This window comes from Corynebacterium sp. HMSC034E11, from assembly GCF_001835905.1.
Classification (GTDB): Bacteria; Actinomycetota; Actinomycetes; order Mycobacteriales; family Mycobacteriaceae; genus Corynebacterium; species Corynebacterium coyleae.
The window spans coordinates 1-115,343 of record NZ_KV826382.1 but is presented as its reverse complement, the minus strand read 5'-3'; the positions used below and the strand labels follow the sequence as shown (position 1 = coordinate 115,343).

At 63.9% G+C, this 115,343-nt stretch carries 98 protein-coding genes, 1 tRNA gene and 1 riboswitch (1 of these 100 running past the window's edge); of the genes, 50 read left to right on the top strand and 49 right to left on the bottom strand.

All coding sequences use genetic code 11. The features are described 5' to 3' along the window. Together HMPREF2690_RS11620 and HMPREF2690_RS01355 are read right to left on the bottom strand one after the other, a co-directional pair. On the bottom strand, positions 1-822 hold the 5' portion of the coding sequence (locus tag HMPREF2690_RS11620; protein WP_083320270.1) for a TIGR00730 family Rossman fold protein. 126 nt of this gene lie to the left of the window's left edge; the window shows 822 of its 948 coding nt (coding positions 1-822); its start codon is at positions 820-822; the stop codon falls past the left edge of the window. Then, a complete protein-coding gene (locus HMPREF2690_RS01355) occupies positions 822-1,373 on the bottom strand; it encodes a DUF2020 domain-containing protein (protein ID WP_070819950.1) in 552 nt (183 codons plus the stop codon). The genes HMPREF2690_RS11620 and HMPREF2690_RS01355 overlap by 1 nt, the downstream gene beginning before the upstream one ends. On the opposite strand from HMPREF2690_RS01355, the gene HMPREF2690_RS01350 reads away from it, so the two are divergent. Both HMPREF2690_RS01350 and HMPREF2690_RS01345 read left to right on the top strand, forming a co-directional pair. Next, entirely contained in the window at positions 1,372-2,592 is a 1,221-nt protein-coding gene (locus tag HMPREF2690_RS01350) for a sensor histidine kinase (protein WP_070819967.1), read from the top strand. The genes HMPREF2690_RS01355 and HMPREF2690_RS01350 overlap by 2 nt on opposite strands. A 15-nt stretch (positions 2,593-2,607) precedes the next feature. After that, positions 2,608-3,246: a LuxR C-terminal-related transcriptional regulator gene (locus HMPREF2690_RS01345; RefSeq protein ID WP_070819949.1), complete on the top strand. Its 639-nt coding sequence runs from the start codon at positions 2,608-2,610 to the stop codon at positions 3,244-3,246. Here the strand turns inward: HMPREF2690_RS01345 and HMPREF2690_RS01340 are convergent, their stop codons facing one another. After that, positions 3,247-3,882, bottom strand: a complete 636-nt coding sequence (locus HMPREF2690_RS01340; RefSeq protein ID WP_070819948.1) for a DUF6474 family protein — start codon at positions 3,880-3,882, stop codon at positions 3,247-3,249. Positions 3,883-3,973: 91 nt separating this feature from the next. Here HMPREF2690_RS01340 and HMPREF2690_RS01335 point away from each other — a divergent pair, with 91 nt between their 5' ends. Then, positions 3,974-5,488, top strand: a complete 1,515-nt coding sequence (locus HMPREF2690_RS01335; RefSeq protein ID WP_246819488.1) for a TM0106 family RecB-like putative nuclease — start codon at positions 3,974-3,976, stop codon at positions 5,486-5,488. 6 nt (positions 5,489-5,494) lie between these two features. Here the strand turns inward: HMPREF2690_RS01335 and HMPREF2690_RS01330 are convergent, their stop codons facing one another. Together HMPREF2690_RS01330 and HMPREF2690_RS01325 are read right to left on the bottom strand one after the other, a co-directional pair. Continuing rightward, positions 5,495-6,628 carry an MFS transporter gene (locus HMPREF2690_RS01330; RefSeq protein WP_083320268.1) on the bottom strand — a complete coding sequence of 378 codons (1,134 nt, stop codon included), beginning with the start codon at positions 6,626-6,628 and terminating at the stop codon, positions 5,495-5,497. Between the two features lie 238 nt (positions 6,629-6,866). Continuing rightward, positions 6,867-7,469 (bottom strand): superoxide dismutase, encoded by a 603-nt coding sequence (locus HMPREF2690_RS01325; protein ID WP_070422653.1) that lies wholly within the window; start codon positions 7,467-7,469, stop codon positions 6,867-6,869. Between the two features lie 89 nt (positions 7,470-7,558). On the opposite strand from HMPREF2690_RS01325, the gene msrA reads away from it, so the two are divergent. Further along, positions 7,559-8,200, top strand: a complete 642-nt coding sequence (gene msrA / locus HMPREF2690_RS01320) for a peptide-methionine (S)-S-oxide reductase MsrA (protein ID WP_070453367.1) — start codon at positions 7,559-7,561, stop codon at positions 8,198-8,200. On the opposite strand, the gene HMPREF2690_RS01315 is transcribed toward msrA, so the two are convergent. Then, positions 8,197-10,122: an alpha/beta-hydrolase family protein gene (locus HMPREF2690_RS01315; protein WP_246819487.1), complete on the bottom strand. Its 1,926-nt coding sequence runs from the start codon at positions 10,120-10,122 to the stop codon at positions 8,197-8,199. The two genes, msrA and HMPREF2690_RS01315, sit on opposite strands and share 4 nt — an antisense overlap. Positions 10,123-10,186: 64 nt before the next feature. Here HMPREF2690_RS01315 and HMPREF2690_RS01310 point away from each other — a divergent pair, with 64 nt between their 5' ends. The 6 genes from HMPREF2690_RS01310 to HMPREF2690_RS01285 all read left to right on the top strand — a co-directional run bounded on the left by HMPREF2690_RS01310 (position 10,187) and on the right by HMPREF2690_RS01285 (position 17,474). Beyond that, on the top strand, positions 10,187-10,942 hold the full coding sequence (locus HMPREF2690_RS01310; protein ID WP_070819946.1) for a glycerophosphodiester phosphodiesterase family protein: 756 nt from the start codon (positions 10,187-10,189) through the stop codon (positions 10,940-10,942). Between the two features lie 43 nt (positions 10,943-10,985). Beyond that, entirely contained in the window at positions 10,986-11,909 is a 924-nt protein-coding gene (locus HMPREF2690_RS01305) for a DUF5926 family protein (RefSeq protein ID WP_070819945.1), read from the top strand. Positions 11,910-12,124: 215 nt separating this feature from the next. After that, a complete protein-coding gene (locus HMPREF2690_RS01300; protein ID WP_070819944.1) occupies positions 12,125-13,768 on the top strand; it encodes an ABC transporter substrate-binding protein in 1,644 nt (547 codons plus the stop codon). An 18-nt stretch (positions 13,769-13,786) separates the two neighbouring features. Further along, complete coding sequence (locus HMPREF2690_RS01295; RefSeq protein ID WP_070819943.1) at positions 13,787-14,860, top strand: ABC transporter permease; 1,074 nt, start codon at positions 13,787-13,789, stop codon at positions 14,858-14,860. Next, complete coding sequence (locus HMPREF2690_RS01290) at positions 14,860-15,807, top strand: ABC transporter permease (RefSeq protein WP_070819942.1); 948 nt, start codon at positions 14,860-14,862, stop codon at positions 15,805-15,807. The genes HMPREF2690_RS01295 and HMPREF2690_RS01290 overlap by 1 nt, the downstream gene beginning before the upstream one ends. Next, positions 15,804-17,474 (top strand): dipeptide ABC transporter ATP-binding protein, encoded by a 1,671-nt coding sequence (locus HMPREF2690_RS01285; RefSeq protein WP_070819941.1) that lies wholly within the window; start codon positions 15,804-15,806, stop codon positions 17,472-17,474. Before HMPREF2690_RS01290 ends, HMPREF2690_RS01285 begins: the two co-directional genes overlap by 4 nt. Here HMPREF2690_RS01285 and hutI read toward each other — a convergent pair. The 7 genes from hutI to HMPREF2690_RS01250 form a co-directional block, all read right to left on the bottom strand. Continuing rightward, positions 17,471-18,664: an imidazolonepropionase gene (gene hutI, locus HMPREF2690_RS01280; RefSeq protein ID WP_070819940.1), complete on the bottom strand. Its 1,194-nt coding sequence runs from the start codon at positions 18,662-18,664 to the stop codon at positions 17,471-17,473. The two genes, HMPREF2690_RS01285 and hutI, sit on opposite strands and share 4 nt — an antisense overlap. A gap of 92 nt (positions 18,665-18,756) precedes the next feature. Continuing rightward, positions 18,757-20,448: a urocanate hydratase gene (gene hutU / locus HMPREF2690_RS01275; protein ID WP_083308984.1), complete on the bottom strand. Its 1,692-nt coding sequence runs from the start codon at positions 20,446-20,448 to the stop codon at positions 18,757-18,759. Positions 20,449-20,606: 158 nt separating this feature from the next. Further along, on the bottom strand, positions 20,607-22,004 hold the full coding sequence (locus HMPREF2690_RS01270; protein WP_141761160.1) for a YjiH family protein: 1,398 nt from the start codon (positions 22,002-22,004) through the stop codon (positions 20,607-20,609). Between the two features lie 21 nt (positions 22,005-22,025). Next, positions 22,026-23,162: a CaiB/BaiF CoA transferase family protein gene (locus tag HMPREF2690_RS01265; RefSeq protein WP_070819939.1), complete on the bottom strand. Its 1,137-nt coding sequence runs from the start codon at positions 23,160-23,162 to the stop codon at positions 22,026-22,028. A gap of 20 nt (positions 23,163-23,182) precedes the next feature. Beyond that, on the bottom strand, positions 23,183-24,349 hold the full coding sequence (locus tag HMPREF2690_RS01260; RefSeq protein ID WP_070422648.1) for an acyl-CoA dehydrogenase family protein: 1,167 nt from the start codon (positions 24,347-24,349) through the stop codon (positions 23,183-23,185). A 176-nt stretch (positions 24,350-24,525) separates the two neighbouring features. After that, positions 24,526-26,073 carry a histidine ammonia-lyase gene (hutH, locus tag HMPREF2690_RS01255; protein ID WP_070819938.1) on the bottom strand — a complete coding sequence of 516 codons (1,548 nt, stop codon included), beginning with the start codon at positions 26,071-26,073 and terminating at the stop codon, positions 24,526-24,528. 32 nt (positions 26,074-26,105) lie between these two features. Next, complete coding sequence (locus HMPREF2690_RS01250) at positions 26,106-26,840, bottom strand: IclR family transcriptional regulator (RefSeq protein ID WP_070819937.1); 735 nt, start codon at positions 26,838-26,840, stop codon at positions 26,106-26,108. 37 nt (positions 26,841-26,877) lie between these two features. Between HMPREF2690_RS01250 and hutG the strand changes: the two genes are divergently transcribed. After that, positions 26,878-27,831, top strand: coding sequence for a formimidoylglutamase (gene hutG, locus HMPREF2690_RS01245; protein ID WP_070819936.1), 954 nt, complete (start codon positions 26,878-26,880; stop codon positions 27,829-27,831). Between the two features lie 11 nt (positions 27,832-27,842). On the opposite strand, the gene HMPREF2690_RS01240 is transcribed toward hutG, so the two are convergent. After that, positions 27,843-29,285: a YjiH family protein gene (locus tag HMPREF2690_RS01240; protein ID WP_083320267.1), complete on the bottom strand. Its 1,443-nt coding sequence runs from the start codon at positions 29,283-29,285 to the stop codon at positions 27,843-27,845. Between the two features lie 187 nt (positions 29,286-29,472). Here HMPREF2690_RS01240 and HMPREF2690_RS01235 point away from each other — a divergent pair, with 187 nt between their 5' ends. Further along, positions 29,473-31,056, top strand: coding sequence for an alanine/glycine:cation symporter family protein (locus tag HMPREF2690_RS01235; RefSeq protein WP_083279457.1), 1,584 nt, complete (start codon positions 29,473-29,475; stop codon positions 31,054-31,056). A gap of 331 nt (positions 31,057-31,387) precedes the next feature. Here the strand turns inward: HMPREF2690_RS01235 and HMPREF2690_RS01230 are convergent, their stop codons facing one another. Together HMPREF2690_RS01230 and HMPREF2690_RS01225 are read right to left on the bottom strand one after the other, a co-directional pair. After that, on the bottom strand, positions 31,388-32,716 hold the full coding sequence (locus HMPREF2690_RS01230) for an LCP family protein (protein ID WP_083320266.1): 1,329 nt from the start codon (positions 32,714-32,716) through the stop codon (positions 31,388-31,390). Between the two features lie 31 nt (positions 32,717-32,747). Beyond that, positions 32,748-33,455 carry a CPBP family intramembrane glutamic endopeptidase gene (locus HMPREF2690_RS01225; protein WP_070819935.1) on the bottom strand — a complete coding sequence of 236 codons (708 nt, stop codon included), beginning with the start codon at positions 33,453-33,455 and terminating at the stop codon, positions 32,748-32,750. A 17-nt stretch (positions 33,456-33,472) separates the two neighbouring features. Between HMPREF2690_RS01225 and HMPREF2690_RS01220 the strand changes: the two genes are divergently transcribed. Next, positions 33,473-34,399 (top strand): DUF2891 family protein, encoded by a 927-nt coding sequence (locus HMPREF2690_RS01220; protein ID WP_070819934.1) that lies wholly within the window; start codon positions 33,473-33,475, stop codon positions 34,397-34,399. After that, positions 34,396-35,220 carry a prephenate dehydratase gene (gene pheA / locus HMPREF2690_RS01215; RefSeq protein ID WP_070819933.1) on the top strand — a complete coding sequence of 275 codons (825 nt, stop codon included), beginning with the start codon at positions 34,396-34,398 and terminating at the stop codon, positions 35,218-35,220. The genes HMPREF2690_RS01220 and pheA overlap by 4 nt, the downstream gene beginning before the upstream one ends. On the opposite strand, the gene HMPREF2690_RS01210 is transcribed toward pheA, so the two are convergent. From HMPREF2690_RS01210 to HMPREF2690_RS01200, 3 genes are read right to left on the bottom strand one after another with little or no spacing between them, the layout of a single operon-like run. After that, complete coding sequence (locus tag HMPREF2690_RS01210) at positions 35,217-35,564, bottom strand: metallopeptidase family protein (RefSeq protein WP_070568884.1); 348 nt, start codon at positions 35,562-35,564, stop codon at positions 35,217-35,219. The genes pheA and HMPREF2690_RS01210 overlap by 4 nt on opposite strands. A 2-nt stretch (positions 35,565-35,566) precedes the next feature. Continuing rightward, complete coding sequence (locus HMPREF2690_RS01205; RefSeq protein WP_070819932.1) at positions 35,567-36,670, bottom strand: septum formation family protein; 1,104 nt, start codon at positions 36,668-36,670, stop codon at positions 35,567-35,569. A 9-nt stretch (positions 36,671-36,679) separates the two neighbouring features. Continuing rightward, a complete protein-coding gene (locus HMPREF2690_RS01200; RefSeq protein ID WP_070819931.1) occupies positions 36,680-37,408 on the bottom strand; it encodes a GntR family transcriptional regulator in 729 nt (242 codons plus the stop codon). Positions 37,409-37,488: 80 nt separating this feature from the next. On the opposite strand from HMPREF2690_RS01200, the gene serS reads away from it, so the two are divergent. Genes serS through HMPREF2690_RS01185 form a run of 3 tightly spaced genes read left to right on the top strand, consistent with a single transcriptional unit; the run spans position 37,489 to position 40,408 of the window. Next, positions 37,489-38,742, top strand: coding sequence for a serine--tRNA ligase (gene serS / locus HMPREF2690_RS01195; protein WP_070819930.1), 1,254 nt, complete (start codon positions 37,489-37,491; stop codon positions 38,740-38,742). Then, positions 38,742-39,572, top strand: a complete 831-nt coding sequence (locus HMPREF2690_RS01190; protein ID WP_070819929.1) for a lysophospholipid acyltransferase family protein — start codon at positions 38,742-38,744, stop codon at positions 39,570-39,572. The genes serS and HMPREF2690_RS01190 overlap by 1 nt, the downstream gene beginning before the upstream one ends. After that, entirely contained in the window at positions 39,569-40,408 is an 840-nt protein-coding gene (locus tag HMPREF2690_RS01185; protein WP_070819928.1) for a Cof-type HAD-IIB family hydrolase, read from the top strand. Before HMPREF2690_RS01190 ends, HMPREF2690_RS01185 begins: the two co-directional genes overlap by 4 nt. 10 nt (positions 40,409-40,418) lie before the next feature. On the opposite strand, the gene HMPREF2690_RS01180 is transcribed toward HMPREF2690_RS01185, so the two are convergent. Beyond that, entirely contained in the window at positions 40,419-41,300 is an 882-nt protein-coding gene (locus HMPREF2690_RS01180) for a hypothetical protein (RefSeq protein WP_141761159.1), read from the bottom strand. A gap of 354 nt (positions 41,301-41,654) precedes the next feature. Here HMPREF2690_RS01180 and glpK point away from each other — a divergent pair, with 354 nt between their 5' ends. Further along, positions 41,655-43,115: a glycerol kinase GlpK gene (gene glpK, locus HMPREF2690_RS01175; RefSeq protein ID WP_070819926.1), complete on the top strand. Its 1,461-nt coding sequence runs from the start codon at positions 41,655-41,657 to the stop codon at positions 43,113-43,115. Between the two features lie 18 nt (positions 43,116-43,133). Here glpK and HMPREF2690_RS01170 read toward each other — a convergent pair whose 3' ends face one another. After that, positions 43,134-45,017 carry an N-acetylmuramoyl-L-alanine amidase gene (locus HMPREF2690_RS01170; protein ID WP_246819486.1) on the bottom strand — a complete coding sequence of 628 codons (1,884 nt, stop codon included), beginning with the start codon at positions 45,015-45,017 and terminating at the stop codon, positions 43,134-43,136. Between the two features lie 150 nt (positions 45,018-45,167). Between HMPREF2690_RS01170 and glf the strand changes: the two genes are divergently transcribed. The 7 genes from glf to HMPREF2690_RS01135 all read left to right on the top strand — a co-directional run bounded on the left by glf (position 45,168) and on the right by HMPREF2690_RS01135 (position 52,460). Next, a complete protein-coding gene (gene glf, locus HMPREF2690_RS01165) occupies positions 45,168-46,358 on the top strand; it encodes a UDP-galactopyranose mutase (protein WP_070819925.1) in 1,191 nt (396 codons plus the stop codon). A 9-nt stretch (positions 46,359-46,367) separates the two neighbouring features. Continuing rightward, positions 46,368-46,604 carry a hypothetical protein gene (locus tag HMPREF2690_RS01160; protein WP_070423337.1) on the top strand — a complete coding sequence of 79 codons (237 nt, stop codon included), beginning with the start codon at positions 46,368-46,370 and terminating at the stop codon, positions 46,602-46,604. A 128-nt stretch (positions 46,605-46,732) separates the two neighbouring features. After that, on the top strand, positions 46,733-48,445 hold the full coding sequence (locus HMPREF2690_RS01155; RefSeq protein ID WP_070453310.1) for an RNA-binding domain-containing protein: 1,713 nt from the start codon (positions 46,733-46,735) through the stop codon (positions 48,443-48,445). A gap of 303 nt (positions 48,446-48,748) precedes the next feature. Beyond that, a complete protein-coding gene (locus tag HMPREF2690_RS01150; protein WP_070819924.1) occupies positions 48,749-49,663 on the top strand; it encodes a siderophore-interacting protein in 915 nt (304 codons plus the stop codon). 12 nt (positions 49,664-49,675) lie between these two features. Beyond that, on the top strand, positions 49,676-50,698 hold the full coding sequence (locus HMPREF2690_RS01145) for a FecCD family ABC transporter permease (RefSeq protein ID WP_070819923.1): 1,023 nt from the start codon (positions 49,676-49,678) through the stop codon (positions 50,696-50,698). Continuing rightward, positions 50,698-51,693, top strand: a complete 996-nt coding sequence (locus tag HMPREF2690_RS01140) for a FecCD family ABC transporter permease (protein WP_070453303.1) — start codon at positions 50,698-50,700, stop codon at positions 51,691-51,693. The genes HMPREF2690_RS01145 and HMPREF2690_RS01140 overlap by 1 nt, the downstream gene beginning before the upstream one ends. After that, entirely contained in the window at positions 51,690-52,460 is a 771-nt protein-coding gene (locus HMPREF2690_RS01135) for an ABC transporter ATP-binding protein (protein WP_070819922.1), read from the top strand. The genes HMPREF2690_RS01140 and HMPREF2690_RS01135 overlap by 4 nt, the downstream gene beginning before the upstream one ends. Before the next feature lie 21 nt (positions 52,461-52,481). Here HMPREF2690_RS01135 and HMPREF2690_RS01130 read toward each other — a convergent pair whose 3' ends face one another. Continuing rightward, on the bottom strand, positions 52,482-53,435 hold the full coding sequence (locus tag HMPREF2690_RS01130; protein WP_224213401.1) for an iron-siderophore ABC transporter substrate-binding protein: 954 nt from the start codon (positions 53,433-53,435) through the stop codon (positions 52,482-52,484). Between the two features lie 81 nt (positions 53,436-53,516). Then, complete coding sequence (locus tag HMPREF2690_RS01125) at positions 53,517-53,711, bottom strand: hypothetical protein (RefSeq protein WP_070453297.1); 195 nt, start codon at positions 53,709-53,711, stop codon at positions 53,517-53,519. Between the two features lie 84 nt (positions 53,712-53,795). On the opposite strand from HMPREF2690_RS01125, the gene HMPREF2690_RS01120 reads away from it, so the two are divergent. After that, positions 53,796-55,388 (top strand): cation:proton antiporter, encoded by a 1,593-nt coding sequence (locus HMPREF2690_RS01120; RefSeq protein WP_070819921.1) that lies wholly within the window; start codon positions 53,796-53,798, stop codon positions 55,386-55,388. Between the two features lie 3 nt (positions 55,389-55,391). Here the strand turns inward: HMPREF2690_RS01120 and HMPREF2690_RS01115 are convergent, their stop codons facing one another. Continuing rightward, positions 55,392-55,955 (bottom strand): TetR/AcrR family transcriptional regulator, encoded by a 564-nt coding sequence (locus HMPREF2690_RS01115; RefSeq protein WP_070423330.1) that lies wholly within the window; start codon positions 55,953-55,955, stop codon positions 55,392-55,394. Positions 55,956-56,029: 74 nt separating this feature from the next. Here HMPREF2690_RS01115 and HMPREF2690_RS01110 point away from each other — a divergent pair, with 74 nt between their 5' ends. Beyond that, a complete protein-coding gene (locus HMPREF2690_RS01110) occupies positions 56,030-57,331 on the top strand; it encodes an ATP-binding protein (protein ID WP_246819485.1) in 1,302 nt (433 codons plus the stop codon). A gap of 9 nt (positions 57,332-57,340) precedes the next feature. Here HMPREF2690_RS01110 and HMPREF2690_RS01105 read toward each other — a convergent pair whose 3' ends face one another. Together HMPREF2690_RS01105 and HMPREF2690_RS01100 are read right to left on the bottom strand one after the other, a co-directional pair. Continuing rightward, on the bottom strand, positions 57,341-57,751 hold the full coding sequence (locus HMPREF2690_RS01105; protein ID WP_070819919.1) for a hypothetical protein: 411 nt from the start codon (positions 57,749-57,751) through the stop codon (positions 57,341-57,343). A gap of 10 nt (positions 57,752-57,761) precedes the next feature. Beyond that, positions 57,762-59,276, bottom strand: a complete 1,515-nt coding sequence (locus tag HMPREF2690_RS01100) for a SulP family inorganic anion transporter (protein ID WP_070819918.1) — start codon at positions 59,274-59,276, stop codon at positions 57,762-57,764. 162 nt (positions 59,277-59,438) lie between these two features. Between HMPREF2690_RS01100 and HMPREF2690_RS01095 the strand changes: the two genes are divergently transcribed. From HMPREF2690_RS01095 to HMPREF2690_RS01045, 11 genes are all read left to right on the top strand, one after another. Beyond that, positions 59,439-61,388 (top strand): glycosyltransferase, encoded by a 1,950-nt coding sequence (locus HMPREF2690_RS01095; RefSeq protein ID WP_141761158.1) that lies wholly within the window; start codon positions 59,439-59,441, stop codon positions 61,386-61,388. Then, on the top strand, positions 61,378-61,896 hold the full coding sequence (locus HMPREF2690_RS01090) for a phosphatase PAP2 family protein (RefSeq protein ID WP_070423326.1): 519 nt from the start codon (positions 61,378-61,380) through the stop codon (positions 61,894-61,896). The genes HMPREF2690_RS01095 and HMPREF2690_RS01090 overlap by 11 nt, the downstream gene beginning before the upstream one ends. Further along, complete coding sequence (locus HMPREF2690_RS01085; protein WP_070482259.1) at positions 61,897-62,892, top strand: decaprenyl-phosphate phosphoribosyltransferase; 996 nt, start codon at positions 61,897-61,899, stop codon at positions 62,890-62,892. It abuts the gene before it with no gap. Positions 62,893-62,917: 25 nt separating this feature from the next. After that, complete coding sequence (locus tag HMPREF2690_RS01080; protein ID WP_070819917.1) at positions 62,918-64,681, top strand: arabinofuranosyltransferase AftB family protein; 1,764 nt, start codon at positions 62,918-62,920, stop codon at positions 64,679-64,681. Positions 64,682-64,752: 71 nt separating this feature from the next. Further along, positions 64,753-65,751, top strand: a complete 999-nt coding sequence (locus HMPREF2690_RS01075) for an alpha/beta hydrolase (RefSeq protein WP_070453278.1) — start codon at positions 64,753-64,755, stop codon at positions 65,749-65,751. A 170-nt stretch (positions 65,752-65,921) separates the two neighbouring features. After that, positions 65,922-67,865, top strand: a complete 1,944-nt coding sequence (locus HMPREF2690_RS01070; protein WP_070819916.1) for an alpha/beta hydrolase-fold protein — start codon at positions 65,922-65,924, stop codon at positions 67,863-67,865. Then, on the top strand, positions 67,865-68,362 hold the full coding sequence (locus tag HMPREF2690_RS01065; RefSeq protein WP_070453272.1) for a hypothetical protein: 498 nt from the start codon (positions 67,865-67,867) through the stop codon (positions 68,360-68,362). The genes HMPREF2690_RS01070 and HMPREF2690_RS01065 overlap by 1 nt, the downstream gene beginning before the upstream one ends. Positions 68,363-68,385: 23 nt before the next feature. Continuing rightward, positions 68,386-69,327: a cutinase family protein gene (locus HMPREF2690_RS01060; protein WP_070423320.1), complete on the top strand. Its 942-nt coding sequence runs from the start codon at positions 68,386-68,388 to the stop codon at positions 69,325-69,327. A gap of 33 nt (positions 69,328-69,360) precedes the next feature. Further along, positions 69,361-71,178 (top strand): FadD32-like long-chain-fatty-acid--AMP ligase, encoded by a 1,818-nt coding sequence (locus HMPREF2690_RS01055; RefSeq protein ID WP_070819915.1) that lies wholly within the window; start codon positions 69,361-69,363, stop codon positions 71,176-71,178. 35 nt (positions 71,179-71,213) lie between these two features. Then, positions 71,214-75,935, top strand: coding sequence for a polyketide synthase Pks13 (gene pks13, locus HMPREF2690_RS01050; protein WP_070819914.1), 4,722 nt, complete (start codon positions 71,214-71,216; stop codon positions 75,933-75,935). Beyond that, complete coding sequence (locus HMPREF2690_RS01045; RefSeq protein ID WP_070819913.1) at positions 75,932-77,473, top strand: acyl-CoA carboxylase subunit beta; 1,542 nt, start codon at positions 75,932-75,934, stop codon at positions 77,471-77,473. Before pks13 ends, HMPREF2690_RS01045 begins: the two co-directional genes overlap by 4 nt. Before the next feature lie 123 nt (positions 77,474-77,596). Here HMPREF2690_RS01045 and HMPREF2690_RS01040 read toward each other — a convergent pair whose 3' ends face one another. Genes HMPREF2690_RS01040 through trmB form a run of 6 tightly spaced genes read right to left on the bottom strand, consistent with a single transcriptional unit; the run spans position 77,597 to position 83,779 of the window. Beyond that, positions 77,597-77,950: a DUF3054 domain-containing protein gene (locus tag HMPREF2690_RS01040; protein ID WP_224213411.1), complete on the bottom strand. Its 354-nt coding sequence runs from the start codon at positions 77,948-77,950 to the stop codon at positions 77,597-77,599. After that, positions 77,947-79,020: an HNH endonuclease signature motif containing protein gene (locus tag HMPREF2690_RS01035; RefSeq protein ID WP_070819912.1), complete on the bottom strand. Its 1,074-nt coding sequence runs from the start codon at positions 79,018-79,020 to the stop codon at positions 77,947-77,949. Before HMPREF2690_RS01035 ends, HMPREF2690_RS01040 begins: the two co-directional genes overlap by 4 nt. A gap of 58 nt (positions 79,021-79,078) precedes the next feature. Then, complete coding sequence (locus HMPREF2690_RS01030; RefSeq protein ID WP_070819911.1) at positions 79,079-80,044, bottom strand: lysylphosphatidylglycerol synthase transmembrane domain-containing protein; 966 nt, start codon at positions 80,042-80,044, stop codon at positions 79,079-79,081. After that, positions 80,034-82,325, bottom strand: a complete 2,292-nt coding sequence (locus HMPREF2690_RS01025) for an MMPL family transporter (protein ID WP_070815711.1) — start codon at positions 82,323-82,325, stop codon at positions 80,034-80,036. The genes HMPREF2690_RS01030 and HMPREF2690_RS01025 overlap by 11 nt, the downstream gene beginning before the upstream one ends. A gap of 9 nt (positions 82,326-82,334) precedes the next feature. Then, on the bottom strand, positions 82,335-83,009 hold the full coding sequence (locus HMPREF2690_RS01020) for an NYN domain-containing protein (protein WP_070819910.1): 675 nt from the start codon (positions 83,007-83,009) through the stop codon (positions 82,335-82,337). Beyond that, a complete protein-coding gene (gene trmB / locus HMPREF2690_RS01015) occupies positions 83,009-83,779 on the bottom strand; it encodes a tRNA (guanosine(46)-N7)-methyltransferase TrmB (RefSeq protein WP_070423312.1) in 771 nt (256 codons plus the stop codon). Before trmB ends, HMPREF2690_RS01020 begins: the two co-directional genes overlap by 1 nt. Positions 83,780-84,073: 294 nt before the next feature. On the opposite strand from trmB, the gene HMPREF2690_RS01010 reads away from it, so the two are divergent. Next, positions 84,074-85,897 carry a phosphoenolpyruvate carboxykinase (GTP) gene (locus HMPREF2690_RS01010; protein WP_070819909.1) on the top strand — a complete coding sequence of 608 codons (1,824 nt, stop codon included), beginning with the start codon at positions 84,074-84,076 and terminating at the stop codon, positions 85,895-85,897. Between the two features lie 118 nt (positions 85,898-86,015). Beyond that, positions 86,016-86,810, top strand: coding sequence for an Abi family protein (locus HMPREF2690_RS12255; RefSeq protein WP_167594473.1), 795 nt, complete (start codon positions 86,016-86,018; stop codon positions 86,808-86,810). On the opposite strand, the gene HMPREF2690_RS01000 is transcribed toward HMPREF2690_RS12255, so the two are convergent. After that, a complete protein-coding gene (locus tag HMPREF2690_RS01000; protein ID WP_070819908.1) occupies positions 86,807-87,547 on the bottom strand; it encodes a class I SAM-dependent methyltransferase in 741 nt (246 codons plus the stop codon). The genes HMPREF2690_RS12255 and HMPREF2690_RS01000 overlap by 4 nt on opposite strands. Positions 87,548-87,591: 44 nt before the next feature. On the opposite strand from HMPREF2690_RS01000, the gene HMPREF2690_RS00995 reads away from it, so the two are divergent. The 3 genes from HMPREF2690_RS00995 to HMPREF2690_RS00985 are packed head-to-tail and all read left to right on the top strand — an operon-like array spanning position 87,592 to position 89,328. Continuing rightward, positions 87,592-87,882 carry a type II toxin-antitoxin system Phd/YefM family antitoxin gene (locus HMPREF2690_RS00995; RefSeq protein WP_070819907.1) on the top strand — a complete coding sequence of 97 codons (291 nt, stop codon included), beginning with the start codon at positions 87,592-87,594 and terminating at the stop codon, positions 87,880-87,882. Position 87,883: 1 nt separating this feature from the next. Next, complete coding sequence (locus tag HMPREF2690_RS00990) at positions 87,884-88,267, top strand: type II toxin-antitoxin system VapC family toxin (RefSeq protein ID WP_070819906.1); 384 nt, start codon at positions 87,884-87,886, stop codon at positions 88,265-88,267. After that, complete coding sequence (locus HMPREF2690_RS00985; RefSeq protein ID WP_070819905.1) at positions 88,264-89,328, top strand: glycosyltransferase family 4 protein; 1,065 nt, start codon at positions 88,264-88,266, stop codon at positions 89,326-89,328. Before HMPREF2690_RS00990 ends, HMPREF2690_RS00985 begins: the two co-directional genes overlap by 4 nt. Here the strand turns inward: HMPREF2690_RS00985 and HMPREF2690_RS00980 are convergent. The 4 genes from HMPREF2690_RS00980 to HMPREF2690_RS00965 all read right to left on the bottom strand — a co-directional run bounded on the left by HMPREF2690_RS00980 (position 89,315) and on the right by HMPREF2690_RS00965 (position 92,463). Next, a complete protein-coding gene (locus tag HMPREF2690_RS00980; protein ID WP_070615544.1) occupies positions 89,315-89,773 on the bottom strand; it encodes a DIP1984 family protein in 459 nt (152 codons plus the stop codon). The two genes, HMPREF2690_RS00985 and HMPREF2690_RS00980, sit on opposite strands and share 14 nt — an antisense overlap. Positions 89,774-90,113: 340 nt before the next feature. Next, positions 90,114-90,356, bottom strand: a complete 243-nt coding sequence (locus HMPREF2690_RS00975; protein WP_246818849.1) for a three-helix bundle dimerization domain-containing protein — start codon at positions 90,354-90,356, stop codon at positions 90,114-90,116. A gap of 105 nt (positions 90,357-90,461) precedes the next feature. Further along, a complete protein-coding gene (locus HMPREF2690_RS00970) occupies positions 90,462-91,832 on the bottom strand; it encodes an MmpA family trehalose lipid delivery protein (RefSeq protein WP_070819904.1) in 1,371 nt (456 codons plus the stop codon). Beyond that, a complete protein-coding gene (locus HMPREF2690_RS00965) occupies positions 91,816-92,463 on the bottom strand; it encodes a porin PorA family protein (protein WP_070819903.1) in 648 nt (215 codons plus the stop codon). Before HMPREF2690_RS00965 ends, HMPREF2690_RS00970 begins: the two co-directional genes overlap by 17 nt. 37 nt (positions 92,464-92,500) lie before the next feature. On the opposite strand from HMPREF2690_RS00965, the gene HMPREF2690_RS11615 reads away from it, so the two are divergent. Next, on the top strand, positions 92,501-93,556 hold the full coding sequence (locus HMPREF2690_RS11615; protein ID WP_246819484.1) for an acyltransferase family protein: 1,056 nt from the start codon (positions 92,501-92,503) through the stop codon (positions 93,554-93,556). Here the strand turns inward: HMPREF2690_RS11615 and HMPREF2690_RS00955 are convergent. Together HMPREF2690_RS00955 and HMPREF2690_RS00950 are read right to left on the bottom strand one after the other, a co-directional pair. Continuing rightward, on the bottom strand, positions 93,463-96,372 hold the full coding sequence (locus HMPREF2690_RS00955) for an alpha-(1->3)-arabinofuranosyltransferase domain-containing protein (RefSeq protein ID WP_070819901.1): 2,910 nt from the start codon (positions 96,370-96,372) through the stop codon (positions 93,463-93,465). The two genes, HMPREF2690_RS11615 and HMPREF2690_RS00955, sit on opposite strands and share 94 nt — an antisense overlap. A gap of 6 nt (positions 96,373-96,378) precedes the next feature. Continuing rightward, entirely contained in the window at positions 96,379-96,585 is a 207-nt protein-coding gene (locus tag HMPREF2690_RS00950) for a DUF2613 domain-containing protein (RefSeq protein WP_070482275.1), read from the bottom strand. Between the two features lie 67 nt (positions 96,586-96,652). On the opposite strand from HMPREF2690_RS00950, the gene HMPREF2690_RS00945 reads away from it, so the two are divergent. The 3 genes from HMPREF2690_RS00945 to HMPREF2690_RS00935 all read left to right on the top strand — a co-directional run bounded on the left by HMPREF2690_RS00945 (position 96,653) and on the right by HMPREF2690_RS00935 (position 100,337). Further along, entirely contained in the window at positions 96,653-97,852 is a 1,200-nt protein-coding gene (locus HMPREF2690_RS00945; protein ID WP_070819900.1) for a glycoside hydrolase family 3 N-terminal domain-containing protein, read from the top strand. A 159-nt stretch (positions 97,853-98,011) separates the two neighbouring features. After that, positions 98,012-99,583, top strand: coding sequence for a VanW family protein (locus HMPREF2690_RS00940; RefSeq protein ID WP_083320272.1), 1,572 nt, complete (start codon positions 98,012-98,014; stop codon positions 99,581-99,583). A gap of 58 nt (positions 99,584-99,641) precedes the next feature. Beyond that, positions 99,642-99,763: riboswitch (SAM riboswitch) on the top strand. A 13-nt stretch (positions 99,764-99,776) separates the two neighbouring features. Continuing rightward, a complete protein-coding gene (locus tag HMPREF2690_RS00935) occupies positions 99,777-100,337 on the top strand; it encodes a hypothetical protein (RefSeq protein WP_070819899.1) in 561 nt (186 codons plus the stop codon). Positions 100,338-100,342: 5 nt separating this feature from the next. Here HMPREF2690_RS00935 and rhuM read toward each other — a convergent pair whose 3' ends face one another. Together rhuM and HMPREF2690_RS00925 are read right to left on the bottom strand one after the other, a co-directional pair. Next, a complete protein-coding gene (gene rhuM / locus HMPREF2690_RS00930) occupies positions 100,343-101,425 on the bottom strand; it encodes a RhuM family protein (protein ID WP_070423299.1) in 1,083 nt (360 codons plus the stop codon). A gap of 26 nt (positions 101,426-101,451) precedes the next feature. Then, positions 101,452-101,525: transfer RNA gene (locus HMPREF2690_RS00925), tRNA-Gly, on the bottom strand. A gap of 74 nt (positions 101,526-101,599) precedes the next feature. Here HMPREF2690_RS00925 and dcd point away from each other — a divergent pair. The 3 genes from dcd to HMPREF2690_RS00910 all read left to right on the top strand — a co-directional run bounded on the left by dcd (position 101,600) and on the right by HMPREF2690_RS00910 (position 105,282). Next, the gene (dcd, locus tag HMPREF2690_RS00920; RefSeq protein ID WP_070423298.1) at positions 101,600-102,163 is read left to right on the top strand and encodes a dCTP deaminase; all 564 of its coding nucleotides are present in this window, start codon (positions 101,600-101,602) and stop codon (positions 102,161-102,163) included. A gap of 198 nt (positions 102,164-102,361) precedes the next feature. Beyond that, the gene (locus HMPREF2690_RS00915) at positions 102,362-103,690 is read left to right on the top strand and encodes a UDP-glucose dehydrogenase family protein (protein WP_070819956.1); all 1,329 of its coding nucleotides are present in this window, start codon (positions 102,362-102,364) and stop codon (positions 103,688-103,690) included. A 56-nt stretch (positions 103,691-103,746) separates the two neighbouring features. Further along, on the top strand, positions 103,747-105,282 hold the full coding sequence (locus HMPREF2690_RS00910; protein ID WP_246819483.1) for an FMN-binding glutamate synthase family protein: 1,536 nt from the start codon (positions 103,747-103,749) through the stop codon (positions 105,280-105,282). Between the two features lie 308 nt (positions 105,283-105,590). Here HMPREF2690_RS00910 and HMPREF2690_RS00905 read toward each other — a convergent pair whose 3' ends face one another. From HMPREF2690_RS00905 to HMPREF2690_RS00870, 8 genes are all read right to left on the bottom strand, one after another. Then, positions 105,591-107,114 (bottom strand): ABC-F family ATP-binding cassette domain-containing protein, encoded by a 1,524-nt coding sequence (locus HMPREF2690_RS00905; protein WP_070819955.1) that lies wholly within the window; start codon positions 107,112-107,114, stop codon positions 105,591-105,593. A 460-nt stretch (positions 107,115-107,574) separates the two neighbouring features. Beyond that, positions 107,575-108,816, bottom strand: coding sequence for a pyridoxal phosphate-dependent aminotransferase (locus HMPREF2690_RS00900; RefSeq protein ID WP_070819897.1), 1,242 nt, complete (start codon positions 108,814-108,816; stop codon positions 107,575-107,577). A gap of 22 nt (positions 108,817-108,838) precedes the next feature. After that, complete coding sequence (locus tag HMPREF2690_RS00895; RefSeq protein ID WP_070819896.1) at positions 108,839-109,468, bottom strand: DUF1707 SHOCT-like domain-containing protein; 630 nt, start codon at positions 109,466-109,468, stop codon at positions 108,839-108,841. 10 nt (positions 109,469-109,478) lie between these two features. Beyond that, on the bottom strand, positions 109,479-110,429 hold the full coding sequence (locus HMPREF2690_RS00890; protein WP_070819895.1) for a substrate-binding domain-containing protein: 951 nt from the start codon (positions 110,427-110,429) through the stop codon (positions 109,479-109,481). Further along, positions 110,422-110,790, bottom strand: a complete 369-nt coding sequence (locus tag HMPREF2690_RS00885; RefSeq protein ID WP_070819894.1) for a hypothetical protein — start codon at positions 110,788-110,790, stop codon at positions 110,422-110,424. The genes HMPREF2690_RS00890 and HMPREF2690_RS00885 overlap by 8 nt, the downstream gene beginning before the upstream one ends. Before the next feature lie 11 nt (positions 110,791-110,801). Beyond that, positions 110,802-112,061, bottom strand: coding sequence for a Na/Pi symporter (locus HMPREF2690_RS00880; RefSeq protein WP_070819954.1), 1,260 nt, complete (start codon positions 112,059-112,061; stop codon positions 110,802-110,804). 86 nt (positions 112,062-112,147) lie between these two features. Continuing rightward, the gene (locus tag HMPREF2690_RS00875) at positions 112,148-114,103 is read right to left on the bottom strand and encodes an ABC transporter ATP-binding protein (protein ID WP_305764500.1); all 1,956 of its coding nucleotides are present in this window, start codon (positions 114,101-114,103) and stop codon (positions 112,148-112,150) included. After that, the coding region (locus HMPREF2690_RS00870) for an ABC transporter ATP-binding protein (RefSeq protein WP_070819893.1) at positions 114,100-115,343 on the bottom strand (1,244 nt) is incomplete at its 5' end. The genes HMPREF2690_RS00870 and HMPREF2690_RS00875, both read right to left, overlap by 4 nt.

The window sequence follows — 115,343 nt, the reverse complement described above, 5'->3', positions numbered from 1 at the left end:
CACCATGGCGATAAAGGGGGCCCAGAAGTCGCGGCCGAGCAGCCCGATGGGTTTGCGGTGGAGGCCGAGTTGTTGGTTGGTCCATTCGTCGAAAAGTTCGTCGAGGGTGCCGGCGCCGCCGGGCAGGGCCACGATGGCGTCGGAAAGTTCGCTCATGCGTGCTTTGCGCTCGGCGAGGGTGTCCACCATTTCGAGGCGCTCGAGCCCGTCGTACTGGATCTCGTATTGCGCCAGGTGGTGTGTGAGGACGCCAATGCTTTTCGACGACCCCCTCGCCACCTCACCCATCAACCCGAGCTTGGATCCGCCGTAGACCAGAGTGATGTCGTGGCGGGCCAGTGCCTCGCCGAAACTGCGGGCGAGCGTGGCGTTGTTCGGGTCGGTGCCCTCGCGGGCGCCGGCGAACACGGCGATGGCGTTGATGTTCGCGGGGGTTAGCGCGGGAAAGATTTGGGTGCGCAGCAGGGGTGCGATTTCAAAGTCGGCGTGGTCGGTGGGGTCGATCCAGGTGGCTTCGGCGATCTCGGCAGCAGGGACCGGGTCGGAAGGTAGGCCGGGGTGGAGGAACACAGTGGAGGTCACGCTGTGGCCGGGCTCGTTGGAGGCCTCGGCGCTAAAGGTGCCCAGGTAGCTTAAGCGTTCGGGGTCGACGTCGATGCCGACTTCTTCGCGGGTTTCGCGCATGGCGGTTTGCAGGCGGGTCTCGCCGCCTTCCGGCTTGCCCCCGGGGAGTTGGTAGCGCGGGCTGGAGTGTTTGCGTACGCACAGGACGCGCCCGGCGTTGTCGGTGAATACGATGGCAGCGACGTTGATGGTGTTCATTACAGCCCCAGGTTAGTGATTGCTTCGGTGGCTACCGCTTCGGCTTTGACCGACTCGTCCTGGTTGGTAAACACCGTCACGGCCACGTTGCCTTTGGCCACGGAGTATGCGGCACCGATGCGGTTGGGGACGTCCCCGCCGCCGTGGCGGCCGCCGTCCCAGCCTTCGGGTTGGTCGGCGGGTTGGGTGAAATCGATCGGGGTAGCCCAGTCCACCACAGCCATGGCCTGCTCGGGGGAGTCCATGTGGCGCACGATCACGGTCAGTTGGGGTTCTTCGGGGTAGGACCAGAACTGGCAGGCTGGGGTGTCGAAGCGGGTGTCGGTGCCCACCCCGGTGACACGTTGGCCGTTGGTGCGCGCGACCCACTCGGTGTCCAGGTAGGGGCACTCCTGCCACCCGTCGCGTGCGGTTTCCGGCAGTGCTTCGACGGGCAGGCCGGAATCGGGGGCGGGTGCGGGCTCGGGGGTGGGGTTGTCGTCGTTAAGCGATTGCTCCCCGCAACCGGCGAGGGCGAGCACGAGCAGCACGATGGGTAATCTCGAACGCATGAGCTCCAGATTAGTGCTGCTGGAGCAGCACCCCGGAAAACGTACCGAGAACAGCGCGCTTGATTCCGGCATCACCATTTTGGCCGTGTGCCTGATGGTGGTGTCGCTGGGCGCGCTGGCGCGGATGCCGCTGAACGAGGCGCTGCTGCACATTCTGCTGACTGCCGGGTTCGCGTTTCTGCTGTTCTACGGCATGGTGGAGATGTACCGATGGGGCAAATGGGGTCGCATCGTGTGGGCGTTTAGCGCGACTGCGCTGTGGGTGGCGGATACGACGGTGTCGCCGGTGGCAGTGTACTGGGTATTTGTGCTGTTCTTCGTGTACCTGCGGGCGATGCGCGGCTGGCTCGGCTACGCCTGGGTGGTGGTGGGGCTGGCGATCAGTATCGCGGTGCAGATCCCGGCGGGGCTCACGCTTGGTGGGGTGATGGGGCCTGCGCTGTCGGCGGTGGTGGTGATGGCGATTGATTGGGCGTTTTTCACGATCAATAAGGTCAGCCAAGAGCGCCAGCAGCTTATCGACGAACTCCTGGCCACCCGCGACCTTCTCGCCGAAACTGAGCGCGCCGCCGGTGTGGCGCAAGAACGCGAACGCTTGGCTCACGAGATTCACGACACGGTGGCGCAGAACCTGTCTTCGATTCAGATGCTGCTGCACTCCGCTGAGCGCGACATTCAGGGGCTTGGTGTGGACGCGACGCAGCCGTTGCGCAAGATGGAAACTGCGCGGCGGGCGGCGTCGAACAACCTGGCAGAAACGCGGGCGATGATTGCGGCGTTGGCGCCGGCGCCGTTGACGGAGTCGTCGTTACGTGAAGCGCTCGAGCGGGTGGCGGGTGATTTTGCCACGGCAGGCGAGTTGGACATTGAGGTGGAGACAGACGGCGAGGCTATCCAGCTGCCCATGCGCGTGGAGGCCGGCCTGCTGCGTATCGCGCAGGGGGCGGTGTCCAACGTGGTCAACCACGCCGAGGCCACCCGTACCCGCATCACGCTGACGTATGCGCCAGACGAGGTACGTCTGGACGTGGTGGATAATGGCCGCGGCTTCGACGTGGATGCTCAGGAACTCAAACCCAGTGGGTTGGGGCATCTGGGGCTGGACGCGATGCGTTCGCGCGCGGCAGAACTGGGCGGAAAGTTGGACATTGAGTCCGCGCCGGGCGGGCCTACGGCCCTTTCTGTCGCCGTGCCAGTTAATATCAACCAAAAGACGTAAACGAGGAGGTCCCCGGTGATTAGAGTCCTGCTGGCAGACGACCACGAGATCGTTCGCCTCGGTCTGCGTGCCGTGCTCGAAGAAGCGGACGACATCGAGGTCGTGGCAGAAGTTGCCACCGCGGAAGGCGCGATCGCCGCAGCGCAAGCCGGCGGCATTGACGTGGTGTTGATGGACCTGCGCTTTGGCGCCGGTGCGGAAGGCCAGCGTGTGACCACGGGTGCGCAGGCGACGGCGGAGATCCGTTCCCGAATGACCAACCCGCCGAAGGTGCTGGTGGTGACCAACTACGACACGGATGCGGACATCCTCGGTGCGATTGAGGCCGGTGCGGTGGGCTACCTGCTGAAGGACGCCCCGCCGGAGGAGTTGGTCGCGGCGGTGCGCTCGACTGCCCGCGGTGATGCCACGATGTCGCCGGTGGTGCGCGACCGTTTGGAAACGCGCGAGCGTACGCCGCGTTCGTCGCTGACGCCGCGCGAGCTGGAGGTGCTGCAACTGGTGGCTGCTGGTTCGTCGAACCGGGAGATCGGCCACGAACTCATGCTGTCTGAGGCCACCGTGAAGTCCCACCTTGTCCACATTTACGACAAGTTGGGTGTGCGCTCGCGCACCTCTGCCGTGGCATCGGCGCGCGAGCAGGGAGTGCTCTAACTAGCGGGAGAGTCGCTCCTGGACATCGCCGGCGAGGACGTTGAGGTCCTCGTCGATGGAGTTGTGGGCGAGACGGCGCTGCTCCGGGTTGGCGTGTTCGGCGTTGCGGACGGCCTGCTCGAGCTCGTCGAGACGCACGCTCGCGTCACGCTTGAAGCTCTCGGTCAACTCGCCGGAGCCGGACACGCTTGCGCGGATCGCCTCGATGCGGGCCTTGAGCTCGGCGCCGCGGCCGGAGTGGCGCGCCAGATCACCTGCGGACAGGCCGAGGCCTGCTGCGTTGGCGTTGACCTGGTTCTGCTGCAGGGAGGTCAGCGCCTTGTAGATCAGCGGCAGCGCGATGGGGACAATGACGCGGGCGGCGCCGGTCCACTGCTGGGCCTTCTTCTTGGTAATGCCGGCTTCTTCGATGCGCTTCAGGTGCGCCTTGGCCAGGTCCTTTTCGTGCTTACGCTTACGCTTGAGGCCCTTCTTCTCTTCCTTCAGCAGACGCTTTTCTGCCTTGTCCAGCAGTTCGGCGGTGCGCTTGTCGGCCTTCGCCTGATCCTTGGCCAGTTGGCGTGCGTGCACCTCAGCGGCCTTAATTTCGGCCTTGACGTTGCGGCGTGCTTTGCGGATGATGCCCAGGACACCCATGGTTGGTACTCCTTGCGTTTTCGTTTGCGTTAACTCCAAACCACTGTACCTGCCGGTCCGACAACGCTGCCCGGGTATCGTGGCAGGCATTGTGAAACCTCCCACCGTGGGCGGGACTGCCCAACCAGCGCAGCCGGTGCGCGCATCCGATCTTGTCGGGTGCCGCTACCGGCTGCGTCAGCGACGCGCGCACCCGGAGACGCCTGAGCTGCCGGATGCGCTGCTGCGCCAACCGCAGATTGATGCGGGTCGTGCTGCTGTGTTCGATGCGTTGCCGGTGAAGCGGGCGGTTGGGGATGGCCGCGGCAAGGCCTTTACGCGCGTTGATATTGATCCGGGTGGTGGGGTGGATGCGCGGGTCGTCGATACGCGAATGGCGCTGAAGCGACGCGCGCATCTGATCACCAACGCTGCGCTCGAAGGGGAGATCGACGGTGTGCCCACGCTGGCGGAGGTCGACGTGTTGGTGCGCACGGATCGCGGGTATGCGCCGGTGATTATTTCGAACCACCGGGTGGCGCGCGAGCATCCGACGAACGAGATGTTGATGGTGCCCACCGGCCGGCTTGGGCTGGGCCGGGCGATGACGGTGAAGGCGAAGGGCCGCCACCACACGGTTGATGGTTACCGGCTGGCCATGGCACACGTGCTGTTGGGCACGCTCGCGGATGGTCGTGGCGGTGCGGTCGGGCAGGATCGTTCGCGCGTGTACGTTGTCGACCCCGCCCGCTACGTCCCGCAGTTGCGTGAGGCGCTCGCGGTGGAGATCCCGGACGAGCCGAAACGGATGAAACAGTGCGCATCCTGCCGGTTTTGGCCACTGTGCAAGCCGCGCCTGGAGGAACTTGACGACATCTCGCTGCTGCTTCCGGGCGGCCGCGGGGACGTGTGGCGCGAGGAGGGGATCACCACGGTGCAGTCGCTTATCGACGACGGCCCCGCCGAACCCGCAGCCATCGCCCGCGCCTGGCGCGCCGGCATCCCGGTGTTGCGGCGCGAGAAGTTAGCGCCGGTGCCGCGCGCCGACGTGGAGATCGACATCGACATGGAGGCCTACCTCGACCAGGGCGCCTACCTGTGGGGCGCGTACGACGGTGAGCAGTACCGCGCGTTTGTCACCTGGGAAGACGTTGGTGGTGCGGCCGAGGAGGCGAACTTCAACGCGTTCTGGTCGTGGCTGATGCAGCGGCGCCGCGACGCGCGCGCGGCCGGCCAGACCTTCCGCGCTTACTGTTATGCGGCGGGTGGGGAGAACCATTGGCTGCGGTCGTCGGCACGCAGGTTTGCCTCGGTGGACGAGGCGGAAGTTGCGGAGTTCATTGCGTCTGAGGATTGGGTCGACGTGTTCGCCCTGGTGCGGCGTTCGCTCGTCGGCACGGATGGGCTCGGCCTGAAAGTACTCGGTCCTGTGGTCGGCTTCGCCTGGGAGGACGACGACGTGGATGGGGAACGCTCCGTGGCACTGCGCCGCGCGGGCAGGCTTGGCGATATCGACGCGCGCGACATGCTCATCCGCTACAACGAAGACGACTGCCTGGCCACCCGTGCCGTGCGCGACTTCCTCGACGCCGGCGCGCCGGGCGTGCCACGATTGGGCGAGGTTTAGCGGGGTTTAGCGGGGCTCCGCCTTCCACAGCGCCGCACCCGTGGCCACGAGGGCAGCAAGTAGTCCGGCGAGCACACCGACGAAACCTGCCCACGGCAACGCCTCGTACGCACGCCCGGTGGCGGCGCCCAGGATCGACGAGCCCATGTAGTAGCAGAACACGTACATGCTGGAGGCCTCCGCACGGTCGCGCTCAGCGATGAGCCCAACCCAACCGGACGCCGTGGAGTGCAGCGCGAAGAAGCTGGCGGTGAACACCAACAGGCCAAGCAGCGTGACCCACAGCGATCCGCTGGCTGCGGCAAGCGCACCGAGGAGCATGAGTATCGACGATGCCAGCACCACCACCCCGTGCCCGTGGCGCTTCAGCAGCACTCCGGCACGCGCGCTCGACCAGGTGCCGGACAGGTACACCACGTACACCAGGCCGGACAGTGCGGCGGGTAGGCCGAAGTCGAGCACCGCGCGGAAGCCGAAGAAGTTGTACATGGACACGAACACGCCCATGGCCACGAACGCGGTGGCGTAGAGCACCAGCAGCCGGGGGTTGCGCAGGTGGCGGGCCATCGCGCGAATTTCCGCGCTCGGCCGGATGGAGAGTTTTGGTACGAAATTGCGCTGCTCCGGAAGCAGCCACACGGCAACCACTGCCAGGAGGAAGGCGACGAGCCCGCTGCCTAACAGCGCCCACCGCCAGGAGGTGACCTCCAAAAGCCCTGCCGGGATGAGACGTCCGGTGAGCCCGCCGATGCTGTTGCCAGCGATGTAGAGCCCCATCGCGCCGGGTAAGTCCCGGTGGTCGAGTTCTTCGGACAACCACGCCATGGCCACCGCCGGGGTGCCGGCGATCATCGCGCCCTGGAGGGCACGCATGGCGATGAGTTGCTCGGCGTTTTGGGCGATGGGCAGGAGCAACCCGATACCGGTGGCGGCCAGTGCGGAGATGACCAGGACGCGTCCGCGCCCGTACTTTTCCGAGAGGATCGACGCCGGCACCACGCACAGCGCAAGGGCGCCGGTGGCGGCGGAGACCGTCAGTGCGGCGGTGGAGGGGGTGATGTCCAACTCGGTGGTGAGCGTGGGCAGCAGGGCCTGGGTTGCGTAGAGGGTGTTGAAGATGGCGAGGCCGAACGCCAGCATTGCCAGCGTGGCTTTGCGGTATTCAGGACTGCCTTTTCTCACCCTGCCTATGTTACGAAACTTCTCGCGGGGGAATTACGCAACAAAAACTTTGCGAAAATACTTGCAGTTAAGGCGACCCTAACTTAGACTGCTTCTTGAGTTCATGCGGACTCGACGTATCACAGGGAAAACAACAAGCGCCCGCCACCTCCGAAAGGGAGTGGCGGGCGCTTGTATTAGCTAAGTCGCTGCAGGTTTATGCAGAAGCCTTTGCGTAGCGCTCGTTGACGTCGTCCCAGTTGACAACGTTCCACCAAGCCTCGACGTAGTCAGCCTTGACGTTCTTGTACTGCAGGTAGAAAGCGTGCTCCCACATATCGAGCATCAGGACCGGGGTGAAGTCCACGGAGATGTTGCCCTGCTGGTCGGTCATCTGCTGGATGATCAGACGGCCAGCGATGTGGTCGTAACCAAGCACTGCCCAGCCGGAGCCCTGCAGGCCGTTAGCCACGGCAGCGAACTGCTTCTTAAAGCCCTCGAAGGAGCCGAAGTCGCGGTCGATAGCCTCGGCGATTGCGCCGGTCGGGTTGCCACCAGCGTTCGGTGCCATGTTCTTCCAGAAGATGGAGTGGTTCGTGTGGCCACCGAGGTTGAACGCAAGGTTCTTGGTCAGTGCGCGAATCTTGTCGGCGTTTGCGTCGCCGTTGCGCTCTGCCTCAAGAGCCTCGAGTGCAGTGTTTGCGCCGTTGACGTAGTTAGCGTGGTGCTTGTCATGGTGCAGCTGCATAATCTCTGCGGAGATGTGCGGCTCAAGTGCGTCGTATGCGTACGGGAGATCAGGAAGCACGTAAACAGCCATGATGGTTTCCTTTCGTTTGATTTCGTGTACGGCAACCATCGTAGAGAAAATTTGGGAACAGTGTTGTGCCCAAACTCGTTACAGCAGATATGGGATTTCTTTTCGCACCTGAGCCAAAGCTTGTCGACGACACCACGGCCCTCCCCGGCCGCCCCGAACCCGTCCTTGCCAACCCCCGCCCGCACGCCGTGCTGACCACCCCGATTACCGGCCCGTGGCGTGAGGGGCAGAAGCGCATCCTCATCGGGATTGGCTGCTTCTGGGGTGCGGAGAAGATGTTCTGGCAGCTCGACGGTGTTGAATCGACCTCGGTCGGCTACGGCGGCGGCATTACCCCGAACCCCACCTACCGCGAGGTCTGCTCCGGCCAGACCAACCACGTGGAGTTGGTGGAGGTGGTCTACGACCCGGAGGTGATCTCGCTGAAGGAGATCGTTAAGACTGCACTCGAGGCGCACGACCCCACCCAGGGTTACCGCCAAGGCAACGACGTGGGCACCCAGTACCGCTCCGCCTTCTACACCGACACCGAGGAAGAGGCCGAGCAGATCCGTGAGTGGATCCGCCAGTACGAGGCGGACCTGAACAGCGCTGGCTACGGCGACATCACCACCGAAGTGCGCGCCGGCGCGCCGTACTACCTCGCTGAGGAGGAGCACCAGCAGTACCTGCACAAGGTGCCCAACGGCTACTGCCCGCACCACTCCACCGGCGTGGCCTGCGGCATTTAGTAGCCGTGCTTGGAGGGGAACCCTCCGACGGGGCGGCGCAGTTTGGTGGCGTCGTTGTGGATCCAGGCGGCCACGCGCTTGATCTCGTCCTTGGTCAGCGCGGCGTTTGAATCCTCGTCTGAACGCTCGCCGTGGATGACGCCGTTCCAATACGCCACGGTTTCCTCGTGGTAGTTGTGCCCATGGGGTGACGGGTAGTCCTTGGAGGACAACTGGTCGATGGCGACCTGCCAGTAGGTGACCAACGGCATCCACCGCATCGTGTGCAGCGCATCCAAGTGCTGCGCCTTCGGTGCCGGAACCCCGCGCGAGCCCGGCTCCTTCAGCCAGTCCGGCCGGCGCCACGCCAGGCTGTGGTCCCACCACACCACCGGATCCGAGGCGTGTTGGGCGAACACGACGCGCGGGGCCTCCCACTTCTGCGCGTAGGCGTCGCCTTGGAAGTCGTGGTTGAGGTGGTCGGGGTGGGCGGTGAAGCGGACGTGGAGGCCGTCGTCGATAAGCGGAAGGCGCTCCGGAGAACCTTTTTGGCGCTGCTTAGTTAGCTCGCTGTGGTTGCGGGCGAAGCCGGGCGTGCCGGTGAACACGGCGCCAGAGGTGAGCTCGAAGAGTTCGTCGATGGACTCGAACGCGTCGGACACCCCGTAGGCGCCGAGCGATTCGCCGCCGACGAAGAGTTTCGGGCGGGAGGATTCTGGGATGTTTTCCAGTTCGCGCAGGATGTACTCGATCAACATGCGCGAGGAGCGCACCGGGTTCGTGCGGTCCGCAAGGTACGAGTACGCCGAGGGCAGATACGAGTACTGCATAGCGACGATCGCACTATCGCCGCCGGTGACAAACTCGAACCCTGACGTGTGGAAGTCGTTGATCCAGCCCGTGCCGGCTGCCGACATCACCGCAATGTGGGAGCGCTCAAACGCGCCGGTGCGGTGCATCTCCTTAATAGCCAGGCGCGCCATCTGCTCAAAGTCCGGCTCGTCCTGCTCACGCTCCAGATCCAGGCCGACGAAGACACGGATCGGCTCCTGTGCCTCCCGGTCGAGGACACGCTCAATGTCCTCTTTGCGCGGGCCGCCGGAAACCACCGCGCGGCCTTGGCGGCCCATGAGGTTCCAATCCACCGAAGACTCCGGCGAACCCGAACGCTGCGGGCGATGCGGTTGCACCGCGCCACGCATGTACTCACGGTCCAGCTCAAAGGCGCGCCGGATCGCATTGGAGAGGAACCGACGCAGCACCACCCGGTCGCTTACCAACACCAGCAGCACACCACCGCCCACGATGGCGATTGGCCACGACGCCACCGGCGGCAACTTCTTGCCCAGCAGCACGTTGAGCGCGTCGATGAAGGACTGGATCGCATCGCCGACCAGCAACACCGTGCCGTAGCCGAGCGTGCCCAGCATCACGCCACCCGCCAGGTCAGAAGCCCGGAACGTGTCGTCGCTTTGTACCAGGCGCTTCAGCCGAATGCGCCGGCGGATCGAGGTGGCGAACACCGCCACCGTGGTCGCAGTCATCGCAACACGCGCCGGGCGGGGCAAACGTCCGGTCCCGGTTGGTGGGGTCGTCGGCCCGAACACCCGCGCAAGGCCCGTCGCAACCCCGTGGCCGATGCCCTGGAGCACCGCCACGTTCGCCGCGGTCGCCCACCAGTTGTGCGGCAGCAACGACGGCGACACCGCACCCCACGTGGCCACTTCCGCGCCGACCAGGCCCGAGCGAAACGCCGGCGGCAGCCGGTGCGGGCCAAGCAGGCGGATCGCGGGGGAGAGATCCCCCAACACCTGCACCGCACCAATCGGTACCGCCAGCCAGCCGTCGCGGCTGAACGAGAACCGCTGGCGCGCACGCCACACCGCGTCGGGCAGGCGTGTGGTGATGTTGCGGATGGCGTTGCGGGTGTCGTCGATAAGCACGCTCGCTATTGTCCCAAACTTCTTACGCTCGCGGGCGGGCGCAAGGGCGAGTAGCCTGTGGGCCGTGAGCCACAACACCACACCAAAAATCGTCGCCCACCGGGGATTTTCCGGATCCTACCCAGAACTCACACAGCGCGCGTTTGAAAAGGCGCTCGAACTTCCCATCCACGGCATCGAATGCGATGTACGGCTCACCCGTGACGGGCGAGTTGTCGTCTTCCACGACCCCACCCTGATCCGCACCGCGGGCGTGCGTGGGCGCATCGACTTCAACGACTACAACGACCTGCGCGAACTGAACGTCGGCACCAAAGAGGACCCGCAGCGGATCATGCTGCTGGAAGAACTGCTCGAACTCATGCAGGACTACCCCGACAAACACATCTACATCGAGACCAAACACCCCACCCCGCATGGACCTGAGGTGGACGAACAGACCTTCCGCATGCTCAGGTACGCGCGTCTCGACGACTCACCGAACATCCACCTCGCGTCCTTCTCCCACCGCGCGGTGCGCTACTTCACCGACATGGCGCCCGAACTGGAAACCTTCTACCTGTTCCGCCTGCGCGAGATGAAGTGGAACAAAAAGAACCGCATGTTCTCCCGCCCCTACGGCGTCGGCCCCGCGTTGCAGCACCTGCAACTGCGCACTGAGCTGCTGGGATACCGCGGTTTGAAGACGTACACCTGGACCGTAAACACACCACGTGGCATGCAGTGGTGCGCCGACAACGGGGTGGATGTGATCGCAACAGACCTGCCCGATCTCGCCCTGGAAATCTTTGGCAACCACACCGCTGTTGCGACTGACTAACTCGTTGCCCGCCAGTGTCGTGCACGCCGGTACGATTGCGCCCATGGTGCAACGCAAACCGAAGAAAAAGAAGAACCGCGCAGACCTGCCCGAGGGCATGTCGCGCCGCGAGGCAAAACTCGCAGCCCGCGCCGCTGAGCGCGAGAAGTTCCAAAAAGACCCCCGCCCGTACGGCGGCCTGGCAGCAGAAGCCGACCTGGTAGCGCTGCAGGAGTTCGTCCCCTCTGCCGTGACCACGGTGGATGTGAAGGGCACCCCGGTCAACATCGTGACCGTCCTGCCGGGCGCGGGTGCTGCGCTCGTGCGCGAGGAGGACCAGGGCGGCGAGCGTTTCGTCGCGCTTCAGGTCACCTCCCACTCCCAGAACCCGGGCCGCGACCTCGCGTACGCCCTGAACTGGGTTGTGAATGCGAAGCCGGGCGAGACGCTGCAGTCCACCGTCGCCGACGGTTCGCAGCCGGAGCTGTCGGAGCTTCTTAGCGACGACGCCACCCTGGACATCACCACCTACCAGGACTTCTCCTGGTGGTTCCCGGAGGGGGCTTCGGTCCCGCCGCAGATCCAGCAGGCGCTGCGCCAGGCCAACGACGCCGTCCTGCCGTCTGAGAAGATCGGCGAGAACCTGCCGGGCGCAATCTGGTGGGTTAACCCGGGCGGCGGCAAGGCACACATCCGCTGGGTGCGCACCGAAGATAACGAGGCGCAGATGCTGTCCGCACTGGCACGCATCGCGGCACGTGGCGAGCTGAACCTGGGCGAGGACACCAAGTTCGCCGGCGCATTCCGCACCCACGGCCTGGTTGTTCCGGTGTTCGACCTCGACCCGACCGTGGCGGCCGACTCCTACGACGCAGCGCTGGCGGAACTGGATAAGAAGATCACCGCCGAGTACGCCAACGATGCTGCATTATCTGCAGACGAGCGCAAACAACTGGACAATATTAAGTCCCGTCAGGTGACCATCTAAGCGGCAAATAGTTCGCTGATTGGTCCTTTGCCGGCCATTGGGATTCCCTTTCACCTGCCCTGTTTCTGGGTTGGGCTCGAAAGGGGGTTCCGGTGGCCGGTTTTATAACGTTTTGGTAACACTCCGAGTTTTATGCGTTTCTATGCGTTTATAGTTTCCGGCAACGTTGTCGGGAGTCGTCGACAACTAGCAAAAGCAAAAAACAAGGAGAAACCATGTCCTCTTCGAAAGGACGGGCAAAGCTGCTCAAGTCGGCACTTGCCCTTATCGCGTGCGGCGCGCTGACGACCGCATGTGCATCCACCGAATCTGACTCCAACGAGGCAGCGGATGCACCGGCAGGGGACGGCGTGATCACCGTCGGCACCACCGACAAGATCACGAAACTCGACCCGGCCGGGTCGTACGACAACGGCAGCTACAACGTCATGCGCCAGGTGTACGGCTTCCTGCTGGAAACCCCGCAGGGCGCACGCGACGCCGAGCCGGTGCCGTCGCTGGCTGAGTCTGCTGAGTTCACCAGCCCCACCGAGTACACGGTGAAGCTGAAGGAAGGCCTGAAGTTCGAAAACGGCAACGACCTGACCTCGTCCGATGTGAAGTTCACGTTCGACCGCCAGATTGCTATCGACGATCCGAACGGCCCGGCCTCCATGCTGGCCAACCTTGATTCGGTCGAGGCTCCGGACGACACCACCGTTGTGTTCAAGCTCAAGGAAGGCAACGACCAGACCTTCCCGTTCGTGCTGAACTCCCCGGTGAGCCCGATCGTCGATGAGGATGTATTCCCGGCTGACAAGGTCCTGGAGAACGCCGACGTTGTTGCTGGCAAGCCGTTTGCCGGCCAGTACTCGATTAGCGACTTCAACGAGAACCAGCTCATCGCCTACTCCCCGCGCGCTGACTACAAGGGCCTCATGGGCACCGCAGCGAACGACGGTGTGAACGTCAAGTACTACGCCGACGCGTCGAACATGAAGCTCGACGTGCAGAAGAACAACATCGACGTCGCATACCGTTCCCTGTCCGCAACGGACATCGACGATCTGCGTAACGACGACAACGTGAAGGTCGTCGAAGGTCCGGGCGGCGAGATCCGCTACATGGTCTTCAACTTCGACACCATGCCGTACGGCGCGAAGGCCGACAACGCTGACCCGGCGAAGGCGAAGGCTGTACGTCAGGCAATCGCAGCGTCGATCGACCGTCCGGCGCTGGCCACCAACGTGTACAAGGACACCTTCGCACCGCTGTACTCCGTTGTTCCGGAGTCCATGCGCGGCGCGAACGAGGCTGTGAAGGACAAGTACCTGCAGGCAGACGGTAAGCCGGACGCTGAGAAGGCGAAGAAGATCCTCGAGGATGCCGGCGTTGAAACCCCGGTGAACATCGCACTGCAGTACAACCCGGACCACTACGGTCCGTCCTCCGGTGACGAGTACGCGGCAATCAAGTCGCAGCTGGAAGCAGACGGCCTGTTCACGGTCGACCTGCAGTCCACCGAGTGGGTCCAGTACGCCAAGGACCGCACCAACGACGTCTACCCGCTCTACCAGCTGGGTTGGTTCCCGGACTTCCCGGATTCCGACAACTACCTGACCCCGTTCTTCACACGGAACAACTTCCTGGGCAACCACTTCGAAGACGAGAAGGTTGACACCATGATCCGTGAATCCGCAACGGAGCCGGACCACGATGCTCGCGACAAGAAGATCGGCGAGATCCAGGACTACATGGCAGACGAACTGTCCACCGTGCCGCTGCTGCAGGGCAAGCAGTTCGCCATCGTTGGCAAGGACGTCGAGGGCGTTGTTCTGGACTCCTCGTTCATGCTCTTCCTCGGCCCGATTACCAAGTAAGTTAGGCACCTCGAAACCATGACTACCGCCGTCAAGGCGGAAAACGACCAGAAAACGAGTAAGGATCGCGGCGGAAGTTTCCTGCGCTACATCCTTATTCGTTTTCTGCTTATTTTCCCCACCATCTTCATTCTGATCACCACCGTCTTCTTCCTCATGCGTTCCACCGGTGACCCGATCACCGCGGCGCTGGGTGGGCGACTGTCTCCCGATGAGCTCGCACGCCGTGTGGAGGAAGCGGGATACGACCGGCCGTTGATCATCCAGTACTTCGACTACTTGGGCGATGTTGTTCGCGGCGACTTCGGCACCACGTTTACCGACGGCCGGGAGGTGACCGAGCTACTGACTACCTACGGTGCCGCGACAGCTGAGCTGGTGTTCTACGGCCTGATCGTGGCCATCCTGATCGGTGTACCCGGCGGCATGGTTGCTGCAGCGTTCCGCGACCGCCTGCCGGACGCGGTGCTGCGCATCTTCGGCATCCTCGCCTACGCCACCCCGGTGTTCTTCGTCGGTTTGCTGCTCAAGCTGATCTTTTCTGTCAAGCTTGGATGGCTGCCGGTCGCAGGACGTGTCTCCACCCCTGGGGAGTCGACGCTGCGTTCCATCACGAACCCGACGCCGTTCTACGGCCTTGATGCGCTGCGGCTTGGGGACCCAGCGCTGATCAAGGACATTGCTACGCACGCGGTGCTGCCGTCGCTTGCGCTGGGTCTGCTGCTTGGTGGTGTGTTCCTGCGTCTTGTGCGCACGAACATCATCGGCACGTTTGAGCGCCAGTACATCGAGTCCGCCCGTTCGCGCGGTGTGAAGGAACGTCGCCTGGTCACCCACCACGCGCTGCGTCCTGCGCTGATCCCGGTGATCACCGTGATGGGCATGCAGATTGCACTCTCACTTGGTGGCGCGGTGCTGACGGAAACCACCTTCGAGTGGAAGGGGCTGGGCTACATCCTGGTGCAGTACATGCAAGCGCGTGACTACGTGGCTGTGCAGGGCATTGTGATGCTCATGGCAGTGATTGTGGCCGTGACCAACTTCATCGTTGACATCATCGCCGCATTCGTCGACCCGAGGGTGAGGTTCTAATGAACTGGAAGAAACTCCCATTGGTGAAGGACGTCATCCGTTCCGCCGGTTTGCAGCGGTTCATGCTCATCCTCGGCCTGGTGCTCACCGCCGGGCTGCTGCTCACGGCAATCTTCGCGCCACTGATCGCCCCGTACACCTGGTCGCAGACTGGTAACGAGGCGGGCGCCTTCGGCACCCAGCAGGCACCGTCGCCTGAACACATTTGGGGCACGACCGTCGCAGGGTTCGACGTGTTCTCGCGCGTGGTGTGGGGTACCCGCACCGCGGTGCTGGTCATCGTCGCGTCCGTGCTGATGTCGATCATTCTCGGTGTGCTGCTGGGTCTGATCTCCGGTTACGTCGGTGGCTGGCTAGACAGGATTCTGGTGATGATCGCCGACGCTGTGTACGCCTTCCCGTCGCTGCTGTTGGCGATTGTCATGTCGATCGCGCTGACCGGCGGTAAGTCCAGCGCGCTCGGCGGTATCGCCGCGGCGGCAATCTCGATCACGGTGGTGTTCATCCCGCAGTACTTCCGCGTCATCCGTGCGGAGACGATGCGGTTGAAGTCGGAACCGTTCGTGGAATCCGCGATGGTCGTCGGTGCATCCCACTGGCGCATCATGGCAGTGCACATCTTCCGCAACGCCACCCGCACCCTGCCGCTGATCTTCACGCTTAACGCGTCGGAGGCCATCCTCACCCTTGCGGGCCTGGGCTTTATCGGTTTCGGTATCGAGCCGACCTCCGCCGCCGAGTGGGGATACGACCTCAACCGTGCGGTTTCCGACGTCACCTCCGGCATCTGGTGGACTGCGCTGTTCCCGGGCCTGGCCATCGTGTTGGCGGTGCTGGGTATCACACTCGTCGGTGAGTCGTTGAATGATTTGAATGATCCGCGGTTGCGTGTTCGTCGTAAAGCAAAAGCGAAAGACGGCGACCAGTTTGAGGAGGTGGCGGCATGAACCGCGTAGACATTCAGGACCTCCACGTCGGGTTTAATACCGACGCTGGGTTCGTGCACGCCGTCAAGGGCGTGAACCTCGAGGTCGAGCCGGGTGAGATTCTTGCACTGGTCGGCGAGTCCGGCTCCGGCAAGACGGTTACCGCGCGATCCGTGCTTGGCCTGCTCGGCGACACCGCCGTGTCCAAAGGCGCGGTACTCGTCGAGGGCAACGACGTCACGGTCATGAATCACGACGAACTGCGCAAGATGCGCGGGCGTGACGTGTCCATGATCTTCCAGGAACCGTCGAGCGCAATGAACCCGGTGTTCCCCATCTGGTGGCAGATGGCGGAAGGGCTCAAGGCGCACAACCCGAAAATCTCGAAGAAGGAAGCCAAGGCACGTTGCGTCGAAGCACTTCGCGCGGTTGGCATCCCTGAGCCGGAGAAGCGCATCAACCGCTACCCGCACGAGTTCTCGGGTGGTCAGAAGCAGCGCATCATGATCGCCATGGCGGTGGAACTCGGCGCGAACACCATCGTTGCCGACGAGCCAACCACCGCCCTGGACGTAACCGTGCAGGCGGAGATTCTGCAGCTCTTGCGCAAGCTTCGCGACGAGCGCGGCACCTCGATCATTATCATCACCCACAACATGGGTGTGGTCGCGGACCTGGCTGACTCGGTGGCCGTGATGTACCACGGCAAGATCATTGAGCGCGCCCCGGTGCGCGAACTGTTTGCCAACCCGCGCGAGGACTACACCAAGAAACTCCTGGGGGCGGTGCCGCGGTTGGGCACGAAGTCACTCAGCGTGATCACCCCGGCGGCGGAACTTGAGGCGATGCGCGAGACCACACCCGTGGTGGAAGCCGATGGCCTGGAGGTGACCTACCCGGGACGCCTCGGCGCGCCGTCGTTTACTGCGGTGAAGGGTGTGTCCTTCCAGATTCACAAGGGCGAGGTGTTCGGCCTGGTGGGTGAGTCTGGTTCCGGCAAGACCACCATTGGTAGGTCCATGGTGGGCCTGGAGAAGGTCACCGGTGGATCACTGAAGGTGCTAGGCAAGGAACTCAACGGCATCCGCGCGGCCGAACTACGGGAACTGCGCAAGCGCGTCGGCTTCGTGTTCCAGGACCCAGCGACCTCCTTCAACCCGTATTTCACGGTGGAGGAGTGCATCACCGAGCCACTCGTGGTCAACTCCGATGTATCCGCGAAGGAACGCAAGCAGCGCGCGGCGGAACTGCTCGAGGCGGTTGAACTGCCGAGTTCGTTCGCGTCGCGCTACCCACACGAGTTGTCGGGTGGTCAGCGCCAGCGCGTCTCGCTCGCCCGCGGCCTTGTGCTCGACCCGGAGCTGCTCATTGCCGACGAGCCCACCTCCGCCCTGGACGTCTCCGTCCAAGCGGTGGTGCTGGACCTGTTCCAATCGCTGCAGCGCGACCTCGGGTTCGCGGCCCTGTTCATCAGCCACGACCTGGCCGTGGTGGACATGGTCTCCCACACCGTTGGCGTGCTCTACCACGGTGACCTGGTCGAAGTTGGCTACGGCAAGGACGTTATGGCGAACCCGCAGCAGGCCTACACGCAGCGCCTCGTCGGTTCGCTGCCCGTGCCTGATCCGGTCGAGCAGGCAGCGCGGCGCGAGGCGTTGTTCGCCTCGCGCGCAGAAGGCAGCGTTTAGCCGTAGACCTTCTTGCCTGCCACCCAGGTCTGCCACGTAATCGGCATGCCTGGGCGGTAGGCCAGGTTGATGGCGTTTTCTGCATCCAGGATGTGCAGGTCGGCGGCCGCGCCGGGCACCAGCGTGCCCTTGGCCGGGCGGCCCTGCGGGTCCTTGCCGTCGCCGACGTTGTGACGGCGCAGCGCCTTCGCACCGCCGGTGGTGGCAGCCTCGATCGCCTCGTCGAGCGTGAGGTACTGCTGCAGCACCGCGGTGGTCACGCAGAAGTTCATCGAGGACGTAAACGACGTACCGGGGTTGAGGTTGGATGCGATGGCGACGGTGGCGCCGGCGTCGATAAGTTTGCGGCCCGGTGCGAGATCCTCGCGTGTGGACAGGTCGCAGGCAGGCAGCAGCGTGGCCACGATATCCGAACCGGCCAGCAGATCGAAGTCCTCATCGGAGAGGTAGTTGACGTGGTCCACACTGGCCGCGCCCATCTCCACCGCAAGCTTCACACCCGGGCCCTGCCCAAGCTGGTTGCCGTGCACGCGCACACCCAGGCCCACCTTCTTACCGGCCTCGAGGACGCGCCGGGACTGCTCCTCGTTAAACGCGCCGCGCTCGCAGAACACGTCGATCCACTGCACGTGATCCTTCACCGCATCCAGCATCGGGCCGACGACCTCGTCGATGTATTCGTCAGCGTCCGCTCCCGGCGGGACCAGGTGGGCGCCGAGGAACGTCACCTCGTCCACGTGGCGGGCGGCCACGCGTGCGGCCTCTGCCTCGGACTCCACGTTCAGGCCGTAGCCGGTCTTGGTCTCAAAGGTGGTGGTGCCGCCCGCATGGCCTGCGGCGACGCGCTCCGCCACCAACTTATCCAGGCGCTCCTCACCTGCGGAGCGGGTGGCTTCCATGGTCACGGCGATGCCGCCGGCGGCGTAGGACTCGCCGGCCATGCGGGCCTCGAACTCTTCGGCGCGGTTGCCGTCGAAAACCATGTGGGAGTGGGAATCTACCCAGCCGGGCAGGACTGCGCGCCCGCCAACATCGACGGTTTCGGCGGCGTTTGCTGCTTCCGCGGGGGCTTCGTCGGCGGGGCCGACCCAGGCGATCACGCCGTCGTCGATAAGCAATGCTGCGTTCTTAATGGTGCCCAGCTCGGAGACCGTGCGGAGCTCGGAAATGCCAGTAATAAAGGTGCTCATGGGTGCCTTTCTTCGGAGGGCTTCGTGGGGCCCAGGGTAACGAAAAGCGCTGACGCGCCCGTGAGGGAAACGTCAGCGCTCGGGACGCGTGATTAGTCGCGTGCCTGGAACTTCATCGGGATGCGCACGCCGCGCTCCTGCGCGACCTCGTTGGCGCGGGAGTAACCGGCATCCACGTGGCGGATGACGCCCATGCCCGGGTCGTTGGTGAGCACAGCCTTGAGCTTCGCCTCGGCGAGCTCGGTGCCGTCAGCCACCGTGACCTGGCCGGTGTGGATGGAACGACCCATGCCCACGCCACCACCGTGGTGGATGGATACCCAGGTCGCGCCGCCGGACACAGCGGTCATGGCGTTGAGCAGCGGCCAGTCAGCCACAGCGTCGGTGCCGTCGAGCATGGACTCAGTCTCGCGGTACGGAGAGGCAACGGAGCCGGAGTCGAGGTGGTCGCGGCCGATGACGATCGGTGCCTTGACCTTGCCTTCCTTGACCAGGTTGTTGAAGATCACGCCGGCCTTGGCGCGCTCACCGTAGCCCAACCAGCAAATACGTGCCGGCAGGCCTTCGAACTCCACGTACTCCTCAGCTGCGTCCAGCCAGCGGTGCAGGTGCTCGTTGTCCGGGAAAGCCTCCTTGATGGCCTGGTCGGTGACCTTGATGTCCTCCGGGTCGCCGGAAAGTGCAACCCAGCGGAACGGGCCAAGGCCCTCGCAGAACAGCGGGCGGATGTAGGCCGGGACGAAGCCCGGGAACTCAAACGCGCGGGAGTAGCCGGCCTTGCGGGCCTCGTCGCGGATGGAGTTGCCGTAGTCGAACACCTCGGCGCCCTCGTCCTGGAACTCGACCATTGCCTGGACCTGTGCGGCCATGGCCTCGCGGGCCTTCTTGGTAAAGGTGGTCGGGTCGGCGTCTGCCTCGGTGTGCCAGTCGGCGAACGGGATCTCGCTTGGCAGGTAGGACAGCGGGTCGTGTGCGGAGGTCTGGTCGGTGACGATGTCCACGGTGAACTCGCCAGCGCGGTGGCGGCGCAGCATCTCCGGGAAGACCTCGGACGCGTTGCCGACGAGGCCCACGGACAGGGCGCGCTTCTCGTTCTTCGCGTCGGTGACCAGCTTGATGGCTTCCTCGAGGTCGGTGGTGACCTCGTCGAGGTAGCGCTTGCCCTGGCGGCGCTTCAGGCGGCCCTCGTCAACATCGACGATGAGGCAGGCGCCACCGTTGAGGGTGACGGACAGTGGCTGTGCGCCACCCATGCCGCCGCAGCCGCCGGTCAGGGTCAGGGTGCCGGCGAGCGTGCCGTTGAAACGCTTCTTCGCCACAGCCGCGAAGGTTTCGTAGGTGCCCTGTAGGATGCCCTGGGTTGCGATGTAGATCCAGGAACCGGCCGTCATCTGGCCGTACATCATCAGGCCCTCGTCCTCGAGCTCGCGGAAATGCTCCCAGTCCGCCCAGTCGCCAACCAGGTTGGAGTTGGCGATGAGCACGCGCGGCGCCCACTCGTTGGTCTTCCATACGCCGACCGGCTTGCCCGACTGGACCAGCAGCGTCTCGTCGGACTCGAGGTCCTTCAGCGTATCGACGATCGCGTCAAAGGCCTCCCAACTACGTGCCGCACGACCGGTGCCGCCGTAGACGACGAGATCATCGGGGCGCTCCGCAACCTCCGGATCAAGGTTGTTCTGCAGCATGCGCAGCGGGGCCTCGGTCTGCCAGGACTTTGCAGTGATCTCAGTGCCTCGCGGGGAGCGGACCTCGCGTGCACCTTCGGACCAGTTCTTCGCCATGGGAATCCTTTCTACGGCTCATTGAGTTTCGTGATGCAGGACCACAATCCGACAGGAATGTAACCCGCGTTACATTGAGGATAAGGGAGCAATGTGGTTGCTGGAATACAGTTTTTGCCCGGTTTGTCTCGGATACGAGACAGACCGGGCAGTGGGGGTTAGAAGATCAGGTACGCAATCGGCACCGTCAGGATGATGGACAGCACCCCGCGCTGGAACCAGATGATCACCATGTGGCTGATCTTCAACGGGATGTCCGTGGCCAGCACCGCCGGGATCATCGAGGAGAAGAAGAACACCTGGCTGATGGAGACCACACCAACGGTGAAGCGCAGTACGTCAGACTCGTTGCCAGCCGCCAGCGTTGCCGGCAGGAACAGCTCAGAGAGGCCGATGGCAAACGCCTCGGACGCGAGCCACGGATCCGGCAACTGGAACACCCACGCGAGCGGATAGAACAGCGCGCCCAGAATCTTGAACGCCGGGGTGTAGAACGCCAGCGCCAAGCCGATGATGCCAACAGCCATGATGCCCGGGATGACCTGGATGGTCATGATCACGCCGTCTTTGAAGTTGCGCCAAATGGTCTTCGGCAGCGACTCCGCCTGCGCCAAAAACGCCTTTGCTTCCTTCCACGCGGCAGCAATCAGGTTGCCCTCCACGCGCTCTTCCGGCTGCGGGGTGGCACCGGGGTAGTAGTCGTCCGGGATCGTGCTCAGCGGAGGGATGCGGACGATGACCACGGTGACCAGGAAACACACGATGAGGGTGACCGCGAAGTACACGCCCCAGATCTCCATCAGGTCCAGCGTTCGCGCCACAACCACCATGAACGTTGCGGACGCGGTGGAGAACCCAGCCGCGATGATCGACGCTTCGCGGGCGGTGTATCCGCCGGTGCGGTAGACGCGGTTGGTGATCAACAAGCCCAGCGAATACGAGCCCAGGAAGGACGCCACCGCGTCAACGGCAGACTTGCCCGGCGTGCGATACACCGGCCGCATGAACCGCTGCACCATCACACCGATGAATTCCATCAGGCCGAAGCCAACCAGCAAACCCAAAAACACCGCGCCGACTGGGATAAGCAGGCCGACGGGGATGACGAGTTTGTTCAGGATGAAGGGGCCGAGGCGTTCGTCGAAAAGAAATGCGGGGCCGAAGTTGAACACGAGCATCGCGCACAACACCACCGCCAGCGCGGACAGGAACGCGAACACGGCACGCGCTTTATCCTCGCGCCACTTGCCGGTGGCGAATTGGTAGACGGCGCCGGCGGTGATCATCACCAAGGTGATGTACGGCAACGCCGGACCAAGCGCCGCTTGCAGCCAGCTCACAATGTGATCCAGCAGAATCGTGTTCTTCTCTCCGACAGTAAACGGGACGAAGAACGCAAAGGAACCGATCGCGCTGTAGAGGAAAAACCTCCACTTGTTCTTCGGCTCCAGGCTGTCCACCTCGTGCTCGGGTGGAAGGGACGGGACGGCGGCAATATTGTCGCCCGGAATCCAACGGGTGCTGCCACCACGACGTGGGGTCTGCGTTTTATCCATGGTGCTGCTCCTTTACGGAACTCAGGTGGTGCGCGGATCTTCGCTCAACCAGGACTGGATACGTTCGTTGTCTTGCCCCAACTCCGGCGCCGGCGTCGGCTTTTCCATGCCGGCGAGTTTGAGTGGGGAGGCGAGGGTGCGGAACCCATCCGTTTCTTCAACCACCACGCCACGCTCCTGGGCGAACGGGCTACGCAGCGCCTCGTCCAGGTCGTACACGCGGGCGGTGGGCACGCCATGTTCTTCAAACAGGGCGATGGTCTCCGAGCGTGTCTTCGTGCTCAGCGCTTCTTCGATCAGTTCGCGCAGCGCAACCCGGTTGTCGGAGCGGGCCACCGGCTCTGCAAAGCGATGGTCGGTGGCCATCTCCGGGATGCCCAGCGCGTTGGCCAGGCGCTCGAACAGCCGGTTCGTGGTGATCGCGATGACTACGTCGCCGTCCTTGGTCGCATACGTGGAAAACGGCGCTGACAGGCCGTGGTCGTTGCCGATGCGGGTGGGCGGGGTGTCGTCGTAAAGCGCACGCATGCCTACGGACTCCATGACGGAGATGAGCGAGTCGTACATAGCAAGGTCCAAATGCTGGCCGGTGCCGGTGGATTCACGCTGGTAGAGCGCCGAGACCGTGCCGATGGCCGCATAGAGGCCCGGGATGAGATCGCCCAGCGAGATGCCCACGCGCGTTGGCTTGCTGTTCGGCCAACCCGTAATCGACATCAGGCCACTCATCGCCTGCGCAACTAAGTCGTACGCGGGCTCCTTGGCAAGCGAACCCGTCTGGCCGAAGCCGGAGATGCTCGTCACCACGAGGCGCGGGTTGATCGCCAGCAGATCCTTCGGCCCAAGGCCGAGCTTCTCAAGCACACCAGGGCGGAAATTTTCGACGACGACATCAGCGCGGCGGACCAGATCACGCAACACCTCCTTGTCGTCGTCATTTTTGAAGTCCAGCGTGATGCCCATCTTCGAGCGGTTGAACAGGCGGTAGTAGGCGGACGTACCGTCGACGAACGGGCCGAACTGACGCGAATCATCGCCCCACGGCGACTCCACCTTGATCACCTCGGCGCCGAGATCCGCCAGGATCATCGAGCAAAACGGGCCTGCAAGCACGCGGGAAAGGTCGAGGACACGGATTCCAGAGAGTGGTGCATTCATAGTGTTGCCTCCTGCGTGGACTAGACGAAGGCCGATTCGCCCGTGATGGAACGACCGACGATGAGCTGGTTGATGTCGTAGGTGCCCTCGTAGGAGTAGATGGCCTCGGCGTCGTTGAAGATCTTCGCCATGCGGTAATCCGAGATCAGGCCGTTGCCGCCGAGGATCTCGCGGCCGAGCGCGACCGTCTCACGCATGAGCTTCGAGGTGAACGCCTTGGCCAGCGCGGACTGCTCGTTGTTCGCGGAACCGCGATCCTCCATGCGGGCCAACTGGGCCATCATCGACTCGGAGGCAACGAGGTTGCCCTGCATGGTGGCCAGCTTGTTCTGGTTGAGCTGGAACGAGGAGATCTTCTTGCCAAACTGGATGCGCTCATCCGCGTAGCCGAGTGCCACGTCGAGCGCGCCCATTTGCGTACCGACGGCCTGCCAACCCACCGTGGAGCGTGCACTCTTGAACACCTTGTTGATGTCCTTGAACGAGTTCGCGCCCTCGAGCTTGTCGCTGTCCGGAACAAACACGTTGTCGAGCGTGATGTCGGCGTTTTGCACCGCGCGGATGGCAATGCGGTTTTCCATCAGCGTGGCCGTGTAGCCCTCGGACGTGGTGTCCACGATGAAGCCCTTGACCTGCTCGTCCTCCGGGTCGCGGGCGTAGACGGCGACGTAGTCGGAGAAGGTTGCGTTGCCGATCCAGCGCTTCGCGCCGTTGAGGATCCAGCCGCCATCCACCTTGGTGGCTGTGGTGCGCATGCCCTGGGCAACGTCGGAGCCAGCCTCCGGCTCCGTGATCGCAAGCACGCCGGTCTTGCGCACGGCGTAGAGGTCCGGCAGCCAGCGCTCCTTCTGCTCCTCCGAGCCGAGCAGCTCGATGCTGCCGGTGAACAGGCCGTCCTGGCCGGAGAAAAACGTGCCCACGGAACCGTCGGCGCGGTGAATCTCCGCCGCGACGAGGCCGGCCAGCAGGCGGGAGCGACCCTGGCCGCGCACGAGGCTGATGATGTTGAGCTCGCCTATCGACGGCAGCAGCTCGTGCGGGAACTCCGAACGGTTCCAATAGTCCACCGCGATCGGGAGCACCTTCTCCTTTGCCCAATCGCGGACGTTGTAGAGGATGTCCTTTTCCTCCGTGGACAGTTCGCTTTCAAAGTCGTAGAAATCGCCATTCGGGTACCGGCCAGCCATGGTGAGACTCCAATCACAATCTGCGGGGGTTAATGATGTAGGCGACAGTGTATGGAGTTTTCCGTGGTAACAAAGGGGGCAGTGTCGCCAGTTGTCTGGGTTCCCAGACTATTGGTGATGCGTAATAGAAAACGGGCGGCGCCGATGCTGCGGCGCCGCCCGTTGAGTAGTGCGGTTTAGCGAAGTGTGCCCACAACCGCTTCAACGGCCTTGACGTAATCGCCGCCCTTGACCAAATGCACGGAATGCTCAATCTCCGGGGCCAGGAAACGATCGGTGCCCGGGCCCTCCACATGCTTGCGCAGCGTGGACAGAGCAGCACCGGTGCCGACGGACGGCTCACCCTCGCGCATGTCCAGCGCACGCGCGGCGGTGAGGATCTCCACCGCAAGCACGCGCTGCAGACCATCGATGCTGCGGCGCAGCTTGCGGCCCGCCGACCAGCCCATGGAAACGTGGTCCTCCTGCATCGCGGACGACGGGATCGAATCCGCAGACGCCGGCACCGCGTTGCGCTTGAGCTCGCTGACAATGCCTGCCTGCGTGTATTGGGCGATCATGTGGCCGGAGTCCACACCCGGGTCGCCCGCGAGGAACGCGTTGAGGCCGCGGTTGCGCGCCGGGTCGAGGAAGCGGTCCGTGCGGCGCTCGCTAATCGACGCCAAATCCGCCACCACAATCGCCAAAAAGTCCAACACGTACGCCACCGGTGCGCCGTGGAAGTTGCCGTTCGAGGCGACACGGCCGTCCTTGGCCACCACCGGGTTGTCGTTCGCGGCGGCGAGCTCGCGGTCCGCCACCGTGGTCACGTACGTCAGTGTGTCGCGGAAACCGCCGGCGACCTGCGGGGTGCAACGGATCGAGTACGCATCCTGCACGTCGTTAGCCTTGAAGCCCTCGAGCGCAGCTGTCAGAATCGGCGAATCTGCCGCAATGGTGCGGATGTTGTACGCGGCATCCGCCTGGCCCGGGTGCGGGCGCAGCTGCTGCAGGTCGTCGTCGAAAACGGACAGCGTGCCGTTGAGGCCCTCCACGCTCATCGCGGTTGCGATGTCCGAAACCTTGGCGGCCTCGCGCAGATCTGCGATGGCCAGGCACAGCATGCCAAGCATGCCGTCGGTGCCGTTGATCAGCGCCAAGCCTTCTTTTTCGCGCAGGACCAGCGGCTCGATGCCCGCCTGGGACAGGGCGTCAGCGGCCGGGATGATCTCACCACCCTTGACGCGGACCTCACCCTCGCCCAGCAGGGCCAAGGCGCAGTGGGCCAGCGGCGCCAAGTCGCCGGAGCAACCCAGTGAACCGTACTCGCGCACCACCGGCGTGATCCCAGCGTTCAGCGCGGCGGCGTAGGTCTCCGCCACCACCGGGCGCACACCCGTGCGGCCCGTGCACAGCGTGGACAGGCGCAGCAGCATCAGCGCGCGAATGACCTCTTCTTCCACCTCCGGGCCGGAGCCCGCGGCGTGGGAGCGCACCAGCGATACCTGCAGCTGCGCGCGCATATCTTCCGGGATGTGCTTCGTGGCCAGGGCGCCAAAGCCAGTGGAGACGCCGTAGACCGGGGTCGGGTCCGCAGCGAGCTCCTCGATGTGCTCACGGGTAGCGGCGATTTCCTCGAGCGCCGCCGGATCGATCTCAACGTTTGCGCCGTAGCGCGCGACGGCGACGACGTCCTCAACGGACAGCGCGCCGATGCCTACTGTGACGGGGTTAATAGTTGCCATGCGTGCGATGCTAGATCACACCGTTGTAGTCCTCAACGATTACCAAAAAACTGCGTACGCAAGCGGGCCGAAGCATCCGTCAGCGCTCCGAGAAGCTCCTGCTTGTCGGCACTTCCCACCGGGAACGTCGCCGCAAGCGCCGCCGCCGGTCGCTCCAGATGGTCCAACACCGCAACCGCCACGGACTCCTGCCCGCGCGAGACTTCCTCGCATTCGCTTTCCCAGCCGTGCTCGCGGACGTCGATAAGCTGCGCTTTGACCTCGCTGTACCTACGGCGCTCGCCAGACGACGTGAACACCGCGCGCAACTCCGCGTCCGGCAAATACGCGAGCATGATGCGACCCGACGCCGTAGCCAACGCCGGCAAACGCACACCAACCTCCGTCACCAACGACACCGCCCCTGGAGCACGCACCTCGTGCAGGTACACAATCTCCGACCCGGCCAGGCGCGTCAGGTGAGCCGAACCCCCAGCAAGCGCAGCAATACGCGCCAGAGGCTTCGCCGCGAGCCGCACCAACGGCTGCTGCGTCGTGTAGGCCTGCGACATGCGATACGCCGCCAACCCCAACCCGTACGTGCCCGGGTTTTTCAGGTGCACCACAAAGCCGGAATCCTCCAACTCGCGCAGCAAGTGGTACGTCGTCGAACGGGGCAGCTCCAACTCGCGTTGGATACGGGTCGCAGAAATCGGCGCATCTGTGGTGGACAGCAGCGACAGGATGCGCAGCACATTGTGCGCAGCGGGAACCTGGGGCTTATTCATCGCCTCTCAGTATGCCCCGACGCTAGGCTCGTGTGGCATGAACACAGTCACAGCACCACTTTTCGCCCCCGCCCCCGACTGGACCGGCCGCGACGACGGCCCCGGCGCTGAGCACGCCCGCTGGCACAGCGAGGTCTCCACCAACGCCGAACCACAGGAAGGTGCCGTGCACCTCATCGGCTTTGCCTCCGACGAAGGCGTTGAGCGCAACGGCGGCCGCCAAGGCGCCGCCCAAGGCCCCGAGGCGTTGCGCGCCGCACTCGGCTCCCTCGCTATTCACCACGAGCACACGCTTATCGACGCCGGCACCGTCACCACCCAAAACGACGACCTCGAAACCGCGCAACGGACCCTTTCCGACAAGGTGTATGACCTCGTCACCGCGCAAGGCGCAGACGGCATGACCGTCGTGCTTGGCGGCGGACACGAAACCTCCTTTGCCACCCACCGCGGCGCCTACGAGGCCATCGGCCCGATGCACATCATCAACTTCGACGCCCACTTCGACCTGCGCACCGCCAGCCGACCCACCTCCGGCACACCCTTCCGCCAGATCGCCGACCTAGCGGGCAGCGACTTCGACTACTCCGTCTTCGGCATCTCCCAGCCCAACAACACCAAGGTGCTCTTCGACACCGCCGACGACCTCGGTGTGACCACCGTGCTGGACACCGAACTTGCTGAAATGTCGATGCGCGAAGCCGTCTACCGCGCCCTCGCCTCCGTCGACGGCGACCTGCCGATCCACCTCTCCATCGACCTCGACGTCCTTCCCGCCGCCGTCGCGCCGGGTGTGTCCGCACCCGCGGGCTTCGGCGTGGACTACGCGAAACTGCGCGCCATGGTCTCCGCCGTCGCCGCCACCGGCCGCGTCGCGCTGCTGGATGTTGTCGAACTCAACCCAGATTTCGACGTAGATAACCGCACCGCCAAAGCCGCAGCACGGCTTATCGACGATGCGGTAACTGCGACGGCAGGGCGTCGTCGTTAAGCAAACGCCCCTTAGAACAGCAGGTGGGCGACGGGCACCGTAATGATCACGGTGAGCACCACGCGGATGAACCAAATAATGACCATCTTCACGATGTTCAGCGGAATGTCCGTTGCCAACACCGCCGGCACCATCGCCGAGAAGAAGAAAATCTGGCTCACGCACACCACAGCCATGGTGAACTTCAACACCATGTCATCCGAACCCGCCGTCAACGTGGCCGGCAGGAACATCTCCGCCAAGCCCGTCGCCAGCGCACCCGACGTTGCCCACGGTTCCGGCAGACGCAGCAACCACACCACCGGGTAGAACACCACGCCAACGGCCTTGAACACCGGGGTGTACGTCGCCAGCACCAGGCCAATCACGCCAACCGACATGATGCCCGGCGTGACCTGCACCGCCATGACCAAACCGTCGCGGAAGTTCGTCCACAACACCTTGCCCAACGAATCCGCACGGTTGAGCTCAATCTTCGCCTCACGCCATGCCGCCTTGAAACGGTTGCCCGTAATCTCCTCCTCCGGGTGCGGCGTCGCCCCCGGATAGTAATCCTCCGGAATGCGCGAAATGGGAGGGATGCGCACCGTAATCGCCGTCACGATAAACGTGATGATGAAAGTGATGAAGAAGTACGCAGTCCAGTACTCCATCATGTCGAGCGTCTTAGCCACGATCACCATAAACGTCGCCGACACCGTAGAAAACCCAGCCGCCACAATCGAGGCCTCACGGCCGTTGTAGCTGCCGTTCTTATACATACGGTTCGTAATCAGCAGACCCAGCGAATAAGAACCAAGGAACGACGCCACCGCATCCACCGCAGACTTACCCGGAGTGTGGAACACCGGGCGCATGATCGGCTGAACCATCACACCAATGAACTCCATCAGGCCAAAGCCCACCAGCAAGCCCAAGAAAATCGCACCCACCGGGATCAGCAGCCCGACCGAGATCACCAGCTTGTCCAAGATAAACGGGCCGATATCCGGGTTGAACAGCCACGCCGGGCCGAACCCGAACGTCAGCATCGCGCACAACACAATCGCCAAAACGGACAGCGCCGCAAAGGCCATGCGCGCGTAGTCCTCCTTCCAGCGACCAGTAACGAACTGGTAGATCGTGCCAGCGACGATCGCCGCCAACGCCAGGAAACGGGTGCCCTCGCCGAGGGTCGTGGTGATCCACGTGACGATGTGATCCAGCAGGATCGTCGACTTCGAGCCGTTGATAGAAAACGGCACGAAAAACGCGAAGATACCGATGGCGCTGTACACAAAGAAACGCCACACCGCCTTCGCTTTCACATCCGCATCGGGGGTGGCGTCGGGATTGGTATCAGCCGGGGACGTGGAGTCGTCGACAAGCACATGCGAACTTGCGGGCAAATCCTTGACCGGCCAAGCAGGCGAGTACTTACGCAAGCGATTCGTGCGCTTACCAGCGGGTTCCATAAACATCCTTTCAATACTGCAGCGGCGTCCGCAACGTCTGCCCAACAATTGGGGCCGAATATTTTTGGTGCCGAAGAATAATTTTTACACAAAAAGTGACACACGGCACAAAGTGATGGTCTAGATTCTCTAGTTACTTGAAACGACGTTCAAGAAAACCCCAGCACACAAACAAAAGGAGGGCGCCATGGAAGGGTTCATCGACACCCTCAATGGCCTCATTTGGTCCAACTGGTTGGTATTCCTGTGCCTCGGCGCAGGCGCATACTTCACACTCGTCACCCTGTTCCTGCAGATCCGCTGCCTGCCCGACATGATCCGCCAACTCAAATCCGGCGAAAAGTCCGAAGAAGGCATCTCCTCGTTCCAATCCCTGATGATCTCCCTTGCCGGCCGCGTCGGCGTCGGCAACATCGCCGGCGTCGCCACCGCCATCGCCTTCGGTGGCCCGGGTGCCGTCTTCTGGATGTGGCTCGTCGCCCTACTCGGCTCCGCAACCTCGTTCATCGAGTGCTGCCTCGCCCAGATCTACAAGGAAACCGACCGCGACACCGGCGAATACCGTGGTGGCCCGGCCTACTACATCGAAAAGGCCTACAAGCACACCACCGCCGCACCATTCATGCTGGTCTACGCCATCATCTTCGCAATCTGCATGCTGCTGGCAACCTCCTACTTCCTCCCCGGCATCCAGGCCAACGGCGTAGCCGCAGCCGTGGACAACGCATGGGGCATCGACGTCAAGATCTCCGCAGCCGTCATGGCGATCCTCCTCGCCTTCATCATCATCGGCGGCGTGAAGCGCATCGCGAACTTCGCATCCATGGTCGTCCCGTTCATGGCCGCCATCTACATCATCATCGCCATCGTCGTCCTCTTCGCCAACGCCTCCGACATCCCCGAAGTCTTCGGCATCATCTTCCGCTCCGCCTTTGACAAGGAAGCAGCATTCTCCGGCATGCTCGGCGCAGCCATCATGTGGGGCGTCAAACGCGGCATCTACTCCAACGAAGCAGGCCAAGGCACCGGCCCGCAGTCCGCAGCAGCCGCCGAAGTCTCCCACCCCGCCAAGCAGGGCTTCGTCCAGGCATTCGCCGTCTACATCGACACCCTCTTCGTCTGCTCCGCAACCGCCTTCATCATCATCTCCACCGACATGTACAAGGTGTTCGAAGGCCAGTCCGAAGACGGCGCCGTAGTCTACGACGGCTCGCTTCCCGACGGCGTGCCCGTCGGCCCCGGCTTCGTCCAAGAAGGCCTGAACTCCTTCTCCGCCGGCCTCGGCCCATCCTTCATCGCGCTGGCCATCATGTTCTTCGCCTTCACCACCGTGCTGGCGTACTACTACATGGCAGAAACCAACTCCGTCTACCTCAACCGCTGGGTAAAGAACGAAGGCGCCCGCAAGGCCATCATCTGGGGCCTACGCGTCCTGATCATCGCTGCGGTGTTCATCGGCGCAACCACTACCCCGGGCAACGCGTGGGCACTCGGCGACATCGGCGTGGGCGCAACCGCATGGCTCAACATCGTCGCCATCCTCTTCCTGCAGGTCCCGGCCCTCAAGTGCTTGTGGGACTACCGCCGCCAGAAGAAGGCCGGTATCGACCCGCACTTCGACCCCGAAGCACTCGGCATCAAGAACGCCGACTTCTGGGTTGAGCGCAAGAACGAGCTCATCGCCGCTGGCAAGTGGCCCGGCGTTGAGGGCACCGCAGGTGCTGCTGGTGCTGGCTCTGGCTCGACGGTCGTGCGACCAGACGAGCAGTAAGCGCTTACTGCTCTAAGCCGGTCCCCGGGTTTGCGCCCGGCGGCCGGCTTTTTCGTGCGTGGCGGGGTGGTTCGGTTGGGTGCCGGTCCCAAACGGTACATCCAACACAGCTCATTTCGCTGATTTTCGACGAAATGCACCGTGTAGGAGGCGCCGTTTAGCTTTGCGACGCCCCCCACCGACCCCACCGCCACAGATGGTGAGAACGCAACGGAGAGCTTGCGAGTTTTTACGCGTCTTCACCGTTGTGTTCTCACCATGTGTGGGAGGGGCGGGGGCGGGGGAAAGGAGGCGCAGCCGGCCCACCCGCCAACCGGCCGCCAACCAGCCGCTACCGCAGCCGGGCGAACAGGGCTTCGGCTGCCTCGTCGTCCCAGAGCACCACGTTGCCCACTTCGGTGTCGTCGAAGCCGCCGATGGGCACGGTCTCGGTGTCAAGGCCGCCGCGCATAGCGAAGGCGATGCGGGCGAGGTTCCAAACGTGGTCGCCGGAACCGACGGTGAGCAGGGTTGGCGCGACCCACAGCAGGCGCCCGACGCGGAACGGGTTGAGGAACACCGCAGGTGAGAACACTCGTGAGGTCAGTGCGCTGAGGAATTCGCGTTGGCGGACGACGCGGTCGAGGTCGCCTTGGGCGGTGGCGCGGGTGCGTACGTAGCCGAGTGCGGTGGGGCCGTCCATCTTTTGGCAGCCGGGCTCGACGAACAGGTTGGCGAGGGGGTCGTCGATAGGTTCGGCGACGCAGATTTCCACGCCTCCGACGGCGTCGACAACTCCGGCGATGCCGCCCATACCGATTTCAGCGTAGCGGTCGATGTGTAGCCCGGTGTTTTGCTCCACGGTCTGCACCAGAAGTTCGGGCCCGCCGAGGGCGAACGCGGCGTTGATCTTGTCGTAGCCGTATCCGGGAACTGGCAGGTAGGAGTCGCGCGGGATAGACATCAGGGTTGCTTTGCCGTGCAGCGGCAGGTGGAGCAGCATGATGGTGTCGGTGCGTGTGGAGCCGATGTCGCCGCCGGTGCCGAGCCGTTCGACGTCCTGTTCGCTCAAGCCGGTGCGCGAGTCGGAGCCGACGAGGAGCCAGTTGGTGCCGGCGGTACCCGCGATTTGTTCATCGGGGAGTGCGGCGACGCGGTTGAGGCGGGCGTCGGTAAGGAGGACGGACGCGAGCGCGATCACGACGATGAGGGCGATGATGCTGCCGCATCCAGGGCGTTTTGCTTGACGACGACGCCCCGCCGACCCCTGCCGCCTCTTCGACACCTGCAGCGGCATCGGCCGTTCATCACGGGGTGCCTGACGCTGCGCGGGCCTGTACTGGCCCTGCGCTGGGCGCTGTCCGGGCCGGTACTGCGCCGGACGGGCAGGCTCGCGCGGAGGGTACTGGGGCGCGCGGCGTGGCTCGTAGGCGGGGCGTGGCTCGAACACGGTGTGGCCGGGTTCGACGCGGCGTTCTTCCCGGCGCCACTCGTCGCGGCGCGGGGGTCGCTCGGCGGAACGTGCGGGCCGCTCCGTATGGGAATCCGCAGGCCGTGCGGTCTGTGAGGGCCGGCGGCGGACGGGCCGGCCGTAGCGGTCGACGATGGGTTTTCCGTCTTTGCCCAGGACGAACTCGCCCGCGTTGTCGCGGGGGTCGTTGGAGTGGGGCGTCGTTGACATAAAAACAGTGTAACCAGTGTGACGCGTGTGGTTAGATTCCGAGCCACGACAGGTCGAGGAGTGGGTAGGCGATAAACGCCACGGCGTCGATGAGGAAGTGGGCGATGATCAGCGGCCAGATGCGACCGGTTTTGTGGAAGTACCAGGCGAACACCACACCCATGACGATGTTGCCCAGGCCCGCCGAGATGCCCTGATACAGGTGGTAGGACCCGCGCAGCACGGCGGAAGCGGCGATGAACTGCCAGGGCTTCCAGCCGAGTTGGCGCAGGCGGGTGACCAGGTACATCACCACGACGACCTCTTCGCCGAAGCCGTTGGCCAACGACCACAGCAGGGAGGTCGGGATCTGCACGGCCTCGGTGGTCGGTACGACAACTTTGGACAGGCCGAGGTGCACGGCGGTGACGTAGAACGCGAGCCCGGGCAGGCCGATCAGGGCGGCGAATCCGACACCGCGGGCGAGGTCGGGGAGGCGGGGTAGGCGGGGTGGTTGCGCTCGGTCGTCGAGAAGAAACCATGCGAGCCCACCCCACGCGAACAGGGTCAACGCCGAGCATGCCTGGAGGGCGAGGTCGAGCCACGGGATGGTGGAGGTGGCGTCGTAAATCGTGGTGGTTTGTTCGCTGAGCGGGGCTTTGAGTAGCGAGTCGATGAGGCGCAGGGCTGCGCGCAGGCCCGCGGTGCCGAATGTGACGGCGAGGACCAGCAGGATCTCTATCTTCAGACGCCGTTGCATGCGGTAACTTTAGCGCCATGCACGAAATGTGGGCGCGCACCGTCGTCGAGGTCGTCGGCCGGGAGTATCCGGCGGCGATGCACCACGCGAGCCTCGGGCCGGCCGACACGGATGTCACCCCGCGCCGCCTGCACCCGGCGTTTTGGGGGTCTTTCGACTGGCATTCGTGCGTGCACATGCTGGCCAGCGGGGTGAAGTTGCACAAGCTAGTCGACGACCCCTCGCTCACCGACCTGCTCAACCAGCGCCTGACCGCCGACAACATCGCCGCCGAGGCGGTCTACCTGCGCGAGCACCCGCTGTACGAGCGGCCGTATGGCTGGGCGTGGGCGCTGCAGTTGTGCAAGGTCACCCAAGGCACCCCATGGGAGGCCGCGATGGCGCCGCTGGCCCGCCAACTGGAGGGGAACATCACCGCGTGGCTGGGCACGCAGCAGTTGCCGGTGCGCCACGGCGTGCACAGCAACTCCGCGCTCGCGCTGCTGCTGATCATCGACGCCGCCGACACACTCGGCCTCCACAAGCTCCGCTTGCTTTGCGACGACACCGCCCGCACCTGGTTCGAAAACGACCACGCCTACCCACACACCTGGGAACTGTCCGGCCACGACTTCGTCCCCAACGGGCTGGCGCAGGCGGCTCTGATGCAGCGCGTGCTCGGCGAGGATTTCCCCGCCTGGCTGGACGGCTTCTTCACCCCGGGCGCGCTGGAGTTCTACGCCACCCCGATCCATGTCAACGACCCCGACGACGGCCAGCAGGCCCACCTGCTCGGGTTGATGTTGACGCGGGCGTGGTTGCTGCGGGCCATCGGTAAGCCAGAGGGCACGCAGATGCTTATCGACACCACCGTGCCCCACCTCACCGGCACCAACTTCATGGCCACACACTGGCTGATCACCTACGCGCTACTCGCTGAAGAAACAGCACAGGAGAAGAAATGACACGAATTGCGTATCTCGGACCCGAGGGCACCTTCACCGAGGAGGCGGCGCGCCGCTTCGACTCCACAGGCCAAGCCGAGTTCGTCCCAGTCGACTCCCCGGCGGCGGCGCTTAAAGCAGTCGCGGAAAGCAAGACCGATTGGGCGGTGTGCGCGATTGAGAACTCCGTCGACGGTGCGGTGACCACCACCGCCGACGCGCTCGTCGACACCCCCGGCGTGCAGATCTACGCCGAGACGGAACTGTCCATCGCGTTCGCCATCATGACACGCGCGGGCGAAACACTGGGCAGCGCCCGCCGCTTGGCCACCCATCCGGTGGCGTACAGCCAGGTCAAACGCTGGGTTGGTGAGCACGCGCCGGGCGTGGAGTTCGTCCCGGCGTCCTCGAACGCGGCCGCGGCGAAGATGGTCGCGGACGGCGAGGCGGACGTGGCGGCCGCGCCCGAGCGCGCTGCGGACCTGTTGGGCCTGGACGTCCACGCTCGTGGGGTGGCGGATATGGAGACGGCGCGGACTCGGTTTGTGCTCGTCGGTAAGCAAGGCAAGGTACCTGCCGCAACAGGCAACGACCGCACCGCCATCGTCTTCCGCACCCCCAACAAGCCCGGCACGCTGGTCGGCGCGCTGCAGGAATTCGCGGTGCGCGGGGTGGACATGTCGCGCATCGAGTCGCGCCCGACCCGCAAAGAGCCCAACACCTACAACTTCTTCGTCGATCTGGTGGGCCACATTGACGACGACCCCATCGCCCAGGCAATTGCCGCCGTGGGGGAGCAGGCGACGCAGATACGCATGCTCGGGAGCTGGCCGAAGGCCTAGCCCCAGCCGAGCGCGTGCAGCTCGTGCTCCTCTAACCCGAAGTAGTGGCCGACCTCGTGCAGGACAGTCACCTTCACCTCGTGGCGCAACTGCTCCTCGTCGGCGCAGATGGCCTCGAGCGCGTTTTTGTAAATAAACACCGCATCGGGAAGGAACCCGGAATGGTTGGAGTGCTGCTCGGTCAGCGGCACGCCCTCGAACAGGCCCAACAGTGTGGGGTCGTCGGGGTTGAAGTCGCGGGCCAAAATCACCATGTTCTGCATGTGCTCGGCGAAGCGGTCCGGGATGGTGTCCAACGCGTCGTTGATCATCTCCTCGAACAGTTCGTCGCTGACCGGGGCCATCATCAGAACTGCACCGGAGCCTCAGGTGCAGGCGCAGGCGCTTCGGGGGCAGGCGCTTCGGGGGCAGGCGCTTCCGGCGCAGGCGAAGGCGCAGGTGCCGGGGCCTGCGACTGGTTTGCCTGCTGCTCAGAGCGCAACGGGCGGCGTTCGGGGCGTGCGGGTGGCGGGGCGTCGTCGATAAGCAAATGCTCGCGGCCCTGCGTCGCAGACCCGGTGAGGTTGGCAAACTGGCCCTCCGGGCGCGAGAACATCAACGCGCAGTTGGCGCTGCGGGAACCGCCCTCCCAAGCGGCGGCGGTTTGCGAGGTCCAGAACGGGCGCAGCGCAATCTGGTAGAGCGCCTCCTCGCTGCCCAGGTAATCCTGCGCGGCCTGAGTGCACACGTCGCCGAGGAATTTGTCCTGCTCCTCGACCGACGGGGTGTGATCCGCGAAGTGCTTGGCCAGGTTGACGCGGCTGGTGATCTCCAACTGGTGCGGCTCGCCGCACGGCACCACGGACAGGGAGTTTGCGGCGTCGATGGCCACGCACTCGCCGGCCTCGAACACGCGGGCCTGGTCCGCATCCGCAACCCGGCCGGAGGTCAGCACCGGCTCGCCGTTGCTGTCGGTTTCCTGCAGGCCACACAGCATGGTGCGGTCCCCGTTTTGCCACGCGTCGGCCGGCGGCAGGATCGGAGCGATGGAGAAACGTCCGTTCGGGTCGTACTTGCCGTCCAGGTAGCGCAGGGTTGCAGCGCCACAGAGTTCCTCGCGCAGTTGCGCCTGGCGGGTCTGGTTTGGCAGCGGCGCCTCGGGCCCGAACTCGGAGGTGGGGTAGGTGGCCAGGTCCTCGCGCGCGGCAACCTCGAAGCGGTGCTCGCCGGCGCAATCCGCCTGCTCAAAGTTGGTATGGGTGCCATCTTCGGCAACCTGCCACGTCAAACACGAGCCGGCGTCGGCGGTGGTGAACGACGCCGCCTCCGCAACAGAACTCGAGGTAGACGAGCCGCCCGCCGGGTTCGCGGAGCCGGAACTATCGGCGGTCAGTCCGTAGGTGCCAGCGCCCACCGTGCCCGCCAGGGTGGCGATGAGGAAGGCGCGCAGCGCGGTCTGTTTCGAAGCCATGGCGCACCATTATTCCACTTCGCGGGCGACCCGTGTAGTCAGCCGGTAGCGGTCCGTGCGGTACACCGAGGAGCAATACTCCACGTTGCTGCCGCCACTTCGGGCGTAGCGCAGGATGTGGAGCAGGGCGGTGTCCGGGGTGACGTCGAGAAGCGGTGCGTTGTCGGGGCCGGCCGTGACCGCGGTGACGGTCTGCTCCGCTTCCGTGATGCCCAGCCCGTATTCGTTCTCCAGCAGGGTGTACACGGAGTGGTAGACGTCGTTTTCCAGCAGGTCAGGTACGAGGATGGAGTTGTACCAGGCGTCGTCGACGGCGTACGGTTCGCCGTCGCCAAGCCTGAGGCGCCGCAGGCGGATGTGCTCAGTGGTCGGCGGGGTGCCGAAGAACGTCGCCACCGCGTCCGGCGGGGTCGTGCGCTCAGAGAGCAAAATTCTCGACGAAGCCTCCACCCGCTGCGCCCGCATCTCGTCCGAAAAACTCGCCAGGTGCAGACGGCTCACCAGCGGGGCAGGCGCCACAAACGTGCCTTTGCCCCGCACCCTGCGCAAACGGCCCGCAGCAACGAGGTCCCCGATCGCGCGGCGCACCGTGATGCGGGACACGCCGTAGGCCTCTTCTAATGCCCGCTCGCCAGGCAGGGGGTCGCCGGGGGAGAGCTCGGTGGAGATCAGCTCGTCGATAATCGCGCGCAGCTGCTCATGCTTGGGCACGGGGCCGTCAGTGATGCGGGTGGGCATAAGGCCACCATAGCGCACTGGTTATGACCGGATAGCGGATCGGCGTACGCGCGTCGGGGAACAAGGTAAGGTATGCAACTGTGATTGATCTGAAGCGTGTGCGCGAAAACCCCGAGGCAGTCCGCGAGTCCCAGCGAGCTCGCGGAGAGGACCCAGCGCTTGTCGACGAGCTATTGGCCGCCGACGAAGCCCGACGCTCTGCGATCCAAGCAGCAGATGAGCTGCGCGCCGAGCAGAAAGCGTTCGGTAAAAAGATTGGCCAGGCAGCCCCGGAGGACCGCCCGGCACTGCTGGAAGGCTCTAACGAGTTGAAGGCCCGCGTGAAGGAAGCCGAAGCTGCGGAAGCCGAGGCGCAGGAGAAGCTGGAGAAACTGCAGTACTCCATCGCCAACGTCATCGAGGGCGCCCCGGCTGGCGGCGAAGAGGACTTCGTGGTCCTCGAGCACGTCGGTGAGGTCCCCGAGTTCGACTTTGAGGTCAAGGACCCCCTGGACCTCGCCGAGCCGCTCGGCCTGATCGACATGAAGCGCGGCACCAAGGTCGGCGGCGCGCGTTTCTACTACCTCACCGGTGACGGCGCCTGGATGCAGCTGGGCATGCTCATGCTCGCCGCGCAGAAGGCCCGCGAGGCTGGCTTCAAGCTCATGATTCCGCCGGTGCTGGTACGTCCCGACATCATGCAGGGCACGGGCTTCCTCGACGCGCACGACGAGGAGATTTACTACCTGGAGCGCGACGATATGTACCTCGTCGGCACCTCCGAGGTCGCGCTTGCCGGCCTGCACCAGGACGAGATCATCGACCTGTCCGACGGCCCGCTGCTCTACGCCGGCTGGTCCTCCTGCTTCCGCCGCGAGGCCGGCTCCTACGGCAAGGACACGAAGGGCATTCTGCGCGTCCACCAGTTCGACAAACTCGAAATGTTTGCGTACTGCAAGCCGGAAGACGCAGAGGAGATGCACCAGAAGCTTCTCGGCCTGGAGCGCGACATGCTCGCCGCCGTTGAGGTGCCGTACCGCATCATCGACGTCGCCGCCGGCGACCTGGGCTCCTCTGCAGCCCGCAAGTTTGATACGGAAGCGTGGGTGCCGTCGCAAAACACCTACCGCGAACTGACGTCTACCTCGAACTGCACCACCTTCCAGGCTCGTCGTCTGCAGACGCGCTACCGCGACGCCGACGGCAAGACCCAGATCGCCGCAACCCTCAACGGCACCCTGGCCACCACCCGCTGGCTCGTCGCCATCCTGGAGAACAACCAGCAGGCCGACGGTTCCGTGCGCGTGCCTGAGGCGCTGCGTCCGTGGGTTGGCAAGGAAGTGCTCACGCCCTAATGAAACTGCGCGCCTACCGTGGATTCAACGTCCCGCAACGCTTTACTGAAAGCCCAGCCCACCGTGAGGAGGCGGTGGAGCGCTTCTACCAGGGGCTCGTGGGTACGCTACGGCGCGTGATGCGGGCGTTGAACATCGACGTCACCGTCATCGGCGCCGAACACGTCCCCACCGAGGGCGGCGCGCTTATCGCCGGTAACCACACCGGTTACGCCGACTTCATCCTCATGGGCACCGGCCCCTACCTGCGCGGCGAGCGCCTCGTGCGCTTCATGGCCAAACAGGAAGTCTTCGACGTACCCGTCCTCGGACGCCTGCTGCGTAAGATGCATCACGTGCCGGTCAACCGCGCCCACGGCAGCACCGCCATCGCGCCCGCCGTGGAGCGACTTCGCAGCGGCAACTTGGTCGGCATCTTCCCGGAAGCGACCATCTCCCGCTCGTTCGAACTTGCCAGTTTCAAGACCGGGGCCGCGCGCATCGCACACCAAGCCGGGGTGCCGCTCATCCCGTGCGTGATCTGGGGCTCCCAACGTATTTGGACCAAGGACCTGCCGAAACACTTCCGCAACGTGCCGGTCATCGTCCGCTACGGCGCACCCGTCGAACTCACCGGGGACGCCGAGACCGACATTGCGGAACTCAAGCGCCAGATGCAGTTGCTTCTCGACGAATCCCGCACCGAATACACCGCACTCGCCGGCCCCGGCACAGGTGAGCCCTGGCTGCCCGCCGCCCTCGGCGGCACCGCACCCACTATTGAGGAGGCCGACCGGATCCACGCCGAGGAACGCGCCGAGAAAGCCGCGAAGAAGGGCCGGAAACCATGACCACCTCGCTGCCGGACACCGCACCCCGCCTGATCATCTCTGACATTGACGGCACCTTCATCACCTCCGCCGGTCGCGTCACCCCGCGCCTGCGCAACGTGGTGTCCCGTGCGATTTCCAGCGGCGCTCACTTCGGCCTGGCCACCGGCCGACCCCACCGCTGGCTCATCCCGGTGCTCGAGCAGCTCCCGGTGGCACCCGTGTGCGTGTGCGCCAACGGCGCAGTGGTCTACGACCCCACCGAGGACCGCGTCCTCCACACCCACGAACTCACCCCCGACACCATGGGCGAAATCCTCCACGACGTCGAACGCGCACTTGCTGGCGTTTACCACGGCTACGGCGTCGAACGCGTCGGCTCCTCAGCCCTCGACCCGGAGGACGAATGCTTCCTGATCACGCCGGAGTACAACCCGGATGCGTGGGATAGTCGGTTTGGTGTCGTCGATAAGCAAACGCTCATCGAAGTGCCCGCCGCGAAACTGCTGGTCCGCTGCCCCGACATGACCTCCGCGGAGATGTACGACATCATCGCACCGCTTATCGACGACACCACCGCCCACGTCACCTACTCCATGGACGAAGGCCTCATCGAAATCTCCCGACCCGGCGCCAACAAAGCCACCGGCGCCCAATACCTCGCCGACCGCTACGGGCTTACCGCCGCCGAGACAATCGCGTTCGGCGACATGCCCAACGACCTGGAGATGCTCCAGTGGGCGGGCACCGGCGTGGCCATGGCTAACGCCAAACCCGAACTCAAAGACGCCGCCGACCACGTCACCAACACCAACGACGAACACGGCGTCGCCGCAGTCCTCGAGCGCTGGTACTAGGGCTGTTCTGTTATGCCGCGCGTTGTTCTAACTCCTCCAACCAGTCGCGATAGTTCACGTCCACCCGATTCGGCAACTCTCTCACGCCGGGGCTGCTGTCGATCACAGTCTGCAGCGACGCGATGAACTCGGTGGACGTTGCACGGTCCCACCTCACCCGCCTGACAACTGCGCCCTGGTTTTGAAGCTGGGTTTCGCGCTCGCGTTCGTCGCGAAGCATGCTCGCTGCATCTCCCATTACCCCGCTCGTCTTCTCGAGACCGTCTGCCTCCACAACGAGAAACCCGTTGATCAGTATGTCCGCCCAGGCCATCATCGGGCGGCCGTCACGTTCCCGAATCCGCAGGCCAACCTGGAACTCGAGCGTGACCACCCCGGAAAGCGTTCCGTCTGCGATCGCACGCAGGATTGCGTCGCGCACAATCGTCTCCAACACACTCGCTGACGTATCCGTCGCGTGTTCGATGAGTTTCCGGAACCCAGCGATTCCGCGTGCTTTCGGCAGCGTTTCCGTTTTATCCAGCAGGTATTCCGTGGTCAGGTGGCGGTGCTTCCACCTCGCCGACTCGATCTGCACCAGCGCTTCAGTGCGCCCGTGGTACCTGAACGAGTCGAACATCGCCCTGATCGCCGTCGCCGTGCGAACCCCCTTGTGTACGAGGTACTCCTGCTCAGCGAGGATTCCACTTCTGTAAATGCGATGGGCATCGCCGCGCTTCCACGGCCTCGTTTCTCCTGGTAGTGCGAGGTCGACTGTGGTGACCCAGTTGTATGTCGAGAGTCCTAGCCACCTGGCCGCGGCTGGACCTGTGATCACTGCAGATTTGGACTTTGCTGCGACGTCTTGAATGAGTTCGAGTTCTGCTTCGCGTTTCTTCTGTAAATCCCCCATGTAGGCAATATTGCACCCGACTGCTGCGCTGTAAAGGGGGTCTTTGCGCAATATATTGTGCATTTTGAGGGAACCGGGGCGCGCTGATCGTCTAGTTCGGCTCATCGTCTAGCTCCGCCTTGAATCCAGCTAGACGGCCTCGGGGAGGACCGGGTATTTCCCCAGGTGATGATGAACACGGTTTTCAGTAATTAGCTGATCGTCTGGTTCGACAAAAATGCAGCTAGACGATCAGCGGAAACTAGACGATAAGCAGTGGAAACGAGTCAGAAAGCGCCAGGAAAGCACCGGAAACGAGCCAGAAAGCGCCACAACAACCCAACGGGCACCACCGCCCACCGTAGAATCACGCGCATGGCTTTGATTGCGGCGATTGACCAGGGTACGACGTCGACACGTGTGTGCATCACGCGCACGGACGGGAAGGTCATCACCCAGGCGCAGTTTGAGCACGAGCAGATCATGCCGCGCAAGGGGTGGGTGGAGCACGACCCGATGGAGATCTGGCGTAACACACGCCGGGCGCTCAGCGAAGCACTTGCTGACAAGGACATCGCTGAGCAGGACATTTACGCTCTCGGGCTGACCAACCAGCGCGAGACTGCCGTGATTTGGGACAAAGCAACCGGCAAGCCGATCTACAACGCGATCGTGTGGCAGGACACCCGCACGAACCACGACGGGGACGCCACGAAGTACCTGAGTAAGACCGGGCTTTTGCACAATTCGTATCCTGCGGCGCCGAAGTGGGCGTGGATTCTGGACAATGTCGAAGGCGCTCGCGAGCGCGCCGAAAAGGGCGAACTCCTGGCGGGCACGATGGATACGTGGCTGATCTGGAACCTCACGGGCGGGGCGAAGGACAAGGACAAGGCGTTGCATCTGACGGATGTGACCAATGCGTCGCGCACGTTGCTCATGGATTTGGAGACCCTCGATTGGGACGAGCAGCTTTGCGACGACCTCCGCATCCCACCCCGAATCCTTCCCGAGATCCGGCCGTCTGTGGGCAACTTTGGCAAGATCCGTCCGCGGGGTCCGCTGGCGGGCGTGCCGATCACGGGCGTGCTCGGCGACCAGCAGGCCGCACTGTTCGGCCAAGGCGGCCTGCATGAGAACGACGCGAAGATGACGTACGGCACCGGCCTGTTCATGCTGCTCAACACGGGTGCCGAGCCGAAGTTTAGCGACCGTGGCCTGCTCACCACCGTCGCCTACCAGGTGCAGGGCCAGCCGCCGGTGTACGCCCAGGAGGGTTCGGTGGCCGTGGGTGGGTCGTTGATTCAGTGGCTGCGCGACCAGCTTGGCATCCTGAGCACCGCCGCTGAATCGGAAACCCTCGCGGAGCAGGTCGAGGACAGTGGGGGAGTGGTGATCGTGCCTGCGTTTTCCGGCCTGTTCGCGCCGCGGTGGCGTCCGGATGCGCGGGGTGTGATTGTGGGGTTGACGCGGTTCGTCGATAAGCGGCACATTGCTCGCGCTGCGCTGGAGGCGACATGCTTGCAGGCGCGTGAGGTGGTGTGTGCGATGGGCGGCGACCCGACGACGCTGAAGGTCGATGGCGGCATGACGGAGAACAACCTGTTGATGCAGATGCAGGCCGACATCCTCGGCGTGACGGTGGAGCGGCCCGCGAACACGGAGACGACCGTGATGGGGGCGGCGTCGGCGGCTGCGATGGGCATTTCGCTTATCGACGAACCCTTGTCGCTCGGCACCTCCACCACCTGGGAAAGCGAAATGGCCGGCCCCGAACGGGACCGGCTGGTCACCGCGTGGGAAGACGCAGTGGAGCGCTGTCTAGATCTTGCCTAGGCCCGAGCCTGCGAGGGCCTAGCGCGTGGTGATGTCCAGCGCGTTGGTGGTCGGGTTGTAGGTGATGCTGCCGCCTTCGAAGTCGATGCGGACGACGTCGCTGGTCGGGTAGTACTCGCGGGTGATCGGCATGCCGAGTGGGCCTGCGTCGAGGCCTTGCTGCAGCCAGGCCTCCGCAATCTTGCCGACGAGCGCGATGATCTCGCCCTGGTCATTACGCGCGGCGATGCCGTTGGAGTAGAAGGTGATTGCCGGGCCGGTCGGTCCGCCAACGCCTGCGATGAGTTTGCCCAGGGTGGGCTCGAGCGCGGTCCAGATGGCGGCGGCCTCGGTGGCACCGAAGGCGTTCAGTGCGGGGCCGACGGCCGGGCCAATCTTTTGGGCCAACTCCGAGACCTGTGCGAGGTTGAGGCCCTGGAAGACCTCCACCCCCTGGCGTTCGCTGACGCCGGGGAGCATGTCGCGTGCAGCCAGGAACAGCAGGATTGCGCCGATGACGGTGCCGGCCGCGGTGGCGATGGCGATCGGGTCGCCGGAGGTCAGGCCGGTGAGAACGCCTGTGGCGTTGTTGCCGGTGTTGCCCTGATTGCCGGTGTCGCCTGGCAATGCCGGGGACTGCGCCGTGGTGGTGACAGCGGTCGACTCGGTGCCGCGGTTGCCCAGGCCTGCGCGGTTGCCGGCCTTGAGCGTGCGGTACTTCGCTGCGGCGGTGGCGCGGATCATGGGCAGTTTGGAGTACAGGTTGTCGCCTGGGCAGGTGCTGTAGTGGAAGTCACGGTGAGCGTTGATGTTGCTAAACGATGCACCCTGGCCAGCCGAGTACTTGGAGCCCTTGAAGCTGAATTCTGCCTGGTGGTAGCTGTAGCCCATTGGGTTGAAGTCGGCGACGGCTGCCTTCCAGCCGATGATTTCGCCCATGGCGCGCAGTGCTGCGGTGGTGGGCTGGGCGCTTTGGTAATCGCCAAGCATGGAGACGCCCCAGGTGTTTTGGTTGAATCCGCCGACGTGTGCGCCTTGCGGTCCGCGGTCCATGCCGCCTGCGCGGCCTTCGTAGATGTTGCCGTACTTATCCACCAGCGCGTGGTAGCCAATGTCGCCCCAGCCCAGGGTGCGGGCGTGGTAGTTCCAGATGCCGCGGACGATGCCGGGTGCCTGGGCCTCGGTGTAGTTGTTGGAGCCGGCGGTGTGGTGCACGGTCGCTGCGGTGGTTGGTTCGGAGTAGTACGGGGCCTGGCTGGACCCTGCACCCCACTGTGCGCGGGTGATCACCTTGGGCATGCCCCAGGTGTAGGAGTCCGCGACCGGGTTGATGCCGCCTTGGGTTTGGCCTTCGCCGCCGTCGAGGAAGACGGCCTGGAGGTCCTTGGCGGTGGTGGGTGCGCCGGAGTCGGTGCGGCCGCCGTCGAGAAGGTCAACGCCGCCGGTGGAGACCTGGACGCGCTTGGTTTTGCCCACGAAGATCGGTTCGGTGCCGAACGTGTCGCTGCCCTTCGGCGGGTCGATTGGGTCCATTTCGAACCATTCGGACCAGGTGCCGTCGGCCTGCTGGGAGCGGACGAATGCGGCGATGTCGCGGTCGCCGGTCCAGGTCAAGCCGACGATGGAGAAGTCGCGGTCGTTGGTGAACTCCTTGACCACGCGGCGTACTTCGCCTTCTTCGCCGCCTTGGGTGCGGATGGCGGCGTCGTCGACAGTGATGTTCGCGCCGGACGCGAAGGACTCGGACGCGGTGTACACCTCGGGTGCGCCGGCGCCGAGGGATTGGACGTGGAGGATGCGGTTGCCGCTGAACACTTGCGTAGCGACGAGAGCCACCACGAGGAGAACGGACACCACGGCAGGCAGGACTACGGCCCGGCGTGGTCGGACCGCACCGCCCTGAAGACTACGGCGTTGTTGCACGGTAAAACTCCTGACACTTCTTGTGAAAATAGTGGCAATTGTGACTGGAACGCAGTGTAGTGCAATTTAAAGTCTCAAGAAAGACTTGAGGCTTTTGTGGCGTGTCGCGGCGTGGTGTCGTCGATAAGCAACTGTGCGAAAATAGACCGCATGGCATACGACCTCATTGTTGTTGGATCAGGGTTCTTCGGCCTTACCGTGGCCGAGCAAGCGGCGAGCGAGCTGGGCAAACGCGTGCTGGTGGTGGAAAAGCGCAACCACATCGGCGGCAACGCCTACTCGGAGCAGGAGCCGGAAACCGGCATCGAGGTGCACAAATACGGCGCGCACCTCTTCCACACGTCGAACGAGCGCGTGTGGGAATACGTCAACCGCTTTACCTCGTTCACCGACTACCAGCACCGCGTGTTTGCGATGCACGACGGCACCGCCTACCAATTCCCCATGGGCCTCGGCCTGATCAATCAGTTCTTCGGCAAGTACTACTCGCCGGACGAAGCGAAGAAGCTCATCGAACAGCAGCGTGAAGGCCTCGACCCGGCCGCCGCGACCAACCTGGAAGAGCGTGGCATCGCCCTGATCGGCAAGCCGCTCTACGAGGCGTTTGTGAAGCACTACACCGCCAAGCAGTGGCAGACCGACCCGACTGACCTGCCGCCGGAGATCATCTCCCGCTTGCCAGTGCGCTACACCTTTAACAACCGTTACTTCAACGACAAGTACGAAGGCCTCCCCGTCGACGGATACGCCGCCTGGCTGGAGAAGATGGCGGAGCATGAGCTTATCGACGTCCGCACCGACACCGACTGGTTCACCGTCCGCGACGACATCCGCGCCGAAAACCCCGACGCACCGGTGGTCTACACCGGTCCGCTCGACCAGTACTTCGATTACGCCGAAGGCCACCTCGGCTGGCGCACCCTCGACTTTGAGCAGGAAGTGCTGAACACCGGCGACTTCCAGGGCACCTCGGTGATGAACTACAACGACGCCGACGTCCCCTACACCCGCATCCACGAGTTCCGCCACTTCCACCCGGAGCGCACCGAGTACCCCTCTGATCGAACGGTCATTGTCAAGGAGTACTCCCGCTTCGCCGAAGGCGACGACGAGGTCTACTACCCAATCAACACCCCGGAGGACCGCGCGAAGCTCGAGGCGTATCGACGACTCGCCGCGGAAGAATCCGAACAACACAACGTGCTGTTCGGTGGCCGTCTGGGTACCTACCAGTACCTGGATATGCACATGGCCATCGCGTCTGCACTGACCCTGTTCGACAACCAGCTCCGTCCGTTCTTCGAGTCCGGCGAGCCACTGTCCCAGCCGCGCGGCCACTAGGAGGTACTTGTGAGCGCTGAGATTTTCGTTCACCCCGACTGCCCCGACTGCACCGACGTGATCGCGCAGTTTAAGGCAGACCCGCAGGCCTTCGGCGACGCCGAACTTCTCGACGTCACCAACCTGCGCAACCTCAAACGCTTCCTCACCCTGCGCGACTCGCTTGACGGGTTCGCTGACGTGCGCGCCGCCGGCAAGATCGGTGTGCCGTCCAAGGTGATCGACGGCACGACGGTCGAGTTATAAACAACCCAAAACAACTCCAAACAACTATGCTGACCTGCTCGGATGGGCTGATTTCGGGCGAGTTTTGCGGTAAGTTGTTTCGGAGTTGTTTCAAACAACTTTGAAACAACTTTTGTTATTCTGAGCCCATGCTCGATTCGGGTTTTGAGGGTGTGGAGGAAGCGCTGTCGGCAATTGAGGCCGGAGATAGCGCTGGGAGCTGGGAATCCCAGGTACTGGATTTCAAGGAAGATCCTGCTGTCCACCCGATGAACAAGAACCCCGATGCGGGGCTTGTGGAGTTTCTTGTCGACGAGGTCATTTGTTTCTCCAACGCCGACGGCGGTGTCGCCTACATCGTCCTTGGCGTCAATGACAAGAAGGCAGGCCCTGCTGCGTTCACTGGCACCGATCGCTCATGCGACTGGTTGGTGGAAAAGATTTACAGCAAGACGCAGCCTCATATTCAGGTCGAAGCTTCTGAAATCGAGCGCTGCGGCAAGCGTTTGATTGCATTGCGCATCCCACGGGGGATGGCGCTGTATCAGCGTTCCAAAGGCCAAGCCAGTAAACGTGTCGGGAAAAACTGCGTCCCTCTGGGCGAGGATGAGCGTCGCAGTATTCACCTGTCCCGTTCGAACCCTGACCTGAGCGCTACTGCGTCTCGACGAAGCCCTGAAGATCTCGATCCTAAGGCAATCGAGCAGGCTAAAGCACTCCTTGCCAACCGGAAGCATGCCTTGGGTGATGACTCTCCTGTACCCCAGACGAGTCTTGAACTCTGCAGTGAGTTGGGATTGTTTACGCCCGATGGCGCGCTGACCTTTGCGGCAGAAATTCTCTTCATGCAGCCGCTGCGCAACCGGACGGTCGTGCGACACTTGCTTCGCGACGTGCCCAGTGGCGATCCGAAAGTCACCGAGATCTCCGCACCGTTGATTACTGCATCAGAACAGCTTCGTGCGTTGATTAAGGCTCACACGTCGCAGGAAATTGCGCGAGTGCAACTCCCGAACGGGCAAGAGTTTCCCATTCCGGCGTTTCCTGCGGCTGCTGTAGACGAAATTGTTTCCAACGCATTCGCGCACCGCGACTGGGGAGCGACCACTGCAATCGTTGTTGATCAGTCTCCGACCAGTCTGACCGTTTGGTCTCCTGGTGGTCTCCCTGTCGGCGTGCCTGAGGAAAGGATTCTGACCACCCAATCGATCCCGCGTAACCCGATTCTGATGGGTGCATTGCGGCGGTTGGGCCTCGCTGAAGAGTCTTCGCGAGGCTTCGATCGCATGTGGGTCTCCATGCTCGCCAGTGGTAGACAAGCGCCTAGTCTGAATGCCGATGGACCGTTTGTGGAGGTCACGTTGCCCGCCGGAAACGTCGATTCGGCTTTTATTAAGTCGCTGTACCTGCTGCGTGCTGAGTTCGGAGAGGCGATATTCAATAGCGTAAATGGGCTCTTAGTGGCGCGTCATCTGGCGAACAACCAGATTTTGATGACGTCCACGGCGGCCCGACTCATGCAAGTCCCGGAAGCGCAGGCCCAAGAATACTTGGGGTGGTACGCAAGTCAGGGCTTCCTAGAACCTTTGCGGGATGCCCCCGAGTGGATATTGTCTGCTCGAGCACGGACGGCGTTTGAGGAAAACGGTTCCACTGTGATTGCATCCGTGACTACCGAGGACTGGATCGTTGCTCAGTTGCGCGAGGGGAAGTCCCTGAACGCTCGTGAGGTTGCGAATGAACTCGGCGTCGAGCGTGAATCAGTGAGCCGAATCCTTCGCCACCTTCGGGACCTAGGGAAAGCGAAAATCGCCGACGGGAGCCCAACGCGAGGCCCGAGTGTCCGTTGGGTTTCGGTATAAACAACTCAAAACAACTCGAAACAACTATTGTGACCTGCGTCGATGGTTTAATTTCGGGTGAGTTTTGCGAAGAGTTGTTTCATAGTTGTTTCAAACAACTCCGCAGCCGGGTGGCTAGGCGCTCGGGACCGGGGCGACGAAGGCGGACACGAGGTACCGGTTGATGTCAGGGCGGTTGATGATGCCCGCGCCCGTGCCGTCACCGGTCTTAAAGGCGACTAGCCGTTTGGCCGGCTACACGGGCGCCGGGACTGCTCACCTCAATGCTTTCCTTAGGATAGGCAAGCCTATATAGTTTGCGGGGTGAGTTTTAGACCTTTCCTTGCAACCGTCGTCCGCAGTGAACGCATTGCGCCGAGTTTCCAGCGGGTGACGTTCACCGGGGTCGACGACATGGGACCCGCCGTTCCTATCAGGGATTTGCGTATCAAGCTACTGATCCCGCCTGTCAGTGGTCTGTTCGAGCTTCCGGAAGAGGGGTGGTGGGAGACGTGGCGTGCGATGCCGGAGCATATGCGCGGACACCTGCGTACCTATTCCATTCGGGAGTTCCGGCGAAGTGCTGAAGGTCCTGACGAATTGGATGTGGATTTTGTTTTGCACAGCGATAGTCCCGGTCCCGCCTCGGCGTGGGCGCAGGACGCACACCCTGGGCAGCAGCTGCTGATTATTGGACCAACCCGCGACGATGATTCCGGTGTTGGTATTGAGTTTGACCCCGGATCTGCTGCGATTGTGCGTCTTTACGGCGATGAAACCGCGTTGCCTGCAATGGCTCGTATCTTGGGGGATTGGCCCGAGGGGCTCGCCGGTTCGGTTGATATTGAGGTGCCCGCCGGTAATCATCTGCCCATCGACTCCCCTTCACAGGTTGATATCCGTTGGCACTTTCGTGAAGAGGGTGACTTCGACTACGGAGGCTTGCTTCTCGCGCAGCTGAAACAGGAAGTTGGATCCCGTTGTGTCTCCGCTTCGTTGGAAACTGGAAAGCCTGGTTTTGTGGATGAAGCCCAGCTCGATGAAGTCTGGGAGACACCCACGTATTCCAGCAGTGGTGAGTCCATAGCTTCCACGCCGGATACCGTGGGACATACCTATGGACATACCTATTACTGGATCGCTGGGAAGAATACGGCTGTGACGGCCATGCGGCGGCTTCTGGTGGGGGAGGCGGGAGTGCCTCGTCATCACGTGTCGTTCATGGGGTACTGGCGGTAACGGAGTTACAGCGTGACTAAACGTGTTGGGCTTGTCGCCCTCCTTGTGATTTCCACTGTGTGTGCAGCGCTGGTGTCGCTGTTGATCGGGGCGCGCGAAATGGGTTTCGAGGCGACGGTGAGCGCGGTTCGTGATGGACTCATGCTGGCGTTCTCGGATGCAGACGAACAGCCTGAGGCGTCCAGCGATGAGGCGAAGATCATCGCGCAGCTCCGTGTTCCGCGCACTCTGCTTGGTCTGCTGGTGGGAGCAGCGCTGGGCACTGCGGGCGCACTGCTGCAGGGACACACCCGAAACCCGTTAGCAGACACAAACCTGCTCGGCGTCGGGCCTGGCGCGGCGCTTGCTGTGGCAGCAGCCATTTCCTTTCATGGGTCAATGACGGTATTGGGCACTGTCGGGGTGGGATTTCTCGGGGCGATACTTGCGGTAGCGCTTGTGTTCGTGCTCAGCATGAGAAGCCTGGGATCTACGCCGATCACGGTGGTGCTTGGTGGTTCCGCGTTGGGTGCGGTTTGTTCTGCGCTGACGAGCGGCATCGTACTGACGCATACGCGAAGCCTTAATGAGATGCGGTTTTGGACAGCGGGTGCTATCGCCGGACGCGATATGCAGGTGGTCACGGTCCTTGCTCCCGTGATTGTTCTTGGGCTCGTGGGCGCCTTTGCTTCAGCGAATCAGCTAAACCTCCTGAACTTGGGGGATGACGTTGCAAATGCACTTGGCGTCCGAGTTTCTATCGCGCGGACCTTGGGTATCGTCCTGGTTGCATTGCTTACTGGCGCAGCGGTGGCTGGAGCCGGACCGATCGGGTTCGTTGGCCTGGTTGTTCCGCACCTCGTGCGTAGCCTCACCGGCCCGGACTACCGCTGGGTGCTGCCGTGTTCCGCGCTGGCTGGGGCGACGTTGCTCTTGTTTGCTGACGTTATTGGTCGCGTCATCGCGCGCCCTGGAGAATTACAGGTGGGCATCACACTCGCCTTCGTTGGGGCCCCATTTGCACTGCATATCTTGCGGAAGGGGACGAAACTCTGATGCGGGTTTTCGCGATAAACACTGCTCTTGCGGTGCTGGCCCTAGCCGCTGCCCTCGGGGGCGTGATGGTTGGAGATTTCGAGCTATCGGTTCGAGACGTAGTTTCCGCTCTCATGGGCCAAACGGCAGAGCTGACCCGGACTGTAGTTCTCGAGTGGCGCCTGCCACGAGTGGTCACGGCGCTGGGGGTAGGTGCTGCGCTGGGCTTTGCCGGGGCAATTTTCCAGACCATTACAAGGAACCCACTGGCGAGTCCGGACATCTTGGGGGTCACCTCGGGTGCCTCCGCTTTCGCGTTGACCGCGCTACTCGCTGGTGGAAGTGCCGGGATGATGCTGCGTGTATTGGGCGTGCCGCTCAGTGCATTCCTCGGGGGACTGACCGTATCTGCGGCAATCTGGTGGCTGAGTCGTGGTGCTGGACTAGGGTCTTTCCAGCTTGTCTTCGCCGGCATCATCATCAATGCGCTGGCGATGGCCTACAACTCGTTCCTGCTTGTTCGTGCTGACTATCGAGATGTAGGCAAGGCGCAGGCGTGGGTGACCGGTTCGGTGGGTTCTTCTAGTTGGCACGACGCCATCGCTGTACTCATTGCACTGGCGGTCGTCATTCCACTATTGCGGTGGGTAGCCTTCAAGCTTGAGGCACTCTCTTTGGGGGAGGACACTGCTGCTGGTCTCGGGGTAGAGCCCCGGCGTACCCAGCTGATCCTCATGCTAATGGCTGTAATGCTGGCATCGATGGGCATTGCGGCATCTGGGCCGATAGCCTTCGTGGCGTTTGTCGCACCACAGATTGGACGCAAGATCACACATGCAGCAACGCCGCCATTAGGAACCGCGATGCTTACTGGCGCGGCGATCGTATCCGTCGCTGACTTGGCGGTGCGAACCCTGGTGCCGGGGAATCTGCCGGTGGGAATAGCCACAACTGCAATTGGTGGCGCAGTGCTGCTTTACACGCTGTTGCGTGCAACACGAAAGGTGTCCATATGATGCTTCAGGTCCGAAATCTTAAGGTAAGTTATGGCGCTTCCGTCATCCTCAAGGGCATTGATTTCGACGTGTCCAAAGGCGGAATCACCACAATCATCGGCCCAAACGGTTGTGGCAAGTCAACGCTGTTGCGTGCTGTGGCAGGGCTTCTTACGCGTGACTGCGGCACGGTAACGCTGAACGGCGTGGACATGGCGAATCTGAAGCGCCGCGAGATTGCGCGTCAGCTTGCAGTGTTGCCACAGACTCCGGTGGCTCCCGAGGGGCTGACAGTGCATGATTTGGTTGGCCGTGGACGCCACCCACATCGATCTTGGTTGCGACAGAGCTCGGCTGAGGATTCACGTGTGGTCGATGAGGTGATGGAACTGACCAATATCACGGAGTTTGCAAACCGTCCGCTCGAGCGACTTTCTGGTGGTCAGCGTCAGCGCGCTTGGATTGCGATGGTCTTAGCTCAGGAGACTCCGCTCGTGTTGTTGGACGAGCCTACGACCTATCTCGACTTGTCTCACTCTGTCGAGGTCTTGTCACTCGTACGTCGTCTCGCTGATCAGGAGGGGAGAACCGTGCTTATGGTGCTGCATGACTTGAACCTCGCTGCACGCTACTCAGATCAACTCATCGTGATGCAGCGTGGCGAGGTGGAAGCGGTCGGTGCGCCCGCCGAGGTGCTCACCGAGTCCTTACTGGACCGTGTTTTTCATCTGCCTGCTGTCGTGACAACAGACCCAGTAAATGGGGGCCCACTGGTTGTCCCCCGGTAAGCACCACTTCCGCCTGGTGTTCTAGAGCGACTTTTTGATTTGATCGATTGCGTACGGGATCGTGAGGGGGTTCGGCATGCTCATTGCGTTGGCGGTATCTGTGTCTAACCAGTAGACCCCGCCACGCTTATTCACATCGAGGTCCATGAAGGTGGCGTCGTTCTTCAGAGCATCGATTGCGCCGTAGTAGTCCAGCACGAAGAGGTAATCCACGTCGTTGAAGTCGGCGTAGTTCTCGGGGGACCAGTCAAGGAAGAAGCTGGAGCCATCGCCGTTGAACTTCTCCGGGATCTTGAACCCTAGTTTTTCGATGAAGGAGCCGCGGCCGTCGCCCGAGGTGTAGACGCCAAACTTTCCGTCGTAAGGCATGCCGATTACCGCTGTTTTGCCTTGCAACTCGGGGTGCGCTTCACGGAAATCCTGGAAGGCCTTCTCGGAGTCGGCGATGAGCTTTTCGCCTTCGGCCTCCTTATTCAACGCCTTGGAGATTTCCTTAATCTGTTCGTCCCATGGCACCTGCCAATCTTGGTACTCATCCGAGTGGAAGGTGGTTGGTGCAATCTGCTCGAGTAATGCCCTCTTATCGGCTTCGAGGCCGCTATTCACTGCAATGATCTTTGTCGGGTTGAGCGAGGCAACTTGTTCGGCAGTGTCAGTACTGAACTCGGTGGTCGTGTCCCGGAGCGGGTTTGGTTCGACTGTGAGCTTGTCCTTGGCCCACGGTCCAAGTCCGGAAGGGTCCCCCGTACCTTCCTGTTGCCAGGTGGCGTAACCAACCGGTTGTTCGCCCAGGGCAAGGACCGTATCGACGTCGCCGAGGCCCATTGTCACAATGCGCTCCTCTGACCCGTTGGCATCGGAAGTTTCGGGAGCGGTTGTTGAATCGCTTGATCCGCTGGAGCAGCTGGCAAGCATGAGCGCCGCAGTGAACGTGGCTGCGATCCCCTTCAGGGCGCGAGAGGTAAAGAGTGCCAAGGTTGCACCTTTCGTAGGTGGTCAAAAAGTTTCACGTTAGGTCTCCCTGACCTAACGTGATTACTCTAAGGCATGCCTTACCTAAGTGACAATCCTTGTCTGGGCGCTCGGGACCGGGGCGACGAACGTCGAGACGAGGTACCGGTTGATGTCGGAGCGGTTGATGATGCCAACCACCGTGTCGTCATCGGTGCCGAACTCGGCCGAGTCGTTGTGGGCAAGCAGCGCATATGGGGTGGTGAAGGCCGGGACGGAGTCGCCGATGACGTCCAACACGTCGCCGGCGGAAGCCGATATCGGATTTCTGTGAATTCAGCAGATGGGCGAGGAACCAGCGTCAGCGTCGTAAGCTGAGCCAGCGTGGGAACGTTTATTGCGCTAATCGGATTGTTGCTGGCCACCGTCATTGTCGCTGCGGTTGGTGAGCGCACGGGCATTCCGTGGCCGGCGCTGCTGACCATCGTGGTGGCGCCGGTGATTTTCATTCCAGGCATTGACACGGTGTCCATTGACACACACCTGATCTTGCCGATCTTCCTGCCGCCACTGCTGTGGTCGCTGGCCAGGCGCACGAGTTGGGGTCAGATCGGCTCGCAGCTCAACGTGGTGCTGACCATGTCGGTCATCCTGGTGTTCCTTACTATCGCGGCGCTGACGGCGACGGCGATGTGGATCCTGCCGGGTGTGAGTCTGGCTACCGCGATGGTGTTGGCGGCGGCGATCGCCCCGCCGGACCCAGTCGCGGTCGACGCGGTGGCGGGACCGGCTGGCATTCCGAAGCGCATCACCGGAACGTTGCAGACGGAGGGGCTGTTTAACGACGCCGCCTCGATTGTCACCTTCAACATTGCCATGGCTGCGGTGATTGCAGAGGGTGAAGTGGACTTCACCAAGGGATTCGTTGAGTTCCTTTATGCCGCGGCGGTTGCTGTGGTGGTGGGGTTGATCGTCGGCAGGCTAGCTGCGCTGTTTGCAAACTCGGTGCCAGATTCCGTGATCCGTACCGCGTTTACGTGGGTGCTGCCGTTCGCCATCTATGCGGGTTGTGAGGCGATCCACGCTTCGGGCGTGATCGCGATCGTGATCGCCGCGGTGGAGTTGTCGTCGCGCTCCACGATGACAGCGGAGGACCGCCTGACCGGTCACTCGTTCTGGGAAACAGTGGAGCTGCTGTTCACGGGCGTGGCGTTCGGGTTGATCGGCATGAGCGTGCGTGATGCTATCGACACCGCCGGCACCTACATTTGGCCCGCCGTACAAGTCGGCGTGGTGCTCTCCGTCGTCGCATTTGTGGTGCGTCTGGCCTGGATGTGGGTGCTGTACAAGTTGAACGTGCGCAAGGGTCGCACGCACGTGTCGCCACTGCGCCTGCAGGAGGTGCTCCTGATGGCGTGGTCTGGCATGCGCGGTTTGGTCACGTTGGCGCTGGTGTTGGCTATCCCGCCGTCGGCAACCGAGTACCACCACGAACTGTCCGTCATTGCGTTGACGGTGCTGACCTGCACGATGGTGATCCCCGGCCTCATGCTGCCATGGCTGGTGCGGAAGATGGACCTGCAAAAAGGCCCAGAAGCAGACCGGGCAATTGAAGAATTGAACCAGCGGGCGTACGCGGCGGCGCACAAGGCGGTGCGCGAACACGGCGAGGAGCATGCGCCGGAGGCGTACACGATGGTGCAGGAGTGGTTGAACTCGATTACGGAGCAGCGCCTGCAGGATCCGGAAAGCACTGACGAGCGCATGGCAGCTTTCGAGCGCGCTCGCGAAAGCGCGATTGAAATGCAGAAGGTTGCGCTTAAGGCGGCGAGCTCCGAGTTGCACCGGGCGCGCCGGGAGCGCCAGTACAACCCGGCGGATGTGGACGCGGTGCAGGCGGACCTCGACCGGCTCATTTTGGCCAGCAAGCGAAACGTGCTCGCACGCCCAAGCCAGATGGTGAAGTGGGAGCCCTAGTTGCTAATCGACGACCACATCCGCCATCGCATATAACGTCTCCCGCGCCGCCTTGAACGCCTCCGGTGTGGCGGCGAACTCGGCTGCACGCGCAATGGCGGAGTTGAGCAGCGCGATATCCACGGCTGATACGCCAGGGCAAAAGTCCGCCACGATGGTGCGGAATCCGGCGTGGGAGCGTTGCACGTTGTCGTCGGCAAACGCCTCCGGGAAGTTCTTCGCCGCCGCCATGAGTGGGCCGTGGCCACCATGCGCGAAGAGGTCCAGGGTGGCGTCCACGTAGGCACGCATGCGCTGGTGGGGTTCCGGAGGGGCGTTTTTAATCTTGGCCTCGAGTTCGGCGTTCCACTCGTCGGTGGCCGCGATGAGGAGCTGGACCAGCAGGTCGTGTTGGGATTTTGCATACCGGTACACGCTGGGTCGCGCGAGACCGACCGCGGCAGCCACCTCCGCCAGGGTGGGCACCTTGCCGTGGTTTTCGACGATGAGGCGCTCGGCGGCGTCAAGCACCGCGCGGTGTTGTACGGCGCGGTGCTCGGCGACGGTGTCCTCAGTAATCTTCGGCATGCCCCTGAGTCTACGGAGTGGTTATTTCGTTTCGGTGAGACATGTTTCCGCCGACTATCTCGCAGAATTTCAAAGTGCGGAACGAAATCGTTTCAAAATGTCGAACAAAACCGTTTCAAAGTGTCGAATATGCTGGTGGGAGGTATAGTTTTGGCATGTCAAACTCATACATTCCAAGGCTTGCGGATGGCCAACTCGAAAGCGCTCTTCGTCGCCAAGGTGGAGTGCTCATTCAAGGGCCGAAGGGCTGCGGGAAAACGGAAACCGCGAGCCGGCAGGCCGGGAGTGTCTTGAATGTTGAAACTGATCCGAGCGTCCCGCTGGCGATGGCGACCGATCCACGTGTACTGCTCGAAGGTGGCACCCCTCGCCTCGTCGACGAGTGGCAATTGCAACCGCGTCTTTGGGGTTTTGCGCGGCAGGAGATTGATTCTCGTAAGGCGAAGGGACAGTTCATCTTCACGGGTTCCACCGCTCCGGGAGTGGACGCAACCCGCCATTCTGGTGCTGGAAGATTTGCGCGCCTAACGATGTCGACGATGACCCTGTTCGAGTCGGGAGAGTCGGACGGTTCCGCTTCCCTCAGTGAGATTGCTGCGGGCAATGCGCCTCAGTTTGCAACTCCTGCCTTGACGCTGACTGAGCTTGCTGAGCGAATGTGTCGCGGAGGCCTTCCTTACAACGCGGACCTTTCCTTGGATGACGCGATAGAGAACGTCCGTGATTACGTGCAGACGGTCGCCGATGTGGATATCCACACTGTGGGTGAAGTCTCGCGAGACTCGGAGCGTGTGCGCAGGATAATGCAGTCCATCTCTCGCGCGGTTGCTACAGAGGTTGATCTGCAAACAATTGCGACTGATATCGACATGCATCGTGAAACCGCACGTGATTATCTCGACGCGTTATCGCGGATCTTTATTTCGGTGGATCAGCCAGCGTGGTCTACGCACCTTCGGTCGAAAGCAACCTTGCGCAAGTCACCCAAGCGTCACCTCGCGGACCCGTCCTTTGCGATGGCTGCACTTGAGCGCGGTCCTCAGCAACTGTTGCAGGATCCGCGCTACTTTGGGCAGCTTTTCGAGTCGCTCGTTTTCCACGAGCTTCGCGCACTGACTGGCAAGACGGTGTACCACGCTCGGCTAAACACGAAGCTTGAGGTTGATGCGGTGGTGAACTACGAAGGCGTCGACATCCTGGTTGAGGTCAAGCTTGGGTACACGCCGGAAATTCTCGATCACGCGGCAGACACCCTTAAGAGGTTTGACGAACAGCTTGAACAGGACACCGTGTTGCTCGTTGTCACCTCTGGTGGGCCTGCACACCGTCGAGCGGACGGTGTGGTGGTTGTGCCGATCGGGGCGCTAGGCCCGTAGCCGAACCACTTACCGCCCGTCGCCGAACTCGCGCTTGAAGTTGTCGTCCCAGTCCACGTCGGGTTGGGAGTCGAAGTAGTGCTGCTCCAGGTTGGGTGCGTCGTTGCTGCCTTGAACTCCCATGATCAGGAACACGGCACCGGCGATGGCGCCGAAGATGCCAACGAACACGGCGGTTGCGCCGGAAAGGAACGAAAAGGACAGCACACAGATGGCGATGAGGATTGCGCCGATGGTGTAGTTGCGGGCGGGCGTGCCGGGGGTGCGGTGTTCATTGGGGGCGCCGAGTGGCGAGCGATCAACCGAGTTTCCCCCGAGACATCCGCCACCCTGTCCGCCGCCAGTTCCACTCCGGTCTCCAGATCCCCCGATGGGGAGGCCGTCGGCGTCGTAATCGCCGTTGTAGTTGTAAGGCTTCATGGCGAAGAGCCTACGGGAGTTGGCCGGTGAGGCGGTCGAGTCGGGCTTTGCTGGGGCCGTCGAGGCCAGTGATGGTGACGGTTTTGCCGCGGTTGTGGAACTTCTGGGTAATGGAGTCGAGGGTGGCCACGGTGGAGGCGTCCCAGATTTCGGCGTGGCTGAGATCGATGATGATGTGGTCGGCGTCGTCGGCGTAGTCGAAGGCGTAGACCAGGTCGTTGCTGGATGCCCAGAAGAGTTGGCCGTGGATGCGGTAGGTGCGGGTGTCGATGCGGCCGTCGCCATCAGTGTCGAGCTCCGCCACCTTCTCTACCGACGCGAGGTGGGCGACGCGGCGGGCAAACATGATCATGGCGGTGACCACGCCGAGCACCACGCCGACGGCGAGGTTGCTGGTGATCAAGGTGGCGGCAACGGTGACCACCATGACGATGGTTTCGGACACCGGCATGAGTTTGAGGGTGCGCGGGTGGATGGAGTGCCAGTCGATCGTGCCAAGGGAGACGACGATCATGATGGCGACGAGCGCGGCCATCGGGATGATGCCCACAACATCGCCGAACGCCAGCAAGAGAACCAGCAGGAACACGCCTGCGAGCAGGGTGGACAGGCGGGTGCGGGCGCCGGCTTCGCGGGAGTTGATCAGGGTTTGGCCGATCATGGCGCAGCCACCCATGCCGCCGAAGAGGCCGGTGACGATGTTGGCCACGCCCTGGCCCCAGGATTCGCGGGTTTTGTCGGAGTGGGTGTCGGTGATGTCGTCGACAAGTTTTGCGGTCATGAGCGATTCCAACAGGCCCACGATTGCCATAGCCAGCGCGTACGGCGCGATGATCTGGAACGTCTCCCACGTCAGCGGCACATGCGGGATCATCATGGCGGGGAAGGAGCGGGGTAGTTCGCCCATGTCGGAGACGGTGGGCACGGTGATGCCGGCAAGCACAACCACGACGGTCAGCACCGCGATGGTAACCAGCGGGGCGGGGACCGCGTTGGTGATTTTCGGCCAGAACACCATGATGAGCAGGCCGGCGGCGGTGAGCGCGTAGACGGGCCAGGCGACGTCGATAAGGTGCTGCATCTGCGCAGCGAAGATGAGGATGCCGAGGGCGTTGACAAAACCAACCATGACTGAGCGCGGGATGAAGCGCTGCAGTTTCGCCACGCCGAGTGCCGCCAGGATGATTTGGAACACGCCGGCGAGCAGCACGGTGGCGATGAAGTAGTCCATGCCGTACTCGCGCGAGATGGGTGCGATGACGAGGGCGACTGCGCCGGTTGCGGCGGAGATCATCGCCGGCCGCCCGCCGGTAAACGCGATGGTCACAGCCATGGTGGCGGAGGCGAACAGGCCGACGGCGGGGTCGACGCCGGCCAGGATCGAAAACGCGATGGCCTCGGGGATCAGGGCGAGTGCGACGGTGAGCCCGGCAAGTACTTCACGACGAAGCCGCGTCCCCGAAGAAAACGCATAACGAAACGACGCAACCACCCCGGTCGGGGCGTGCTCGAGAGATGCAGACATGCCTGTGCTTTCCGTTCGCTTTCCGTTCAAAAACGTTGTGACAACCGTGGCAACCGTAGCCCACGGCGCCGACATCGGCCGACACCCCGCGAGCCACAGCGGGAGATTCGGCGCCCAGCGATTACGCTTAACTCCGACTGCCCACAATAGAAAGTGAGAGCTGTGGAAACGAGCAACAACCTCGCGGTAGACACGCTTGCGCGTGTGCTGATGCCGAAGAAGGGCGAGCCGCACGACGTGCGCATGCTGTACCTGATCGAGCAGGAGCAGAACAAGCAGCGCCTGCGCTGGTCGGACCGGACGAGTTTTGAGGTTCCGGCGGGCAACGAGGTTTCCTTCGAGACCTACTTCAATGCGTTCCCGGCGAGCTACTGGCGCCGCTGGTCGCAGCTGGACACCGTCGTCCTGGCGATGACGGTTCAGGGCCGCGCGACGATTTCGGTGTACCGCTCGAAGCACGACGGCACCCGCATCAGCGTGACCAATGTGGACGCGACCGGCTACACGGAGATCCCGCTGAAGCTCAGCAACTTCGAGGACGGCGGCTGGCTGTGGTTCGACATCACCGCCGAGGAGGACACGCGCATCAGCGATGCGGCGTGGTGCTCCCCGCAGGAGCCTAAGGAGCAAGTGCTTGACGACGGCACCGTGGTCCCACCCCAACCCAAACAGGTCGCCGTTGGCATCCCCACGTTTAACCGTCCCCGGGATGCGGTCAACGCGTTGCATGCGTTGGCTGAGGACCCGTACGTGGAGGCGTCGATTAGCAATGTGCTCATGCCCGACCAGGGCAACCAGCACCCGGCGGACGAGCCGGACTTCGCCGAGGCAGAGAAGAATCTCGGTGGCAAACTGCAAATTTTCCACCAGGGCAACCTGGGCGGCTCCGGCGGCTACTCGCGCATCATGTACGAGGCGCTCAACAGCACCGACGCGCCGTTCATCCTGTACATGGACGACGACATTGCCATCGAGCCGGACTCCATCGTGCGCTCCGTGCAGGCCGCGCGCTACGCCAAGCAGCCGATCCTGGTCGGCGGCCAGATGCTGAACCTGCAGGACCGGAGCCAGCTGCGCACCACCGGCGAGACCGTCGACCCGAACATCTTCATGTTCTCTGCAGCCAAGCACGCCGTGTACGACCACGACTTTGCCAAGTACCCACTCGGCTACGTGGGCACCGAGGAAGAGGATCTGGATCCGCGCAAGACCACCTCGCGCCCGCTGCACCGCCGCATCGACGTGGACTACAACGGCTGGTGGATGAACCTGTTCCCGCGCGTCGTCGCAGAGAAGATGGGCCTGCCGCTGCCCCTGTTTATTAAGTGGGACGACAACGAGTACGCCCTGCGCGCCAAGGAAGCGGGCTTCCCAACCGTCACCTGGCCGGGCGTTGCCATCTGGCACATGGCCTGGGCCGACAAGGACGACGCCATCGACTGGCAGGCCTACTTCCACATGCGCAACCGCCTCATCGTCGCCTCCATCTACGGACCGGACAACCCCGAGGCGATGCTGAAGAACATGCAGAAGTCCACGGCGAAGCACTACTTCTGCATGGAGTACTCCACCATCGCCATCCAGAACGAAGCAATGCGTGACTTCCTGAAGGGCCCGGACCAACTCTTCGACATCCTCGAATCCTCGTTGCCGCGCATCCAGAAGATCCGCAGCGAGTACTCCGACGCGCAGGTCCTGCCGTCCGCGACCGAACTGCCCACACCCACCGGCGCGCCGGGCGTGCCGACGAACAAGATCGGCGGCCGCCTAGCCAAGGTGAAGAAGATCCCGTGGGCCGTCAAGGCACTGCTGCACCTGCGTAAGGACGAAGACCGCACCCACTGGGATGCCCCGCAGTTAAACCTCACCGCGGAGGAAGCCCGCTGGTACACCCTGGCACGCGTGGACTCGGCAACCGTGTCTACCGCCGGCGGCACCGGCGTGGCCTTCCGCAAGCGCGACAAGGCCCTCGCCGACAAACTCGTCGAGGAACAAAAGCAGCTGCGCGCCGACATCAAGCAGCGCTGGCCGGAACTCAAGCGCATCTACCGCGACGCGCGCGAAGACCTGACCAGCCACGACAACTGGGGGAAGGTGTTCGATGCCCAGTAAGGAAACAGACCTGCTCGTCGCCATCCAGGACGCGCTGTATTCTCCCGCCACCGCCAAAGGCGCCCGTGTGCTCTCATACTTCGGTGAGCACGACCTGGGCTGGCTAGGCGTTGCGATGGCTGGCGCCATCGCAACGAGCATCGGGGACGTCGATAAGCAACGGCGCTCAAAGTGGCTCGCACTCGGCGTCGGCACCTTCGCCGCGCACGCCGCAACCGTGGTGCTCAAGCGCATCGTGCGACGCCCACGCCCCAACGACCCACGAGTGAAAATCGGGGTGGGAACGCCGTCGCAACTGTCCTTCCCATCCTCGCACGCCGCGAACACGGGTGCCGCCGCCGCGCACCTGGCTAACATCACCGGCAAGAAGTGGCCGTGGCTGCTGGTGCCCGTAATGATGCTGTCGCGTAACGTGCTCGGCGTCCATTACCCGACCGACACCCTCGCCGGCGCACTGCTCGGCGCGGGGACGGCGAAGGCCGTGATTGAAGCGGAGAAGAGGATTTAAGTGGCACACACGCAAGAACCTATCGACGAGCCGCTGCTGAAGTCTGAACCCCACACCTCAGGTGTGGACCAGGTGATGAAGAAAACCCCACCGAAGAACCTCGTCGACGCGATGATCAAGGGGTTGCGCCCCAAGCAGTGGGTGAAAAACGTCCTCGTGCTGGCGGCACCGTTGGCTGCCGGCGCGGAAGCATTCACCCGCCACACCGTGGTGGACATCCTGCTGGCGTTCATCGTGTTCTGCTTCGGTGCGTCCTCGATCTACCTGATCAACGACGCCCGCGACGTCGAGTCGGATCGTCGCCACCCGACGAAGCGTTTCCGCCCGATCGCCTCCGGCATGCTGCCGATCAACCTGGCCTATGCCATGGCCGCGCTGCTTATCGTGGCGGCGCTCGGCCTGTCGCTGCTGGCCACCGACGGCGCTGCACTGGCCTGGGTCATCGGTATTTATATTGCGCTGCAACTCGGCTACTGCTTCGGCTGGAAGCACATCCCGGTCATCGACATCGCCCTGGTGTCCTCCGGCTTCATGCTGCGCACCATGGCCGGCGGTGTCGCTGCCGACATCGAGCTGTCGCAGTGGTTCCTGCTGGTCGCCGCGTTCGGTTCCTTGTTCATGGCTTCCGGCAAGCGCTATGCAGAACTGCTGCTGGTCAAGGAAACCGGCGCGGAGATCCGCCGCTCGCTGCAGGGCTACACCGAAACCTACCTGCGCTTCGTCTGGACCCTGTCCGCCACCGCCGTGGTCATGTCCTACGCACTGTGGGGCTTCCAGCTTTCCAACTCCGTCGAGGGCACCGCCGCCATCTGGTACCAGGTATCCATGGTGCCGTTCGTGATCGCGATCCTGCGCTACGCCTCCGTGGTCGACGGCGGCCAGGGCGGTGCACCCGACGAGATCGCCCTCGAGGACCGAGTGCTGCAGCTTCTCGCCGCAGCTTGGATCTTCTGCATCGTCATGGCGGTCTACGTTGTGCCGAACTTAGGTTGGTAGGACAAAACGCAGTAACATCTGCGCAATGACTAAAAACGCCCGCATCTCCGCGCTCGCCGCAGCCGTGGTGGCGGGCGTTGCCGCATTCTGGGGCGGTTGGACCCGCCGCTGGATGTCCGACGACGGCCTGATCGTCCTGCGCACCGTGCGCAACCTGCTGGCCGGCAACGGTCCGGTGTTCAACGCCGGCGAGCGCGTCGAGGCCAACACCTCCACCCTGTGGCAGTACCTGATCACGCTGTTCGGGTGGCTCACGGATGCGCGCCTGGAAAGCATCGCCATGTGGCTGGCGCTGCTGTGCACCGCCGCAGCCGCCGCTACCGCCGCGTACGCCTCCGGCAAGTTCTGGGGCAGGGTCGGCCCCGTCATCCCGTTCGGCATCATCATTTATGTTGCGCTGCCGCCCGCGCGCGACTTTGCCACCTCCGGGCTCGAGTGGGGCATGTCGCTGCTGTGGATCGCCATCTGGTGGGCGGCACTCGTCGCCTGGGCCGAGGACCCGGTCAAGCGTCGCGCGCCCTACGCCGGCTACTTCCTCGCGTTCTGGTCCGGCCTGTCCTGGCTGGTCCGCCCCGAACTCGCGCTCTACGGCGGGGTGGCAGGCATCATGCTCATCGCGTTTAGCCCCCGCAAAACGCTAGGCATCCTCGCCGTAGCGCTGCCGGTGCCCGCCGGCTACCAACTGTTCCGCATGGGCTACTACGGCCTGATCACCCCGCACACCGCGGTGGCCAAGTCCGCCAGCGGCTCTGAATGGGCCCGCGGCTGGGAGTACTTTGCGGACTTCTTCGGCTACTACTGGCTGGCCCTGCCTCTCCTCGGCGCTGCTGCGGTGGCGGTGTGGTTGTTGTGGGGTGCGAGGGGGCGTCGATTAGCAATTGTGTGTTTGACCACCGGCGTTGCACTCGCGCACATGCTGTACGTACTGCGCGTCGGCGGCGACTTCATGCACGGCCGCATGTGGCTGCTGCCCCTGTTCGCGCTGCTGCTGCCAGTGATGGCGGTGCCGTACACCAAGGTCACCGCCGCCGTCGGTACCGCGCTTGTCGTGTGGGCCAGCGTGATCGTCCTGCGCGCGCATCCCATCGACTGGGAGCCATACAACAACGGCGAAAAGGAACTCGGCATTGTCGACGAGCGCGACTTCTGGACCATGGCCGTCGGCCGCGACGCCGGCGACCCACCCCTGTACGCCGAAGACTTCCTCGGCTCGAAACTCATGTGGGACTGGAACGAGGCCATCGAGCAAGGCCTCGACGAGGACGCCGCCCAGATCAGCCTCGCTATCGTCACCGCCGAGCCGGAGCGCTACAAGTGGTTTGTGCGCGAGCGCCAGCCCGACGCAACCGACCAGCGCGATCTGGAGCTGACCGCCTACATGGTCAACCTTGGCATGACCAGCATGAACTCGCCGCTGAACACGCGCATCCTGGACACGGTCGGCCTGGCCACCCCGATTGCCGCGCGCATGCCGCGGGTGCCGGACGGGCGCATCGGCCACGACAAGGAACTGGGCCTGGAGTGGCAGGTGGCGGACACGGATGCGGATTTGGACAAGTTGCCGGAGTTCGTCGATAAGCAAAAAGCGCAGGACGCGCGCGAAGCATTGCGTAGCGACGATATCGCCGACCTGCTGGCCACCTCCCGCGAACCCATGAGCTGGGACCGCTTCTGGGCCAACGTCCGCTACTCGTTGGGCCCGGGCCGCACGCTCACGCTTGGCGACGACCCCACGCACTACCTCAGTCACACCAGCCCCACCCGGCAAATCGCCTGGCCGACCGAGTGAATAGCGGACTATGTTTCGGGTTGGTAACGTGAACGTGTCTTTTGCCTGAAAACACGTCTCGAGGGGAATGCATGAACACTCGAACCTCCGTGCGCCGCAAACTCACCGCGGTGCTGGTCGCGATCCTCAGCGCGATCTCCATCGTGAGCGCGCCACAGGCCGCCGCCGCCAACCGCGACTGGCTGCGCCCCGGCTGCACCTGGGACCGGGTCGGCTACTGGGTCCAGCGCTGCAACGTGTGGTCGGCCGCAATGAACCGCCACATCCCGGTACAGATCCAGCCCGCCCAGCGCGGCGGCAACGCGGGCCTCTACATGCTCGACGGCCTGCGTGCGACGGAGCGCACCAACGCGTGGCTCAACGACGTCAACGCGGCACGCACCTTTGTTAACCACAACATCACCCTCGTGCTGCCGGTGGGTGGACAGTCGTCGTTCTACACCGACTGGAACGCCCCGGCGACCTACGACTTCAACAACCCGGTGACCTACAAGTGGGACACGTTCCTGACCAAGGAGCTGCCGCCGTACCTGCAGCAGCACTTCGGCGTGTCGCCGACGAACAACTCCATCCTCGGCCTGTCCATGGGTGGCACCGCCGCGGTCAACCTGGCTGCGCTGCACCCGAACCAGTTCCGTCAGGTGCTGTCCTACTCGGGCTACCTGGCCACCACCATCCCGGGTGGTCAGACCGCGCTGCGCGCCGCGCTTCTCGACGGCGGCATGTACAACGTCAACGCCATGTGGGGCTCCTCGCTGAACCCGCGCCGCTTTGAAAACGACCCGTTCCTGAACATGGGCAACCTGCGCGGCAAGGACGTGTACGTCTCCGCTGGCTCCGCCGTGCCGGGCCCGGCCGACGAGAAGTACCTGCCGCAGCACCGCGCCTCCGGCATCGCGCTCGAGGGCGTTGCCAACGCGACGACGCGCGCCTGGTCCGCCAAGGCCACCGTGACCGGCGTGAAGCACACTGCCGTGTTCACCCCGACCGGCCTGCACAACTGGGATCAGTTTGGCAGCCAGCTCGAGGCCACCAAGCCGCGCATCCTGAATGTGATGAACGCCTGGTAATTCACCAGAGGGAAGGCGCGTACGGATGAGTTCCGTACGCGCCTTTTTGTTGTGCGCTGAGTTGTCTTGAGTAACACACCGCGTGTCGCGCTCGATTAAACCCTCAAGTGAAACTTAAGATTTAGGGCGATACTCTTGTGACACAAGTAGCCCGACGAGGTAGGAGACTCATGCGAGACAACCGGATCACCCCCACCAGGCTCACCGCAGCCCTGCTGCCTGCCGCGCTGGCTCTCACGCTGGCGCCGTCGGCCGCAGTCACCGCCCAAGCACAGTCCTCGGACCTTTCGTCGCTGTCGTCGAACCGCGGCATCTCCGACGGTCTGCGCCCGTCCGACCCGCCAAAGCGCACTCCGATCGAGGTGGAGAAGAACCCCGAGATCCCCGGCCTGCCGGAGGGCGTGAAGGTGGACCGCATCGAGTGGATCACCAGCCGTCGCGTAGCCGTGTTTATCAAGTCGGCCGCCATGCCGAAGGAACTCATCCAGGTGCAGATCCTGCTGGCACGTGACTGGCACTCCAACCCGACCGCGAAGTTCCCGGAAGTGTGGGCGCTCGACGGCCTGCGCGCGCGTGACGACGAAAACGGCTGGACCATCGAAACCAACATCGAGCAGTTCTACGCCGACAAGAACGTCAACGTCATCCTCCCGGTCGGCGGCGAGTCCTCCTTCTACTCCGACTGGCAGCGGGAGAACAACGGCAAGCACTACAAGTGGGAGACCTTCCTGACCAAGGAGCTCGTCCCGATCCTGAACAACGAGTTCCGCTCCAACGGCAAGCGCGCCGTCGTCGGCCTGTCCATGGGCGGTACCGCCGCAGTCAACCTGGCTGAGCGCAACCCGCACCTGTTTAACTTCGTCGGCTCGTTCTCCGGCTACCTGGACACCACGACCACCGGCATGCCGTCCGCGATCAAGGCCGCGCAGCTGGATGCCGGTGGCTACAGTGCCGAGGCCATGTGGGGCCCGCTGGGCTCCCAGGACTGGATCGACCACGACCCGAAGCTGGGCATTGAGAACCTGAAGGACATGACGGTCTACGTCTCCTCCGGTTCGGGCCGCGACGACTACGGCAACGCCGAATCCGTGGCCAAGGGCCGCGCGAACGCTGCCGGCATGGGCTTGGAGGTCATCTCGCGCCTGTCCACCCAGACGTTCGTGGACTACGCCTCGCGCACCTCCGTCAAGCCGATCGTGCGCTTCCGCCCCTCTGGCGTGCACTCGTGGGAGTACTGGCAGTTCGAGATGGCACAGGCATGGCCGTACATCGCTAACGCCCTCGACGTGCCGGAGGCTGACCGTGGCTCCAAGTGCAACCCGATCGGTGCGATCGCAGAAGAGACCAAGTCCGGCGTCATCGGCACCTGTGTCAACGACGAGTACAACGCGGGCAAGGACGGCAAGGGCAAGGCCCAGGACTTCCGCGGCGGTACTGCGTTCTGGTCCCCGAACACCGGCGCGCACGCCCTGTACGGCGCAATCCTGGCCAAGTACAACGCGCTCGGCGGCGCCGCTGGCTGGCTCGGCTTCCCCACCACCGGCGAGCTCCAGGCACCGGACGGACAGGGCCGCTTCGTCCACTTCGAAAACGGCTCCGTCTACTGGACCGCGAACACCGGCGCCTACGCCATCCCGGGCGACATGTTCAAGGCATGGGGCGCCAACGGCTACGAGACTGGCGACCTGAAGTACCCGGTCGCCGAGGCCAACAAGGTCGGCGACGGCTACGTGCAGAAGTTCCAGGGCGGCTACCTCACCCGCAACCCGGACGGCAAGCACTACATCGTCCACGGTGCGATCGGCGAGAAGTACGGCGAGATCGGCACCGCCACCTCCGAGCTCGGCTACCCGAAGTCCAACGAGATCGCAATCAAGGGCGGCTTCTTCCAGGAGTTTGAGCACGGCAACATCTACTGGTCCGCTGCCACCGGCGCCCACACGATTCTCAAGGGCGACATCTTCAACGAGTGGGGCAAGCGCGGCTACGAGCAGGGTGAGCTCGGCTGGCCTGTGAAGGACATGGCGAAGATTCCGGCTGGCGGTCTGACCATCGACTTCCAGCACGGCACGGTTGAGCAGGTCAACGGCGTGGTCAACGTAAGGAAGAAGTAATGCGCAAATTCGCCCTTTGCTTGACGACGATCACCTGCACCGCCGCCCTCACCGCCTGCGGTGGAGCCACCGTGGACTCCGAGGACGTCACCGAAACTGCGGCCACCTCAGCCACGGAAACGGCCACCTCGGCCACTGAGTCGGGTACTGCGTCCGCGACGGAATCCGCGACGGCGTCGTCGGCTGCGGCGCCGGGGTCGTCGTCACGCAATGGCGCCGGCGACCAACCCGCACGGGAAGTGGAAACCGTGCCCACCCAGGTGCCTTCATACGCGCCGGAGGAGCAGGCGTTTCTGGATCACCTCAGGCAAAACGGGGTGAACGTCGACGGTCTTGAAGACCAACTCACAGCAACCGGGTTTACCGTGTGCGACGACGATACGATCACCCGCGACGCCGTCGCCGGGCAACTGGTCGAACAACGCCGCACCGACATGGACGCAGGCACCGTAGCGACCCTGCTCAGCGACACCGCTCGCGCCAACCTGTGCGGCTAACCCCGCACGTGTAAGGAGTTTTCATGCGCCGATCGCGCAACGTTGTCGTCGTCGCTGCCGTGATTGTGGTGCTTGCGCTTATCGGCCTAGGTATCTACCAGTGGCGCACCACCACCGACAGCGACCTGCCGTCGGCGAGCAAGCCGCCAGAGTCGAGCGCGCCCGAGCGTGTCGACGAGCCCGACTGGTGCCCCGCCGTCGAAGTCATCTCCGTACCGGGCACCTGGGAATCCGCGGCAGACGACGACCCGTTCAACCCCCAGGCCAACCCGGCCAGCTTCATGCTGTCCATCACGCGCCCGCTGCAGGAGATGTACGACATCAACCACGTGCGCGTGTTCACCGTCCCGTACACCGCGCAGTTCCGCAACATCCAAACCGCGCACGGCCGCGCCGAGATGACCTACGACGACTCCCGCGCCGAGGGCACCGCGAAACTGCGAGGCGAACTGGACTTCGTGGCGCGCACCTGCTCGTCGACAAAGTTCATCATTGCGGGCTTTTCGCAGGGTGCGGTGATTGTGGGGGACGTGGCGTCGTCGATAGGCAATAGCGAGGGTCCGATCAACCCGGACCGTCTGCTCGGCGCGATGATGATCGCCGACGGACGCCGAGAAAACGGCGTGGGCATCAACCCCGGCGCCGAAGTGCACGGCACCGGCGCGGAGATCGTCCTGCAGCCGCTGCAGCGCGTCGCCGACGCCGTCACCCCCGGCGCCACCATGACCGGACCACGCCCCGGCGGCTTCGGTCTCGTGGAGGACCGTGCCTACGAAATCTGCGCGCCGAACGACACCGTTTGCGACGCCCCACTGGGTGTAGGCAACGCGATCGAACGCGCAAACGCACTCATTTCGGCAAACGGCAATCATGCACTATATGCCACAAATCCGGACGTGATTCCGGGCTCGACAGTGCCCGAGTGGGCTGTCAATTGGGTCCGTGACGTGGTAGAGAGTTTGTAACTCGAATACAGGTGTAAAACAAGGAGTTTTTCGATGGATCTTCAGCAACTGACCGCCCAATTCATCGGCCCCGACGGCGACATCGCCCTGCCAGAACACTTCACCCTGCCCCGACTCGCCGAAATGATCCACCAGGCCCAACTGCAGGCCGGCGGCGGCGACGCGATCAACGTCCGCGCGTGGGACTTTTCCACCGACCCAGCTGGTGTGGAAACAACGTTCACCCGCTCCGAGGTCAACACCCGCATCAAGGCCGTCGCAGCACGCCTCGCCCAGGTCGGCGAGCCGGGCGCACGCGTCGCGCTGATGGCGCCGAACTCCGCCGAGTACGTCTTCGGCTTCATGGGTGCGCTCTACGCGGGCCAGGTGCCGGTGCCGCTGTACGACCCGACCGAGCCGGGCCACGAGGGCCACCTGCGCGCAGTGCTTGGCGACGCCGGCGTCCAGATCGTGCTCACCAACTCCGCCGCCGCCCCCGCCGTGCGCCGCTACTTCGCCGACCTGCCCGGCACCGAGCGTCCCCGCGTCATCGCCGTGGACTCCCTGCCGGACACGCTCGCCGAGTCCTACCAGCCAATCCCGCCGGTGCCGGGCGAGGACACCGCGAACCAGATCTGCTTCCTGCAGTACACCTCCGGCTCCACCCGCAACCCGGCAGGCGTGATGATCACCAACGAGGCGCTGGTCACCGACGTTCTGCAGATCAACGACGCGGTGAAGTTCGAAACACCGATGCGCATCCCGACCTGGCTGCCGCTGCACCACGACATGGGCATGATCGTGGCCATGATCGGCGTCGTGCTGGGCCAGGAGATTGAGATCTTCGCCCCGCGCGACTTCATCCAGCAGCCGAAGCGTTGGGTGGAGCGCCTGTCGCGTCGCGACGACGACCTCACCGACATCCACGTCTACACCGTGATCCCCAACTTCGCGCTGGACCTCGCCGCCCGCTACGCCGCGCCGGAATCTGCGAACCAGTACGACTTCTCCGCCGTGGAGTGCATCATCATTGGCTCCGAGCCGGTTACCCGCGCGGGCGTGACCGCGTTTATCGACGCGTTCAGCGCCTCCGGGCTCGACCGCTCCGTGCTGCGCCCGTCCTACGGCCTGGCCGAGACCACCCTGCTGGTGTCCACCGACCGCACCGATGAGCGCCCGAAGTTCATCGAGTTCGACCGCGACGCACTCGCAGAGGGCAAGGCCGTCCCGGCCGAAGGCGGCGTTGCTACCGCGTCGAACGGCCAGCCGGTGAACTGGATGCACTTCGCCATCGTCGACCCGGAGACCCGCAACGAGGTCGAAGACGGCACCATCGGCGAAATCTGGGTCCACGGCAAAAACGTCGCCGCCGGCTACCTCGACCGCCCGGAAGAGACCGCCGCGACGTTCCACAACACCATCGGCGAAACCATCCAGGACGGCATGCCGAAGGACAACTGGTGCGCCACCGGCGACCTGGGCACCATGCTCGACGGCCACCTGTACATCACCGGCCGCGTCAAGGACCTCGTGGTCGTGGCGGGACGCAACCATTACCCGCAGGACATCGAAGCCACCGTCATGGAGTCCACCGACCACGTGCGCAAGGACTCCGTCGCCGCATTCGCAGTGCCTGGCGACGACGTCGAGCGCCTCATCATCATGGTCGAACGCGCCGACAACGCCTCCGCCGACGGCGACGCAGCCGCCATCGACGCCATCCGCTCCGCCGTCACCGCCAAGCACGGCATCGCCCCGGAGGTCGTCGAGTTCTACGGTCCGGGCGAGATCGCACGCTCCTCGGCAGGCAAGATCGCCCGCCGCGTCAACGCGAAACGATTCACCGATCGCGAACACGCTGCAACGCAGTAACAAAACCCCGCCGGTGGGCGATAGTCTGAGCTGTTATGAACGAGCATGATCTGATTCAGTGGCTCACCAGCTGGGTTGAGCGCGCCACCGGCGTAGATAACGTCGACCCGACCACGCCGCTGGAGACCTACGGCCTCGCATCCCGCGACGCCGTGATCCTCTCCGGCGAACTGGAAACGCTCCTCGGCCGCCGCGTCGACCCGACCATCGCCTACCAGTACCCGACCGTCGCCGCGATCGCCGCGGCGCTGACGGCGGTGAAGGCGGAGGGGCCGGTAAGGCGTCGTCGTCAAGCAACTGCGACCCCTGGCACCCACGACATTGCCATCATCGGCTCCGCCGGCCGCTTCCCAGGCGCCAAAAACAACGCCGAATTCTGGCAAATGCTCATCGAAGGCCGCTCCGCCACCGGCCCACTTCCCGCACCACGCTGGAACGAATACCTCGGCGACCCCGTCGTCCGCACTAAAATGTCGGAAGAAAACACCGACGGCGGCTACATGGACGGCATCGCCTCCTTCGACCACGAATTCTTCGGCGTCTCCCCACTCGAGGCCCAAAACATGGACCCGCAGCAACGCATCATGCTCGAAGTTGCGTGGGAAGCCCTCGAAGACGCAGGCCTCGCACCCAGCAAACTGCGCGGCGAACCCGTCGGCGTGTTCGTTGGCTCGTCCAACAACGACTACGGCATGCTCATCGTCGCCGACCCAGCCGAGGCGCACCCGTACGCGCTGACCGGCGCATCCTCCGCGGTCATCCCGAACCGCATCTCTTATGCCTACGACTTCCGCGGCCCGTCCATGAACGTGGACACCGCCTGCTCCTCGTCGCTGGTGTCGGTGCACCACGCGGTGCGCGCGCTTCGCGACGGCGAAGCCGACGTCGCCCTAGCCGGCGGCGTGAACATCCTGGCCAATCCGTTCGCCTCGCTCGCGTTTTCGGAGTTGGGCGTGATCTCGCCGACCGGGCGCATCCACGCGTTTTCCGACGACGCCGACGGCATCGTCCGCGCCGACGCCGCAGGCTTCATCGTGCTCAAGCGTGTCGACGACGCCATCGCCGACGGCGACAACATCATCGCCGTGATCAAGGGCTCGGCCACCAACTCCGACGGCCACTCCAACGGCCTGACCGCCCCCAACCCGGACGCCCAGGTAGACGTGCTGCGCCGCGCCTACGACGACGCCGGCGTGGATCCGCTGCAGGTCGACGTGGTCGAAGCCCACGGCACCGGCACCATCCTCGGCGACCCGATCGAGGCCACCGCACTCGGCGAAGTCCTCGGCCGCGGACGCGACGCTGGCTCGCCGCTGCTGCTGGGGTCGGCGAAGTCCAACATCGGCCACTCCGAATCCGCCGCCGGCGTCGTCGCGCTGATCAAGGTGATCGAGGCGCTCAAGCACGACACGATTCCGGAGTCCATTAACTTCACCGCCCCAAACCGCTACGTCGACTTCGACACCGAGCGCATCGAGGTCGTCCAGGACCCGCGCGAGTGGCCGCGCTACTCCGGCCGCCGCATCGCCGGCGTGTCCGGCTTCGGCTTCGGCGGCACGAACGCGCACGTGGTCGTCGCCGACTTCGACCCGGCCGACTACGACACCCAGACACCCGAAACCGAGCCGTCCTTCGAGGGCGTGTCTGCGGCGGCGTTGCCGGTGTCGGGCCTGCTGCCCTCTCGTCGCAAGGAAGCTGCCGGCGCGCTCGCCGACTTCCTCGAAGGCCGCCCCGACACCGACCTGATCCCGGTGGCGCGCTCCCTGGCCAAGCGCAACCACGGCCGCTCCGCCGCCGTCGTCCAGGCCACCACCACCGAAGACGCCGTCAAGCGCCTGCGCCAGGTCGCTGCCGGCAAGATCGGCCCCGGCATCGCATCCGCCGACGCACCGACCCCCATGGGCCCCGTCTTCGTCTACTCCGGCTTCGGCTCCCAGCACCGCAAGATGGCCAAGGAACTCATCAACCGCTCGCCGCTGTTCGCCCGCCGCATGCGCGAACTCGACGAGATGGTCAAGTTCCAGGCCGGCTGGTCGATGCTCGAGATCATTGATAACGACGAACTGACCTACGACACCGAAACCGGCCAGGTCACCATCACCGCCATCCAAATCGCGCAGACCGACCTGCTGGCCTCCGTCGGCATCACCCCAGCCGCCACCATGGGCATGTCCATGGGCGAGATCGCCGCAGCCTACGGTGCCGGCGGGCTGAGCGACGAGGACTGCATCCTCATCGCCACCGCCCGCGCCCGCCTCATGGGCGAAGGCGAAGAAATGATCGCCGGCACCGACCAAGAAGGCGCGATGGCAGTTGTGGAGTTGTCGCGCGAGGAGCTGGCAGAGTTCGTCGATAAGCATGAGCAGGCTGCAGGCGTTGAGCCAGCCGTCTACGCGGGCCCCGGCATGACCACCGTCGGCGGGCCGTCGAAGGCCGTCGACTACATCGTCGAGGCACTCACCGCTGAGGAGAAGTTCGCCCGCAAACTCAACGTGCGCGGCGCCGGCCACACCAGCGCGCTCGACCCGATCATGGGCGAGCTCGCCGGCGAAATCGCAGGCATCACCCCGCGCCCGCTCACGGTGCCGCTGTTTACCTCCGTCGACCGCGGCGAGGTTTACCAGCCCGGCCAGACCATCCACGACGACGCCTACTTCCTGCGCATGACCCGCCAGCCGGTCTACTTCCAGGACGCCACCGAAGCCGCGTTTGCCGCCGGCCACACCACGCTTGTGGAGATCACCCCGAACCCGGTTGCACTGATGGGCATGATGAACACCGCCTTCGCCGCCGGCCAGCCGGACGCGCAGCTGCTGTTCACCACCAAGCGCAAGGTCGACGAGCTCGAGTCGCTTTTGGACCTCGCCGCCAAGCTCTACGCCGGCGGCGTGCCGGTGGACTTCGGCGCCTTCTACGGCGCAGGCAAGGTCATCGACGCGCCGGGTATGGCGTTTAAGCAGGTGGATCACTGGACGCCGGCGAGGCCGTCGTCGGCAAGCACGTCGCTTTTGGGCTCCCGTGTGACGCTGCCGAGCGGCGAGGTCGCGTTCGCGACCGCCGCCGACCAGGTCTTCAGCCCGCACCAGCTCATCGAGGCCGCCGCGGCTGAGGTAGCCGAGGGTGCGCGTGTCGTCGCTACGGAAGAGCACGGCTACCTGCCCGCCGACGGCGAGGTGACCACTGTGGTGGCGTCCTCGCTCGGCGGCGTGTCCGTCAAGGTGTACGACGGTTCCGCGCTGGTTGCGGAGGGTTTCGCCTCCACCATCGACCGCGCCCCGGTTCAGGGCGTCATGGAGCCCACGCGTATCGACGACACCCCGGCCGCCGCCTCTGACGAGGACCAGGACGACGACATCGACGCCGTGCGCTGGGACCCCACCTCCGGCGAGACCGTCGCCGAGCGCCTGCGTGGCATCGTGTCCGAATCCATGGGCTACGACCCCGAGGACCTGCCCGACGAACTGCCGCTCATCGACTTGGGCCTCGACTCCCTGATGGGCATGCGCATTAAGAACCGCGTGGAAAACGACTTCCAGATCCCGCCGCTGCAGGTACAAACGCTTCGCGACGCCTCCGTCGCCGATGTCATCCGCATCGTCGAAGACGCCGTCGCAGGCCGCACCGACGCCCCGCAGCCGATGGCTGTCAACGACGAGGCGCGCGACCCGGCCGCCGCCACCGAAAAGACCCAGGGCGTGGGCGTCGCCCCGCGCGACGCGTCCGAGCGCATGGTGTTCGGTGCCTGGGCAAAGTACGCCGGTGCGGCGGCTGCGGGCGTGACGTCGGAATTGCCGGAAATTAGTAAGGAGCAGGCGGGCGAGATCGCCGCGCACCTGACCGAGCGCTCCGGCATCGAGGTCACCGCCGAGGATGTGCTGGGCGCCGAGACGCTCGAACCGCTTGCGAACAAGGTCCGCGAGGGCCTGGAGACCCCGGTCGACGGCAACATCCGCGTCTTCCGAGATGGCGACGCCGCCAAGAACCCTGTCTTTATTTTCCACCCGGCGGGCGGGTCGTCGTCGGTGTACGCGCCGCTGGCCCGCCGCCTGAATAAGGACGTCCCGGTCTACGGCGTCGAACGCCTGGAGGGCTCCCTCCAGGAGCGTGCTGCCGAGTACGTCAAGGACATCGAGCGCATCGCAGGCGAGCGCAAGGTCATCCTCGCCGGCTGGTCCTTCGGCGGCGCCCTGGCCTACGAGGTCGCATCCCAGTTGGGCAACGACAAGATCGACTACATCGCGCTTTTGGACACCACCCAGCCGTCTGAGCCGATCCCCGACACGCTCGAGGAGACCAAGGCGCGCTGGGGCCGCTACGCCGCCTTTGCCAAGGAAACCTACGGCCTGGACTTCGAGGTGCCTTACGAGCTGCTCGAAACCGCCGGCGAAGAAGCGCTGCTGACCATGCTCACCGAGTTCCTGGCCAGCACCGACGCCTCCGAACACGGCCTGGCCGCCGGTGTCCTGGAGCACCAGCGGGCATCGTTCGTGGACAACCAGATCCTCAACCACCTCGACTTCACCCGCTGGGCCGACGTCGACGTGCCGGTGCTGCTGTTCCGCGCCGAGCGCATGCACGACGGCGCCATCCAGCTCGAGCCGAACTACGCCCACATTGACGAGGACGGCGGCTGGGGCGCTATCGTGAGCGACTTGACCATCGTCCACCTGCCCGGTGACCACTTGGCGGTTGTGGACGAGCCGGCGGTGGGCATCGTCGGTAAGCACATGAACGCATGGATCGAAGGGAAGCGATGAGTACCGCCGACAAACTCGCCGACCTGCGCGAACGGCTAGACAAAGCGCAGGACCCGGGCTCGGAACGCTCGCGCAAGCGTCGCGACGACGCCGGCCGCACCACCCCGCGCCAACGCATCGACGCCCTGCTCGACGAGGGATCCTTCGTCGAAATCGGCGCGCTCGCCCGCACCCCCGGCGACCCGGACGCCGTCTACTCCGACGGTGTGGTCACCGGCTACGGGCGCATCGACGGCCGCCCCGTCGCCGTCTACGCCCACGACAAAACCGTCTACGGCGGCTCCGTCGGCGTGACGTTCGGCCGCAAGGTCACCGAGGTCATGGAGTTCGCCATCAAGATCTCGTGTCCCGTGATCGGCATTCAGGACTCCGGCGGCGCCCGCATCCAGGACGCGGTGACGTCGCTGGCCATGTACTCCGAGATTGCCAAGCGCCAACTGCCGCTGTCGGGCCGCGTCCCGCAGATCTCGATCATGCTGGGCAAGTCCGCCGGCGGCGCCGTCTACGCCCCGGTGACCACGGACTTTGTCATCGCCGTTGACGGCGAGTCCGAGATGTACGTCACCGGCCCGAACGTGATCCGCGAGGTCACCGGCGAAGACATCACCTCTGCCGAACTCGGCGGTGCGCGCGTACAGGAGCAGGCCGGCAACATCCAGGCCGTGGTGGCTACGGAGGAGGACGCCTTCGACTACGTCAAGGACCTGCTGGCCCACCTGCCCACCTCCACCTTCGACGCGGCCCCCGTCGTGACGGCCCCCGCGGACGAGGAGTTGGACGACTCCGCACTCGATTCCTTCATGCCCGACGACACCAACGCCGGCTACGACATGATGGATCTGCTCGTGCAACTTGGCGACGACGAAGACCTCGTCGAAATCCAAGCCGGCTACGCCGAAAACCTCATCTGTGCCTTCGGCCGCATCGACGGCAAGGCGGTCGGCTTCGTCGCCAATAACCCGATGTACGCCGCTGGCTGCATCGACGCGGACGCCGCCGACAAGGGCGCGCGCTTCATCCGCACCTGCGACGCCTACAACATCCCCATCGTCTATGTCGTGGACACCCCCGGCTACCTGCCCGGCGTGGAGCAGGAGCGCGAAGGCCTGATCCACCGTGGCGCGAAGTTCGCCTTCGCCGGCGTGGAGGCCACCGTGCCTAAGGTGACGCTGGTCGTGCGCAAAGCCTACGGCGGCGCGTATGCGGTGATGGGGTCGAAGAACCTCAACGGCGACATCAACCTCGCCTGGCCCACCGCCCAGATCGCCGTGATGGGTTCGGCGGCGGCGGTGGTGATGCTGCAGGGCAAGCAGCTCGCCGCCATCGAGGACCCTGATCAGCGCGAGGCCATGAAGAAGATGTTCATGGACTTCTATGACCAGGAGATGACTTCCCCGTACGTGGCTGCGGAGCGTGGGTACATCGACCAGATGATCGAGCCCAATCAAACACGCATTGCTTTACGACGAGCCCTTCGCCAATTGGCCACCAAACAAGAATTCGACCTTCCTAAGAAGCACACCATCAGCCCCCTGTAAGAAAGGCCCTTCTTCTATGCTTTCCTCCACCCTCGACCTGTTCGGCGACCTTGTCAGCATGATCATCTGGTTCATCAACGGCATCCAGACGGGTGATCCGCTCTGGAACTTCGGCTCTAGCTTCTAGGCTTTCTTCGCCCAGAGTTTTGCGATTCCGCGCCAGCCGAGCATGAGCAGCGCGGACATGGTCGTCGCCACGATGATGAACGACCAGTGGGGGATCGAGCCGTTGCGGATGCCCCAGATGACCAGGCCGGTGATCACGGTGACCGGCCAGATGATGCCGCCCTTGTTGTCACGGGCGATCAGCCATCCCAGCGTCACGCCCAGGGCGAACGGCCACAGGGTGGATAGCCAGCCGGTGAAGTTGAACGGCATGGTTTCGGATTGGTGGGCGGCGCGTGCGAGCAGCGCGAATACCGCGATGGCGACGTAGTCGGCCGCGATCGCGGTGGGGCGTGTGATTCGTTTCGTCATACTCGCAGATGGTAGCGCCCGAACAGCGCGTCCATGATTCCGCCGGGCCTAAACACCGGGTACCCGCGCGGTGAAACCCACACCGGCCGGCCCCGGATCCGTTCGATCCTTCCGCGCCGGTTGGTGTGGCGGGGGTCGTCGTGGTTGACCCGGTTGTGGTACCTGCACAGGGGCACCAGGTTGGCCAGGTTGGTCTCGCCGCCCTGGGACCACGCCGTGATGTGGTGGAATTCGCACAGATCCGCCGCCATCCGGCAGCCGGGTACGGGGCACATCGGGGTGGCCATGCGGGCTAAGTCGCGCTGCTTCGCGTTGGCCACGCGCTGGGTGCGGTACAGGTTCACCGGCCCGGCCTCCGGGTGCACGAGTGCGACCTCGGTCGGGAACATCTCACCCAACAACGCGGCGACGTATTCGGCGCCGGTGATGGTGGTGCCGTCGGAAAGTGCGAGCAGGACGTCGTCGCCGTGGTCGGCGAGGATTGTCACGTGCTGGTCCGCCGGCACCGCCACGATCGGGCGCGGTGCCTGCACCTGCACCCCGCCGCCCGCGGTGAGCATGTCGGCGAACCGGGCGAACATTTGCGGGCCCGCCGGCTTCGACGCGTCCAGCCCGGAGCGCAACTGCTTTTCCAGTGCTGCCAGCACGTGTTCGTCGCCGCAGCCGGAGAACTTCCGCTTCCCGCCGCGTGAGGCAGAGAAGCGGAAGGCGTCTTCGGGGGTGCGGTCGTCGTCGGGAAGCAATTCGCGTGCGGCTTTCTGCACCGCCCGGTAGTCGCCGCGCACCTCGAGCAGCGCAAGCCGCGGCGCCCAACGCTCGTTGACTGGCAGGCGCTTCAGGCGGCGCTCGATGGCCACCAACTGGTGCAGCGAGAACCCCCGCGCCCGCTCCAGCGCCACGGCCTGTTTGCGGGTGTAGGCGGTGCGGCCGAAGTACACCTCGCGCAGCCCCGCCCACGCGGACACCTGCGCCGGGTCGAGGCCTGCCTGGAGAGCGTACTGCTCGTCGAAACCGGCGAGCGCATCAACGGCGCTGGCCAGCGTGTCCACGAGAGCAGTAAATGAAGTCATGCATTTCAACCTAAAGCGCCGGCCAAACTTGCGCAACGGCCCTGTGGATAACTCGCGATTATGCCGTTGGTTTATCCACACGTCCCAGGTAGAAGGCGGAATAGACGATCCAGCCGATGGCGGTCACGAGCGCAAACGAGATGGCGCGGTAGATGACGGTGGCGGCGGTGGCGTCGGCAAGCGAGAGGCCCCCGGCGACCAGCATGCCCACCGCCACCGGCTCCACGGTCCCCAGGCCGCCGGGCGTGACTTGGGCGGATCCCGCGAGTTTGGTCATGATGAACGCCAAGCAAATCCCCGACAGCGAAATGCTTGACGACGACACCGCCCACACCGAACACACCATCGTCGCAAGGTCCAGCAGCCGGTTACACAGCGACAGCCCGGCCGCACCTGCGAAGGCTGGGGCGGAGATGCGGATGGCGGAGACCTGGTCGATCACGGACACAGCGCGCTCGTGCACGCGCGAGGGCAGAAACCGCACCCAGCGCTTGAGCACCGCGGGGTTGAGCGTCGCCCAGAACACTGCGGCGATGGTCAGCGCGGCCGCCACGAGCGACAACACGAGAGACGTCACCGACAGGTCGGCACCCAGCAGCACCACGGCGACGATGCCGATGAGCACCAGCCATACCGTGGACAGCGCACCGGAGACGACGAAGAACCACCCACACAGCCCCGTCGACGCCCCCCACGAGCGGTGCACCCGGTACGTCAGCCACGCCGATAGTGCCGGTCCGCCCGGCACGGTGGTGGACCACGCGTTGGAGGCGAACACGATCGCGTTGGTGCGCGCCACCCCCGTGATGCGGCCTTCGACGTTGAGCAGGATCTGCATCACCCCGGCCATCGCCACCAGCGCCAGCAAGGCGGTGACCACCGTGCCCAACAGTGGCAGCGGCGAAGCGGACCGAACGGCGCGCCAGGCGTCGCCGAAGAACGGCATCTGGTCGCGAAGCACTACCAGCACCACCACGGCCAGGACGACCGGGGCGATCCAGCGCAGCCAGGTCCTAGCGTTCAAGTTCTTTCTTCTTCAGCTGCTCGAGGGCGCGGCGCTGCTCGATGTCGCGCATGAGTTCGCTAAACGGCACCAGCGTCGCGTCCTCTTCGACGGAGACGCCGGCGCGGCCGGGCAGGGTGTCAACGACCATGTGCTCGATGGGGGTTTCGGTGGGTGGTGTCGTCGATACGCCAGAGCCCTCGCCGAGTGCACCCGCGGCACGTTTGACCCAGCGTGGCGCCCACCAGTTGTCCTCGCGCAGCAGGTGCATCACGCCGGGCACGAGCAGCAGGCGGATGATTGTCGCGTCGAGGGCGAGCGAGAAGATCATGCCGTAGGCGATGTACTTCATCATCACAATGTCCGACAGGGCGAACGCGGCGGCGACCACGATCATGATGGCGGCCGCGGCGGTGATAATCCCACCGGTATGGGCGGTGCCGTCCTTGATGGCGTCGTCGGTACGTGCACCGTCCTGGCGGGCCTCCACCATGCGGGAGACCAGGAACACTTCGTAGTCGGTGGATAGGCCGTAGAGGATGGCGACGATGAGCACGAGGATCGGGCTCATGAGCGGCCCCGGCGTGAAGTTGAGCACCCCGGCGCCGAGCCCGTCGACGAACACGGCGGTGAGGAAGCCGAGGGTGGCGCCGATGCCGAGGATGTTCATGATCACGGCCTTTGCTGGCAGGATCAGCGACCCGAACACGAGCGCCATGAGCAGGAACGTCGCGAGCACCATGTAGACGCCCATCCACGGCAGGCGCTCCAGCAGCGCTTCGATGGATTCGACTTCCATGGCGGGGGTGCCGCCGACGTAGGTGGTTACGCCCTCCGGCACGTCAATCTGACGCAATTGCTTGACGACGTCCGCCCCACCGTCCCTGTTCTCCAACGGCGCCGACAGCACCGTGATGTCGCCTTCGGTGGGGTAGTCGGGCTTGAGCGGGCGGGTGAAGCCGTCGATCTCGCGGGTCTGCATGACGATCTGGCCGAGCTGCGCGTTGTCGGCGCCCTGGACCACGAGTTTCACCGGGTCGGTGCGGAAGGCGGGGAACTCTTCGTTGAACTCGTCCTGCGCTTGGCGGGTGACCTGGTTGGGCGGCAGGTAGGTTTCGTTGATGCCGCCGAACGCGATGCCGACAATCGGCACGGTTAGGGCGATGAGTAGCGCCGCCACCCCGACGACAACGGGGCGGGCGTGGCGCATCGCCCAGGCGGGGATCTTGTACCAGACCGTATCTTCCATGCTGCGCTCTTTGCGACGACGCACGGACAGGAAATCGATCTTGGTGCCCAGCATGCTAAATAGCGCCGGCAGCACCGCCACCGAAATCACCGCGGCGAGCACCACCGCGCTGATCGCACCGTAGGCAACCGACTTGAGGAACGCCTGCGGGAACATGAGCAGGCCGGACAGCGCGACGCCGACCATGAGGGCGGAGAAGAACACCGTCTTGCCGGCCGTGTTGGTGGTCACGGCGACGGCCTCTTCGGTGTCCAGGCCGCGGTCGAGTTCCTCGCGGAAGCGCGACACCATGAACAGCCCGTAGTCGATGGCCAGGCCCAGGCCGAGCAGCGTAATGATCGACTGGGAGAAAATGTTGACCTGCTGGAACTGCGCCAGCACCGCCAACAGTGACAGGGAGCCGATGATGGACAGGATGCCCACGATCAGTGGCATCGCAGCGGCCACCACGCCGCCGAAGACGAACAGCAGGATGATGGCGACGAACACCAGGCCGATCTTTTCGGCGCGCGCGATGTCGTCGGCCATGCCGGTGTCCAACGCGTCGGCCACGGCGGTGGCGCCGGCGATCTGGGCGGTGCCGCCAGGGACCTCCAGCGCCTCGAGCGCGGGCTGGATGGTGCGGAAGTCCTTCAGCGTCTGCTCGCCGTCGCCCTTCAGCCCGATCGCGGCGAACGCCTTGGTGTGATCGGCGTTGACCAGTTGCGGGTTGGGACGCTCGAAGTAACTGGTGATGTGCGCGATCTGGTTAGGGTGCTGCGCCTTGAGCTCCCCCAACTGTGCATTCACCTTATCGACGACCTCCGGCCTGTCCACCCCATCCGGCGCCGTCACCAGCAGGATCACATCGCCGGAGTTGTCGCGGCCGAACGTGTCGTATTCGATCTGCGCCGCCGTCGTCGAATCCGCGCCCGGGTCTTCCCAGCCTTCTTGGGAGAGGCGGTCGGCGAGTTTGGATCCGAACAGCACTTGCATCAGCAGGATCAGCGCGATGACGATGACCGGGATGATGCGGCGGTGGCGGTAGGCGAAGTGGCCCCACTTGTAAAACACGGCGGGCTCCTAGTCTTTCGGGTTGTGCAAAAGCGCCTTGAGCGGGCGGAACGGCTGCAGCCAGGCGCCTTCCTCCGGCAGTTTGTCCAGGTGGACGCGCGGTAGCGGGTTTTGGAACACGCCCGGGATGTCTTCGAGGTCTACGAAGGTGACGTCGGGGGAGTTCACGGCCCAAGAGGCGTGTTCGTGGAAGCCGAGGACGGTGACGGGGATGTTGTCGTCGATAAGTTCTTGCAGGAGTTCTTGGAAGTTCTGCCCGTCTGCGGATGCGACGACAACGCCTTGGAGCACGCCTTCTTTACGACGACGCTCTATGTGGTCGATCATGTCACCGTCCACATCCGAGTCTTCTTCGCTCTTCGGCTTAGCAAAGACGGCGAAACCGACGTTGCGCAGCGCCTCCACCCACGGGCGGATCGAGTCTGCGCCGGCGGGGGAGACGTTGGTGAACACGGTGGCTTCCGGCTCGACGTCGTAGCCGAGTTCGTCGGAGCGGTCGGCGGCGAGGTCGATGAGCCAGCGGCCGATGGCGTCGAAACGCGGGCGGTGCGCCGCGGTCGGGCGGCCACCCAGGATCGCGCCGAGGCCCATGTCCAGGTTCGGGGCGTCCCACACCAGCAGGTAGCTCTCCGGACCGGCCGGCGCGCCCGGGGTGTAGGGGTGGGTCATTGCCTGCAGGTCCATTACTTCTTCTCCCACAGGTACTCGCGGATTACGTGATCCTTGTCCAGACCCTTGCCTTCGAACTTGGTGATCACCTGGCGGTCCGTCAGCATCGGCGCCTCGTCCCACGGCCAGCCCTTGTACTCCAGCATCGGCTCCACATTGACCAGTTCGTCGATCCACTCGGCGTAGTCGGCGTGGTCGGTGGCCACGTGCAGCACGCCGCCCGGCTTCAGGCGCGTGGCAATGAGGTTGAGCGTGCCGGACTGGATGATGCGGCGCTTGTGGTGGCGCGCTTTCGGCCACGGGTCCGGGAAGAAGATGCGCACGCCGTCGAGGGATTCCTCGCCGAACATGCGGGCCAGCACCTCCACGCCGTCGCCGCGCACCATACGAATGTTGTCGATGCCACCGCGCACCACCGCGCCCAGCAACTTCGCCAACCCCGGCTTGTACAGCTCCACGGCAACCACGTTGGTGTCCGCCTCCAGCGGAGCCATCGCCGCGGTGGACGTGCCGGTGCCGGAGCCGATCTCCACGATGGTGGGGTGGCCGGCGCGGCCAAACCAGCCGTCGATATCAATGCGCTCGTCCGAGCCCTCCGCCAGCACCTTGCCCAGGCGCGGCCAATGCTCGTTGAACAGAGCCTCCTGGTTATCGGTCAGCGTGCCGCGACGAAACGTCACGGACCCCAAACGCGGGTAATCCAGGCCGGTTTCAAAATCAGTTTGCAATGGGCGGCCAGCGGGCAACTCGCCCGTGCCCGACCGCGTGTTTTCAGAATTATTCATCGTGTTTATTGTCCATATGAACAGGTCAAACGCAAGTGTCCCGGCGAGGGGTGAGGGGCCGGGTTGTCACCCCCGTGTCGTCGATACGCATGCACCCCTGTCGGGGGTAGCGCGTTACCCCCGCCCAAAGTGTTATGAGTGCTCGGGCGTACTGGTTATATCCACTATGCTGTGGAAGTGCCCAAGGTTTGGCTTGAAGAACACACATTTCGATACTCTTGGGGCAAAACGCAACGATTATTGGGGTTGCCGTGCGCCACGCACTGGCAATAACCAGTTACACAAGGAGTGCACATGACCGCCGAAGTTAAGCGCCTGGAGGGCCAAGCGCCCACCGACAACGAACACCTCATCGACTGGATTAACGAAGCCGTCGACCTGTTCGAGCCGGAGAAGGTGGTCTTCGCAGACGGCTCCGACGAGGAATGGAACCGCCTGGCCGACGAACTCGTCACCGCCGGCACGCTCATCAAACTCAACGAGGAAAAGCGCCCCAACTCCTACTTGGCGCGCTCCAACCCCTCCGACGTCGCCCGCGTCGAGTCCCGCACCTTCATCGCCACCGAAAACGAAGAAGATGCCGGCCCGACCAACAACTGGATGAAGCCCGAAGCGCTCAAGGAAGAAATGCTCGAGCACTTCGCCGGATCCATGCGTGGCCGCACCATGTACGTTGTCCCGTTCTGCATGGGCCCGATCTCCGACCCGGACCCGAAGCTTGGCGTGCAGCTCACCGACTCCGCTTACGTGGTTATGTCCATGCGCATCATGACCCGCATGGGCACCCAGGCGCTGGACAAGATCCAGGGCGACAAGTTCGTCCACTGCCTCCACTCCGTCGGTGCCCCGCTCGAGCCGGGCCAGGAAGACGTGGCGTGGCCGTGCAACGACACGAAGTACATTTCCCAGTTCCCAGAGACCAAGGAAATCTGGTCCTACGGCTCCGGCTACGGCGGCAACGCCATCCTGGCCAAGAAGTGCTACGCCCTGCGCATCGCATCTGTAATGGCGAAGGAAGAGGGCTGGATGGCTGAGCACATGCTCATCCTGAAGCTCACCAACCCGGAGGGCAAGAAGTACCACGTTGCCGCTGCATTCCCGTCCGCTTGCGGCAAGACCAACCTGGCCATGCTCACCCCGACCCTGCCGGGCTGGAAGGCCGAGGTTGTTGGCGACGACATTGCGTGGATGAAGCTGCGCGAAGACGGCCTCTACGCCGTCAACCCGGAGAACGGTTTCTTCGGCGTCGCCCCTGGCACGAACTTCGCCTCCAACCCGATCGCCATGAAGAGCATGGAGCCGGGCAATGTGCTGTTCACCAACGTCGCTCTTACCGACGACGGCGACGTCTGGTGGGAAGGCATGGACGGCGAAAAGCCGGCGCACCTGATCGACTGGCGCGGCGAAGACTGGAACCCGGACTCCACCAGCAAGGCCGCCCACCCGAACTCCCGCTACTGCGTGGCCATCGAGCAGTGCCCGACCGCAGCGCCGGAGTTCGAGGACTGGCAGGGTGTGAAGATCGATGCCATCCTCTTCGGTGGCCGCCGCCCCGACACCGTCCCGCTGGTCACCCAGGCGCACGACTGGGAGCATGGCACCATGATCGGCGCGATGCTCTCCTCCGGCCAGACCGCAGCCTCTGTCGAGGCGAACGTCGGCTCCCTGCGCCACGACCCGATGGCGATGCTGCCGTTCATGGGCTACAACGTGGGCGACTACTTCCAGCACTGGCTCGACATGGGCAAGAAGGGCGGCGACCGCATGCCGTCGATCTTCCTGGTCAACTGGTTCCGCCGCGGCGAGGACGGCCGCTTCCTGTGGCCGGGCTTCGGCGAGAACTCCCGCGTGCTCAAGTGGGTCATCGACCGCATTGAGGGCAACGTCGAGGCTGAGCAGTCCGTCGTTGGCTACACCGCCCGCGCCGAGGACCTGGACCTCGACGGCCTGGACACCCCGATCGAGGACGTCCGCGAGGCGCTTACCGCCGATCCGGAACTGTGGAAGGAAGACGTCGCGGATTCCCGCCGCTACCTCGAGGGCCTCGGCTCCCGCATTCCGGAGGAGATCTTCGACCAGTTGAAGAAGCTCGACGAGCGCATCCACGCCGCGAAGTAACCCCTTGCCCGCCCACGGGGTGATGCTGTAACATCGCCCCTGGAAAACTTCAGACAAGATCTGTTGTTAATTTTGCAGGATGCCCGCCGCGAGGCGGGCATTTTGTTATGCTCACGGCATGGTGGGTGAAATGCTTGGGGGATTGAGTGACGCTCGTGTTCGGTCATATCGCATGGTTATCGTGGGGGAGACTGGGAGAAGCGCAGACAGCATCTCTGATCGCTCAGTTCAATCCTTGTATCTGTGGCAAAGTGCAATTGCTTCGGCTTGGTATGAGGCGCTTTCGGTCTTCGAGCCTGTGCTGAGAAATCGTATTGACGCATCTTTAAGGTCGTGGAACCAAGCGCAAAGCAGTACTGAAGATTGGCTTGAGAACCCGGCTCGTCCACTTAGAAAAGTAGTGGAGCGCATGGCAACGGACGCACGGAATGCAGCGGAACGTAGCGCTCGGCGCAGACCTCGGAATCATCCCCGATTTAAGGCTCCGGTGACATTGGATGACAGGGTTTCGCAGCTCTCGTTTGGGAATCTAAGTGCTCTTTTCCCGTTGCATCCGCCGGCCAATCGTGCGGATTTCGCGACAGGATTTTCAGCAAAAGAGAATCTTTGGATTCATGCACTGGTGAGTGGTTTCCCAGGGTTGACATCGAAGCTTGTTGAAAGGCACCGCTCGAGCATTTCACCTCCAGTTCCCGCCCAAGTTGAGGATGGGTATGCGGTGGCGGTTGCTTTAGAACAGTTGCGTCGGCTCCGGAACCGTGTAAGCCACCAGGAACAGATTCTTAACGTTGACCACCAGGAACGGTTGACGGACATGTATGCCTTGGCGCATGCAATGTCTCCCCAAACACTCGGTGTGATGAAGAAGATGGATCGAATACAGCGCACTCTGCTGTTGAGGCCCCAGTATTAGCCGCGCAGGACGAGGACGAGGTTTGAGACGGCGAACTCGCGCAGCACCGGCACGCGGGTGACCCACCACGCCCACGCTGGGTGGTAGCGGGGGAAGGCGGCGGCGAGGCGTCCGGTGGCTTCGGCCCATTCGAGGCCTTCGCGTGCGGAGACGGAGAAGAGTGTTTCGCCGAAGCGGTTCTTCGGTTCGTGCCCGTGCACTTTTGCGTATCGACGACGCGCGTACTCCCCGCCTACGTAGTGCTGCCACAGGCCTGTCTCGTGCCCGCCGAATGGCCCGAGCCACACCGTGTAGCTGAGCACCACAAGCCCGCCGGGTTTGGCTACGCGTAGCATTTCTTCGCCCATGGTCTGCCAGTTCGGGATGTGCTCGGCGACGTTGGAGGAGTACACGACGTCGAAGGAGTCGTCGGCAAATGGCAGGGCTGCGCCGTCGCCGCGTACGGAGCCAAACCCGGACAGGCCGGCGGCGGACAGCTCGGACACGCTGGGCTCTAGACCGACGTAGAAGCAGTCTGCGAATTCTTCGGCGAAGTACCCGGGGCCCCCGCCGACGTCCAGGACGGATTGGTTGGTGATGGGAGGTAGGGAAAGGTCGTTGGCGAGGGCGTCGATAAGCATCCGCGTGTCGCGCGCCAGGGAGGAGTAGAACACGCGCGGGCGGAACTGCTCGTAGGGGAACGAGCGCAGTAGCCGCAGTGAGCGGCGGAGCGTGGCCATCCGGCGGGTGTGGTGCATTCGCGCAATGTTAGCACTGTAGCAACCGTGCTACGCTCCGGCGTATGGCACATCCGGAATGGGACGAATCGCTGGTGGAGCGCAGGATCTCCCAACGCGAGCTGCGCAATGATTCGGCGAAGATCCTGCGTGAGGTGCGTTCAGGGCGCAGTTTCGTGGTGACGAACAACGGCGAGCCGGTCGGGCGCCTGATGCCTCTCGACGACCCGCAGCCACGCCTGGCCATTACCCGTCCGGCGACCCGGGTGGGTGGTTGGCTCGACCTTCCGGTACCGCAGGTGGAGGGCGAGTCGCTGGCGGATGCGCTCGACGATATGCGCGCGGACAGGTTCTGAGATGCGCAGGGTGTACGCCGACACGTCGGCGATGGGCTGCCTGCTCAAGATGGAGCCGCACACGCACGCGATGCGGCTGTGGCTCGAGGCAGGCGAATACGAGGTGGTGTCGTCGGACTTGTTGGAGATTGAGCTGCGGCGCTTGGCGGTGCGCCTCGGCCGGCCGCAGGGGGAGGCTACGATGATCTTGCGGGGAATTTCGATCGCGGAACTTGGCCGAGGGACGCTGCGGGCTGCGAGTATGTTGCCGATGCCGTATTTGCGTACGTTGGATGCGATTCACTTACAGGCTGCGTTGGATGTGGAGGCGGATGCGGTGTTGACGTACGACGACAGGCTCGCCGAGGCCGCCCGTGAAGTTGGGCTCGAGGTCATTGCGCCGTGAAGGTGTTGTTGTTGTGTTGGCGCGACTCCACCCACCCGCAGGGCGGCGGTTCGGAGCGCTATCTCGAGCGCGTTGGGGAGTACTTGGCCGAGCAGGGCCACGAGGTGGTGTATCGGACGGCGAAGCATACGGATGCGCCGCGGCGGTCACGCCGAAACGGGGTGCGCTACGAGCGTGCCGGCGGGAAGTTCAGTGTGTACCTGGCGGCGCCGTTGTCTATCTGGCGCAACCGGCCGGATGTGGTGGTGGATACGCAGAACGGCATTCCGTTTTTCGCCCGGCTGTTTACGCGTAGGCCGGTGGTGTTGCTGACGCACCATTGCCATAAGGAGCAGTGGCCGGTGGCGGGTCCGGTCATTGGCCGGTTGGGGTGGTTTTTGGAGTCGAAGGTGGCGCCGCGGGTGTATCGGGGGGCGCGGTATGTGACGGTGTCGGAGGCGTCGAGGAGCGATTTGGTGGCGCTTGGCGTGCGCGAGGGTGACATTGAGATTGTGGAAAATGGCGTCGATCCGGTGCCTGCGCATGTGCCCACGCTTTACGACGACCACCGCACCCACCTGCTCACCCTCTCTCGGCTGGTGCCGCACAAGCGGATCGAGGAGGCGATCGACGCCGCGGCGCGGATTCCGGGCGCGGTGCTGGATGTGGTCGGTTCGGGCTGGTGGGAGGACGAGCTGCGGGCCTACGCGCAGGGCCGTGGCGATGTGGTGTTCCACGGGCACGTCTCCGAGCCGTACAAGCACGCGTTGCTGGAGCGCGCGGACGTGCACCTGTTGCCGTCGCGCAAGGAAGGCTGGGGCATTGCGGTGATTGAGGCCGCGCAGCATGGGGTGCCCACGGTGGCGTACGCGTCGGCGGGTGGGGTGGCGGATTCGATCCGTGACGGCGAGACAGGCCGGCTCGTGCAGCCGGGGGAGGGCTTCGCCGAGGCAACCCGCGAAACACTTGAGCGCCGCGCCAGCATGGCCGAGAATGCCAAGCGTTGGGCGCAGCGCTTTTCGTGGGAGGAGACCGGCCGTAGGTTCGCGGCCGTGCTCGCGGAGCTCGTTACACCTCGATGAGCTGCGTGGTCCAGTTCAGCTGCTGGATCTTGGTGTCCAGTTCGCGGTAGGCCTTGGAGGCGTTGTCAGCCATCTCGCGGAGCGATTTCACGTCGATGGTGGGCACGAAGCGCACCTCGGAGCGGGAGTAGCGGGCGTTGGTCATGGTGCCGGCGTCGGCAACCGCGGCGTAGAGGCGGCGGGAGCGCAGGAGGGCGTCGCGGCGTGCGATGGCGTCGGTAAGCGTGGCGCCTTCGAAGGCGGTCTGCGCGTTGGTGTGGTTGATGCGGCGTACCAGCGTCTCAATCTCTTGGAGCAGCTCGGCGGCTTCCTTGAGCAGTTCGGCGGGGTCCTCGACGGGTGTGTCGCCTTCCTGGATCATGGCGCCTTGGACGAGGCGTTCCTGCAGTTTGTTCAGGCGGTCTTGCGCCTCGGCGCGGCGTGCGAGTGCTTCTGCGAGCAGCATGTGTGCCTCCTTGAAAGTTCTGTCCCCGTTCCCAACCCTCACGAAAGTGTCCGGGTCACCCCCAACGTCGTGGTAGTAAATAGTGCTCGGTGCAACCCTGTGGTGGGGGTTGTGCCCGTGTGCGTCGTGCAGGCCGCATGCGTTGTGCGTGTGAGCGGAATCGAACCGCTTCAGCCTTGATACGGCCACAAGGCGCCGGTGTGTGCTCCCTTTTCCCCGGGCGCGTGGGGTTGACGTTCGCTGGGTGCCGGTGTGCTTCCGCTACCGACAGTGTTAGGTGTCGAACATAGCAAAATGCCCAACCGCTGCAAAGGGGTTGGGCGTTGGGGTTTGCTGTGAGTTATGCGGCGGCCTGCGGGAAGAGGTCGCCGTCGCGGAGTCGGTCGCGCATTTCTGCTTCGACGAGGACGGGGATGAAGTCTTCGACGGTTGCGGTGCGCTTGTGTGCGCGGACGACGGCGTCGAATGCGTCGGTGATTTCGAGTGCGTCGTACTGTCCGGCGAACTCGGCGAGCAGGTCCTCGCGGATGTTACGCAGGGCGCGCTCGCGGATGATGCTGAAATCGATGTTGTTGTTGGCCACGGCTATACCTCCTTGATTCTGCGGTGCGTAACCTTTTGTTCATCTGGAGTTCACTTTAACCGCACAACACAATTCATGCAAGCTTTCAATCATGGGAGGTTCCAACTATCGGTTGCGGCGCAGCGTTGCTGGCACCGCGAGCCACAGTGCGAACAGTGCGATCCCCGCAGGTGGCAGCGGGTTCGCGGGCGCTTGCGTATCGACGACCCGCCCATCCGAACGCACCACCACCCCGATACCCATCTCGCGCAGCGCATCGGTGTCGTCGATGGCCGCTTGGGCGGCGACCCAGCGTGGTGATGGAGCGTCCACAACGACACCGTCGACGGTCAGCGCGCCGGATTCGACCACGTTCATGGCTTTGGGGGCGGGGTCGACGGTGGGGTGGTCGTCGATAAGCGTGAGCGTCGGGCGGGATTCAAAGAGGACGTCGCGGCCGTGGTGGTTGATGGCGGGGATCTCGACGGTGGTGGGGGTGAGTGCGGCGACGGCGACGGGCGCGTCGGGGACCTGCAGGAGCGCGAAGGTGGCAGCGGCGAGCGCGCGGCGGGGGCTCAAGGCGCCGGCGGCGGTGACCAGTGCGGGGATGGTGAGGATGAGCCACTTTTGGCCGTCGCGAAGCAGGCCGGCCCCGGGGACATGTGCGACCACCGGCCCCAGCAGGCCCGCCCAGGATGCGAGCGCGATGCAGAAGCCGACCCCGGCGAGCACGAGTAGGCGGCGGGGGACCTTGCGCCACGCCAGCACAAGCAGCACGAACAGTGCGATACCGAACAGGGCGAAGCCGGCCTCGCGGGAGGTGGGCACGGCGTGGGCGTTCCAGATCCCACCAAGGCCAACGAGCGCGCCGAGGGTGCCGGTGAGCCCTTCGGCGCGCGGGGCGAACACCTCGGCGGACACGGCCGATGAGGTGCCGCCCGCCCCGGCGAAGATGCCTGCGACGACCCACGGCGCGCAGGTCAGCGCGGTGGTCAGAGGGCTGCGGGCCACGCACGCGGCGGCGATGGCGCCGGTCGGTGTCAGTGACGCCAGCCAGTGCGCAAGCCCGGACATCGGGTGCACACCCAACGCCACCAGGGGCAGCAGCCAGGCCGCGGCGGCAAGCGACCACTGTCCCTGCAGCAGCCGTTCTACGACGAACGGGTTCCATACCGCCACCGTCATCGCCGCCGCTTGGCCAAGTGGAGTGCGGCCGAGTTTCCACCCCGCCCACGCGGCGGCCGCGGCGGCGGACACCATGAACACACGCAGGAACAACACCGGATACGGCAGGACGCCAAGCAGGGCGTCTTGGGGGACGTTGCGGGCGGGCAGGTCACCCCACCCCAACGAGGCGCGGGTGAGTTCCATCGCGTCGAAGACCATCATGTCCCGCAGCGCGAATGCCTCCCCGAGGACAAGAAACGGCCAGGTCAGCGCCAGAACCAGCAGGGCGCCATAGACCGGCGCCCACCACCTTTTAGCGGCGGCGCGCATAGGCCACCAGGCCAGCAATGAACGCCGCGGCCGCGATGAAGCGGGTGAGCACCGCCATGACTTGCAGGCCACGCAGCCAGGCCACGTCGCGGCGCGCGGCGTCGACAGCTGCTGCCTTGGTCTCCTCCGCAAGCACCCACTGCTCGGGCGGGCAGTCCCAGATCTCGTCGAGGATGCGGCCGGTGCGGCGTTCCGCGTCGACGGTGCGCACGCAATCGTTGGACAACGCAGCGGTGTACTTGTAGGTCTGCATGCCACGCACGTTGCCGGGACCTAAGTAATCCATGGGGACGTCTTGGCCGGAGGTGGTGTCGAACAGTGGGTAGGTGCGCCGTTCCGGCTGGTAGGGCAGCAGCGGGCCGAGCCCGGCGCGGCCTTTGGCGGGGAAGGCGGTGGAGGGGTCGATAAGAAAACTGTCCACGACATCGCCGTCGATGGCTACCTCGGCCAGCAAGGATTTGGGCTGTTTGGTCAGGGTGACGGTGCGGGAGCGGGTGTCGTCGAAAAGCATGGTGTGCTCGCCGGGCTGCAGGGTGCGCTGCTGTGCAATCACGATGGGGGAGGCGATGTTCAGCGCGGCGCAGACGACAATGATGCCCAGGCAGGTGGCTAATCGACGACGCAGGTTCACCCGCCTAACCCTACCGGGCGACTAGACTTTGCCCATCGTGAATCCAAGACCCGCTGTGTTGCCCGAGCTCGACGGCCTGCGTGCCGTGGCCGCGTACGGCATTGTGGCCACGCACGTCGCGTTTCAGACGGGGACTGGCTCGGCGGTGTTGGAGCGCTTTGACTACTTCGTGGCGGTGTTTTTCGCCCTCTCGGCGTTTTTGCTGGCGCGTGGCGGGATGCGGCCGGGCTACTACTCGCGGCGTGTTGCTCGCCTGGTGCCGGCGTACGTGGTGTGTGTGGCGGTGGTGCTGCTCGCGCTGCCGCCGCTCGCGGGGGTCAGCGCAGCGCAGGTGGTGGCGAATGTGCTGTTGGTGCAGGTCTATGTGCCGCATGCGCTTATCGACGGCCTCACCCAAATGTGGTCTTTGTGTATCGAAGTCGCCTTCTACATCGTGCTGCCGCTGTACCTGCGGCTGGGCGCGCGGGGCCGGTACGTGGCGCTGGCGGTGGCGGTGGCGGTCGGGTTCGTGTGGCCGTGGGCAGTCTCCGGCATTGCGGACCCGGCGGTGCTGAACCTGCAGATCTGGCCGCCGTCGTATGCGCTGTGGTTTGCGGTCGGGTTGGTGCTCGCCGAATTGGAGCGCGCCGGGGTGCGCTACGCAGGACCCCGCTGGCCGTTCGTGGTGTTGGCACTGCCGGTGGCGTGGGTGGCGGGCGTGATCGGCCCGCGCGGCCTGGAGCACCCGAGCCCGCTGGAATTTAACGTGCGGGTGGTACTCGGCGCGGTGTTCGCCGCCCTGCTGGTCGCACCCTTTGCGCTGGGGCAGAGGTTTGAGGGGACGGTGTTGTCGTCGAAAAGCATGCGCACGCTCGGCCACTGGTCGTACTCGGTGTTTTTGTGGCACATGGCGGTGCTGTACTTCGTGTTCCCCATGCTCGGCGTGCCCATGTTTTCGGGGCACTTCGTGCTGATCTTTACGACGACCACCCTGCTGAGCACCGCCGTTTCCTACATCTCTTATGAACTGGTGGAGGTACCCGGCGCGCGGCTGGTCAGGCAGGCCACGGCGAAGCAGGCGGCGAGGATGAGGAAGGTCGACGAGCCCGCGTAGTTCGCCGCCGGCCAGGGCGCACGTGCAAGCACGAGGCCGCACACGGTCATGGTGGCGGCGGCCAGGTGCGGCATCGGGATCACGGTGAAGCGGCGCACCAGCCACGCAAGCGCCACGGCGGCCGCGCCGGGCAGGGGTGCCACGGCGATGACGGCCAGGCCCGGCAGCCAGTTCGCACCGGGTGGGGGCGTGAAGCTTTCGAAGCGTCGCCACGGCACCCACAGGCACCGGGCGGTGACCAGCAGGCTCAGCAGGGTGCCGGCGACGAGCGAGTACCGGTAGGCGCCGTCGCCGGTGAAGAACATGTCGAACTCGGCGGTGGGCGTGCTGGCGGCATCGGAGGGGACGCGGAAGGCCTGGGCGTTGGCGTCGATACGCATGGGCTCGAGCGGGACGCCGCCGAGGGTGGCGCGCAGGCCTTCGTTGAACGCGCGGGTGGTCAGGATCATGCGCTCGCCCGTGTGGTTGGGCAGCGGCGCGCGCGAAAGCATGACGGTTTCGGCGCGGGTGACAATCTCGTGCGTGCCGGCCTCGAGGAACACGCGGCCGGCGTGGCGCTCACCGTCGATCGTCGCGGGTTGAGAGAGTGCCCATTCGCTGTCCACGGCGGTGGTGAAGCGGCGCTGGATCACGTCGGTGGCGGGGAAGCGGCGTTGGAAGAAGTAGCGGTCCGCGGTGCCGGGGACCTCGACGATGCGGCGGATGCCGGCGTCGAGTTCGCGGATGCCCACCGGTTCGGTCAGTTCCAGGCGGGTGGCGTCGCCGCGCGTGATGGTGCGTGGCTGGTCCTTGACCAGGGTGACGTTGCGGCATTCGCGGTTGCCGTTGCACAGCCGCACGGTGGTGTTCGCGGTGGCGGTGACCGTGACGGTGTCTTGCCGCGCGCCGAACTCGATCCACGCGTTGCGGTCGCCCGGCGCGGGCCACCAGGCGGTCTCGTGCAGGCCGTCGAAGGCTGCGGTCAGCGAGTTCGCGGGCACCGGACCACCGAAAGCGCCGGCGTCCGCGCGTGAGGACGACGCCCGCGCGAACCCGTCCATGTCCACCCCGGTGCGGGTGCCGGCGGAGGGGTAGTCCTTGACCCGGTTGCGCACGGTGGCGTCCTCCCACTCGTACTGCAGGGTGCCGGATTGCCCGTGGATCGTGCCGTAGTTGCGCACCGCAAGCGCCGGGGTATCGGTGATGATGTCGGGGTCCTCGCCGGTCAGGCGCGCCGGGAAGTAGCCGAGTTCGCGCCACAGCAGCGCGAGCACCTCGCCGCCGCCGTCGACGGCAATCGGCGCACGGTCGGTGTCCATGATGTCCGCATCCGGGTCCAGCAGGAAGATATCCACCTCCCCGAAGCTCGCGTCCGGCTCGCCCAGGTTCGGTGTGACAGGCTGGCGCTCGAGGTCGCGGCGCACCACCACCGCGCCCACGCCGATGGAGCGCAGCGCTTGCCTATCTGCGACCGCCACCTGCCCGTCCAGCCCACGAATCGCCTCCGGATCCACCAGCGGCACCGCATCCCTAAAGGCAAAACGCGTGCTGGTCAGCGCTTGGATCGGCTCGTCGCGCGTCCACCCCCAATGCTGGCGCGCAAAGGACGCGGCGGGCACCACCAACGTGCGCGTGCCTGCGGCGTGCTCCTCCAACCACTCACCGGCCGCCACCCAGTCTTCGGAGACCTCCGACCAGGTGCCCTCCGGCAGCAGGCGCAACGACCAGGCGGGCGCGAGCGCCACCGCAGCCGCCACCGCCACCCCAACCGCCTGCGGGCGACGCACGTGCGAAGCCACAAACCCCACCCCGAGCACTAACGGAAGCCGGACCAGCGGGTCGAACTTGTGGAGATTGCGCAGCGGGGCGAGGGTGTCGTCGTAAAGCGGTGCAAGCATTGGCGACGACCCCAACACCACAAACCCCACCACAAACACCGCAAGCAGCGGGAAGCGCCACGGCATGTCGCGCCGTGCCAAGCCCGCCAGGCCGAACGCGGCGATCAGGCAGGTGGCGATGATGAACACCGGCTCCGCAACCAACAGGTGACCGGCGGCGCGCTCCGTGTCCACGAACGGGGTCCAGCTGGTGGTGCCGCGCAGGATCTCCACCGGGTTGAGCCACGCGGTGGTCACATGCGCGGACTCGATGAAGTCTGTAAACGGCGGCGAATACATGCCCAGCACCAGAAGCGGGCCGATCCACCATGCCGACACCAACATCGCACCCAGTGTGAAGCGTGCAGCCTCGCGGAAGCGGCGCAGCGCCACCAGCAGCACAAACGCCGGCAGGCACGCCGCAATGGTCGCCGTTGCGTTGACCGCACCCATGCACGCCACCGCCACCACCGCCGGCGCCACCTGCGGGCGACGCTGCACCAGCGGCACCAACGTCCACGGCACAAGCGCCACCGGCCAGGCCTCCGAAGAAATCGCCGTCAGCGTGGTCAAAATCCTTGGGCTCAACGCGTACAGCAACGCCGCGAGCACCGGCGGCCACGTGCCCCTGATCCCGATGCGCCGCGCCAGCACCAACGTGCCCGAATATGCCACACCCAGCAACAACGCCCACCACGCGCGCTGCGTCAACCAGTCCGGCAACCACCCAAACAACCAGAAAAACGCGCCCTGCGGAAACAGGTACCCGTACGCCTGGTTTTGCACCTGGCCTAGCGGAAACTCATCCGTGTACGCCTGCGTCGCCCGCGCCAAAAACCGCGCCGGGTTGGCAACGAGATCAAACTTGGTGTCGGCCGCGACCTGTCCCGGCGGCTGCGCCAGCGCAAGCAGGGTCAGGACCAGCCACCCAAGAACATGGGCGCTTCTCGACGACCCCACCCAGCCCTACTTCCGCGAGCCGTACTCCGGCCCGCCAAGCACCGCATCATCAGCGGAAACAGCCGTATTCTCCGGCACCGTCGACTGGCCCGACGCCGCCGCGATACCCAGCACACCAACCACACCGAGCACAATGCCAACGACGGCGCTCGCCACGACAGGGGACGCGGCGTGGCGCTTCAGCGGCTCGGGGAGGTCAACGGTATGGGACATGTCGGAAAAGGCTACCAGCAGCGAGTAGAGTAAGGGCGTTTTCACACGCAATACAGGGGTCAATCACATGCGGAATCGAGCCGTCGCCGCACGCGCAGCGCACACCGTCGCGCTTGCCGCGTGCGTTGTGCTTGCCGCATGCAGCACCCCTGAGGAGGCGAACGACACCGCACCGGAACCCGCCCCAGAGGTGGTGACGGTGACGTCGACGGCGTCGGAGGGTGGGGTCGTCGATAAGCAAGAAGCTTCTGCGCTGCTCAGCCCCGCGCAACAACGCGTGCCCAAGGACCTGCGGGCGCGGGTGGCGTCGCTGATGGTGGTCGGCGTGACTAACTACGAGCAGGCGCGGTTTGCGCTCGACCAGGGTGCCGGCGGGCTGATCATCCCGAGTTGGGCGGACCCGCAGCTGCTCACCGAGTCGGGCCGCAACATCAATGCGCTGCGGGAACAGTACGACAGGCCGTTTGTCGTCGCCATCGATTTTGAGGGCGGCCGGGTGCAGCGCCACACCAACGTGCTGGGCAAATTCATGCCGCCGCGCGCGCTGGCCGGCACCCCGCCGGAAGTCATCCGCGGCACCGGTTGGGACATTGGCCGCTCCCTGCGGGCGCACGGCATCAACGTGGACTACGCGCCACTGTTGGACCTCGATGTGACCGACCTGGACATTGTCGGCGACCGCGCCTTCCACGGCGACCCGGCCGAAGTCGTGCGGGTTGCCACGCTGTTCTCCCAGGGGCTCACCGACGCCCAGGTCACGCCCACGTTCAAACACTTCCCCGGCCACGGGCGCGCCTCCGGCGACACGCACCACCAACTCGCCGTCACCCCGCCGCTGAACCAGGTCCGCGACCTAGACATGCGCCCCTACGGCCCGCTGCTGAAGCAGTTCCCGCGCTCTAGCGTCATGATGGGCCACATGATCGTGCCGGGCCTTGGCCCCGACGGCGTGCCCAGCTCCATGAACCCCGAGGCCTACCGCGTGCTGCGCGAGGGCGACTACCCCGGCGGAGTGCCCTTCAACGGGGTCGTGGTCACCGATGACCTGTCCGGCATGCGCGGCATCCTCGATTACGCGCCCACCCGCGACGCCGTCGCCCGCGCCATCGCCTCCGGCGCCGACCAGGCGCTGTGGTCCACGGGTAAGGATCTGCCCGCCATCATCGACCACGTCGTGTGGTGCGTGAACAACGGCTACATCGCCGAAGACCGCATCGATGAGGCAGCCACCCGCGTGCAGCAATTGCTTATCGACGACAACCTCTAACCCGCTTTTTCAAACATCTGCATTACCCTTGTTTGGGTGACTACGGTGAAGGCAACCTCGCACAAGGCGAGCAGCAAGGGACGCGGCGGCAAGATCGCGCTCGGTGTGCTGCTCGGCATCCTCGCCATCGCGCTCGCTGTGTACCTGGCGGATCTGGCGATGCACCGCGGCAACGTCCCGCGCGGCACCACCGTCGGCGGCGTGAACATCGGTGCGATGAAGCCGGACGAGGCTCGCGCGAAGCTCGAGGGTGAACTCGGCAGCGCTGCTGACAAGACCGTCGAGGTCCGCGCCGGCGACAAGACCGCCACGTTCGTGCCCGCGAAGTCCGGCCTGGACATCGACTACCAGGCCACCGTGGACGCCGCCGGCATCGAAACCGCCAACCCGATTACGCGCCTGCGCGGCCTGTTCACCACCCACGAGGTCGACGCGGTTCCGCGTATCGACGACACCGCCCTGAACCGCACCCTCGACCGCATCAGCGACGAACTGCACTTCGACCCCACCGACGGCACCATCCGCGTCGAAGCCGGCAAGGCCGAGACCACCAAGCCGATCAACGGCCAGAAGGTGGAGCGCGACCTGCTGCGCGAGGAGACCACCACCGGCTGGCTCAACCCGGACGGCATCGATGTCGAGCCGACCCCCGTGCCGCCCGCCATCGACGACGCTGTGATGAGCGCCGCCATGGACGGCCCCGTGCGTGCCGCCTTGGACGGCCCGCTGACGGTCACCGGCCGCGATGATCACAAGGCCGCTATCCCGCAGGAGCGGCTTGGCGAGGTGGTCAGCTTCCCCAACGTCGACGGCAAGATCGCCCCGAAAGTGAACGTCGAAGCCGCGCAAGCCATCCTGGCCGAGCAGCTCGCCGAGACCGAAGTGGAGATGCAAAACGCCCGCGTGCTCACCGGCGGCGGCGTCGAACCCTCCGTCGACGGCACCGCTGTGGACTGGGAGAAAACCCTCGCCGGCTTCAACGACCGCGTCCTCGGTTCCAAGGGGCGTTCCTGGGACGCCGACTACAAGCCGGTACCCGCGGACTTCACCACCGAAGAAGCGAACAACGCCACCTTCAACGAAGTGGTTGGCTCGTTTACCACCGGCGGCTACTCGGGTGCTTCGGGCACCAACATCGCCCTGGTGGCCAACACGGTCAACGGCGCGATTGTGAACCCGGGGGAGACGTTCTCCCTCAACGGCTACACCGGCCCCCGCGGCACCGCCCAGGGCTACGTCGAATCCGGCATCATCCTCAACGGGCGTGCCGACACCGCCGTTGGCGGTGGCATCTCCCAGTTCGCCACCACCCTGTACAACGCGGCCTACTTCGCCGGCATGACCGACGTTGCCCACACCCCGCACTCCTACTACATCTCCCGCTACCCGGCCGGCCGCGAAGCCACCGTGTACGAAGGCGCCATCGACCTGCAGTTCCGCAACGACAGCCCCTACCCGGTGCGCATCGCCACCAACGTCGGCGGCGGCCAACTCACCGTCAGCCTCATGGGAGTGAATACGGTCAACGTGCAGTCCATCAACGGCGGCCGCTGGGCCCAGACCAGCCCGCAGCCGGTCAACGTGTCCGGCCCGAACTGCTCGCCGTCCGGCGGCGCACCCGGGTTCACCACCTCGGATACCCGCATTATCTACGACCTCGCCGGCAACGAACTCTCCCGCGAAACCCAGACCACCGTCTACGACCCGCAGCCCATCGTCCGCTGCGGGTAGGGGAGCGGGGGCCGCACCACTTGACACTAGACTGCTTGGTCTATATTGTGTCGTTTTGGATCAAGAAATCTGACGGATAAGGCCCCTCGGCTCGTCGATTAGCAACCGCGCTCATCGCGCACGGTGCTCCCGAGGGAAGATCCGCCGGCACGCGCAACCGCCGCGCCGGAAGAGCGATATTTCAAGGAGCATCATGTCTTTTGGCATGCCCACCGACTGGACCCCAGCCACCCTCAGCAGCATGGACGGGCTGACCTTTGCGTTTACGCTTGATGAGACGGGTGAGGTGGTCGTCGCAGAGTTTGATAGCGCTGCGCAGGGCCACGAATTCGTCGCCAACACCGGCGCGACATTCGAATACTCGCCAAGCGCCGCCGCCGTACGCGTTGGCGACGACGCCGTCCCCTTCCCCAAACGCCCCGCCACCCGCCGCACCTGCACCTACCGCGAATGCGACCAACGCACCCGCGGCCACAACCAGCACTACATTCCCGTGCTGCGCGCCATGAACCAAAAATTCTGCTGGTTCCCCATCGACATCCTCGCCCACGACGGCACCACGCTCACATTCCGCGTGAGCACACCACTTGGCGACGACACCATCACCGCCCACAACCACAACCCCGAAGACCTCGCACTCGCGCAGGAATACAACCCCGACTGGAAGATCCTGCGCTACACGGTTGATGGTGGCGGCTACCGCGCCATCCTGCTGTCGGATAAGCCCGTCACGGCGTGCACGACGGAAGCGTGAGGGGTTTAAGACTCCTCGTCCGGGATGTCTGTTACGCGGGGTGTTAAACGGGCTCGGTCTGCAAGAATCCGGCGGTCAATCTGCTTCATGGTCTCGACCAGTTTTGCGTCAGCTTCGGCTAGATTGTCGGATTCCCGACCAGCATTAAATAGCTCGTAGCGTTCTTTGGCTAGTCTGTTGGCCTCTTCGCGCGAGATTCTTCCGCGATCCTTCAACGGCTCGAAGCCATTGAATTCAATAAACGAATCGGTCTTCTCCAACCAATCCTTCATGTAGATAGGGCTTCTCATACGAGTCTGGAGGTCTGCATATTCCAAAAACTGGGAAACTAGCAGGTTGAGTGTGGTGAGCTCGGAATTTGTTAGATAGTTTTTTGCGGTGGTTACATCACCTTTCCGTACCACTTTCCCCTTGAAAGTGGATAACCCCAGGTTGTCGGCTCCGGGGTCGCAACGTGTCGCAATGATTTCTGAAGCAGTTTGACCGGTAACTGCGTAATGGAGTTTGTCCTGAATCCAGCTGAAAATCCCGCGTGTTTTGGGACTATCTTTGTTGTAGTCCGTAGCAAGCGCGACAATGTCTCGTAGTTTGAGGTAGAGGCGAGCTTCGGAGGATCGAATATCCCGGATTCGCGCGAGTAGCTCGTCGAAATAATCGGTTCCGCGGGGGTCTTTGAGCTTTTCGTCGTTGAGGACGAAACCTTTTCTCAAATACTCCTGGAGTATTTCACTGGCCCAGCGTCGGAACTGATTTCCTCTTGGTCCTTTAACTCGGTAGCCGACAGCAACAATCGCATCCAGATTGTAATGTTTGAGTGTTCGCGAAACATCGCGATCTCCTTCAGATCGAACTATTTGAATTTCTTTAATAGTTCGATCCCTGCTCAGCTCGTTTTCGGCGTAGATATTCTTGAGGTGAATGCTCACGCTTGCCGGAGATATATCAAAGAGATCTGCGACTTCACTTTGAGTCATCCATACTGATTTGTCGACAACTCGCAGATGGACTTCCGTTAATCCGTCCTCGGTCTGGTAGATGACAAACTCGCCGTGATCCGTCGAGTCTAATTTGACCGTCCGCTGATCCATTTCGCCCCCAAAAATAACCAGTGCCTTGGAGCCGGCGACGGGAATCGAACCCGCACTCTCAGCTTGGGAAGCTGATGTTCTACCACTAAACTACGCCGGCAGCTTTTACGACTTTAGCACTGCAGGAACCGGCTCCAAAAACCGGGCAAGGGGTGGGGAAGTACACTCTGTGTCGTGCTGCTTTCAGATCACGACATTCGCGAATCCATTGACTCCGGCCACCTCGGCATCGACCCCTTCGATCCGTCGATGGTCCAACCGAGTTCGGTTGACGTGCGCCTGGATAAGTTCTTCCGAGTCTTTAATAACTCGAAGTACACGCACATTGATCCGAAGCAGGAGATGCCGGACCTGACAACGCTCGTCGAGGTTTCCGACGACGACGCCTTCGTCCTTCACCCCGGCGAGTTCGTCCTCGCCTCCACGCTGGAATGCTTCACGCTGCCCGCGGACCTGGCCGGTCGCCTCGAGGGCAAGTCCTCGCTGGGCCGCCTGGGTCTGCTGACCCACTCCACCGCGGGCTTCATCGACCCGGGCTTCTCTGGGCACATCACGCTGGAACTGTCTAACGTGGCCAACCTGCCGATCACGCTGTGGCCTGGCATGAAGGTCGGCCAGCTCGCGCTGTTCAAGATGACCTCCCCGGCTGACACTCCGTACGGCTCGGGTGCGCTCGGCTCGAAGTACCAGGGCCAGCGCGGCCCGACACCGTCGAAGGCGTATCTGAACTTTCAGTAGGGCTGGTGGTGCATCGTCTAGCTAGACGGTCCGAACTGCTAGACGATCCGCCCGCCTTGTCTGCGTTTCCCCAGGTCATGTTGAAGATGGTTTGCAATACGGTGCGAATCGTCTAGCAGCCTGCCGAGGGAACTAGACGATCAACCCCGCCACCGCGTCGCCCTGCAGCCTCCGCACCGCCACGGCATAATGGCCACCATGCGACTGACTGTGATCGGCACTGGTTATCTTGGCGCGACGCACGCGGCGTGCATGGCGGAGTTGGGCCACGAGGTGCTTGGCGTCGACGTGGACGAGCACAAGATTGAGGCGCTGAAGAACTCCACGGTGCCGTTCTACGAGCCGGGCCTTCCCGAGGTGCTGGAGCGCAACATCGACGCAGGTCGCCTCAGCTTTACGACGAATTACGACGAGGCTGCCGCCTTCGCCAACGTGCACTTCATCGGGGTGGGCACGCCGCAGCAGCGCGGGTCGTATGCGGCGGATACGCGCTTTGTCGAGGCGGTTATCGACGACCTCGTGCCCAAACTGCACGGCCACCACGTCATCCTGGGCAAGTCCACGGTCCCGGTCGGCACTGCAGCGGCACTGCAGGAACGCGCAGACGATCTGACTCGTCGCGCCGGCCGAGGCGCGACCGTGGAGATCGCCTGGAACCCGGAGTTCCTGCGCGAGGGATACGCCGTCAAGGACACCATCGAGCCCGACCGGATCGTATTAGGACACCGCACCGAGAACTCCCACGCGGAGGAAATCGCCCGCGAGGTGTACGCGACGCCGCTGGCCAACGGCACCCCGTTTATCGTCACCGACCTGCAGACGGCGGAGTTGGTGAAGGTGTCGGCGAACGCGTTTTTGGCCACGAAGATCTCGTTTATCAACGCGGTGAGCGAGGTCTGCGAGATCGTCGGCGCAGACGTGACCCAACTCGCAGACGCGATTGGTTACGACGACCGCATCGGCCGCAAATTCCTCGGCGCCGGCCTCGGCTTCGGCGGGGGTTGCCTGCCGAAGGACATCCGTGCGTTCATGGCGCGCGCCGGCGAGGTCGGCGCGGACCAGGCGCTGACCTTCCTGCGCGAGGTAGATGCGATCAACATGCGCCGCCGCCAGCGGGTGGTGGACATGGCACGCGAGGAACTCGGCAGCCTGATCGGCCGCAACATCACGGTGCTGGGTGCAGCGTTTAAGCCGAACTCGGACGACGTGCGCGACTCGCCAGCCCTTGCCGTGGCGGGCCAACTCTCCCTGGCCGGCGCGAACGTCACCGTCTTCGACCCGCAGGCGATGGACAACGCCCGCAAGGTCTTCCCAACCCTCGATTATGCCGACACGCTCGAAGAGGCGCTGCGCGGCGCGGAGCTGACCATCCTCGCTACCGAATGGGGGCAGTTTAGGGAGATGGATCCGGAGTGGGTTGCTGGGGTCGTCGAAAAGCAATTGCTTATCGACGCCCGAAACGTCCTGGACGTACAACAATGGCGCAACGCCGGATGGGAAATGCGGGCGCTCGGACGCACCCTCTAGTCGACGAAACCGCGTGCCTGACAACAACTACAGATTATTAAGGCATGATGGGGCGCATGCCTAAGGACAAGTCAGGAAACTTTGCCAAGGTCGCCCTCGGCAGCGTCGCAGCGGCGTTGGGCGGCGTGGCCATCCACGACCTCACTCAGACCAAAAACCCGGTCCTGCGCAACTACCCCGTACTCGGGCACATGCGCACCCTGCTCACCGACATCGGCCCCGAACTGCGCCAATACTTCATCGAACGCGACTGGGACGGCCGCCCCTTCAACCGCGATCAGCGCAACGCAATTTACGAACGCGCAAAGGGCATGCAAAGCGAAACGTCCTTCGGCACCGTCCAGGACGTCTACGCCACCAACCACGAACACCTCGTACATACGCTCGCGCCTGTCGACGAACCCTCCGAACCGCCCCGCACCCTCATCGGCGGCAAGGACTGCACCCAGCCGTACTCCATCTCCATGCTGAACGTGTCCTCCATGAGCTTCGGCTCCCTGTCCAAAAACGCCGTGCGCGCACTGAACAAAGGCGCGGCCATGGGCGGCTTCGCCCACAACACCGGCGAAGGCGGCGTCTCCCCGTACCACAAGGAATTCGGCGGCGACCTCGTCTGGCAGATGGGTACCGGCTACTTCGGCGCCCGCACCCACGACGGCGACTTCGACCCCGCTAAGTTCCGAGACCGCGCCGCCGACGACCAGGTCAAGATGGTCGAACTGAAAGTCAGCCAAGGCGCCAAGCCGGGCATCGGTGGCGTGCTGCCAGCCGACAAGATCACCAAAGAAGTCTCCGAAATCCGCGACGTGCCCATGGGCAAGGACTGCATCAGCCCCGCAGCCCACCGCGTGTTCAGCACCCCTGTCGAACTCATCGAATTCATCGCGAAGATGCGCGAACTGTCCGGCGGTAAACCGGCGGGGTTCAAGTTGTGTGTGTCGAGTCGTCGAGAAGTACTTGCCATTTGCAAGGCCATCCGCGAGGTCGGCACCGCACCCGACTTCATCGTCGTCGACGGATCCGAAGGCGGCACCGGTGCCGCCCCCATCGACTTCGAAGACCACATGGGCATGCCACTGACCCACGGCTTGATGACCGTGCACAACGCACTCGTCGGCACCGGCCTGCGCGACCAAATCAAACTCGGCGCGTCCGGCAAAGTCGCCGGCGGCTCCGACATCGTCATGCGCATGATCCAAGGCGCCGACTACACCAACTCCGCCCGCGCCATGATGATGGCCGTCGGCTGCATCCAGGCACAACGCTGCCACACCGGCGAATGCCCCACTGGCGTCGCCACCCAAGACCCGCGCCGCAACCGCGCCGTTGTGGTCAAGGACAAGTCCCAGGCGGTGTACAACTACCACAAGACCACCGTCAACACCGCCGTGCGCCTCATGGCCTCCATGGGAGTCACCGACCCGGCGGATCTCACCCCCGAGATGCTGCGCCGCAACATCTCCCCGACCGAGTCCCGCTCCTACGCCTCCATCTACGAATGGCTGCGGCCGGGCCAGCTGCTCGAAGACCCGCCGTCATCCTGGGCACAGGAGTGGAAGGCCGCGTCGCCGGATACCTTCCGTCCGGTGTAGGTGGGGTGCTGTCTGCCGGCGGGGCCGTTAACAACCTCTCGCGGCTGACAAAGTACGGCGGAATGTGTCAGTGACCGGCATCGTGCCTGGTCAAAAATCGACCCTGACAGATTTTGTGGAATCTGTCAGGGACGGAGCCTCAACGCCCGTAGCCGGCGGGCGTGCAAAATAGTTCCCGACCTCAGTGCGAAACCGGGAACTTTCTTACCTCGCCGGGGTGCCGACCTGGGCGAATGTCGTCGAGAAGGGGCCGATACCCCCAAATAGTTCCCCGGCCGGGAACTATTTTGCGGGAGCTGCAGGGGGCATCAGGTCAGATCATCGATGGAAACTTCCCTGTCAAGGTTCATACGCTCACAGAAGTCTTCGTCGTGGCTGACGAGAAGAACCGCACCTGCATAACTCTCAAGAGCGGAGACAAGCCAATTCACGGTTGAGATATCGATGTTGTTGGTGGGCTCGTCGAGAAGCAATAGCTGCGGAGCAGGCGACGAAAGAAGAACACGGGCAAACTCAACGCGGAAACGCTCACCACCCGAAAGCGTTCCAATAGGCGCGTGCACAGTCTCATTCTGAAACAACAGTTGCGCGAGTTGGTCCCGAATATACTGCGGGTCAGCAGACGCGTTGGCCTCCGAGACCAATTCCAAAACTGACCGGTTGGGGTCAAGAACAATGCGTTGCCGGAGGTACCCCACATTCCTAATCACATACCCCGCGCTACCGTCTGCAACAGAGTTGAGCAGGGTCGTCTTTCCGCTGCCGTTCGGCCCAGTGATCCGGACACGCTCGGGGCCCACAACAGTGAGCCCTGGGATTTCCATAACACGGGTTCCGTTCGGAAGCGCCGTACCGGGAAGCTCAATGAACACATGTTGATCGTCGCGAACCTTGTCTTGCGCGTGCCGATACGCAGCGAGAGACGACTCCACAGACTCGGCATGAGCCGCACCACGCCGAGCAGCAGTCTTCTCCGACCGATCCTTGTCCAGCCCCATCGCCATGCCAGGTTTGCGTTTGTTAGCCGCGAACTTCTTTCCGCGACGAGCGTCCCGAGCAATGCGAGTTTGCATCGCCTCACGCTCCCGAACCTGCCTACTGTGAACCGCCTTCTTGTCCCGCACCTCCCGCATCGCTGCGTCCTGTTCGTTGGCCAGAGTTTCGCAATAGGCGGAGTAGTTGCCGGGGAAAAGACGTAGCTTCCCGTCGTGAAGTTCTGCAATTTCGTCCACGGAATCCAACAAGTCGCGATCGTGGCTCACCACAATTGCAGGAACGTTGGATTTGGAAAGAGAACGGATCAGCTGGGCTTTTGCTTCCGAATCGAGGTTGTTTGTTGGCTCGTCCATCACGATGAAATCGGGGTTGTCAGACATGAGCGCAGCTAGTGCAACACGAACAGCCTCTCCACCGGACATGGTAGACAGCGGCCTGTCCAAGTTGAGCGGGAGGCCGTGAGCGGACAACACAGCCTGAGTCTCTTCAGCAGCATCCCACCGGTCGCCAATAAGCTCGAACAATTCGGGATTGAACTGGCCACCTTCGACGGCGTTGATTGCCTCGATGATTTCGGTAACCCCAAAGACGTCCGAAACCGTAGTGTCCGGTTGCAGCCCAAGATCCTGAGGTAGGTAAGCGACTTTCGACGGGCGTTCGACCGAACCCGTGCTCGGCTGTAGCTCGCCGAGAATGACCCTGATCAGAGTCGTTTTTCCGGAACCGTTATCGCCGATTAAGCCGGTCAGGTGACTTGAAAATATGGCATTCAAGTCCGAGAAGCAGGAGGTTCCGTTAGGCCACTCGAGGGAGACGTTATTTAGGGAAATAGGCATGCTCATTCAACTTTCTGTTTCGTGTTAGGCGGAAACACGGAACATGAGCACGGCCTACTCCTTCCTTCGGGGACAATTCCTCGTCGATACTATGGCAGCGTCCGTTTGGGGTCAAGGGGTTTGTGCTGCTGTAAGTCGGGGTAGGTGTCGGCCACTCACAACCCCTCGCGGCTGACAGATTGCGGCGGAATGTGTCAGCGACCGGCATCGCGCCTGGTCAGAAATTGGCCCTGACAGATTTTGTGGAATGTGTCAGGGAGGAGGCCTTAACACCCGTAGCAGGCGGGCGTGCAAAATAGTTCCCGGCCTCAGCGCGAAACCGGGAACTATTTTGTCTCAACGGCGTGCCGACCTGGGGGAATGCCGGCGAGAAAGGGTCGAAACCCCCAAATAGTTCCCCGGCCGGGAACTATTTTCGGAAAGGGGCGCCCAACCGCCAACCGCCAACCGCCAACAACCCCTAGTGCTGGTGGTAGTCCGCCAGGAAGTTGCCGAGGCGCTCGATGGCGTTTTCCAACTGGGACGCCCACGGCAGGGTGACCACGCGGAAGTGGTCGGGGGTGGGGTAGTTGAAGCCGGTGCCTTGGACCATGAGGATCTTCTCGGATTTGAGGAGGTCGAGCATGAATCGTTCGTCGTCGTGGATGTTGTACATTTCGGCGTCGATTTTGGGGAAGCAGTACAACGCACCCTTGGGTTCGACGACGGAGATGCCGGGGATCTCTCGCAATTTCCGGACGGCGATGTCGCGCTGTTTGCGCAGGCGGCCGCCGACGCCGGTGAGTTCGTAGATGGACTGGCGGCCGCCCAAGGCGACCTGGATGGCGTGTTGGCCGGGCACGTTGGCGCACAGACGGGTACCCGACAATAGATCAAGCCCTTCGATGAATCCCTTGGCGCGGCGGCGCGGGCCGGTTACGACCATCCATCCGGCGCGGTACCCGCAGACGCGGTACGCCTTGGACAGGCCGTTGAAGGTGATGCAGAGGAGGTCGGGGGCGACTTCGGCCATGGAGATGTGCTTGGCGTCGTCGTAAAGTACGCGGTCGTAGATTTCGTCGGCAAGGACCATGAGCTCGTGCTCGCGGGCGATGTCGGCGATGCCTTCTAGGATCTCGCGGGAGTAGACGGCGCCGGTGGGGTTGTTGGGGTTGATGACCACGATCGCCTTGGTGCGGTCGGTGATCTTCGAGCGAATGTCTTCCAGGGATGGGTTCCAGTTGTCCTCTTCGTCGCAACGGTAGTGGACGACGTTGCCGCCGGCGAGCGTGGAGGCGGCGGTCCACAGCGGGTAGTCGGGGGCGGGGATGAGGATTTCGTCGCCGTCGTTGAGCAGGGCTTGGGTGACCATGCTGATCAGTTCGGACACACCGTTGCCGAGGTAGACGTCGTCGATGTCGAAGTGCGGGAAGTCTTCGATCATTTCGTAGCGGGTGACCACTGCGCGGCGGGCGGAGGTGATGCCTTTGGAGGTGGTGTAGCCCTGGGAGGTGGGCAGGTTGGCGATCATGTCGCGCATGATCACGTCGGGCGCCTCGAAACCGAAGACGGCGGGGTTGCCGGTGTTGAGTTTCAGGATGGTGTGCCCGTCACGTTCCATCTGCTCGGCGGTGGCGGTGACGGGGCCGCGGATGTCGTAGAAGACGTTCTTGAGTTTTTCCGCCTGGTCGAAATGGCGGTGCGGTTTCAGTGGCTCGCTCATGGGTTACCACTGTAGGCCGGGTCTACTTCCGGCGGAAGCGATTGACGGTGTCTTGCGCGATGTTGAGCGCGTCGTTGGTCATTTGGTTGATTTGGTCTTTGCGTTGTGCGCGCATGAGGGCCTGCTGGTGGACTTGGGCGGCTTCGATTTCGAGTTGTCGGCGTTTGATTTCTTGGCGGCGCTGTTGTTCGAGTTGGCGCAGGCTGGGGGTGTACCAGGAGTCGGGCCCAACCTTCATTACGTAGAGCAGGATGAACAGGGTGGGGATGATCAGTAGCGACAGGCCGGACAGCGCAGTTGATCCCGCGGCTCCGAAGATGCTCACCAGGCCGATGGAGCCGATGGTGCCGAGCCAGAACACGCCGGCGCGGGTGCGGCGCCCGGAGCGGCGTGCCTGCATGATTTCGGCTTGGCTGTACAGGACCGCATCGTCGGACACTTGCTTATCGACGACCCCACGCCCCCGGCCCGTCGGCAAATCCCCCAAAATCGGCTGCAGGTCCTGCTGCGTTTGGGCCTCGGCGACGGCTTGGCACCGGTTGTCAAACTCGGCCATGTCCAACCGGCCTTCGCCGAGCGCGCGGCCGAGGATGTCCATGGCGTCCATGCGCTCTTGGTCGCCGATGCGGAAGTTGCCGTAAGGGGTGCTCATGGACGTGATGTTAGTTCAATGCGTGCCACTGTTCGTCGATACCTGTGGTGCCGTCGGCGAAGCGCTGCTTTGTGGCGTCGTAGACCTCCTCGGGCAGTTGGTAGAAGTACACGCGCGGCATGACGGCTTCGGCGTTGTCGAGGTAGGTGGTGACAAACTCGCCGACGTTGTCCTTCTTCGCCGATTCCGCGTTGACGTAGATGAACAGCGGGCGCGACAGGGGGTAGTTGCCGCTCTTGGCTTCGTCGGCGGTGGGGGCGATGCCGTCGACGAGTACGTTGTCGATCTTGTTGCGCACCGTGCCCTCGGTGGCTAGGTAGTTGCCGATGCCCATGAAACTCAGGCCGTTGATGTCTTCGGAGACCCACGCGGACAGTTCTTGGATGTCGTCGCTGGATTGGTAGTCGTCGCGGATGGTGTCGTTGCCAAGCACCATGTCCTCGAACACGCCGAGGGTGCCGGAGCCGGTGGGGCGCCCGTAGAGGTTGATTTTCTCGTTCGGCCAAGATGGGTCGATGTCGGACCAGGTGGTGACGGTGGATTCCTTCGACCAAATGTCGTGGAGTTGCTCGACGGTGAGGTCGGCGGCCCAGTCGTTGTCGGCGTGTTTGACGATGGTGATCGCGTCCAGCCCAATCGGCAACTCGAAGAAGTCCACGCCGGACTCGGCGCATTGTGCCTGGTAGTCCACGGAGGATTCGCTGCCGGGAATGGCGACGGAGGCGTTGTTGATGTCGGCGTCGCCTGCGCAGAACTTGTCAAAGCCGTCGGTCGAACCGACCGCCTCAAGCTCGGCGTCGAAGTTGTAGCGGTTGAGCATGTAGCGGGTGATGGGCTCGACTGTCGACGAGCCCGTGATGGTGAACGCCTCGCCGGAACCGGAACCCGAGCCGGAATCGGAGCAGGCGCCCAGCGTCAGCGCCGTCGCGGCCGCGAGCGCGGCGGTGAGGGTTTTACGCATCGTTGGCATCGTTGTGGCCCTTTCGCATCTCGACGCGGAACTCGCGAAGCAGTTTGAACAGGCTCGACCAGGACCCTTGCGCGTTGGCCCAGTATTCGGGGAAGTTCTCCAGTTCTTCTTCCTGCTCAGGGGTGACGTTCGGGTTGGTTTTCTTGTAGCGCACGTGGTCGGTGTCGGCGTCGGTGTCGTCGTTAAGTAGTGCTTGGTTGGTGGCGTGGCGGGCGGCGAGCTCGTCGCGAAGTTCTGCGGCGGTTTCCTCGAGCTCGTTGAGCAGGGCCACAAGGGCGTTGTCGGGGGCTTCGTTCTGGATAAGTTCCTGCGCGATGGGCGACAGGTCTGGCGTCTGGTTCGCGTCGGTCATGGTGCTGCTCCTTAGGTGAGCGCGTTGGAGATGAAAACGGCGAGGATCGGGATAGCGAAGAACACTCCGCCGATCCAGAGGAAGACGTAGAGCTTGTTCTTTACGGCGAGGCCGGCGAGCCAGTCAGAACCGGCCGGCGGCAGTTTGCTCATGAACGGGATGCCAAGGATCACGGCTGCGGCGCACACGTTGAATAGGGTGTGCACCAGCGCGCCTGCCATGGCGGCTTCGGCGTCCGCGCCGGAGACAGCGAACGCGGCGATCAGGCCGGTGACGGTGGTGCCGATGTTCGCGCCGACCACGAACGGGAACAGCGTGCGGACCTCGAACTTGCCGGAGGCCGCCAGCGGCACCGTCAGCGCGGTGGTGGTGGAGGAGGACTGCACCAGGGTGGTGATTACCGCGCCGGAGAGCAGGCCGACAAACGAGTTCTTACCCAGCGCGGCGTAGAGGATCTCTTGGGCCTTGCCCACCAGCAGGGCGTTGAGCAGGTTGCCGATGAACTGGATGGACCACAGAATCAGCGCGATGCCGACGATGGACAGGACGATGCCGCCCCACATGTCGCCAAGCGGGGAAACAAGACTGCCAGCCAGGGCAACGAGCGGTTCGGTGATGGTATCCAGCCCGTCGCCGATGGCCTCGAAGGCACCGGCGACAACACCTTCGCCCTGGCCGCTCAGCGACGGCGCGATCGCCGACGCGGTGCGCGACAAGAAGCCGGTGAAGATCTCCAGCGGGAAGAAGATCAAGATGGCGATGAGGTTGAAGAAGTCGTGCACGGTCGCCATGGAGAAACCGTTTTTGAACTGGGTCTTGTTACCCGCCAGGCCGAGCGCGACCAGGGTGGAGGTCACCGAGGTGCCCATGTTGGCGCCGAAGAGCATCGGCACCGCAATGCTCAGCGGTAGGCCACCGGCGATCATGCCGACCACAATCGAGGTGGTGGTCGACGACGACTGAATAATCGCCGTGGCCACCACACCAATGGCAAGGCCGACGAACGGGTTCTCGGCAAACGAGAACAGTTCCTTGGCCTGGTCGCCGGCAACCATTTTGAAGCCGTCACCGATCATGCCCACGCCGTTGAGCAGCAGCCAAACACCGAGCGCTACGGCGATCCAGTTCGCGGCCTGCTTGGCGGCGCCGTCGAGAGGCAAAAAGCCCAGTGGATCCTTGGGAGCGTCATCCTTCCGGGTGGCGGTGTTCTCCGGGTTTTCCGGTGCTGCTTCCTTAAGCGCGGTGCCCCCGCCCGCTGCGTTGCTGTTCATGCTCGCCCAATCACTCGTGTACGGCAGTCGTTCGCGCTGACCGTACACACGCAGAGTGAAATCTGGGTGAACGCTGGGAGAACTTTCTAGTCTTCTCCGAATTGCGATTGGTGCAGTTTCCAATACGCGCCTTGCTTTGCGACGAGCTCAGCGTGACTGCCCTGCTCCACAATGGCGCCCTTTTCCATGACGAGAATGGTGTCGGCGCCGCGGATCGTCGACAAGCGGTGTGCGATGACGAATGAGGTGCGGTTGGAGCGCAGCGCGTTCATCGCCTGCTGGACCAGCACCTCGGTGCGGGTGTCCACTGAGGAGGTGGCTTCGTCGAGAATCAGCAGCGCAGGCTGGGAGAGGAACGCGCGCGCGATGGTGATCAGCTGGCGCTCACCTGCGGAGATAGACCCGCCGTCTTGGTCGACGATGGTGTCGTACCCCTCTGGCAGTGCGCGCACGAAACGGTCCACGTAGGTGGCCTTCGCAGCTTCGATGACTTCCTCGTCGGTGGCGTCGAGGCGACCGTAGCGGATGTTTTCCATGATCGTGCCCTTGAACAGCACGGCGTCTTGCAGCACCATGCCGATCTGGCTGCGCAGCTCGGCGCGTGGCATGTCTCGGATGTCGGTGCCGTCGATGGTGATCGCACCCGCGTCGACGTCGTAGAACCGCATGATCAGGTTCACCAGCGTGGTCTTGCCGGCGCCGGTCGGTCCGACGATCGCGGCGGTCTGGCCCGGCTCGACGCGGAGGTTCAGGTGTTCGATGAGTGGGGGAGCGTCCGTGTAGGAAAAGGACACGTCGTCGAACTCCACTAGACCTTCGACGCGGCCGTCCATGCGGGCTTGGGCGTGGTCCTCAACCTCTTCCTCAGCGTCGAGCAGTTCGAAGACGCGCTCGGCGGACGCAACGCCGGATTGCAGCATCTGCATCATGCCGGCGATCTCCCCGAGCGGCTGGTTGAACTGGCGGGAGTATTGGATGAAGGCGGTGGCATCGCCAAGCGTGAGCCTGCCGGAGGCGACCTTCACACCACCGAGCACCGCGATGGCCACGTACGACAGGTAGGAGACGAACTGCATGATCGGGTGCATCGAGTTGGCCAGGAACTGCGCCTTCTGGGCAGCACCTGCGAGTTCCTCGTTGCGTTCGTCGAACTGGGCGCGCAGCTGGTCGGTACGGCCGAAGATGACCGCCACGTCATGGCCGGAGAAGGACTCCTCGACATGCCCGTTGACGTCGCCGGTGGCCTTCCACTGGGTGGTGAACTGCTTCTGGCTTCGCGTGCCTACCACCGCCATGGCCAGGCCGGTCAGCGGAATGGCAAGCAGGGCGACGAGTGCCAACTGCCAGGAGATGGCGAACATCATGACCAGGATGCCAACGACGGTCAGGATCGCGTTGAACAGCGAGGACAACGACTGCTGTAGGGCTTGCTGGACGTTGTCTACGTCGTTGGTTGTGCGCGACATGACGTCGCCACGCTGACGGGTATCAAAGTAGGACAGCGGCAGGCGGTTGATCTTCGCTTCAACCCGTTCGCGCAGGCTGAACACCGCTCGGATGGATAGTTTGTTCAGGATCGCGCCCTGGGCCCACATCAGCACCGCAGAGGCCAAGTACAGCGCCAGGACCAGCACGATCAGGTCGCGGAGACGGTCAAAGTCGATGCCGCTGCCCGGGGTCAGTTCCATCGCGCCGGCCATGTCCGCGAACCGATCCTGCCCGGCCGCCCGCATCGCTTCGACGGCTTGTTCCTTGGTGGTGCCGGGCGGGAGTTGCTTGGACACCACGCCGGAGAAGATCACGTCCATGGCACGACCCATCACGCGAGGTGCAAGCACGCCCAACAGGACAGACAGGGCGTTCATGACAAACACCGCTGTCAGCGCCGCCTTGTAGGGGGCGAGCAGCCCAAGGAGGCGTTTCGCGGACGGCCAGAAGTTCTTCGCCTTGCGTGGCGCCTTGCCGGAGAAGTCGTCGCCGGCCATCTTCTCTTCGTATTCGGCGAGTTGCTCATCAGACAACTCGGTCATGTGCTCACTCATGCGTCCACCTCCGCCTGGCTGCGTTCGATCTGACGGTAGGTCTCGGACTGCGCCAGCAGTTCTTCATGCGTGCCGCGGGCGACGATGCGCCCGGCCTCCATGACCAGGATCTGATCCGCATTGCGTATCGACGCCACCTTCTGCGCCACCACAATCACCGTCCGCTCCTGAACCGTCTCGCGCATCGCGGCGTTCAGGTTTGCCTCGGTGGTGGCATCCAGCGCGCTAAACGAGTCGTCGAACACATACACCTTCGGGTCCGCCACCAGCATCCGCGCAATGCACAGACGCTGGCGCTGACCACCGGAAACGTTCGTGCCGCCCTGGGAGATCGGCATGTCCAGATCCTCCACGAACGACGCCTGCGCGGTCCGCAGCGCCGCCCACAACTGTTCATCCGTGGCGTCGGGGTTGCCCATGCGCAGGTTCGAGGCCACCGTTCCCGAAAACAGCCACGGCTTCTGCGGCACCATCGCCACCGCCCGCACGAGATCGGCGCGAGGCATGGTGGTCACCGGGGTGTCGTCGATAAGCACACGCTCTGACGTGGGCGAATACAACCGCGGCAGCAGCCCCACCAGCGTGGTTTTGCCACTGCCGGTCGCGCCGATGATCGCCGTGGTCGTGCCCGGACGCGCCTCAAACGAAACCTCCTCCAGCACGGGCTTTTCCGCGCCGGGGTAGGTGTACGAGACATCCTCGAAGCGCACGACGCCATTGCTTATCGACGACCCCACCGTCGCCGGCGCCTTCACCTCATGCCCAAGCACCTCCTCGATGCGGGTGGCGCACACGATCGCGCGCGGCAGCATCATCAGCATGAACACGCCCATCATCACCGCCATGAGGATCTGCATGAGGTACTGCATAAACGCGGTAAGGGAGCCGACTTCGACCAGGCCGTCGTCGACACGATGCCCGCCAAACCACAACACAGCCGCCGTGGCCAGGTTCAGGATCAACATGATCGCCGGGAACATCGTCACAAACACCCGCCCGATGTTCAGGCTCAGCCTGGAGATGTCCTCGTTGGCCTCCGTGAAACGCTGCGCCTCGAACTCCTCGCGGCCGAACGCACGCACCACACGGATGCCGGCGATCTGCTCACGCAACAGACCGTTGATGTTGTCCAGCTTCTTCTGCATGCGCTTGAACAGCGGCATCAGGATCGCGGCGGTGATCCCCACCACGACGGCGAGGACGATGACCGCCGTGACCACCAGCCACGACATACCCGCAT

Coding starts and splice junctions, on each gene's coding strand:
- HMPREF2690_RS00945 (WP_070819900.1), top strand. CDS start 96,653: ATGCGGAATCGAGCCGTCGCCGCACGCGCAGCGCACACCGTCGCGCTT.
- HMPREF2690_RS01285 (WP_070819941.1), top strand. CDS start 15,804: ATGAACCGCGTAGACATTCAGGACCTCCACGTCGGGTTTAATACCGAC.
- HMPREF2690_RS01220 (WP_070819934.1), top strand. CDS start 33,473: ATGCACGAAATGTGGGCGCGCACCGTCGTCGAGGTCGTCGGCCGGGAG.
- HMPREF2690_RS01060 (WP_070423320.1), top strand. CDS start 68,386: ATGCGCCGATCGCGCAACGTTGTCGTCGTCGCTGCCGTGATTGTGGTG.
- HMPREF2690_RS01185 (WP_070819928.1), top strand. CDS start 39,569: ATGACCACCTCGCTGCCGGACACCGCACCCCGCCTGATCATCTCTGAC.
- HMPREF2690_RS00980 (WP_070615544.1), bottom strand. CDS start 89,773: ATGCTGCTCGCAGAAGCACTCGCACGCCGCGCCGAGGCGCAAGACCGC.
- HMPREF2690_RS00915 (WP_070819956.1), top strand. CDS start 102,362: ATGCGACTGACTGTGATCGGCACTGGTTATCTTGGCGCGACGCACGCG.
- HMPREF2690_RS01190 (WP_070819929.1), top strand. CDS start 38,742: ATGAAACTGCGCGCCTACCGTGGATTCAACGTCCCGCAACGCTTTACT.
- pks13 (WP_070819914.1), top strand. CDS start 71,214: ATGAACGAGCATGATCTGATTCAGTGGCTCACCAGCTGGGTTGAGCGC.
- HMPREF2690_RS01235 (WP_083279457.1), top strand. CDS start 29,473: ATGGAAGGGTTCATCGACACCCTCAATGGCCTCATTTGGTCCAACTGG.
- HMPREF2690_RS01260 (WP_070422648.1), bottom strand. CDS start 24,349: ATGGCTGGCCGGTACCCGAATGGCGATTTCTACGACTTTGAAAGCGAA.
- HMPREF2690_RS01325 (WP_070422653.1), bottom strand. CDS start 7,469: ATGGCTGTTTACGTGCTTCCTGATCTCCCGTACGCATACGACGCACTT.
- HMPREF2690_RS01305 (WP_070819945.1), top strand. CDS start 10,986: ATGGTGCAACGCAAACCGAAGAAAAAGAAGAACCGCGCAGACCTGCCC.
- HMPREF2690_RS01270 (WP_141761160.1), bottom strand. CDS start 22,004: ATGGATAAAACGCAGACCCCACGTCGTGGTGGCAGCACCCGTTGGATT.
- HMPREF2690_RS00940 (WP_083320272.1), top strand. CDS start 98,012: ATGCACCGCGGCAACGTCCCGCGCGGCACCACCGTCGGCGGCGTGAAC.
- HMPREF2690_RS01065 (WP_070453272.1), top strand. CDS start 67,865: ATGCGCAAATTCGCCCTTTGCTTGACGACGATCACCTGCACCGCCGCC.
- HMPREF2690_RS01180 (WP_141761159.1), bottom strand. CDS start 41,300: ATGGGGGATTTACAGAAGAAACGCGAAGCAGAACTCGAACTCATTCAA.
- HMPREF2690_RS01135 (WP_070819922.1), top strand. CDS start 51,690: ATGATGCTTCAGGTCCGAAATCTTAAGGTAAGTTATGGCGCTTCCGTC.
- HMPREF2690_RS01250 (WP_070819937.1), bottom strand. CDS start 26,840: ATGAATAAGCCCCAGGTTCCCGCTGCGCACAATGTGCTGCGCATCCTG.
- HMPREF2690_RS01100 (WP_070819918.1), bottom strand. CDS start 59,276: ATGTCTGCATCTCTCGAGCACGCCCCGACCGGGGTGGTTGCGTCGTTT.
- trmB (WP_070423312.1), bottom strand. CDS start 83,779: ATGAATAATTCTGAAAACACGCGGTCGGGCACGGGCGAGTTGCCCGCT.
- pheA (WP_070819933.1), top strand. CDS start 34,396: ATGACACGAATTGCGTATCTCGGACCCGAGGGCACCTTCACCGAGGAG.
- HMPREF2690_RS00990 (WP_070819906.1), top strand. CDS start 87,884: ATGCGCAGGGTGTACGCCGACACGTCGGCGATGGGCTGCCTGCTCAAG.
- HMPREF2690_RS01080 (WP_070819917.1), top strand. CDS start 62,918: ATGACTAAAAACGCCCGCATCTCCGCGCTCGCCGCAGCCGTGGTGGCG.
- HMPREF2690_RS01355 (WP_070819950.1), bottom strand. CDS start 1,373: ATGCGTTCGAGATTACCCATCGTGCTGCTCGTGCTCGCCCTCGCCGGT.
- HMPREF2690_RS01230 (WP_083320266.1), bottom strand. CDS start 32,716: ATGTCAACGACGCCCCACTCCAACGACCCCCGCGACAACGCGGGCGAG.
- HMPREF2690_RS00950 (WP_070482275.1), bottom strand. CDS start 96,585: ATGTCCCATACCGTTGACCTCCCCGAGCCGCTGAAGCGCCACGCCGCG.
- hutG (WP_070819936.1), top strand. CDS start 26,878: ATGAACACAGTCACAGCACCACTTTTCGCCCCCGCCCCCGACTGGACC.
- HMPREF2690_RS00910 (WP_246819483.1), top strand. CDS start 103,747: ATGCCTAAGGACAAGTCAGGAAACTTTGCCAAGGTCGCCCTCGGCAGC.
- HMPREF2690_RS01200 (WP_070819931.1), bottom strand. CDS start 37,408: ATGCCCACCCGCATCACTGACGGCCCCGTGCCCAAGCATGAGCAGCTG.
- HMPREF2690_RS00875 (WP_305764500.1), bottom strand. CDS start 114,103: ATGAGTGAGCACATGACCGAGTTGTCTGATGAGCAACTCGCCGAATAC.
- HMPREF2690_RS01105 (WP_070819919.1), bottom strand. CDS start 57,751: ATGAAGCCTTACAACTACAACGGCGATTACGACGCCGACGGCCTCCCC.
- HMPREF2690_RS01155 (WP_070453310.1), top strand. CDS start 46,733: ATGCTCGATTCGGGTTTTGAGGGTGTGGAGGAAGCGCTGTCGGCAATT.
- HMPREF2690_RS01140 (WP_070453303.1), top strand. CDS start 50,698: ATGCGGGTTTTCGCGATAAACACTGCTCTTGCGGTGCTGGCCCTAGCC.
- HMPREF2690_RS00970 (WP_070819904.1), bottom strand. CDS start 91,832: ATGCGCGCCGCCGCTAAAAGGTGGTGGGCGCCGGTCTATGGCGCCCTG.
- HMPREF2690_RS00895 (WP_070819896.1), bottom strand. CDS start 109,468: ATGAGCACCCCTTACGGCAACTTCCGCATCGGCGACCAAGAGCGCATG.
- HMPREF2690_RS00905 (WP_070819955.1), bottom strand. CDS start 107,114: ATGCCTATTTCCCTAAATAACGTCTCCCTCGAGTGGCCTAACGGAACC.
- HMPREF2690_RS01265 (WP_070819939.1), bottom strand. CDS start 23,162: ATGAATGCACCACTCTCTGGAATCCGTGTCCTCGACCTTTCCCGCGTG.
- HMPREF2690_RS01075 (WP_070453278.1), top strand. CDS start 64,753: ATGAACACTCGAACCTCCGTGCGCCGCAAACTCACCGCGGTGCTGGTC.
- HMPREF2690_RS00935 (WP_070819899.1), top strand. CDS start 99,777: ATGTCTTTTGGCATGCCCACCGACTGGACCCCAGCCACCCTCAGCAGC.
- HMPREF2690_RS01090 (WP_070423326.1), top strand. CDS start 61,378: ATGCCCAGTAAGGAAACAGACCTGCTCGTCGCCATCCAGGACGCGCTG.
- HMPREF2690_RS00995 (WP_070819907.1), top strand. CDS start 87,592: ATGGCACATCCGGAATGGGACGAATCGCTGGTGGAGCGCAGGATCTCC.
- msrA (WP_070453367.1), top strand. CDS start 7,559: ATGGGATTTCTTTTCGCACCTGAGCCAAAGCTTGTCGACGACACCACG.
- HMPREF2690_RS00900 (WP_070819897.1), bottom strand. CDS start 108,816: ATGAGCGAGCCACTGAAACCGCACCGCCATTTCGACCAGGCGGAAAAA.
- HMPREF2690_RS01000 (WP_070819908.1), bottom strand. CDS start 87,547: ATGCACCACACCCGCCGGATGGCCACGCTCCGCCGCTCACTGCGGCTA.
- HMPREF2690_RS01225 (WP_070819935.1), bottom strand. CDS start 33,455: ATGCAACGGCGTCTGAAGATAGAGATCCTGCTGGTCCTCGCCGTCACA.
- HMPREF2690_RS01055 (WP_070819915.1), top strand. CDS start 69,361: ATGGATCTTCAGCAACTGACCGCCCAATTCATCGGCCCCGACGGCGAC.
- HMPREF2690_RS01240 (WP_083320267.1), bottom strand. CDS start 29,285: ATGGAACCCGCTGGTAAGCGCACGAATCGCTTGCGTAAGTACTCGCCT.
- HMPREF2690_RS01210 (WP_070568884.1), bottom strand. CDS start 35,564: ATGGCCCCGGTCAGCGACGAACTGTTCGAGGAGATGATCAACGACGCG.
- HMPREF2690_RS01010 (WP_070819909.1), top strand. CDS start 84,074: ATGACCGCCGAAGTTAAGCGCCTGGAGGGCCAAGCGCCCACCGACAAC.
- HMPREF2690_RS01295 (WP_070819943.1), top strand. CDS start 13,787: ATGACTACCGCCGTCAAGGCGGAAAACGACCAGAAAACGAGTAAGGAT.
- HMPREF2690_RS01290 (WP_070819942.1), top strand. CDS start 14,860: ATGAACTGGAAGAAACTCCCATTGGTGAAGGACGTCATCCGTTCCGCC.
- rhuM (WP_070423299.1), bottom strand. CDS start 101,425: ATGGATCAGCGGACGGTCAAATTAGACTCGACGGATCACGGCGAGTTT.
- HMPREF2690_RS01020 (WP_070819910.1), bottom strand. CDS start 83,009: ATGGACCTGCAGGCAATGACCCACCCCTACACCCCGGGCGCGCCGGCC.
- HMPREF2690_RS00890 (WP_070819895.1), bottom strand. CDS start 110,429: ATGCGTAAAACCCTCACCGCCGCGCTCGCGGCCGCGACGGCGCTGACG.
- HMPREF2690_RS00880 (WP_070819954.1), bottom strand. CDS start 112,061: ATGAACAGCAACGCAGCGGGCGGGGGCACCGCGCTTAAGGAAGCAGCA.
- hutH (WP_070819938.1), bottom strand. CDS start 26,073: ATGGCAACTATTAACCCCGTCACAGTAGGCATCGGCGCGCTGTCCGTT.
- HMPREF2690_RS12255 (WP_167594473.1), top strand. CDS start 86,016: ATGGTGGGTGAAATGCTTGGGGGATTGAGTGACGCTCGTGTTCGGTCA.
- glpK (WP_070819926.1), top strand. CDS start 41,655: ATGGCTTTGATTGCGGCGATTGACCAGGGTACGACGTCGACACGTGTG.
- HMPREF2690_RS01330 (WP_083320268.1), bottom strand. CDS start 6,628: ATGCTGGCGTTCGGCCTCGCCATCTTCAACACCCTCTACGCAACCCAG.
- HMPREF2690_RS01340 (WP_070819948.1), bottom strand. CDS start 3,882: ATGGGTGTCCTGGGCATCATCCGCAAAGCACGCCGCAACGTCAAGGCC.
- glf (WP_070819925.1), top strand. CDS start 45,168: ATGGCATACGACCTCATTGTTGTTGGATCAGGGTTCTTCGGCCTTACC.
- HMPREF2690_RS01035 (WP_070819912.1), bottom strand. CDS start 79,020: ATGACTTCATTTACTGCTCTCGTGGACACGCTGGCCAGCGCCGTTGAT.
- HMPREF2690_RS01115 (WP_070423330.1), bottom strand. CDS start 55,955: ATGCCGAAGATTACTGAGGACACCGTCGCCGAGCACCGCGCCGTACAA.
- HMPREF2690_RS01045 (WP_070819913.1), top strand. CDS start 75,932: ATGAGTACCGCCGACAAACTCGCCGACCTGCGCGAACGGCTAGACAAA.
- HMPREF2690_RS01205 (WP_070819932.1), bottom strand. CDS start 36,670: ATGGCTTCGAAACAGACCGCGCTGCGCGCCTTCCTCATCGCCACCCTG.
- HMPREF2690_RS00885 (WP_070819894.1), bottom strand. CDS start 110,790: ATGACCGACGCGAACCAGACGCCAGACCTGTCGCCCATCGCGCAGGAA.
- HMPREF2690_RS01040 (WP_224213411.1), bottom strand. CDS start 77,950: ATGACGAAACGAATCACACGCCCCACCGCGATCGCGGCCGACTACGTC.
- HMPREF2690_RS01070 (WP_070819916.1), top strand. CDS start 65,922: ATGCGAGACAACCGGATCACCCCCACCAGGCTCACCGCAGCCCTGCTG.
- HMPREF2690_RS01300 (WP_070819944.1), top strand. CDS start 12,125: ATGTCCTCTTCGAAAGGACGGGCAAAGCTGCTCAAGTCGGCACTTGCC.
- HMPREF2690_RS01350 (WP_070819967.1), top strand. CDS start 1,372: ATGAGCTCCAGATTAGTGCTGCTGGAGCAGCACCCCGGAAAACGTACC.
- hutI (WP_070819940.1), bottom strand. CDS start 18,664: ATGAGCACCTTTATTACTGGCATTTCCGAGCTCCGCACGGTCTCCGAG.
- hutU (WP_083308984.1), bottom strand. CDS start 20,448: ATGGCGAAGAACTGGTCCGAAGGTGCACGCGAGGTCCGCTCCCCGCGA.